Genomic DNA, 115343 nt, shown 5'->3' with positions numbered 1-115343 from the left:
CGTCTCGGTGCACAAGATCCTCGTCGTCATGCTCGTGCCGCGCTCGCAGGACGACTGGCTGCGCGCCGGCCACGACCGGCTCGACCTCAGGCACTGCTGTTACTGGGTCAACCTCGCCGGCCACGCCGTCACCGGCCGGCACCGGACCACCGTGCGGATACCGACCTCGCGCATCTTCGACGACCGGGCCCTCTGCGAGATCATGACGCGGGTCGGGACGGGAGGCAGGCCATGAGAAACCGTCCCCACGACGAGCCGGCACGGCAGGTCCGGCCGCACCCCGACGACCTGCCCTGGAACCGGCCCCCGCAGCCCGCCGACGTCGACCCCGCCGTGCTCGGCGCCCTGCTGCACCGGCACGGCTGGCAGCGGCGCGGCGGCGCGCCCGGCCGCTACGGCCGCTGGTCCCCGCCCGGGCCGGGCGGCGGCGGAACCAGCCTGCTCGTCCCCGAGAGCCGCGCGTTCCCCGACAGCGACGACCTGCTCGGCGAGGCACTGGACGCCCTCGCCCGCAGCCACAGCCCCTCCGCGCGCGAGGTGCTGATCTCCCTCGCCGTGCCCAGCGACGAGATCCGCTGGTGGCGCGACACCCCGGACGGACCCGCCGGCGCCGCCCCCTGGGCCGCCGACGACCGCCTGCGCGGCGCCGCCCGGCAGATGCTGCTCGCCGCCGCGCTCGCCACCCGCGCGCGTGCCGGCTACCACGGCGCCCGCCACCGCCGCCCCGCCGCCGCCCTGCTGGAGAACGTCCTCCTCGGCCCCGCCGCCGGGAGCCGCACCCTCACCGCCTTCGTGCCCGTCCCCGCCGCCCGCCCCCTCGCCGTCCGCCTCCACCAGGCCCTGCACGCCGCCCGCGAGGCCATCGACTACCGGCGGGCCACCGGCGGCATGGACGCCTTCGACGGCGCCGTCGCGGCCGGCGTCAGCCGTGAGCTGACCGAGGCGCTCGGCGCGCTCGTCCGGGGCACCGAGGGGGCCCGTGTCGCCGTCGCCTGGGCCCCCGGCGCCGGTGTCCCCGAAGGTTGTGCCTCCTCCGCCGAACCCGTCGAGTTCTCGCCCGGCGACCTGCCCGTGCTGCGCGAGGCCGCCGCCCGCTACCTGCGCGAGGAACCCTCCGTCCCGGTCCGCGTCACCGGCGCCGTCGTCCGCATGCGCCGCTCCGGCCCCGCCGGCGAGGGCACCGTACGCCTGCGCGTCCTCGCCGGCGCCGAGGTCCCGCACCTCCGCGTCACCCTGGACGAGGAGGACTACCGCATCGCCGGTCACGCCCACCTCGTCGGCCTCCCCGTCCGGGTGCACGGCCGGCTGGAGCGCCGGGGCGGCTTCCGCCGGCTCACCGGCGCCTCCGGAGTCGTGCCCGTGCAGGTGGACGACGCCGAGCGGGACCGGCTGATGAAGTCCCTCCAGGAGAACCTCGACTTCTTCGAGGAGGCCTGCGGGGACGGCGACCCGGGAGCGTACGGGGACGAGGACCGAGGGTGACCGTTTCGCGGTCGGTGCCGTCGGGTCGGTACGATCGCCTGTGCGCGCGCTCCTGGTATGGCGCCGCACCCCACCTTCAGTCAGGAGAGACCGGTGTCAGACGTCCGTGTGATCATCCAACGCGATTCCGAGCGGGAAGAACGCGTGGTGACGACGGGCACTACGGCCGCCGACCTCTTCGCGGGCGAGCGCTCGATCATCGCCGCGCGCGTGGGCGGCGAGCTGAAGGACCTCGCGTACGCACTGTCCGACGGCGACGAGGTCGAGGGTGTCGAGATCGCGTCCGAGGACGGCCTGAACATCCTGCGCCACTCCACCGCGCACGTCATGGCGCAGGCCGTGCAGGAGCTGTTCCCCGAGGCCAAGCTGGGCATCGGCCCGCCCGTCAAGGACGGCTTCTACTACGACTTCGACGTCGAGAAGCCGTTCACGCCCGAGGATCTCAAGGCCATCGAGAAGAAGATGCAGGAGATCCAGAAGCGCGGGCAGAAGTTCGCCCGTCGCGTGGTGACCGACGAGGCCGCCCGCGAGGAGCTGGCGAACGAGCCGTACAAGCTGGAGCTGATCGGCATCAAGGGCTCCGCCTCCCACGACGACGGCGCGGACGTCGAGGTCGGTGCCGGCGAGCTGACGATCTACGACAACCTGGACGCCAAGACCGGCGAGCTGTGCTGGAAGGACCTCTGCCGCGGTCCCCACCTGCCCTCGACCCGGCTCATCCCGGCGTTCAAGCTGATGCGCAACGCCGCCGCCTACTGGCGCGGCAGCGAGAAGAACCCGATGCTCCAGCGCATCTACGGCACCGCCTGGCCGTCCAAGGACGAGCTGAAGGCGTACCTGGACTTCCTCGCCGAGGCCGAGAAGCGCGACCACCGCAAGCTCGGCAGCGAGCTGGACCTCTTCTCGATCCCCGAGCAGATCGGCTCCGGCCTCGCCGTCTTCCACCCCAAGGGCGGCATCGTCCGCCGCGTGATGGAGGACTACTCGCGCCGCCGCCACGAGGAAGAGGGCTACGAGTTCGTCTACACCCCGCACGCCACGAAGGGGAAGCTCTTCGAGACGTCCGGGCACCTGGACTGGTACGCCGAGGGCATGTACCCCCCCATGCAGCTCGACGAGGGCGTGGACTACTACCTCAAGCCCATGAACTGCCCGATGCACAACCTGATCTTCGACGCGCGCGGCCGGTCGTACCGTGAACTGCCCCTGCGCCTTTTCGAGTTCGGGACCGTGTACCGGTACGAGAAGTCGGGCGTCGTGCACGGTCTGACCCGGGCCCGCGGCTTCACCCAGGACGACGCGCACATCTACTGCACCCGTGAGCAGATGTCCGACGAACTGGACCGGACGCTCACCTTCGTCCTCGGCCTGCTGCGGGACTACGGCCTGACCGACTTCTACCTGGAGCTGTCCACCAAGGACCCGGAGAAGTTCGTCGGCTCCGACGAGGTCTGGGAGGAGGCGACCGAGACGCTGCGCCAGGTCGCCGAGAAGCAGGGGCTGCCCCTCGTTCCCGACCCGGGCGGCGCCGCCTTCTACGGCCCGAAGATCTCCGTCCAGGCCAAGGACGCGATCGGCCGGACCTGGCAGATGTCGACGATCCAGCTCGACTTCAACCTGCCGGAGCGCTTCAACCTGGAGTACACCGGCCCGGACGGCTCCAAGCAGCGCCCGGTCATGATCCACCGCGCGCTGTTCGGCTCCATCGAGCGGTTCTTCGCCGTCCTCCTGGAGCACTACGCGGGCGCCTTCCCGGCGTGGCTGGCCCCGGTCCAGGCGATCGGCATCCCGATCGGGGACGCGCACGTGGAGTACCTGGAGAAGTTCGCGGCCGCGGCCAAGAAGAAGGGCCTGCGCGTCGAGGTGGACTCCTCCTCGGACCGCATGCAGAAGAAGATCAGGAACGCGCAGAAGCAGAAGGTGCCGTTCATGGTCATCGCCGGCGACGAGGACATGTCGAACGGCTCGGTGTCCTTCCGCTACCGCGACGGCTCGCAGGAGAACGGCATCCCGTTCGACGCGGCCATCGCGAAGATCGCGCAGGTCGTGGAGGAGCGGACCCAGGTCTGAGCCGCACGAGCCCGAAGGGCCCCCGGGAATCAGCTTCCCGGGGGCCCTTCCTCGTCCACGCCCCGGGCGAACCGCTGCACCAGCAGGGAGGAGAACGAGCCGGTGATCGCGCCGAGCAGGGCGAGACCGCAGGCCATCAGCCCCACCGCGACGACCCGGCCCCGGGCTGTCACCGGGACCACGTCGCCGTAGCCGACCGTCGACAGCGTCGAGCAGGTCCACCAGACCGAGTCGCCGAACGTCCGGATCGTGGCATGGGGCGCGGCACGCTCCGCCTGGTACACCGCGAGGGCACCGGCGAAGCCCAGCAGCGCCGTGGACACGCTGGCGTAGAACATCACGCGCGCGTGCAGCGTGAGGCGGACGCCGCCGCGCCGCCGCTGGACCACGTCGTACAGCCGCACGATGCGCACCGGCCACAGCAACGGCAGCAGCATGACCAGCGTGTCCAGCCAGTGGCTGGTCACGAAGCCGAGCCCCCGGCCGCTCAGCCGCCAATGCACCGCGTAGTCGACGATGAACACCGTCCAGGCGGCCCCGATGACCGCACGCAGGACGTCGTCCAGGGCCGAAGGCACGCCCTGCGCCAGCACATGCGCCGCGTAGCCGCCGAGATAGACCAGCGACGCGATGCCGAGCGGCAGCGCGGCACGCCCCTCCCAGCGGTTCCAGCGCTGCATACGGATGTCGTCGTCCACCGGCCAAGCTTGGCCGGAGGATACCGGGAGACCGCCCCGGCGACACGCCGGGAACCGGCGAAGCCATATGCTGCCTAGCATGACGAGTGAGCCGGAGCAGCAGATCGGAGTGGGGACTCAGGACGCCTTCCAGCGCCTGTGGACGCCTCACCGGATGGCCTACATCCAGGGCGAGAACAAGCCGACCGGCCCCGGGGCCGAAGACGGCTGCCCCTTCTGCTCGATCCCGGCCAAGTCGGACGAGGACGGGCTGATCGTCCGGCGCGGTGAGCACGTCTACGCCGTCCTCAATCTGTACCCGTACAACGGCGGCCACCTGATGACCGTGCCGTACCGGCACGTGGCGGACTACACCGACCTGACGGGGCCGGAGACGGCCGAGCTGGCGGAGCTGACCAAGCAGGCGATGACGGCCCTGCGGACCGCGTCCGGCGCGCACGGCTTCAACATCGGCATGAACCAGGGCGGGGTCGCGGGCGCCGGCATCGCCGCGCACCTGCACCAGCACATCGTGCCGCGCTGGGGCGGCGACACGAACTTCATGCCGGTCGTGGGACACACCAGGGTGCTGCCGCAGCTGCTGGCCGACACCAGGAAGATGCTGGCGGACGCCTGGCCGGCATCGGCGTGAGCGGCCCGGCCGGGGGCGGTGGCCCCCGGCGACCGCGACGGTCCCCGCATCCGGACCGTCCGGGACTCACGCGTCGTAGAGGTCGGCCTTCCGCGGTGTCGGGTCCTGGACGTTGCCGCTGAGGAACGCCGAGCGGGCACCGAACTTCTCCGTGGCCACGCCGTTCTCCTCCAGGACCTTGATCGCTGCCGAGTGCACCACGCGCAGCACCGGCGTGGCCGCGCGCAGCGCGTCGTCGGCCATGAAGCGGTGCCGCCACGGCTGGTCGGCCCAGGCGTGCCGCAGACCGAACGGCTCCGGCAGGCCGAGCGAGCCGCCCAGCCAGTTCAGCAGCGGCGGGTACCAGGTCAGCGGGGCGCGCACGGCGAGTCGTACCACCTCGTCGGTGGGGACGAGCGGTAGCTTGACCGTGCGGGTCTCCCAGGGCTTCAGGGACTTGGAGACCTCCTTGGTCGGCGCCTCCGGCTTGCCGGTGAACAGCGAGTTCACGGGTCCCAGCGCGTGTCCCGTGACCTCGATGCGCAGGGTCTCGTGCAGCACGGTGACCGTGATCAGCATGGTGATGACCAGCTGGCCGTCCCACAGGGTCCACTGCACGCCCAGGTAGTGCCGGTCGCCGCTGCCGAACTGCTGCTTGTTGCAGATCTCCTGTATGGCGTGCGGCTTGACCTGGAAGGCCTCGACGTCGGTGCCCTCCGGCCGGGACACCGCCGTGGCCTTCTCGCCGATCGGGGTGACGATCCAGTGCCGTACCGACGGCTTGGGGAAGCCACCGGTGTTGAGCGGGCCGCGCTCCAGGAGGGCCAGCTGGTCGTGGATGGCGCGTATGACGTCCCAGCTGCGGAAGGGGTGGATCTCCCGGCCGGCGTCCGCGGGCACCAGGTCCTCGGCGAGCTGCCAGGCGCCCCAGCGGGTGCCCATGCCGAGTATGCCCTTGGGGCCGGCGTAGAAGACGGAGTTGGACTGCTGCTCGGCGGTGAGCCGGGCCAGCGACTGGCGCAGCTCCTCGGCGGCGGTCTGGCCGGGACCGCGCGGCACGGCTTCCGGGACCTTGGCGCCGACGCTGGTGCCGGAGAGCAGGCCGTCCCAGCGGGCCCGCAGGTCCCTGGCGGTGCGCTCGCAGACCTGCTTGGCCCAGAACCAGCCGAGCACGGGGACCACGACCGCCGCGCGGGCGTACCACGCCCAGAAGCCGGTGAACGGCATCTTGATCAGGAACAGCGCGGCGAGCACGCCGACGCCCAGGAGCAGCGCGGTGGCCAGTGTCCCGGCCCGCTTGTCGTCGCGCTTGGCGACGAAGGTGCGCAGCTGGAAGACGAGCAGCCAGACGAGCATCCCGGGCAGGAACAGCAGACCGCAGACGACCGTGATGGCGGTCAGGTGGTTGTCGCGCTCCCGGCGGATGTTGTTGGCGGCCAGGGCGTGCTCCACCACGAACTGCGGTTCGGAGCCGAAGGACTGGATGAGCGGCTTGCGGCCGGGGGCGAGCAGCCGGTCGACGAGGGCCCGCGAGAACGCCTCGCCGAGATTGGGCCGCAACAGCTTGATCCGGCCGGCCTTGACGGTCGACTGGTGCCATTCGTTGTCGGCCTTCTTGATGTCCTCGAGCGGGCTGTCCCGGTACGCCGCGGAGGCCAGTGCGGAGGTCGCCGCCTGCCCCTCGTCGCCCGAGACGGGTACCTGGGGCCCGTCCCACTCCGTTCCAAACGACATTCCCGCCCCCATCGCCGCCGGTGCCGTTCCTGCGGCCTTCCCGACTTCCCTGCTCCGCACACCTGTTGGACCCGTCGTCGTGCGGATACCGGACGAGCGCCGGACGGTCGCGGCACGACGTGATCAGGTGATCAGCGTATCCGCCGCCACCGACAACGCGTGGGCGGACGGCCGAAGCCGCCCGCCCGTGCGCCGGCGTACTACCCCTCGTCGCCGCCCTGTTCGCGGATCCGCTCGGCGATCTGCGGCGGCATCGGCTCGTGCCGGGCGTAGCGCCGGTCGAAGCGGGCCGTGCCGTGGGACAGCGAGCGCAGGTCGACGGCGTACCGGCCGATCTCGAACTCGGGCACGTCGGCGCGGATCAACGTCCGTCCGGTGCCGACCTGTTCGGTGCCGAGCAGCCGGCCCCGGCGGCTGGAGAGGTCGCTCATCACGGCGCCCACGTAGTCGTCGCCGACGAGTACGGTCACCTCGGCCACCGGCTCCAGCAGATGGATCTTCGTGTCCGCCGCGGCCTCGCGCAGGGCGAGCGCGCCCGCCGTCTGGAAGGCGGCGTCGGAGGAGTCCACCGAGTGCGCCTTGCCGTCCAGCAGCGTGATCCGCACGTCCACCAGGGGATAGCCGGCGGCGACCCCCTTCGCGGCCTGGGCCCGTACGCCCTTCTCCACGGACGGGATGAACTGCCGGGGCACCGCGCCGCCGACCACCTTGTCCACGAACTCGATGCCCGAGCCGCCCGGCAGCGGCTCCACCTCGATCTCGCAGATGGCGTACTGGCCGTGGCCGCCGGACTGCTTGACGTGCCGGCCGCGTCCGGTCGCCCGGTGCGCGAACGTCTCCCGGAGGGAGACCTTGTGCGGGACGACGTCGACCTGGACGCCGTAACGGCTGCGCAGCCGTTCCAGGGCGACGTCGGCGTGCGCCTCGCCCAGGCACCACAGGACCACCTGGTGGGTGTCCTGGTTCTGCTCCAGGCGCATCGTCGGGTCCTCGGCGACCAGCCGGGCCAGGCCCTGCGAGAGCTTGTCCTCGTCCGCCTTGCTGTGCGCGTGGATGGCGAGCGGCAGCAGCGGGTCGGGCATCTGCCAGGGCTCCATCAGGAGCGGGTCGTCCTTGGCGGACAGCGTGTCGCCGGTCTCGGCACGGCTCAGCTTGGCCACGGAGACCAGGTCGCCGGCGACGGCGTGGGTCACCGGCCGCTGCTGCTTGCCGAAGGGCATGGACAGGGCGCCGATCTTCTCGTCGACGTCGTGGTCCTCGTGCCCGCGGTCGGCGAGGCCGTGCCCGGAGACGTGCACCGTCCGGTCCGGGCGGAGAGTGCCGGAGAAGACACGGACCAGGGAGATCCGGCCGACGTAGGGGTCGGAGGAGGTCTTGACGACCTCGGCGACCAGCGGGCCGTCCGTGTCGCACGGCTTCAGCTCGCGCCGCTTGCCGTCGATCGTGGTGACCCCGGGCAGCGGGTGCTCGAACGGGGTGGGGAAGCCGCCGGTGACCAGCTCCAGCAGCTCCACCGTGCCGAGTCCCTGCCGGGCGCCCTCGGCGGCGGGGGCGGCGGCCAGCACGGGGAAGAACGAACCGCGCGCCACGGCCCGCTCCAGATCCTCGACGAGCGTCCCGACGTCGACCGGCTCCCCGCCCAGGTAGCGGTCCATGAGGGTCTCGTCCTCGCTCTCGGCGATGATCCCCTCGATGAGCCGGTTGCGGGCCGCCTCGATGTCCGGCAGCTGGTCCTCGCCGGGCTCGGACTCCTTGCGCTCCCCGGTCGAGTAGTCGAACAGCTTCTGCGACAGCAGCCCGATCAGGCCGGTCACGGGGGCGTGCCCGTCGGGGCCCTCGGGCCCGCGCAGCGGCAGGTAGAGGGGCAGGACGGCGTCGGGGTCGTCGCCGCCGAAGGCCTCCGCGCAGATCCGGGTCATCTCCTCGAAGTCGGCGCGCGCGGCCTCCAGGTGCGTGATCACGATCGCGCGGGGCATGCCGACGGCCGCGCACTCCTCCCACACCATCCGGGTCGAGCCGTCCACACCGTCCGAGGCCGAGACGACGAAGAGGGCCGCGTCCGCGGCCCGCAGACCGGCCCTCAGCTCACCGACGAAGTCGGCGTACCCGGGGGTGTCCAGGAGGTTGATCTTGATGCCGCCCCACTCGACCGGCGCCAGGGAGAGCTGTACGGAGCGCTGCTGCCGGTGCTCGATGTCGTCGTAGTCGGAGACGGTGCCGCCGTCCTCGACACGGCCCGCCCGGTTCACCGCCCCCGCGGTCAGCGCCAGGGCCTCCACGAGGGTGGTCTTTCCCGAGCCGGAGTGGCCGACCAGCACCACGTTCCGTACGGACGCGGGTCGGTCGGCCGTCAGAGCCCTGCCGGCGGCCCCAGGGTGGTGTGTCTGTGCCTTGTCGCCCATGATCCTGCCTCCCGTGCACGGTGAGGTCACTGTGGGCGCGGACACGCGCAAGCCGCGTGCTGCGGCGGCTCCGGCGACGCCCGCGGTTATTCGAGCTTTCCACTCCCGTCATGCCGCGTCCATACGAAGGACCACGAACGGTACGGAGGGGGCACCGTTCGCCTCTCGCGCCCCGCGGGTGCCGTGGCCCCGGCCGGTTCCCGGCGCGGCTGCGGGTGCCCGCCCGTCACGCACCCGCGCGCGTGGCTACGATGGGCCAGCCGGCGGCCATCAGGGCCGCGGCGTCACCGACCGTCGGGAAGGCCATGCTGAACAAGTACGCGCGTGCATTTTTCACGCGTGTCCTCACACCGTTCGCCGCGTTTCTCATCCGCCGGGGCGTGAGCCCCGACACGGTCACGCTCATCGGCACGGCCGGTGTGGTCGCGGGCGCGCTGGTCTTCTACCCCAGGGGTGAGTTCTTCTGGGGCACGGTCGTGATCACCCTGTTCGTCTTCTCCGACCTGGTCGACGGCAACATGGCCCGCCAGCTGGGGCGCTCCAGCCGCTGGGGCGCCTTCCTGGACTCCACCCTGGACCGTGTCGCCGACGGCGCGATCTTCGGCGGCTTCGCCCTGTGGTACGCCGGGAACGGCGACGACAACGTGCTGTGCGCCGTCTCGATCTTCTGCCTGGCCAGCGGCCAGGTGGTGTCGTACACCAAGGCGCGCGGCGAGTCGATCGGGCTGCCGGTCGCCGTCAACGGGCTCGTCGAGCGTGCCGAGCGACTGGTGATCTCGCTGGTCGCGGCCGGTTTCGCGGGTCTGCACAAGTTCGGTGTGCCGGGCATCCAGTGGCTGCTGCCGATCGCGCTGTGGATCGTCGCCGCGGGCAGCCTCGTCACGCTGATCCAGCGGGTCGTCACCGTCCGCCGCGAGTCCGCGGAGGCCGAGGCGGCAGCGGACCGGGAGAACTCGGCCCAGGGGACCGAGGCGGCGCAGTGAGCGCGGCGGAGCGGCTGACCGACGGGCTGTACGGCCTCGGCTGGAGCACGGTCAAGAAGCTTCCCGAGCCCGTCGCCGCGCGCCTCGGCCGGACCATCGCCGACTTCGTCTGGAAGCGGCGCGGCAAGGGCGTCCTGCGGCTGGAGGCCAACTACGCGCGCGTGGTGCCCGGCGCCACTCCGGAACGGCTCGCCGAGCTGTCCCGCGCGGGCATGCGCTCGTACCTGCGCTACTGGATGGAGTCCTTCCGGCTCCCGGCCTGGAGCGCCGAGCGCGTGAGGACCGGCTTCGACCCCAAGGACATCCACCATCTGACCGACGGGCTCGCCTCCGGCCGGGGCGTGATCCTCGCCCTGCCCCACCTGGCCAACTGGGACCTGGCCGGCGCCTGGGTCACCACCGAGCTGCAGACGCCGTTCACGACGGTCGCCGAGCGCCTGAAGCCCGAGACGCTCTACGACCGGTTCGTCGCCTATCGGGAGGGCCTCGGCATGGAGGTGCTGCCGCACAGCGGCGGCTCCGCCTTCGGCACCCTGGCCCGCAGACTGCGCGACGGCGGTCTGGTCTGCCTGGTCGCCGACCGCGACCTGTCCGCCTCCGGGGTCGAGGTCGACTTCTTCGGGGAGACGGCCCGCATGCCGGCCGGTCCCGCCCTGCTCGCCCAGCAGACCGGTGCCCTGCTGCTGCCCGTCACCCTCTGGTACGACGAGTCGCCGGTCCTCCAGGGGCAGGTGCATCCGCCGGTGCAGGTACCCGAGTCGGGTACCCGGGCGGAGAAGACATCGGTCATGACCCAGGCCCTGGCCGACGCCTTCGCCGGCGGGATCGCCGAGCACCCGGAGGACTGGCACATGCTCCAGCGGCTGTGGCTCGCCGACCTCGACCCCGCGAAGGGACCCTCGTGAGAATCGGGATCGTCTGCCCGTACTCCTGGGACGTGCCCGGCGGCGTCCAGTTCCACATCCGCGACCTCGCCGAGTACTTCGTCCGGCTCGGCCACGAGGTCTCCGTCCTCGCCCCGGCCGACGACGACACCCCGCTGCCGCCGTACGTCGTCTCGGCGGGCCGCGCCGTCCCGGTGCCGTACAACGGCTCGGTCGCCCGGCTGAACTTCGGCTTCCTGTCGGCCGCGCGGGTACGCCGCTGGCTGCACGAGGGCGCCTTCGACGTGGTGCACATCCACGAGCCGACCTCGCCCTCGCTGGGCCTGCTGACCTGCTGGGCGGCGCAGGGCCCCATCGTCGCGACCTTCCACACGTCCAACCCGCGTTCGCGCGCGATGATCGCCGCCTACGCGATCCTGCAGGCCGCCCTGGAGAAGATCAGCGCGCGGATCGCGGTCAGCGAGTACGCCCGCCGCACCCTGGTCGAGCACCTCGGCGGGGACGCGGTGGTCATCCCCAACGGCGTCGACGTGGACTTCTTCGCCGAGGCCGAGCCCAAGACCGAGTGGCAGGGCGAGACCATCGGTTTCATGGGCCGCATCGACGAGCCCCGCAAGGGCCTGCCCGTCCTGATGAAGGCACTGCCGAAGATACTGGCGGCCCGCCCGCAGGCCCGCCTGCTGGTCGCGGGCCGGGGCGACGAGGAGGCGGCCGTGGAGGACCTGCCGAAGGAGCTGCGCTCGCGCGTGGAGTTCCTCGGCATGATCAGCGACGAGGACAAGGCGCGCTTCCTGCGCAGCGTCGACCTGTACGTCGCGCCCAACACCGGCGGCGAGAGCTTCGGCATCATCCTGGTCGAGGCGATGTCGGCGGGCGCGCCGGTGCTCGCCTCCGACCTGGACGCCTTCGTGCAGGTCCTCGACCAGGGCGCGGCCGGTGAGGTGTTCGCCAACGAGGACGCCGACGCGCTGGCCGAGGCGGCCGTACGGCTGCTGGAGGACCCGGTACGCCGGGCCGAGCTGCGCGCACGCGGCAGCGCCCACGTCCGGCGGTTCGACTGGTCGACGGTCGGCGCGGACATCCTGTCGGTCTACGAGACGGTGACGGCCGGCGCGGCGGCGGTCGGCGCGGACGAACGGACGACGGGCCTGCGGGCCCGCTTCGGGCTGGCCCGGGACTGACGACGGGTCCGCGGGCCCGCTTCGGGCCGGCCCCGGACTGACGACGGGGGCCCGCCGGAGCAGCCGATAGCCTTCGGCCGTGACCGCAACCCTCATCTGGATCCTCGTCGCACTCCTCGCCGTCGGCGTGTACCTGAGCTGGACCGCCGGGCGGCTGGACCGGCTGCATGTGCGGATGGACGCCGCCCGGGCCGCGCTCGACGCCCAGCTGCTGCGGCGGGCCTCCGTGGCGCAGGAGCTGGCGACCTCGGGCGTACTGGACCCGGCCGCCTCGATCGTGCTGTACGAGGCCGCGCACGCGGCCCGGCAGGCCGAGGAGGAGCAGCGGGAGGTCGCCGAGAGCGAGCTGAGCCAGGCGCTGCGCGCGGTCTTCGCGGACCCGGCGCAGGTGGAGGCCGTACGCGAGGCCCCGGGCGGGGAGGCGGCGGCCCGTGAGCTGGCCGAGGCCGTCCGCAGGGTGCCGATGGCCCGCCGCTTCCACAACGACGCCGTGGGGGCCGCGCGCCGGCTGCGCGAGCACCGCAAGGTCCGCTGGTTCCGGCTGGCCGGCCACGCGCCCTTCCCGCTGGCCGTCGAGATGGACGACGAGCCGCCCGCCGCCCTGGTCGAGAGGGTCTCCTGAACCGCAGGCGCACCGGGGAGGGCCAAAAGGATCCACCGACTTGCCATTGGCCCTTGCTGTGGCCTGGTCCATTCACGTTTCCTCATCGGAGCAGAAACCCTCTTTCCCTTCAGTGAGGTCACCCGTGTCCACCATCGAGAACCAGGCTCCCGAGACCGGCACCGCCCGCGTGAAGCGCGGCATGGCCGAGCAGCTCAAGGGCGGCGTGATCATGGACGTCGTCACGCCGGAGCAGGCGAAGATCGCCGAGGACGCGGGCGCCGTCGCCGTCATGGCCCTGGAGCGGGTCCCGGCCGACATCCGCAAGGACGGCGGCGTGGCCCGCATGTCCGACCCGGACATGATCGAGGGCATCATCGACGCCGTCTCGATCCCGGTCATGGCCAAGTCCCGCATCGGCCACTTCGTCGAGGCCCAGGTGCTGCAGTCCCTCGGCGTCGACTACATCGACGAGTCCGAGGTCCTCACCCCGGCCGACGAGGTCAACCACTCCGACAAGTGGTCCTTCACCACCCCCTTCGTGTGTGGTGCCACCAACCTGGGCGAGGCCCTGCGCCGCATCGCCGAGGGCGCCGCGATGATCCGCTCCAAGGGCGAGGCCGGCACCGGCAACGTGGTCGAGGCCGTCCGCCACCTGCGCCAGATCAAGAACGAGATCGCCCGCCTGCGCGGCTTCGACAACCACGAGCTGTACGCCGCCGCCAAGGAGCTGCGCGCCCCGTACGAGCTGGTCAAGGAAGTCGCCGAGCTGGGCAAGCTCCCGGTCGTGCTGTTCTCCGCCGGTGGTGTGGCCACCCCGGCCGACGCCGCCCTGATGCGGCAGCTCGGCGCCGAGGGCGTCTTCGTCGGCTCCGGCATCTTCAAGTCCGGCGACCCGGCCAAGCGTGCCGCCGCCATCGTGAAGGCCACCACCTTCTACGACGACCCCAAGATCATCGCGGACGCGTCCCGCAACCTCGGCGAGGCCATGGTCGGCATCAACTGCGACACCCTCCCCGAGACCGAGCGCTACGCGAACCGCGGCTGGTAACCACCCGGGTACTGACTCCATGAACACTCCTGTCATAGGCGTCCTGGCTCTCCAGGGCGACGTACGGGAGCACCTCATCGCCCTGGCCGCGGCGGACGCCGTGGCCAGGCCGGTGCGGCGCCCCGAGGAACTCGCCGAGGTCGACGGCCTGGTGCTGCCCGGCGGCGAGTCCACCACCATCTCCAAGCTGGCCGTCCTGTTCGGCGTGATGGAGCCCCTCCGCGCGCGTGTCCGCGCGGGCATGCCCGTCTACGGCACCTGCGCGGGCCTGATCATGCTCGCCGACAAGATCCTCGACCCGCGCTCGGGTCAGGAGACCATCGGCGGCATCGACATGATCGTGCGCCGCAACGCCTTCGGACGGCAGAACGAGTCCTTCGAGGCCGCGGTCGACGTGAAGGGCGTCACGGGCGATCCTGTGGAGGGCGTTTTCATCCGCGCCCCGTGGGTGGAGTCCGTGGGCGCCGGGGCCGAGGTGCTCGCCGAGCACGAGGGCCACATCGTCGCGGTCCGCCAGGGCAACGCGCTCGCCACGTCGTTCCATCCGGAGCTGACCGGCGACCACCGAGTGCACTCCTTGTTCGTCGACATGGTGCGCGCCAACCGGACACCGGAGTCCTTGTAGGATCTCTGGAGTTCGTTGCAGAGATGGGTTACGCGAAGGAGACAGGCAGATGTCCGGCCACTCTAAATGGGCTACGACGAAGCACAAGAAGGCCGTGATCGACGCCAAGCGCGGCAAGCTCTTCGCGAAGCTGATCAAGAACATCGAGGTCGCGGCGCGGATGGGCGGCGTGGACCTCGACGGTAACCCGACGCTGTACGACGCCGTCCAGAAGGCCAAGAAGCAGTCGGTCCCGAACAAGAACATCGACTCGGCGATCAAGCGCGGCGGCGGCCTGGAGGCCGGCGGCGCGGACTACGAGACGATCATGTACGAGGGCTACGGCCCCAACGGTGTCGCGGTGCTCATCGAGTGCCTCACCGACAACCGCAACCGCGCCGCCTCCGACGTGCGCGTCGCCATGACCCGCAACGGCGGCAACATGGCGGACCCGGGCTCGGTGTCGTACATGTTCAGCCGCAAGGGCGTCGTCATCGTCCCCAAGGGCGAGCTGTCCGAGGACGACGTCCTCGGCGCCGTCCTGGACGCCGGTGCCGAGGAGGTCAACGACCTCGGCGAGACCTTCGAGGTCATCAGCGAGGCCACCGACCTGGTCGCGGTCCGCACCGCGCTCCAGGAGGCCGGCATCGACTACGACTCCGCCGACTCCAGCTTCGTCCCGTCCGTCCAGGTCGAACTGGACGAGGAGGGCGCGAAGAAGATCTTCAAGCTGATCGACGCGCTGGAGGACAGCGACGACGTGCAGAACGTCTTCGCCAACTTCGACGTGAGCGACGAGATCATGGAGAGGGTGGACGCGTAGCGCACGCGACCTGCTCCACGGGCCGACGGGACACACCCCGTCGGCCCGTCGCTTTGTAGGGCGTTGTCAGTGGCACCCGATAGCCTGCACGAACAGGCGATCGGCAGGTGATCGGCACGTGCTCGGAGGGAGGGGCCCGGTGCGGGTACTGGGGGTGGACCCGGGGCTGACGCGGTGCGGTGTCGGCGTCGTCGAGGGGGTCGCGGGCCGCCCGCTGACCATGGTCGGCGTCGGGGTCGTACGGACGCCCGCGGACGCCGAGCTCAGCCACCGCCTGCTCGCCGTGGAGCAGGGCATCGAGCAGTGGCTCGACGAGCACCGGCCCGAGTGCGTCGCCGTGGAGCGCGTTTTCAGCCAGCACAACGTGCGGACGGTCATGGGCACCGCCCAGGCCAGCGCCGTCGCCATGCTGTGCGCCGCCCGGCGCGGCATCCCCGTCGCCCTGCACACCCCCAGCGAGGTCAAGGCCGCCGTCACCGGCAGCGGGCGCGCCGACAAGGCGCAGGTCGGGGCCATGGTCACCCGGCTGCTCCGGCTCTCCGCACCGCCCAGGCCCGCCGACGCCGCGGACGCCCTCGCGCTCGCCATCTGCCACATCTGGCGGGCCCCCGCCCAGAACCGACTCCAGCAGGCCGTCGCCCGGCATGCAGTCCACGCAACGAAAGGCCGAACGGCATGATCGCCTTCGTCAGCGGCCCGGTCGCCGCACTCGCCCCCGACGCCGCGGTCGTCGAGGTCGGCGGCGTCGGGATGGCCGTCCAGTGCACGCCGAACACGCTGTCCACGCTCCGCGTGGGCCAGCCCGCCAAGCTGCACACCTCCCTGGTCGTCCGCGAGGACTCCCTCACTCTGTACGGCTTCGCGGACGACGACGAGCGCCAGGTCTTCGTCCTGCTGCAGACCGCGAGCGGCGTCGGCCCCCGCCTCGCGCAGGCCATGCTCGCCGTGCACACCCCGGACGCGCTGCGCCGCGCGGTCGCCACCGGCGACGAGAAGGCCCTCACCGCCGTCCCCGGCATCGGGAAGAAGGGCGCCCAGAAGCTGCTGCTGGAACTGAAGGACCGGCTCGGCGAGCCCGTCGGCGCCCCCGCCGTCGGCACGCCCGTCAGCCAGGGCTGGCGCGACCAGCTGCACGCGGCCCTGATCGGCCTCGGCTACGCCACCCGCGAGGCCGACGAGGCGGTCACCGCCGTGGCGCCCGAGGCCGAGGCCGCCGGCGGCACCCCCCAGGTGGGCCGGCTGCTCAAGGCCGCCCTGCAGACCCTCAACCGCGCCCGCTGACCTGCGCCACCCCGCTAGGAGACCTTCGTGAACTGGGACGACACGGCCGACACCCCCGCTTCCGAGCGGCTCGTCGGTGCGTCCGCCGACCGGGAGGACCAGGCCGTCGAGGCCGCCCTGCGCCCCAAGGACCTCGACGAGTTCATCGGCCAGCAGAAGGTCCGCGAACAGCTCGACCTGGTGCTGCGCGCCGCACGCGCGCGCGGCGCCACCGCCGACCACGTCCTGCTCTCCGGCGCCCCCGGTCTCGGCAAGACCACCCTGTCGATGATCATCGCGGCCGAGATGGGCGCCCCCATCCGCATCACCTCGGGCCCCGCCATCCAGCACGCCGGCGACCTCGCCGCGATCCTCTCCTCCCTCCAGGAGGGCGAGGTGCTCTTCCTGGACGAGATCCACCGCATGTCCCGGCCCGCCGAGGAGATGCTGTACATGGCGATGGAGGACTTCCGCGTCGACGTCATCGTCGGCAAGGGCCCCGGAGCCACCGCGATCCCGCTGGAGCTTCCCCCCTTCACCCTGGTCGGCGCCACCACGCGCGCGGGCCTGCTGCCGCCCCCGCTGCGCGACCGCTTCGGCTTCACCGCGCACATGGAGTTCTACGAACCGCACGAGCTGGAGCGTGTCGTCCACCGCTCGGCCCACCTGCTGGACGTCGAGATCGAGCCGGACGGCGCCGCCGAGATCGCCGGCCGGTCCCGCGGCACGCCCCGTATCGCCAACCGCCTGCTGCGCCGCGTCCGGGACTACGCGCAGGTCAAGGCGGACGGGCTGATCACCCGTGAGATCGCCGCCGCCGCCCTCGCCGTCTACGAGGTCGACGAGCGTGGTCTCGACCGGCTCGACCGGGCGGTCCTGGAGGCCCTGCTGAAGCTGTTCGGCGGCGGACCGGTCGGCCTGTCCACCCTCGCCGTCGCGGTGGGGGAGGAGCGGGAGACCGTGGAGGAGGTCGCCGAACCGTTCCTGGTCCGCGAGGGACTGCTCGCCCGCACCCCGCGCGGCCGGGTCGCGACGCCGGCGGCATGGGGCCACCTGGGCCTGACACCTCCCGGGGCGTCGGCGGCCGGAAGCGGACAACAGGACCTGTTCGGGACGTGACACCTCGATGACGGCGAGGGCGATGGCCCCGCAGGAACCCAGGTGCCATGCTGAGCGTTGTTCCATGCAAGCGGACTCGCTTAGACTCCGCCGATGCCGCCCTTGTGGGCGGCGCCGACCACACCCCCATCCAACAGGCCGCTCACCCGCGCGGTCGCGCGAAGGAATTTCCGTCCCGTGAATGCCTATACCCTTCTCCCGTTCATCGTGCTCATCGCGGCCATGTTCCTGATGACGCGCTCGGCCAAGAAGAAGCAGCAGCAGGCCGCCCAGATGCGGAACGAGATGCAGCCCGGTTCCGGGGTCCGCACGATCGGGGGTATGTACGCGACGGTCAAGGAGGTCAACGAGGACACCGTCCTCCTCGACGCCGGACCGGGCGTCGACCTCCTCTTCGCCAAGAACGCCATCGGCGCCGTCCTCACCGACGACGAGTACAACCGCATCGTCCACGGCATCGAGCACGACCTGAAGTCCGACGCCGACATCGTCCCGGACGACGCCTCCTCCCTCACCGAGACCGACGAGACCGACGGACCCGCCGCTGCCGCCGCCTCCGACGACAAGATCGACCTCGGTAAGAAGGACGCCGTCGAGGACGGCACCGACGCGCCCCGCGCCGCCGAGGCCAAGGCGGACGACGAGCCGAAGAAGACCGACGGCGACTCCGACGCGAAGTAGTCACGCCCCGGGACGCGCGACGGCGGCATGATGGCGCCCCGCGTATCCCGGGCGCGTCTGTTTCCCGCACGGGAGCCCGACACCATGTCATGGCCGACCGCGCCGACCGGGCGCGGGGCGGCCCGAGAGGGAGTACGAGAAGGTGGCAGCACCTAAGAGGGGCCGAAGCGCGAGTGCCCAGAGCAAGCCAGGGCGCTCCCTTGCCCTCATCCTGATCGCCATCGTGGCGCTCGCCGGAGGGATGTTCGCCTCCGGGCACAAGACTCCGCGTCTCGGCATCGACCTCGCCGGTGGCACGAGCATCACGCTCGAGGCGAAGGCCGACCAGGGGTCCGCGATCAACAAGGCCAACATGGACACCGCGGTCGACATCATGAACCGCCGTGTCAATGGCCTGGGTGTCTCCGAGGCGGAGGTGCAGACCCAGGGGACCAAGAACATCATCGTCAACATCCCCAAGGGCACCAACTCCAAGGAGGCCCAGGACCAGGTCGGCACCACCGCCAAGCTGTACTTCCGGCCGGTTCTGGCCAGCGAGCCCAGCGTCCCGGCCGGGAAGAGCCCCGCGCCGAGCGCTTCCTCCAGCGGCAGCTCCTCGCCGAAGCCGGGTGCGAGCCCGTCGTCGAGCGCCTCCTCGAAGGAGAAGGCCTCCTCGTCCGACTCCGCGTCCCCCACGGGCACGGCGACCTCCCAGGGCCGCGCCGTCAGCGACGCCCTGAAGGCCGACTCCACCCCCTCGCCGAGCGCCTCCGGCAGCGGCAAGCCGTCGGCCAGCCCCTCGGCCTCCGCCGGCAGCGGCTCGGACGCGAACGCCAAGATCCAGGCCCAGTACGCGGCCCTGGACTGCACCAAGCCCGCCCAGCGCGCCGGCGCCGGCAAGAAGGCCAAGCCCGGTGACACCACCGTGGCCTGCGGTGAGATCGACGGGGCCTGGTACAAGTACGTGCTCGGTCCGGCCGCCGTGGACGGCACCGAGGTGAAGAAGGCCGCGGCGGTCTTCGACACCCAGGGCGCCGCCGGCTGGCAGGTCCAGATGACCTTCACCAACAGCGGTGCCAAGAAGTTCGCCGACATCACCGGCGAGCTGGCCAAGAACCAGCGGCCGCAGAACGAGTTCGGCATCGTCCTGGACGGCGAGGTCGTCTCCAGCCCGTTCGTGCAGACGGCCATCACCGGCGGCCAGGCCGAGATCTCCGGCAGCTTCAAGCAGGAGGAGGCGCAGAGCCTCGCCAACATGCTGTCGTACGGCGCCCTGCCGCTCTCCTTCCAGGAGCAGTCCGTCACCACCGTCACCGCCGCGCTCGGCGGTGAGCAGCTGCACGCCGGTCTGGTCGCCGGCGCGATCGGCCTGGCGCTGGTCGTGATCTACCTGGTGGTCTACTACCGCGGCCTGTCGGTCGTGGCCATGGCCTCGCTGCTGGTCTCCGCGATCCTCACGTACCTGATCATGACGTTGCTCGGCCCGGCGATCCACTTCGCGCTGAACCTGCCGGCCGTCTGCGGTGCCATCGTCGCCATCGGTATCACCGCCGACTCGTTCATCGTGTACTTCGAGCGCATCCGCGACGAGATCCGCGAGGGCCGCACCCTGCGTCCCGCCGTCGAGCGGGCCTGGCCGCGCGCCCGGCGCACCATCCTGGTCTCCGACTTCGTGTCGTTCCTGGCCGCCGCGGTGCTGTTCATCGTCACCGTCGGCAAGGTCCAGGGCTTCGCGTTCACGCTCGGCCTGACCACCGTGCTCGACGTCGTCGTCGTCTTCTTCTTCACCAAGCCGCTGATGACGCTGCTCGCGCGCCGCGCGTTCTTCGCCGACGGCCACAAGTGGTCCGGACTCGACCCCAAGAGCCTGGGTGCCAAGCCGCCGCTGCGCCGCACCCGCCGTCCCGCCGGTCCCGCTGCCGGCCCTGTCGACCCGAAGGAGGCGTGAGCGATGTCGAAACGCGGCAACCTCGGCGCTCGACTGCACCGCGGCGAGATCTCCTACGACTTCGTCGGCAAGCGCAAGATCTGGTACGGCATCTCGATCCTGATCACCATCACGGCCATCGTCGGCCTGGCGGTGCGCGGCCTGAACATGGGCATCGAGTTCCAGGGCGGCGCGGTCTTCACCACGCCGACCAACATGAGCACCTCGGTGGCCAAGGCGGAGGAGTACGCCAACGAGGCCTCCGGCCACCAGGCGGTCGTGCAGAAGCTCGGCAACGGCAGCCTGCGCATCCAGATCGCGGGCATCGACACCGGCCAGTCCGACAAGATCAAGCAGGAGCTGGCCAAGGACCTGGACCTCGACCCCGAGAAGCTCGCCGCCGACCTGGTCGGCCCGAGCTGGGGCGAGCAGATCGCCAACAAGGCCTGGGAGGGCTTGGCGATCTTCATGGTCCTCGTCGTGATCTACCTGGCGATCGCCTTCGAGTGGCGCATGGCCATCGCGGCGCTCGTCGCGCTGATCCACGACATCACCATCACGACCGGCATCTACGCCCTGGTCGGCTTCGAGGTCACGCCCGGCACGGTCATCGGTCTGCTGACCATCCTCGGTTACTCGCTCTACGACACGGTCGTCGTCTTCGACAGCCTCAAGGAGCAGACGAAGGACATCACCAAGCAGACCCGCTTCACCTACAGCGACATCGCCAACCGCTCGATCAACGGCACCCTGGTCCGCTCGATCAACACCACGGTCGTCGCCCTGCTGCCGGTCGCCGGTCTGCTCTTCATCGGCGGCGGCTTCCTCGGCGCGGGCACGCTCAACGACATCTCCCTGTCGCTGTTCGTCGGCCTCGCGGCCGGTGCCTACTCCTCGATCTTCATCGCCACGCCGCTCGTCGCCGACCTCAAGGAGCGCGAGCCGGCGATGAAGGCCCTCACCAAGCGGGTGCTGGCCAAGCGCGCCCAGGCGAGTGCCGGCGAGGACCACGCGGAGACCCGCGCCGGTGACGACGCCGACGACGCCGCCCCCGCCGTGGTGGGCCCGCGCAACCAGCCCGCGTCCCGTGGCCGGGGCCGTGGCCGGACCTCGGGGAAGCGCCGATGACCGACATCCAGGAGCTGCTGCTCAGCCGCATCCGTGACGTCGCCGACTATCCGGAGCCGGGCGTGATGTTCAAGGACATCACCCCGCTCCTGGCCGACCCGGGGGCGTTCACCGCGCTCACCGACGCCCTGGCCGGGATCGCCGCCGAAACCGGCGCGACCAAGGTCGTCGGCCTGGAGGCCCGCGGCTTCATCCTCGGCGCCCCGGTCGCCGTCCGCGCGGGCCTGGGCTTCATCCCGGTCCGCAAGGCGGGCAAGCTGCCCGGAGCCACCCTGCGCCAGGCGTACGACCTGGAGTACGGCTCGGCGGAGATCGAGGTGCACGCCGAGGACCTGGTCACCGGCGACCGCGTCCTGATCGTGGACGACGTCCTGGCCACCGGCGGCACCGCCGAGGCCGCGATCCAGCTGATCCAGCGCGCGGGCGCCGAGGTCTCCGGCCTCGCCGTCCTGATGGAGCTGGGCTTCCTGGGCGGCCGCGTCCGCCTGGAAGGGGCCCTGGGCGGGGCTCCGCTGGAGGCGCTCCTCCAGGTCTGACCGCTCCGCACGCAGGACACACGGCGACGGCCGCCCCGGGAACACCGGGGCGGCCGTCGCCGTACGGACACGCGCCGCACACCCGCGAACCCCTCCGAGGACACCTTGCGGAATCCCACGAGGGCCCCGTGCGTTGCAGGGGTACACGGTCCTCACAGCCGCCTGCAGGCGATGACCGGGCGCAGGATCGCTACCATGGGGTCTCCGGAGCCTGACCGGGGGACCCGGATCGTGCACGAGGAGCCCTCTTGCCAGACGAGGCCCAGCCACTGACCGCCGCCAAGCCCGAGCCCGCCTCGGCCTCCGCGGCGAAGCCCGCGCCGAACGCTTCCCAGGTGAAGAACGACACCCGCGGGCCGGTCGAGCGTGCCCAGTCCGCGCCCGTCGAGAAGAGCGCCGAGTCCTCGCGCCCCAAGCCGGTCCCTCCGGAGCGCCCGGCCCAGCCGCCCGTGGTGCGCCAGCCGGCCGCGCAGCCCGCCCGCACCGGCTCCTCCAACCGCGTCCGGGCCCGTCTCGCCCGTCTCGGCGTGCAGCGCGCGAACCCGTACAACCCGGTGCTGGAGCCGCTGCTGCGGATAGTGCGCAGCAACGACCCCAAGATCGAGAACTCCACGCTGCGCCAGATCGAGCGCGCCTACCAGGTCGCCGAGCGCTGGCACCGCGGCCAGAAGCGCAAGAGCGGCGACCCGTACATCACGCATCCGCTCGCCGTCACCACCATCCTCGCCGAGCTGGGCATGGACCCGGCGACCTTGATGGCGGGCCTGCTGCACGACACCGTCGAGGACACCGAGTACGGCCTCGACCAGCTCCGCCGCGACTTCGGCGACACCGTCGCCCTGCTCGTCGACGGCGTCACCAAGCTGGACAAGGTCAAGTTCGGCGAGGCCGCGCAGGCCGAGACCGTGCGCAAGATGGTCGTCGCCATGGCCAAGGACCCCCGCGTCCTGGTCATCAAGCTGGCCGACCGCCTGCACAACATGCGCACCATGCGCTATCTCAAGCGCGAGAAGCAGGAGAAGAAGGCGCGCGAGACGCTGGAGATCTACGCGCCGCTCGCCCACCGCCTCGGCATGAACACCATCAAGTGGGAGCTGGAGGACCTCGCGTTCGCGATCCTCTACCCCAAGATGTACGACGAGATCGTACGGCTGGTGGCCGAGCGGGCGCCGAAGCGTGACGAGTACCTGGCCATAGTGACCGACGAGGTCCAGTCCGACCTGCGCGCCGCCCGCATCAAGGCGACCGTCACCGGCCGCCCGAAGCACTACTACAGCGTCTACCAGAAGATGATCGTGCGAGGCCGCGACTTCGCCGAGATCTACGACCTGGTGGGCATCCGCGTCCTCGTCGACACGGTCCGCGACTGCTACGCCGCCCTCGGCACGGTGCACGCGCGATGGAACCCGGTCCCCGGCCGGTTCAAGGACTACATCGCGATGCCCAAGTTCAACATGTACCAGTCGCTGCACACGACGGTCATCGGCCCCAACGGCAAGCCCGTCGAGCTGCAGATCCGCACCTTCGACATGCACCGCCGCGCCGAGTACGGCATCGCCGCGCACTGGAAGTACAAGCAGGAGGCCGTCGCCGGCGCCTCCAAGGTCCGCACCGACGTGCCGAAGGCCGGCAAGAAGGACGACCACCTCAACGACATGGCCTGGCTGCGCCAGCTGCTGGACTGGCAGAAGGAGACGGAGGACCCGGGCGAGTTCCTGGAGTCCCTGCGCTTCGACCTGTCCCGCAACGAGGTCTTCGTCTTCACCCCCAAGGGCGACGTCATAGCGCTGCCCGCCGGGGCCACCCCGGTGGACTTCGCGTACGCCGTCCACACCGAGGTCGGCCACCGCACCATAGGAGCGCGGGTCAACGGCCGCCTCGTACCGCTGGAGTCCACCCTGGACAACGGCGACCTGGTGGAGGTCTTCACCTCCAAGGCGGCCGGTGCCGGCCCGTCCCGGGACTGGCTCGGCTTCGTCAAGTCGCCACGGGCCCGCAACAAGATCCGCGCCTGGTTCTCCAAGGAACGCCGGGACGAGGCGATCGAGCAGGGCAAGGACGCCATCGTGCGGGCGATGCGCAAGCAGAACCTGCCGATCCAGCGGATCCTCACCGGCGACTCGCTCGTCACGCTCGCCCACGAGATGCGCTACTCGGACATCTCCGCGCTGTACGCGGCGATCGGCGAGGGGCATGTCGCCGCGCAGAACATCGTGCAGAAGCTCGTCCAGGCCCTCGGCGGCGAGGAGGCCGCCACCGAGGAGATCGACGAGACGGTCCCGCCGTCCCGCACCCGCGGGCGCAAGCGCCGCTCCAGCGCCGACCCGGGCGTGGTGGTCAAGGGCGTCGACGACGTGTGGGTGAAGCTGGCCCGCTGTTGTACGCCCGTGCCCGGCGACCCGATCATCGGCTTCGTCACCCGGGGCAGTGGCGTATCGGTTCACCGCAGCGACTGCGTCAACGTCGAGTCGCTGTCCCGTGAGCCGGAGCGCATCCTCGACGTCGAGTGGGCGCCCACCCAGTCCTCGGTCTTCCTGGTGGCCATCCAGGTCGAGGCGCTGGACCGCTCCCGCCTGCTCTCGGACGTCACCCGGGTCCTGTCCGACCAGCACGTCAACATCCTCTCGGCGGCCGTCCAGACGTCCCGCGACCGGGTGGCGACCTCCCGGTTCACCTTCGAGATGGGCGACCCGAAGCACCTCGGCCACGTCCTGAAGGCCGTACGGGGTGTGGAGGGCGTGTACGACGTCTACCGGGTGACCTCGGGCCGCACCCGGTCCTAGCGCACCCGCCGGACACGGCAAAGGGCCCCGTACGCGCGTACGGGGCCCTTTCAGGTGAAGGCCGGGGGGATTAGCCGCCGAACTCCTGCAGGCCCTTCAGGGCCTGGTCCAGGAGCGCCTGACGGCCTTCCAGCTCCCGCTCCAGCTTGTCGGCCCTGGCGTTGTTCCCCTGGGCGCGCGCCTGCTCGATCTGCGCCCTCAGCTTGTCCACGGCCGCCTGGAGCTGACCGGTCAGCCCCTCGGCACGCGCGCGTGCCTCCGGGTTCGTCCGGCGCCACTCGGCCTCCTCGGCCTCCTGGATCGCCCGCTCCACGGAGTGCATCCGCCCCTCGACCTTCGGCCGGGCGTCCCGCGGGACGTGACCGATGGCCTCCCAGCGCTCGTTGATCGAGCGGAAGGCAGCCCGCGCGGCCTTCAGGTCGGTGATCGGCAGGAGCTTCTCGGCCTCCTCGGCCAGCTCCTCCTTCAGCTTCAGGTTCTCCGTCTGCTCCGCGTCGCGCTCGGCGAACACCGAGCTGCGGGCGGCGAAGAACACGTCCTGGGCACCGCGGAAGCGGTTCCACAGGTCGTCCTCGTGCTCACGCTGGGCGCGGCCCGCGGCCTTCCACTCCGCCATCAGCTCGCGGTACCGGGCGGCCGTCGGACCCCAGTCCGTCGAACCCGACAGCGCCTCCGCCTCGGCGACCAGCCGCTCCTTGGTCCGGCGGGCCTCCTCGCGCTGGGCGTCCAGCTGCGCGAAGTGCGCCTTGCGGCGCTTGGAGAACGCCGACCGGGCGTGCGAGAAGCGGTGCCACAGCTCGTCGTCGGACTTGCGGTCCAGGCGCGGCAGCCCCTTCCAGGTGTCCACCAGTGCCCGCAGCCGCTCACCGGCGGCCCGCCACTGGTCGGACTGCGCCAGCTGCTCGGCCTCGGCGACCAGGTCCTCCTTGGCCTTGCGGGCCTCGTCGGACTGCTTGGCCCGCTGGGCCTTGCGCTCCTCGCGGCGGGCCTCGACGGTCGCCACGAGCTTGTCCAGCCGGCCGCGCAGGACCTCCAGATCGCCGACCGCGTGGTGCGCGTCCACCTGCTCGCGCAGATGGCCGATGGCGACCTGGGCGTCCTTCGCCGACAGGTCGGTGGTCTGCACTCGCTTTTCGAGGAGGCCGATCTCGACAACCAGGCCCTCGTACTTGCGCTCGAAGTAGGCCAGCGCCTCCTCGGGGGAGCCTGCCTGCCAGGAACCGACGACCTGCTCGCCGTCGGCCGTACGCACGTACACGGTCCCCGTCTCGTCGACGCGGCCCCACGGGTCGCTGCTCACAGCGCCTCCTCCACATGATGCCTGCGAGGGGCCTCAGCACCCCCGGGCATCGTCCACAGTTTCGTCACGGCCAACATAGGCGACCAGCGGGTGACCTGTCCGCATCCAGCGCGACCGAAATTCCGGTACCGGCCGCGTCGGCCTTCGCCCGCGGCCGTCGGCCGCGGGCGTGAGGCGGGGAGGCGGGGTCGGGACCCCGGTCAGGACTTGGCGACCGTGGCCTTGTTGATCACGACCGTCGCGTTCGGGGCGCCGTCACCGCCGCCCGTGTTCTCGCCGGCCGCGGCGATCTTGGCGAGCACCTTCATGCCCGCGGCGTCGATGGTGCCGAAGGGGGCGTAGTTGGGCGGCAGCTGGCTGTCCTTGTAGACCAGGAAGAACTGGCTGCCGCCGGTGTGCTTCTGACCGGTGTTGGCCATCGCCACCGTGCCCGCCGGGTAGGTGTTGTTCTTGAGGCTCTTGTCCTTGAGGTTCTCGTCCGGGAGCGTGTAGCCCGGACCGCCCATGCCGGTGCCCTGCGGGTCGCCGCACTGCAGCACGTAGATGCCCTGCGTGGTCAGGCGGTGGCACTTGGTGTGGTCGAAGTAGCCCTTGCCCGCCAGGAAGTCGAACGAGTTGACCGTGTGCGGGGCCGCCGACGTCTTCAGCGCGATGCCGATGTCACCGCACGTCGTCGCGAGCTTCAACGAGTACGTCGCCGACGTGTCGATCGCCATCGCCGGCTCCTTCTTCCAGCTCAGCTTCTTCACCGAGCCGGCCGCCGGCTTCGCGCACGGGTCCGGAGCCTTGCTGGTCGGCGCGGCGCTCGGCGTGGTCTCGGCGCTCGCGTTCGTCTTCTTGTCGTCGTTCTTCAGCACCCCGGTCGTGTACAGGGCGACACTGCCGATCACGATCACGCCGAGTACCGACGCGATCACGGAGTTGCGCAGGCGGGCCTTGCGCCGCGCCTCGGTGCGCCGCTGCTGCTGCCGCAAGAACTTCTCCCGGGCGAGCTGACGCCGCCGCTGCTCCTGGCTGACCACCGGGTTCTCTCCTCATGCGTGTCGTGTGTCGAGCGGTACGCGTCGCGTCCTCGTGAGCCGACCGCTGCGTGTAGCCCCGTACCGTATATGGGTTCGCTGAGGAAACGGCAGCGCCGGTAGGCTCTGACGCAGCTGAAGCCGCCTGTAATCGACACAACGAAGGACGATCGTGCTCATTGCCGGGTTCCCCGCCGGGGCCTGGGGGACGAACTGTTATCTCGTCGCCCCCGCCGCCGGTGAGGAGTGCGTGATCATCGACCCCGGCCACCAGGCCGCCGAAGGCGTCGAGGAAGCGCTGAAGAAGCATCGGCTCAAGCCCGTCGCCGTCGTCCTCACCCACGGCCACATCGACCACGTCGCCTCGGTCGTCCCCGTCTGCGGCGCGCACGACGTACCGGCCTGGATCCACCCCGAGGACCGGTACATGATGAGCGACCCCGAGAAGGCGCTCGGCCGGTCCATCGGCATGCCGCTGCTGGGCGAGCTGACGGTGGGGGAGCCGGACGACGTCAGGGAGCTGACGGACGGCGCGCACCTGGATCTGGCCGGTCTCACGTTCTCCGTCGCGCACGCGCCGGGCCATACCAAGGGGTCGGTGACCTTCCGGATGCCCGAGACCGCCGACGTCCCGTCGGTGTTCTTCTCCGGGGATCTGCTGTTCGCCGGCTCCATCGGACGCACCGATCTGCCGGGCGGATCCATGGCGGACATGTTGCAGTCGCTGGCCCGCGTGTGCCTGCCGCTCGACGACTCCACCGTGGTGCTGTCCGGCCACGGCGCCCAGACGACCATCGGCCAGGAGCGCGCCACCAACCCCTATCTGCGGCAGGTGGCGGCCGGCCAGGGAGCCTCCCCGGCTCCCCGACGAGGAATGTGACGAGAGAGCTTCCGTGAGCACCTTCAAGGCCCCCAAGGGCACCTACGACCTGATCCCGCCGGACTCGGCCACGTACCTGGCGGTGCGCGAGGCGATCGCCGCCCCGCTGCGCAACTCCGGCTACGGCTACATCGAGACGCCCGGCTTCGAGAACGTCGAGCTGTTCGCACGCGGTGTCGGCGAGTCCACCGACATCGTGACCAAGGAGATGTACGCCTTCGAGACCAAGGGCGGCGACCAGCTCGCCCTGCGTCCCGAGGGCACCGCGTCCGTGCTGCGCGCGGCGCTGGAGGCCAACCTGCACAAGTCGGGCAACCTCCCGGTCAAGCTCTGGTACTCCGGCTCCTACTACCGCTACGAGCGCCCCCAGAAGGGCCGCTACCGGCACTTCTCCCAGGTCGGTGCCGAGGCCATCGGCGCGGAGGACCCGGCACTGGACGCCGAGCTGATCATCCTGGCCGACCAGGCGTACCGCTCCCTCGGCCTCAGCAACTTCCGGATCCTGCTGAACAGCCTGGGCGACAAGGAGTGCCGCCCGGTCTACCGCGCCGCGCTCCAGGAGTTCCTGCGCGGCCTGGACCTGGACGAGGACACGCGCCGCCGCGTCGACATCAACCCGCTGCGCGTCCTCGACGACAAGCGCGAGTCGGTGCAGAAGCAGCTCACCGGGGCCCCGCTGCTCCGGGACTACCTCTGCGACGCCTGCAAGGCGTACCACGAGGAGGTCCGCGAGCTGATCACGGCGGCGGGCGTCTCCTTCGAGGACGACCCGAAGCTGGTCCGCGGCCTGGACTACTACACCCGGACCACCTTCGAGTTCGTGCACGACGGTCTCGGCTCCCAGTCCGCGGTGGGCGGCGGCGGCCGGTACGACGGCCTGTCCGAGATGATCGGCGGCCCCGCGCTGCCGTCCGTGGGCTGGGCCCTGGGCGTCGACCGCACGGTCCTCGCCCTGGAGGCCGAGGGTGTCGAGCCGGACGTCCCGCCGGCGACCAGCGTCTACGCGGTGCCGCTGGGCGAGGAGGCCCGGCGGGTGCTGTTCGCCAAGGTCACCGAGCTGCGCAAGGTCGGCGTCGCGGCGGACTTCTCGTACGGCGGCAAGGGCCTGAAGGGCGCCATGAAGAACGCCAACCGCTCGGGCGCCCGGTTCGCGATCGTCGCCGGCGAGCGTGATCTCGCCGAGGGTGTCGTCCAGCTCAAGGACATGGAGTCCGGCGAGCAGTCGGCGATCGGCGTGAACGAGATCGTGGCGGAGCTGGAGTCCCGGCTCGGCTAGTGCGCACCGGTCGGGGAAGGGCGTCGGGGTTCTCCCGGCGCCCTTCCCCCGCCCGGCGGCCCGGAGCCTTCCCCGTCCGGCGGCCCGGAGCCCTCTCCGGCCCGTCCCGCGGCAGCCGAGCGTGGCCGCGGGACCGCGGAGCGCCGCCCGCCGCGCCCCCAGCGCGCCGACCGTCAATTCCGCGGGCGCCGATTCGTCCCGCCGGATGATTCCCGCACCGGATCTCCGCACGCGCGTGCCGGACGCCGGGATCGGGCCCGGGAACGGCCGTCGTGCCCCCGTACCGCCCGCGCCGGCCCGTACACGCACGGCCGGTTCGTACGCGCGTGCCGTCGTGCCCCCCGAGGATCGGCCGGAACCGAACGATCCGAGGCCACCGTGCGTACCTCCTTATGTCCATAGAACGGTGGACCCACAGGTGCGTGCGGCACAATGACCCGTGCCCGAAGATGGTCCAACTCTCAAGTGACGGAATCGGCGTGATGAGCAAGACGACAGTGAACGACGTCTCCGCGGAGTCCGGTCAGGAGCGCGCCGCCGACGCCCCGCGCGCGGTGGGCGGCAGCCGTGCCTTCGCCGTCCTGCTGGTGATCACGGGCGCGGCCGGACTGCTGGCCGCCTGGGTCATCACGATCGACAAGTTCAAGCTGCTGGAAGCCAAGGTCGCGGGCAAGACGTTCACCCCCGGGTGCAGCCTCAACCCGGTGGTCTCCTGCGGCAACGTCATGGAGAGCAAGCAGGCCGCCGCCTTCGGCTTCCCCAACCCGATGCTCGGCCTGGTCTGCTACGGCATCGTCGTCTGCGTGGGCGTGAGCCTGCTGGCCCGCGCCCGGTTCCCGCGCTGGTACTGGCTGACCTTCAACTTCGGCACGCTCTTCGGCGTGGGCTTCTGCACCTGGCTGCAGTTCCAGTCCCTGTACCGGATCAACGCGCTGTGCCTGTGGTGCTCGCTGGCCTGGGTCGCGACGATCATCATGTTCTGGTACGTGACCTCGTTCAACGTCCGCAACGGCTTCCTGCCGTCCCCGCGCCCGCTGAAGTCCTTCTTCGGCGAGTTCACCTGGGTGCTCCCGGTCCTGCACATCGGCATCATCGGCATGCTCGTCCTGACCCGCTGGTGGGACTTCTGGACCAGCTGACCGTCCGGACCGGATTGTCAGTGCGGTGTTTTAGGGTTTCAGCGTGGAACCCGACCTCTTCACCGCCGCGGCGGAAGAACGCCAGGAGAAGGACCCGGCAGGCAGCCCCCTGGCGGTGCGCATGCGCCCGCGCACACTCGACGAGGTCGTGGGCCAGCAGCATCTGCTGAAGCCCGGCTCGCCCCTGCGCCGCCTGGTCGGCGAGGGCTCCGGCGGTCCCGCCGGACCGTCCTCGGTGATCCTCTGGGGCCCGCCCGGCACCGGCAAGACCACCCTGGCGTACGTCGTGTCGAAGGCGACGAACAAACGCTTCGTGGAGCTGTCCGCGATCACCGCGGGCGTCAAGGAGGTCCGCGCGGTCATCGACGGCGCCCGCCGCGCCACGGGCGGCTTCGGCAAGGAGACCGTCCTCTTCCTGGACGAGATCCACCGCTTCAGCAAGGCCCAGCAGGACTCCCTGCTGCCGGCCGTGGAGAACCGCTGGGTGACCCTGATCGCGGCCACCACGGAGAACCCGTACTTCTCCGTGATCTCCCCGCTGCTCTCCCGCTCCCTCCTGCTCACCCTCGAACCCCTCACCGACGACGACGTCCGGGGCCTGCTGCGGCGCGCGCTCGCCGACGAACGGGGCCTGAGGGACGCCGTCACGCTCCCCGAGGACACCGAGGCACACCTGCTGCGGATCGCCGGCGGCGACGCCCGCCGCGCCCTGACCGCCCTGGAGGCCGCCGCCGGGGCCGCCCTGGACCAGGGCGAGAGCGAGATCAGCCTGCAGACCCTGGAGCAGACCGTCGACCGGGCCGCGGTGAAGTACGACCGCGACGGCGACCAGCACTACGACGTCGCCAGCGCCCTCATCAAGTCCATCCGCGGCTCCGACGTCGACGCGGCCCTGCACTACCTGGCCCGCATGATCGAGGCCGGCGAGGACCCCCGCTTCATCGCCCGCCGCCTGATGATCTCCGCCAGCGAGGACATCGGTCTGGCCGACCCCAACGCGCTGCCGATCGCGGTCGCCGCCGCCCAGGCCGTCGCCATGATCGGCTTCCCCGAGGCCGCCCTCACCCTCAGCCACGCCACGATCGCCCTGGCGCTCGCCCCCAAGTCCAACTCGGCGACCACCGCGATCGGCGCCGCCATGGAGGACGTGCGCAAGGGCCTGGCCGGCCCGGTGCCGCCGCATCTGCGCGACGGGCACTACCAGGGCGCGGCCAAGCTCGGCCACGCCCAGGGGTACGTGTACCCGCACGACCTGCCCGAGGGCATCGCCGAGCAGCAGTACGCCCCGGACGCCCTGAAGGACCGCGCGTACTACACGCCGAGCCGGCACGGAGCCGAGGCCAGATACGCCGATGCCGTGGAGTGGACCCGGAAACACCTCGGTCGCAAGCGCTCCTGAGCACCCTGTAGACTGCTCCGAAGTGCCGAGTCCCGTGCTGTCAGAGCGGGACAACCGGCCGGAGACCCGGTCCCTCGCGGACCGGTTCCAGGAGCGTCGCGCACCGTCGAACGGTGTCGCGGGCCGCCCACCACCACCCGGATTCCCGGGAACGGTCGGTGGGCCACTCGCGTGCTGCACGTATGTGCCCAGACCAGGGAAGCGGCTGCCCGGCAGGTCCCTCGCGGACCCGACGGGTTTTCCCGGCTGCGGATGCGACCTCCCTAACCCTGACGAGCCGGACACTACGAAAGAGAAGAACAAGTGGCGAACCAGTCCCGCCCCAAGGTCAAGAAGTCGCGTGCCCTCGGCATCGCGCTGACGCCGAAGGCCGTCAAGTACTTCGAGGCCCGCCCCTACCCGCCGGGTGAGCACGGCCGTGGCCGCAAGCAGAACTCGGACTACAAGGTCCGTCTGCTGGAGAAGCAGCGTCTGCGTGCGCAGTACGACGTGTCCGAGCGCCAGCTCGTCCGCGCCTACGAGCGTGCCTCCAAGGTCCAGGGCAAGACCGGTGAGGCCCTGATCATCGAGCTGGAGCGCCGTCTCGACGCGCTGGTCCTGCGTTCGGGCATCGCCCGCACGATCTACCAGGCCCGCCAGATGGTCGTTCACGGCCACATCCAGGTCAACGGCCAGAAGGTCGACAAGCCGTCCTTCCGCGTGCGCCCGGACGACGTCGTGCAGGTCCGCGACCGCTCCAAGGAGAAGACGCTCTTCACGATCGCCCGTGAGGGTGGCTTCGCCCCCGAGGGCGAGACCCCGCGCTACCTCCAGGTGAACCTCAAGGCCCTGGCGTTCCGCCTGGACCGTGAGCCGAACCGCAAGGAGATCCCGGTGATCTGCGACGAGCAGCTCGTCGTCGAGTACTACGCCCGCTGATCCCAGCCCCGGCGCAGCACCTCAGCCCGCCGTCTCCCCGCCCTTCCGGGTGGGCGAGGCGGCGGGCTCGCGTGTGCCCGCCTCGCCCCGCTTCCCGGGCTCACCCTGCGTCCCGGCATCGCCGCCACCCTGGCGCGCCGGCCCGCGCGGCGCGGGCAGCGCCGACAGCGCCTCCGCCTGCCGGTGCCGCAACGCCCGCGCCACCGCCGCCTCCCGGTCCAGCCCGGCCCCCTCCCGCACGCACTCCGCGTACCGGGCGTCGCCGAGCGCCTGCCGTGCCGCGGCCTCGCACTGCTCGTGCGGCGCGTTGTAGTACGCCGAACCGAACAGCGGCAGCCCGACCGAGGGCCACAGCCGCCCGGCGGCGCCCTGGAGCACCGCAGCCTCCACCGGATCGCCCTGCGTCACCGTCACCAGCGCCAGCAGCTCGATCGACAGCACCGAGCCCAGCAGATCGTGGAAGGCGTGCGCGTTGCCCAGGCAGTCCGCCAGCAGCTCTCGCGCGCCGGCCGGATCCCCCTCCCGCCAGGCCGCGTACGCCAGCACGTACAGCGCGTACGACCGGGCCCACCGCTCCCCGTGGTCCTCGCAGATCCGCCGCACGTCCTCGCACAACCGCACCGCGTCCGCCAGGTCCCCCTGGAACGCCCGCGTCATCGCCAGCTCCACCTGGCCCATCAGGACGTTGCTGTTCAGCTCGCCGATCTCCTGGTAGCGCGCCAGCGCCGACCGCAGCAGCGTTTCTGCGCGGGCCATGTCGTCCGTGACCAGGGCCAGGCAGCCGGCGCGGTGCTCGGCGTACGCCACCGCCGTCGGGTCGGCCGATCGTTCCGCCTGCTCCCGGCACGCCCGCAGCGCCTGGAGCGCCGGCACGGTGTCGCCCTGGAGGATCGCCACGTAGCCGAGCACCCACAGCGCCTTCAGCCGGGCCTGCTCGTACTCCGACTCCAGCTCCACGCTGCGCTCCAGCCAGCGCCGCCCCTCCGAGAGCCGGCCGCAGCCCACCCAGCAGAACCACAGCGAGCCCGCCAGATGCTGGCCGAGATGCGCCTCCTCCGGCTCGGTCAGGCAGAACTCCAGCGCGGTCCGCAGATTCGGCAGCTCGGCGTCCACCCGCGCGGCCACCTCCCGCTGCCGGGGCGAGAACCACTCCAGTTCGCACCAGGTCGCCAGGCCCAGGTACCAGTCCCGGTGCCGTCTGCGCAGCCGGCCCGCGTCCCCGGTCGCCTCCAGCCAGTCGGCGCCGTAGGCGCGCACGGTGTCCAGCATCCGGTAGCGGGGGCCCGTCGGAGTCTCCTCGCGGGAGACGACCGACTGGGCCAACAGCTCCGACAGCACGTCCAGGACGTCCTCGGCGGCCAGCCCCTCCCCGCTGCACACGTACTCGGCCGCCTCCAGGTCGAAGGTCTGCGCGAACACCGACAACCGTGCCCACAGCAGCCGCTCCGCGGGCGTGCACAGCTCATGGCTCCAGCCGATCGCCGTGCGCAGCGTCTGATGCCGGGGGAGGGCGTCCCGGCCGCCGCCGGTCAGCAGCCGGAACCGGTCGTCGAGGCGCTGGAGCAGCTGACCCGGGGACAGCGCCCGCAGCCGGCCGGCCGCCAGCTCCAGTGCCAGCGGGATCCCCTCCAGCCGACGGCACAGCTCCCGCACCTCGGCGCCGTCGGCCACCGGCACCCCGTGCGTCCGGGCCCGGTCCGTGAACAGCTCCACCGCCTCGTCCCCGTCGAGCGGCGCCAGCGGGAACAGCAGCTCGCCCGTCAGGCCCAGCGGACGCCGGCCCGTGACCAGCACCCGCAGCTCCGGCAGCCTGCGCAGCAGCTCCGCCACCAGCTCGGCGCAGGCCGCCACCAGGTGCTCGCACCCGTCCAGCACCAGCAGGGCCCGGCGGCCGCCCAGGTGCTCCAGCAGCGTCTGCCGGGGCAGGCGCGTGGTGTGGTCGGTCAGCCCCAGCGCCTCCACGAACGCGTACTCCACGAACTGCGGATCGCGCACGGGCGCCAGCTCCACCCGCCCCCAGCTCGCCGGGGGCACGCCACGCTCCGGGTCACCGGACGCCCAGCGCGCCGCCGCCCGTACGGCCAGCCGGGACTTGCCGACCCCGCCCACCCCGGTCACGGTCACCAGCCGCGCCCGGCCGAGTGCCGCCGCCAGCCCGGCCAGCTCGGCCGCGCGCCCGATGAAAGCGGTGAGTTCGAGGGGCGGACCGCCGTCCGTCCAGGGACCGGCGCTGTGAGGACCTCGCATGGGACACGGAGCGTACTGAACCGTGTTCATTCCGTACAATCGCTTCCCGCGACCCGGCCCGTGCCGCCTGCTAATCCGGTACGGAGCGTCCGCCCCGGCGCGATAGGCTCGGGGCACGACTTTTCCGATGCTCAGGCACGTTTCAGGGAGCGGGTGCGCACAGTGTCCGGTGGAGAGGTGGCCGGGATCCTGGTGGCCGTCTTCTGGGCGATCCTGGTCTCCTTCCTCGCCGTCGCACTGGCGAGGCTGGCCCAGACGCTCAAGGCGACCACCAAGCTCGTCGCGGACGTGACGGACCAGGCGGTCCCGCTGCTCGCCGACGCCTCCCAGGCCGTGCGTTCGGCGCAGACCCAGATCGACCGGGTCGACGCGATCGCCACCGACGTCCAGGAGGTCACGTCGAACGCCTCCGCCCTGTCGAGCACCGTCGCCTCCACCTTCGGCGGACCGCTGGTCAAGGTCGCGGCCTTCGGCTACGGCGTCCGCCGGGCGCTCGGCGGACGCAAGGCGGAGGACGTGCCCGCGAAGTCGCCCCGGCGTACCGTGATCGTGGGGCGGACGGTACCGGCCGCGCGGCGGAGCAAGCGGAACCGCGGAAACACCGGAAAGTAGGAGCGCCAGGTCAGATGTTCCGCCGTACGTTCTGGTTCACCACCGGTGTCGCCGCCGGTGTGTGGGCCACCACCAAGGTCAACCGCAAGCTCAAGCAGCTGACCCCCGAGAGCCTGGCCGCCACCGCGGCGAACAAGGCCCTGGAGACCGGTCAGCGACTCAAGGACCGTGCGGTCGGCTTCGCGCTCGACGTCCGCGACAACATGGCGCAGCGGGAGGCCGAGCTGGAGGAGGCCCTGGGGATCCAGGAGAACCCCGAACTCCCCGCACCCCGGCGGTACACCGCCATCGAGAACAACCGCAGCACACCGAAGTACATCGAACCTCCGATGCACTCGTACAACCGGAATGAGGACCACTGATGGAGTCGGCCGAGATTCGCCGCCGCTGGTTGAGCTTCTTCGAGGAGCGCGGGCACACCGTCGTCCCTTCGGCGTCGCTCATCGCGGACGACCCGACTCTGCTGCTCGTCCCGGCCGGCATGGTGCCCTTCAAGCCCTACTTCCTGGGTGAGGTCAAGCCGCCCTTCCCGCGCGCCACCAGCGTGCAGAAGTGCGTGCGCACGCCCGACATCGAAGAGGTCGGCAAGACCACCCGCCACGGCACCTTCTTCCAGATGTGCGGCAACTTCTCCTTCGGCGACTACTTCAAGGAAGGCGCCATCAAGCTCGCCTGGGAGCTGCTCACCGCGCCCCAGGACAAGGGCGGTTACGCCCTGGACCCCGAGCGCCTGTGGATCACCGTCTACCAGGACGACGACGAGGCCGAGCAGATCTGGCACGAGGTCGTCGGCGTGCCCAAGGAGCGCATCCAGCGCCTGGGCATGAAGGACAACTTCTGGTCCATGGGCGTCCCCGGCCCGTGCGGCCCCTGCTCCGAGATCAACTACGACCGCGGCCCCGAGTTCGGTGTCGAGGGCGGCCCGGCCGTCAACGACGAGCGGTACGTGGAGATCTGGAACCTCGTCTTCATGCAGTACGAGCGGGGTGAGGGCATCGGCAAGGACAACTTCGAGATCCTCGGGGACCTGCCGAGCAAGAACATCGACACGGGCCTCGGCCTGGAGCGGCTCGCCATGATTCTGCAGGGCGTGCAGAACATGTACGAGATCGACACCTCCATGGCCGTCATCGACAAGGCCACCGAGCTGACCGGCGTCCGCTACGGCGAGGCCCACGGCTCGGACGTCTCCCTCCGTGTGGTCACCGACCACATGCGCACGGCCACCATGCTGATCGGCGACGGCGTCACCCCCGGCAACGAGGGCCGCGGCTACGTGCTGCGCCGCATCATGCGCCGCGCCATCCGCAACATGCGCCTGCTCGGCGCCACCGGTCCGGTCGTCAAGGACCTGGTCGACATCGTGATCGGCATGATGGGCCAGCAGTACCCCGAGCTGCTCACCGACCGCGAGCGCATCGAGAAGGTCGCCGTCGCCGAGGAGAACGCCTTCCTCAAGACGCTGAAGGCCGGCACCAACATCCTCGACACCGCCGTCACCGAGACCAAGCAGTCCGGCGGCACGGTCCTCGCCGGCGACAAGGCGTTCCTGCTCCACGACACCTGGGGCTTCCCGATCGACCTCACCCTGGAGATGGCCGCCGAGCAGGGCCTCTCCGTGGACGAGGACGGCTTCCGCCGCCTGATGAAGGAGCAGCGGGAGCGCGCCAAGGCCGACGCCCAGGCCAAGAAGACCGGGCACGCCGACATGGGCGCCTACCGTGAGATCGCCGACGCCGCCGGTGCCACCGACTTCATCGGCTACACCGACACCGAGGGCGAGTCCACGATCGTCGGCCTCCTGGTCGACGGCGTCTCCTCCCCGGCCGCCACCGAGGGCGACGAGGTCGAGGTCGTCCTGGACCGCACCCCGTTCTACGCCGAGGGCGGCGGCCAGATCGGCGACACCGGCCGGATCAAGGTCGACTCCGGGGCCGTCATCGAGATCCGTGACTGCCAGAAGCCGGTCCCGGGCGTGTACGTCCACAAGGGCGTCGTCCAGGTCGGCGAGGTGACCGTCGGCGCCAAGGCCCAGGCCAGCATCGACACCCGCCGCCGCCACGCGATCGCCCGCGCCCACTCGGCCACCCACCTGACCCACCAGGCGCTGCGCGACGCCCTCGGCCCGACGGCCGCCCAGGCCGGCTCCGAGAACCAGCCCGGCCGCTTCCGCTTCGACTTCGGTTCGCCGTCCGCCGTGCCCACGGCCGTGATGACCGACGTCGAGCAGAAGATCAACGAGGTGCTCGCCCGCGACCTCGACGTGCATGCCGAGGTCATGGGCATCGACGAGGCCAAGAAGCAGGGCGCCATCGCCGAGTTCGGCGAGAAGTACGGCGAGCGGGTCCGCGTGGTCACCATCGGCGACTTCTCCAAGGAGCTGTGCGGCGGCACGCACGTGCACAACACCGCCCAGCTGGGCCTGGTGAAGCTGCTCGGCGAGTCCTCCATCGGCTCGGGTGTCCGTCGTATCGAGGCCCTGGTCGGCATGGACGCCTACCACTTCCTCGCCCGCGAGCACACGGTCGTCAACCAGCTGACCGAGCTGCTCAAGGGCCGCTCGGAGGAGCTGCCGGAGAAGGTCGCCTCGATGCTCGGCAAGCTGAAGGACGCCGAGAAGGAGATCGAGAAGTTCCGCGCCGAGAAGGTGCTCCAGGCCGCCGCCGGCCTCGCCGAGTCCGCCAAGGACGTGCGGGGCGTGGCCGTGGTGACCGGCCGGGTCCCGGACGGCACCACCCCGGACGACCTGCGCAAGCTGGTCCTCGACGTGCGGGGCCGCATCCAGGGCGGCCGGGCCGCCGTGGTCGCCCTCTTCACCGTCAACAACGGCAAGCCGCTGACGGTCATCGCCACCAACGACGCCGCCCGCGAGCGCGGCCTCAAGGCCGGTGACCTGGTCCGCACCGCCGCCAAGACGCTCGGCGGCGGCGGTGGCGGCAAGCCGGACGTCGCCCAGGGCGGCGGCCAGAACCCGGCCGCCGTCGGCGAGGCCGTCGAGGCCGTCGAGCGTCTCGTCGCCGAGACCGCGAAGTAAGAGACGGTCGAGAAGATGCGCAGAGGACGTCGGCTCGCGATCGACGTCGGGGACGCCCGGATCGGGGTCGCCTCGTGCGACCCCGACGGGATCCTCGCCACCCCGGTGGAGACCGTCCCCGGCCGGGACATCCCCGCCGCTCACCGCCGGCTGCGCCGGCTGGTGGAGGAGTACGAACCGATCGAGGTCGTCGTCGGTCTCCCTCGCTCCCTCAAGGGGGGCGAGGGCCCGGCCGCGGTCAAGGTCCGCGCCTTCGCGCAGGAGCTGGCGCGGGGCGTCCAGCCGGTGCCGGTGCGCCTGGTGGACGAGCGGATGACGACGGTGACGGCCAGTCAGGGACTGCGCGCCTCGGGCGTGAAGTCGAAGAAGGGCCGCGCGGTCATCGACCAGGCGGCGGCCGTCATCATCCTGCAGCAGGCCCTGGAATCCGAACGGGTGTCAGGCAAAGCACCCGGCGAGGGCGTCGAAGTGGTCATCTGATCGCGATACGGTAACGTTCCGCGCGATGCGCCGGTGTTCGAACAGCCGGGGCACAGCAAGAGGCGGAACGGCAACCGGCCCACGGGCCGCGCGATCGTCGGCCTCGCGGCTCTAGGGGATCGATGACTGAGTATGGCCGGGGCCCAGGCTCCGAACCGTGGCATCCGGAGGACCCGTTGTACGGGGACGGCGGATGGGGAGGACAGCAGGCCCAGGCGGGTCCGCAGTCTCCTTACGACGGCCAGCCACAGCACTATCCGCAGGCGCCGCAGTACGGAAACTGGAACCAGGAGCAGCAGCCCGGCTACGAGGGGCAGCACCACCAGTACCACGACGGACCGGGTCAGCCCCCGTTCGACCAGCAGTTCGCCGGTCACCCCCAGCAGCAGCTCCACCAGGGCGCCTGGGACGCGACCGGCACCCACGGCCAGGTGCCGTACGCCGCCGACCCCGGTGACCCCTACGGCCAGCAGCCCGTCGCCTACGGTGGGGAGCAGCCCGACTTCTACGGCACCGAGGACGCCTACCCGCCGCCGGAGCCGCCCGGCCGCAGGCGCCCCGAACCGGAACCGGAACCCGGGCCGGCGGCGGGCGAGGAGGAGCACCTTCCGACGGCGGGAGGCGGCGACGAGGACGACGAGGAGCACGAGCTCCAGAGCCGGCGCGAGCGGCGCGGCAAGGGCAAGAAACCGGTCAAGAGCAAGAAACGCCGGACCGGCTGCGCCTGCATGGTGGTCGTCCTGGTGTTCGGCGGCGGCCTCGGCGGCGTCGGGTATTTCGGCTACAAGTTCTACCAAAATCGTTTCGGCACGGCTCCGGACTACGCGGGCGAGGGCATCAGCGCGACGGTGACCGTCGAGATCCCGAAGGGCGCCGGCGGCTGGGAGATCGGCCGCCGGCTGAAAGAGGCCGGAGTCGTCAAGAGCGCCGAGGCGTTCGTCCACGCCCAGGGACAGACGCCGGGCGGCGACGGCATCCAGGCCGGTGCCTACCTCCTGAAGAAGGAGATGTCCGCCGGCAGCGCCGTCAAGATGATGCTGGATCCGCGCAGCCAGAACAACGTGGTGGTCACCGAGGGCGAGCGCAACTCGGCCGTCTACGCGGCCATCGACAAACAGCTCGAACTGCCCTCCGGCAGCACCAAGAAGATCGCCCTGAAGCAGTACAAGACCCTCGGCGTGCCGACGTGGGCGCAGAACAACAGCGCCATCATGGACCCGCTGGAGGGCTTCCTCTGGCCGGCCACGTACCCGGCCGCGAAGGGCATGAAGCCCGAGGCGATCCTGAAGCAGATGGTGACCCAGGCCAAGCAGAAGTACGCCGCCTACGGCCTCGACGACAAGGCCGAGAAGCTCGGCCTGCACGACGCCTTCGAGCTCGTCACGGTCGCGAGCCTGGTCCAGGCCGAGGGCAAGACGCACGACGACTTCCGCAAGATGGCCGAGGTGGTCTTCAACCGCCTCAAGCCCACCAACACCGAGACCAACCGGCTGCTGCAGTTCGACTCGACCTACAACTACCTCAAGGGCACGAGCAACATCCACATCTCCGAGAAGGAGATCAACAGCAACCCGAGCCCGTACAACACGTACACCCACAAGGGACTTCCGCCCGGCCCGATCGGCAACCCCGGCGAGGACGCGCTGAAGGCGACCCTCAATCCGACGCACGACGGCTGGATCTACTTCGTGGCGACCGACGGCACGAACAACACCGAGTTCGCCAAGAACTACGCCGAATTCCAAGAGCTCAAGGACAAGTTCAATGCCAGCTCGGGCAACTGACGGCCGCCGTGCCGCCGTGCTCGGTTCGCCGATCGCCCACTCGCTCTCCCCGGTGCTGCACCGGGCCGCGTACGACGCGGCCGGGCTCGCCGGCTGGTCGTACGACAGCTTCGACGTCGACGAGGCCGCCCTGCCCGGCTTCCTGGACGAGCTCGGGCCCCAGTGGGCGGGGCTGTCGCTGACCATGCCGCTGAAGCGGGCGGTCATCCCGTTGCTGGACGAGATCAGCGAGACCGCGGCCTCGGTCGACGCGGTCAACACGCTCGTCTTCACCGAGGACGGGCGCCGACGGGGCGACAACACCGACATCCCGGGCATGGTGGCCGCCCTGCGCGAGCACGGAATCGAACAGGTCGACTCCGCCGCCGTCCTGGGCGCCGGCGCCACCGCGTCCTCCGCGCTCGCCGCGCTCGCCCGGGTCTGCACCGGAGAGGTCGTCGCCTACGTCCGCAGCGAGGCCCGCGCCGCCGAGATGCGGGAGTGGGGCGAACGGCTCGACGTGCAGGTCCGTACCGCGGACTGGTCCGACGCCGCCCAGGCGCTGCACGCCCCGCTGGTGATCGCCACCACGCCCGCCGGCACCACCGACGCCCTCGCCGCCGCCGTACCCGAACGCCCCGCCACCCTCTTCGACGTGCTCTACGACCCCTGGCCCACCGAGCTGGCGGCCCGCTGGTCCATGTTCGGCGGTGCCGTGGTCAGCGGCCTCGACCTGCTGGTCCACCAGGCCGTCCTCCAGTTCGAGCAGATGACCGGGCACGTGCCGGGCCCGGTGGACGCCATGCGCCACGCCGGGGAACGGGCGCTCGCGGCCCGCTGACGCCCCCGCGCGTCCGCCTGCTGGACCGGCGGCCGGATCTCGCACCCGGACGTGGGAGGATCGGAGGTGGCGTACCGGGGTCGCGCACCCGGTGACGCCGTCGCCGTACGCGAGGACGCGCGTACGCAGGGCAGTACCGGGCGCGAGCACTGAGGAGCACCGTTGAGCAGGCTGCGTTGGCTGACCGCGGGGGAGTCCCACGGTCCCGCACTTGTCGCGACGCTGGAGGGACTTCCCGCCGGCGTGCCGATCACCACGGAGATGGTGGCGGATCACCTGGCGCGGCGGCGGCTCGGCTATGGCCGCGGTGCGCGGATGAAGTTCGAGCAGGACGAGGTCACGTTCCTGGGCGGCGTCCGGCACGGCCTGACCATGGGCTCCCCGGTGGCGATCATGGTGGGCAACACCGAGTGGCCGAAGTGGGAGCAGGTCATGGCTGCCGACCCGGTCGACCCGGAGGTGCTGGCCGGCCTGGCCCGCAACGCGCCGCTGACCCGCCCGCGTCCCGGCCACGCGGACCTGGCGGGCATGCAGAAGTACGGCTTCGACGAGGCCCGCCCGATCCTGGAGCGCGCCTCGGCCCGCGAGACGGCGGCCCGGGTGGCGCTGGGCGCGGTGGCGCGGTCGTACCTGAAGGAGACGGCCGGCATCGAGATCGTCTCGCACGTCGTCGAGCTGTGCTCCGTGAAGGCCCCGCAGGGGGTCTACCCCACCCCGGCCGATGTCGAGAAGCTGGACGCCGACCCGCTGCGCTGCCTCGACGCGGACGCGTCGAAGGCGATGGTCGCGGAGGTCGACCAGGCACACAAGGACGGCGACACGCTGGGCGGCGTGGTCGAGGTCCTCGCCTACGGAGTCCCCGTCGGCCTGGGCTCGCACGTGCACTGGGACCGCAAGCTGGACGCCCGGCTGGCCGGTGCCCTCATGGGCATCCAGGCGATCAAGGGCGTCGAGATCGGCGACGGCTTCGAGCTGGCCCGGGTGCCCGGCTCCCAGGCGCACGACGAGATCGTCGGCACCCCGGAGGGCATCCGCCGGGTCTCCGGCCGCTCCGGCGGCACCGAGGGCGGTCTGACCACCGGTGAGCTGCTGCGGGTGCGGGCCGCGATGAAGCCGATCGCGACCGTGCCGCGGGCCCTGAGGACCGTGGACGTGTCCACGGGTGAGGCCGCCCAGGCCCACCACCAGCGCTCCGACGTGTCCGCCGTGCCGGCCGCCGGCATCGTCGCCGAGGCCATGGTGGCGCTCGTCCTCGCGGACGCGGTCGCGGAGAAGTTCGGCGGCGACTCGGTGACCGAGACCCGGCGCAACGTCCAGTCGTACCTCGACAACCTGGCCATCAGGTGAGCGTCGTGCCCGCGGTCGTCCTGATCGGCCCGATGGGTGTGGGCAAGTCCACCGTCGGGCGGCTGCTCGGCGAGCACCTGGGCCTGGAGTACCGCGACACCGACGAGGACATCGTGGCCGCCGAGGGCCGCACCATCGCCGAGATCTTCGTGGACGAGGGCGAGCCCGTCTTCCGCGCCAAGGAGAAGGCCGCCGTGCGCGCCGCGCTCGCCGAGCACGACGGTGTCGTCGCGCTGGGCGGCGGGGCCGTCCTGGACCCCGAGACCCGGGCGCTGCTCGCCGGGCAGCGGGTGGTCTATCTGTCGATGGAGGTCGAGGAGGCCGTCAGGCGCACCGGCCTGAACGTGGCCCGTCCGCTGCTGGCGGTCAACCCGCGCAAGCAGTGGCGCGAGCTGATGGAGGCGCGCCGGCACCTGTACGAGGAGGTCGCCGCCGCCGTCGTGCCGACGGACGGCCGCACCCCCGAAGAGGTCACGCAAGACGTGCTGGACGCACTGGAGTTGAAGCAAGGATGAGCGAGGCAGTCACCCGGATCCGGATCGCCGGCACGGCGGGCACCGACCCGTACGAGGTACTGGTGGGCCGGCAGCTGCTCGGTGAACTGACCGGGCTGATCGGGGAGCGGGCCCGGCGGGTCGCGGTGATCCATCCGGAGGCCCTGGCCGAGACCGGGGAGGCGCTGCGCGCCGATCTGGCCGAGCAGGGCTACGAGACCGTGGCGATCCAGGTGCCCAACGCCGAGGAGGCCAAGACCGCCGAGGTCGCCGCCTACTGTTGGAAGGCGCTGGGGCAGTGCGGGTTCACCCGCACCGACGCCATCGTCGGGGTCGGCGGCGGTTCGACCACGGACCTGGCCGGGTTCGTCGCCGCGACCTGGCTGCGCGGGGTGCGCTGGATCGCCGTCCCCACCACCGTGCTGGCCATGGTCGACGCGGCCGTCGGCGGCAAGACCGGCATCAACACGGCGGAGGGCAAGAACCTGGTCGGTTCCTTCCACCCGCCGGCCGGGGTGCTGTGCGACCTGGCGGCGCTGGACTCCTTGCCGGTCCACGACTACGTCTCCGGGCTGGCCGAGGTCATCAAGGCCGGGTTCATCGCGGACCCGGTGATCCTGGACCTGATCGAGGCCGATCCGCAGGCGGCGCGGACTCCGGAGGGCCCGCACACCTCCGAGCTGATCGAGCGGTCGATCCGGGTCAAGGCGGCGGTGGTCTCCTCGGACCTGAAGGAATCCGGTCCGCGGGAGATCCTCAACTACGGCCACACGCTCGGCCACGCGATCGAGAAGAACGAGCGCTACAAGTGGCGGCACGGCGCCGCGGTCGCGGTCGGCATGCACTTCGCCGCCGAACTCGGCCGGCTGGCGGGACGCCTGGACGACGCGACGGCCGACCGGCACCGCAGCATCCTGGAGTCCGTGGGCCTGCCGCTGCACTACCGCTACGACCAGTGGCCCCGGCTGCTGGAGACGATGAAGGTCGACAAGAAGTCCCGCGGCGACCTGCTGCGCTTCATCGTCCTGGACGGCCTGGCCAAGCCGACCGTCCTGGAGGGCCCGGACCCGGCGGTCCTGCTCGCCGCGTACGGCGAGGTCGGGCAGTAGGTCCCCGGCTGTCCCCTCCGTCCGATTCCTTCCGTCCGATTCCCTTCCCGGACCGGGCACTTCGGCCCGCCCCCGGCCGTTTCACCAAACGACGGCCGGGGACGGTACCGTTCGGTGGCGGCGGGGACGTGCCCCCGCCGCCAGCACCACAGTGCCAGTACGAGATGGAGTGGCAACGGATGCAGCACGCAGTGGGGTCTCCGCTGCCGCCGCCCCACCAGTCGGGGCAGGGGCCGCACGCCGGCTGGGCGTCGGCCGCACACCACCCGGGTGCGTACCCGGGCGCTTCCCAGGGACCCGCCCCCGTTCCCCCGGCGCCGGGCTTCCCGGCCCCGTCGGGCCCCGTGCCGCCGGCCCCTCAGCAGCCCCCGGCGCCCTCCGGTCCGCTGCAGCCGCCCGCGCCGCCGCAGCACACCGCCGGCCCGTCGGCCGCCGATACCACCGGGCACGTGCCGCTGCCACCCGGCGGCCCGGTCGGCGTGCCCGTGGCAGCGCCCGCCGCGGTCGCGGCCCCGGACCCGGCGGCCACCGTCCTCGCCGTCCTCCTCATCGGCCCGGCCGGCGCGGGCAAGACCAGCGTCGCCAAGTACTGGGCGGACCACCGCCGTGTCTCCACGGCCCACATCAGCCTGGACGACGTCCGCGAGTGGGTCCGCTCGGGCTTCGCCGATCCCCAGTCCGGCTGGAACGACAACTCGGAGGCCCAGTACCGCCTGGCCCGCCGCACCTGCGGCTTCGCCGCCCGCAACTTCCTGGCCAACGGCATCTCCTGCATCCTGGACGACGCCGTCTTCCCGGACCGCCCGGCCGTGGGCCTCGGCGGCTGGAAGCGGCACGTGGGTCCCGGCCTGCTCCCCGTGGTCCTGCTCCCGGGCCTGGACATCGTCCTGGAGCGCAACGCCGAACGCACCGGCAACCGCCGCCTCACCGACGAGGAGGTGGCCCGCATCCACGGCCGCATGGCCGGCTGGTACGGCTCGGGCCTGCCGATCATCGACAACTCCCAGCTGGACGTCCCGGGGACGGCGCGGGTCCTGGACGAGGTCCTGGCCAGGGCGATAGCGAGCCCGCCGAACTGGTGAGCGGGGCGAGCACCCCTCTCCGAAGGAGGAACCGCGCACCTGCCCCCCGGCACCCGCGGCACCACCGCACCGCCCCTGATCGACCCCACTCGGCCCCACCCAACCGGCACAAACCGGGCAAAACTCCTACGCTCATCTCATGTCAGAGGTGTACGCGAACCGCCGATCCCGGCTGAGGGAACACTTCAACGCGGCCGGTACCGCGGCAGCGCTCGTCACCCGCCCCGCCAATGTGCGCTACCTGGCGGGTGCCGCCCCGCTCCGCGCCGTCCTGCTGCTCGGCAAGCGCGAGGACGTGCTTGTCTGCGCCGGCTCGCCCGACGAGCGCCCGCACGAGGGCCGACCGGACGATCACCTGCGCCTGCATGTCCTGCCCGCACCCGGCGGCGACCCCGCGGTCGCGGCGGCCGGCCTCGCCGCGGCCCAGGACGCCGACTCGCTCGCCGTCGAGGAACACCACCTCACCGTGGCCCGCCACCGGGCCCTGACCTCCGTCGCCCCGAGACTCCGCCTCGCCGACATCGGCGGAGCCGTGGAGCAGCTCAGGGTGGTCAAGGACGAGGAGGAGATCTCCTGCCTCCGCATCGGCGCCGAGATCGCCGACCAGGCCCTCGGCGAGCTGCTGGAGTCCATCCTGGTCGGCCGCACCGAACGGCACCTCGCGCTGGAACTGGAGCGCCGCCTGGTCGACCACGGGGCCGACGGCCCCGCCTTCCCCACCTCCGTGGCCACCGGGCCGCACGCCGGCCGCCGCGGCCACCGTCCCACCGACCGGCGCGTGGAGGAGGGCGATTTCCTCTCCGTCTGCCTGGGTGCCACCTATCGTGGGTACCGCTGCGAGATCGGCCGCACCTTCGTCATCGGGACCTCGCCCGCCGACTGGCAGATCGAGCTGTACGACCTGGTCTTCGCCGCTCAGCGCGCCGGACGGGAGTTCCTCGCACCCGGCGCCGCCTACCGCGACGTCGACCGCGCGGCCCGGCAGGTACTGGACTCCGCGGGCTATGCGGAGGCCCTGCCACCGATCACCGGACACGGTGTCGGACTCGAAATCGACGAGGACCCGCAGTTGGCGCCCGCGGCAATGGGTAAACTGGACGCTTGCGTGCCGGTCACCGTCGAACCGGGGGTCCACCTCCCGGGCCGGGGCGGTGTCCGGATCGATGACACGCTCGTCGTACGCCCCGAGGCGGACGGCGGACCCGAGCTACTCACCATCACGACCAAGGAGCTGCTCGCCCTCTAGGCAGTGGCGTGCGCCGGGGTCGTACGTCAGTCCAGGAGATTCCGCAACCGTGGCTTCCACGAACGACCTCAAGAACGGCATGGTGCTCAAGCTCGAAGGCGGCCAGCTCTGGTCCGTCGTCGAGTTCCAGCACGTCAAGCCCGGCAAGGGCCCGGCCTTCGTGCGCACCAAGCTCAAGAACGTGCTTTCCGGCAAGGTCGTCGACAAGACCTTCAACGCCGGCGTCAAGGTCGAGACGGCCACTGTCGACAAGCGCGACATGCAGTTCTCGTACATGGACGGCGACTACTTCGTCTTCATGGACATGGAGACCTACGACCAGCTGCACATCGACCGGAAGGCCGTCGGCGACGCCGCGAACTTCCTGATCGAGGGCTTCACGGCCACCGTCGCGCAGCACGAGGGCGAGGTTCTCTTCGTCGAGCTGCCCGCCGCCGTCGAGCTGGTCATCGCCGAGACCGAGCCGGGCGTCCAGGGCGACCGCTCCACGGGTGGCACCAAGCCCGCCAAGCTGGAGACCGGCCACCAGATCCAGGTCCCGCTCTTCATCACCACCGGTGAGAAGATCAAGGTCGACACCCGCACCAGCGACTACCTCGGCCGGGTGAACAGCTAACCGTGGCTGCCCGCAACACGGCCCGCAAGCGCGCCTTCCAGATCCTCTTCGAGGGCGACCAGCGCGGCGCCGACGTCCTGACGGTCCTCGCGGACTGGATCCGGCTCTCCCGGTCCGACACGCGGCAGCCGCCGGTCAGCGAGTACACGATGCAGCTGGTCGAGGGCTACGCGCAGTACGCGCGGCGGATCGACGAGCTGATCGCTCAGTACGCGGTGGGGTGGACGCTCGACCGCATGCCGGTCGTCGACCGCAACATTCTGCGGCTGGGCGCCTACGAGCTGATCTGGGTCGACGAGACCCCGGACGCCGTCGTCCTGGACGAGATGGTGCAGCTGGCGAAGGAGTTCTCGACCGATGAGTCGCCCTCGTTCGTCAACGGTCTGCTGGGGCGGCTGAAGGAACTGAAGCCTTCGCTCCGCCGGGCCTAGCCGACGCCGCCACAGGGGCGCCGAGGGACTGTGACCGACGGCCGCGGATTGTCCGCGGCCCGTCGGGCGGTTCCCCCGCGCCCCTCAGGCATGTCCGCGCCGCCCGGCGCCCGGCATACGCCGCCAGTGCCTCGGCGCCCGGCGTGCGCAGAGAGAGACCGAGTGCCCGGCGTGCGCCGGCGGAGGTTGGGTGGCCCGGCGCATGCGCCGCCAGCGTCGTGAAACGCCGCCGGGGCGGCCGGAACCATCAAGTTCCGGCCACCCCGGCGGCACGTTTCTGCTGAGTCGTGGAGCGGCTACGCCTCTTCGTGCGTGGCCACGGCGCGGCGCGCGTCCGCGTCCAGCACGCCCCAGCTGATCAGCTGCTCGGTCAGGACCGAGGGGGACTGGTCGTAGATGACGGCGAGTGTGCGCAGGTCGTCCTGGCGGATGGAGAGCACCTTGCCGTTGTAGTCGCCGCGCTGGGACTGGATCGTCGCCGCGTAGCGCTGCAGGGGGCCCGCCTTCTCGGCCGGCACGGTGGCCAGCCGCTCCAGGTCGAGGACCAGCTTCGGCGGCGGCTCGGCGGCGCCGCCCGGCGTGGTGCCCGGCAGCAGCTCCTGCACAGGGACGCCATAGAAATCGGCCAACTCGGCAAGACGCTGCACGGTCACGGCACGGTCACCGCGCTCGTACGAACCGACCACCACGGCCTTCCAGCGCCCCTGGGACTTCTCCTCGACACCGTGGAGGGAAAGGCCCTGCTGGGTGCGGATGGCCCGGAGCTTGGCCCCGAGCTGTTTGGCGTATTCGCTGGACATATAGCTCCCCGGACACTGTGTCGACGCGGCCGGCTGTTTTCCCGCCGCGCGGCTGGTAACTCACTGTGAGGTTACGCAGCGTGATTCTTCTGCGTCAAGCCGAATGGTCCACACCGACTCTTCCGTGGTAGTGACGGCAGGCTGGGCCGAGGGGGTGACAGGGGCACGCCCGGCGACCTGCTACGGTGGATGGCGCAATTCCGACGTCCTTTAAGGTCCGTCCCGTGAGGCGGAGAAGGAGGTCCGTTTCGTATGGACAAGCACGACACCTCTGCGCATCCGCAAGCGGCCGATGCGCGGCCCGTTCTCGAAGGCCCCGACATCGCGCGGGTGCTGACCCGCATCGCCCACGAGATCGTCGAGCGCGCCAAGGGCGCCGACGACGTGGTGCTCCTCGGCATTCCGACCCGCGGCGTCTTCCTCGCCCAGCGGCTCGCCGCCAAGCTGGAGCAGATCACCGACCGCAAGATCCCGGTCGGCTCGCTCGACATCACCATGTACCGCGACGACCTGCGCATGCACCCGCCGCGTGCGCTGGCCCGCACCGACATCCCCGGTGACGGCATCGACGGCAAGCTGGTGGTCCTCGTCGACGACGTGCTCTTCTCCGGGCGCACCATCCGTGCCGCTCTCGACGCCCTGAACGACATCGGGCGCCCGCGCGCGGTGCAGCTCGCGGTCCTGGTCGACCGCGGCCACCGGGAACTGCCCATCCGTGCCGACTACGTCGGCAAGAACCTCCCCACGTCGCTGCGGGAGACGGTCAAGGTCCAGCTCGCCGAGGAGGACGGTCGCGACACCGTGCTGCTCGGTGCGAAGCCGGCCGCTCAGTAGCAAGACGGGCGCACGGCCGCCCTCCGGTGTGCCACAGCATGCGCCCGCCTGCCCGAAATCTCCCGTTTGAACTGCCTTACGGAGCCTGACAGATGCAGCGTCATCTCATCTCGGCCGCCGACCTCACCCGCGACGACGCCGTCCTGATCCTCGACACCGCCGAGGAGATGGCCCGGGTCGCCGACCGGCCGATCAAGAAGCTGCCGACCCTGCGCGGCCGGACGATCGTCAACCTCTTCTTCGAGGACTCCACGCGCACGCGGATCTCCTTCGAAGCCGCCGAGAAGCGGCTGTCCGCGGACGTCATCAACTTCTCCGCCAAGGGCTCGTCGGTCTCCAAGGGCGAGTCCCTCAAGGACACCGCCCAGACCCTGGAGGCCATGGGCGTCGACGCCGTGGTCATTCGGCACGGCGCCTCCGGGGCCCCGTACCGGCTCGCCAACTCCGGCTGGATCGACGCCGTCGTCATCAACGCCGGCGACGGCACCCACCAGCACCCCACCCAGGCCCTCCTGGACGCCTTCACCATGCGCCGCCGGCTGGTCGGCCGCGACGCGGGGCTCGGCCAGGACCTGTCCGGCAAGCGGATCACCGTCGTCGGCGACGTCCTGCACAGCCGGGTGGCCCGCTCCAACGTCGACCTGCTCCACACCCTCGGCGCCGAGGTCACCCTGGTCGCCCCGCCCACCCTGGTGCCGGTCGGCGTCGAGTCCTGGCCGTGCGCGGTCTCGTACGACCTGGACAGCACGCTGCCCAAGTGCGACGCCGTGATGATGCTCCGCGTGCAGCGCGAGCGCATGAACGCCGCCTTCTTCCCGACCGAGCGCGAGTACTCGCGGCGCTACGGCCTCGACGGCGACCGCATGGCCAAGCTGCCCGAGCACGCCATCGTGATGCACCCCGGCCCGATGGTCCGCGGCATGGAGATCACCGCCGAGGTCGCCGACTCCGACCGCTGCACCGCCATCGAGCAGGTCGCCAACGGCGTCTCCATCCGGATGGCCGTCCTGTACCTGCTGCTCGGCGGCAACGAACCCGCCCAGACCCGCACTGAGGAGAAGTAAGACCCATGAGCAAGATCCTGATCCGCGGTGCGAAGGTGCTCGGCGGCGAGCCGCAGGACGTGCTGATCGACGGTGAGACCATCGCCGAGGTGGGCACGGACCTCGCTGCCGAGGGCGCCGAGGTCGTCGAGGCCGCCGGCAAGGTGCTGCTGCCGGGCCTGGTCGACCTGCACACCCACCTGCGCGAGCCGGGCCGCGAGGACTCCGAGACCGTGCTGACCGGCACCCGCGCGGCGGCGAGCGGCGGCTACACGGCCGTCTTCGCCATGGCCAACACCTTCCCCGTCGCCGACACCGCCGGCGTGGTCGAGCAGGTGTACCGCCTCGGCCGTGAGCACGGCTACTGCGACGTCCAGCCCATCGGCGCCGTCACCGTCGGCCTGGAGGGCCGCAAGCTCGCCGAGCTGGGCGCGATGCACGAGTCCGCCGCCGGCGTCACCGTCTTCTCCGACGACGGCAAGTGCGTGGACGACGCCGTGATCATGCGCCGCGCCCTGGAGTACGTGAAGGCCTTCGGCGGTGTCGTCGCCCAGCACGCGCAGGAGCCGCGGCTCACCGAGGGCGCCCAGATGAACGAGGGCGTCGTCTCCGCCGAGCTGGGCCTGGGCGGCTGGCCGGCCGTCGCCGAGGAGGCGGTGATCGCCCGGGACGTCCTGCTCGCCGAGCACGTCGGCTCCCGCGTGCACATCTGCCACCTGTCGACCGCCGGCTCCGTGGAGATCGTCCGCTGGGCCAAGTCCCGCGGCATCCACGTCACCGCCGAGGTCACCCCGCACCACCTGCTCCTCACCGACGAGCTGGTGCGCACGTACAACCCCGTCTACAAGGTCAACCCGCCGCTGCGCACCGAGCGCGACGTGCTGGCCCTGCGCGAGGCGCTCGCCGACGGCACGATCGACATCGTCGCCACCGACCACGCCCCGCACCCGCACGAGGACAAGGACTGCGAGTGGGCCGCCGCCGCCATGGGCATGGTCGGCCTGGAGACCGCGCTGTCGGTGGTCCAGGAGACCATGGTCGACACGGGCCTGCTGGACTGGGCCGGCGTCGCCGACCGGATGTCCGTCAAGCCCGCGCAGATCGGACAGGCCACCGGCCACGGCCGTCCCGTCTCGGCTGGTGAGCCCGCCAACCTCACCCTGGTCGACACGGAATACCGTGGCCGGGTGGACCCCGCGGGCTTCGCCTCGCGCAGCCGCAACACCCCCTACGAGGGACGTGAGCTGCCGGGCCGTGTGACGCACACGTGGCTGCGGGGCAAGGCCACGCTCGTCGACGGGAAGCTCACGTGACACCTGTAATCCTGCTGGCCGAGGCGGAGAAGTCGGCCGAGGTCACCGACTGGGGGGCCCGCATCGGCTGGCTCGTCGGACTGGCCCTCTTCATCGCGCTCGTCTACTGGCTGATGCGCGAGGGCTGGAAGTGGCGCGGCACCCTCCAGGGCGACCTGCCGGCGCTGCCCAGCGCGCCGGACGAGACCGGCCCGGCCAGACTGAGCATGAGCGGCCGCTACCACGGCTCCACCACCGCCGGGCAGTGGCTGGACCGCATCGTGGCCCACGGCCTGGGCACCCGGAGCCGGGCCGAGCTCACCCTGACCGACGCGGGCCTGGAGGTCGAGCGCCCCGGAGCGACCGACTTCTTCGTCCCCACGGCCGCACTGCGCGGAGCCCGCCTGGACAAGGGCATCGCCGGCAAGGTCCTCACCGAGGGCGGACTGCTGGTGGTGACCTGGGCACACGGCGACAAGCTGATCGACTCCGGCTTCCGCTCCGACCGCGCGGCCGAGCACACCGAGTGGGTCGACACCCTGAACCAGATGACCAACGACACGGAAGGCGCACGATGACGACCTCCACCAAGGGAGCCGCGAGGGTTCCCGCCGTACTCGTCCTGGAGGACGGCCGCATCTTCCGCGGCCGCGCCTACGGGGCCGTGGGGGAGACCTTCGGCGAGGCCGTGTTCTCCACCGGCATGACCGGCTACCAGGAGACCCTCACCGACCCGTCGTACGACCGCCAGATCGTCGTCGCGACCGCCCCGCAGATCGGCAACACCGGCTGGAACGACGAGGACGACGAGTCGAGCCGCATCTGGGTCTCCGGCTACGTCGTGCGCGACCCCGCGCGCGTGCCGTCCAACTGGCGGGCCAAGCGCTCCCTGGACGACGAGCTGGAGCGACAGGGCGTGGTCGGCATCTCCGGCATCGACACCCGCGCCCTCACCCGCCACCTGCGCGAGCGCGGATCGATGCGCGCCGGCGTCTTCTCCGGCGAGGCGGTCGCCCCGGAGGCGGAGCTGCTGGAGCGCGTGCAGGCCCAGCCGCACATGAAGGGCGCGAGCCTCTACGAGGAGGTGGCGACGAAGGAGGCGTACGTCGTCCCCGCGGTCGGCGAGAAGAAGTTCACCGTCGCCGCCATCGACCTCGGCATCAAGGGCATGACCCCGCACCGCATGGCCGAGCGCGGCATCGAGGTGCACGTCCTGCCCGCCACCGCCACCGCCGACGAGATCTACGCCGTCGACCCGGACGGCGTGTTCTTCTCCAACGGCCCCGGCGACCCGGCGACCGCCGACGGCCCCGTGGCGCTGATGACCGCCGTCCTGGAGCGCAGGACGCCGCTGTTCGGCATCTGCTTCGGCAACCAGATCCTCGGCCGCGCCCTCGGCTTCGGCACCTACAAGCTGAAGTACGGCCACCGGGGCATCAACCAGCCGGTCCAGGACCGTACGACCGGCAAGGTCGAGGTCACCGCGCACAACCACGGCTTCGCCGTGGACGCGCCGCTCGACAAGGTCAGCGAGACGAAGTTCGGCCGCGCCGAGGTCTCGCACGTCTGCCTGAACGACGACGTCGTGGAGGGGCTCCAGCTGCTCGACCAGCCCGCCTTCTCCGTCCAGTACCACCCCGAAGCGGCAGCGGGCCCGCACGACGCCGCCTACCTGTTCGACCGCTTCGTTTCCCTGATGGAGGGCCAGCGTGCCTAAGCGCACCGATATCCAGTCCGTCCTGGTCATCGGCTCCGGCCCGATCGTCATCGGCCAGGCCGCCGAGTTCGACTACTCCGGCACCCAGGCGTGCCGCGTGCTCAAGGCCGAGGGCCTGCGCGTCGTGCTCGTCAACTCCAACCCGGCGACGATCATGACCGACCCGGAGATCGCCGACGCCACCTACGTCGAGCCGATCACCCCCGAGTTCGTCGAGAAGATCATCGCCAAGGAGCGCCCCGACGCCCTGCTGCCCACCCTGGGCGGCCAGACGGCCCTGAACACCGCCATCTCGCTGCACGAGAACGGTGTCCTGGAGAAGTACGGCGTCGAGCTGATCGGCGCCAAGCCCGAGGCGATCCACAAGGGCGAGGACCGCGACCTCTTCAAGGACGTCGTGGAGGAGGTCCGCCGCAAGATCGGACACGGCGAGTCCGCCCGTTCGGTCATCTGCCACTCCATGGACGACGTCCTCAAGGGCGTCGAGACCCTCGGCGGCTACCCGGTCGTCGTCCGCCCGTCCTTCACCATGGGCGGCGCCGGCTCCGGCTTCGCGCACGACGAGGACGAACTGCGCCGCATCGCCGGCCAGGGCCTCACGCTCTCCCCGACCACCGAGGTGCTCCTGGAGGAGTCCATCCTCGGCTGGAAGGAGTACGAGCTGGAGCTGATGCGCGACAAGAACGACAACGTCGTGGTCGTCTGCTCCATCGAGAACTTCGACCCCATGGGCGTGCACACCGGCGACTCGATCACCGTCGCGCCCTCGATGACGCTGACCGACCGCGAGTACCAGATCCTGCGGGACATCGGCATCGCCGTCATCCGCGAGGTCGGCGTCGACACCGGCGGCTGCAACATCCAGTTCGCGGTGAACCCCGAGGACGGTCGCGTGATCGTCATCGAGATGAACCCGCGCGTGTCGCGCTCCTCGGCGCTCGCCTCCAAGGCCACCGGCTTCCCGATCGCCAAGATCGCCGCCAAGCTCGCCGTCGGCTACACGCTGGACGAGATCCCGAACGACATCACCCAGGAGACCCCGGCCTCCTTCGAGCCCACGCTCGACTACGTGGTCGTCAAGGCCCCGCGGTTCGCCTTCGAGAAGTTCCCGTCCGCGGACTCCACCCTCACGACCACCATGAAGTCGGTCGGCGAGGCCATGGCCATCGGCCGCAACTTCCCCGAGGCCTTCCAGAAGGCGCTGCGCTCGCTGGAGAAGAAGGGCAGCCAGTTCACCTTCGTCGGCGAGCCGGGCGACAAGGACGCGCTGCTCCGCGAGGCCGTCCGCCCCACCGACGGCCGCATCAACACGGTCATGCAGGCCATCCGCGCCGGTGCCACGCCCGAGGAGGTCTTCGAGTACACGAAGATCGACCCCTGGTTCGTGGACCAGCTCTTCCTGATCAAGGAGATCGCGGACGAGCTGGCCGGGGCGCCCGAGCTGACCGGCGAGCTGCTCGCCGAGGCCAAGCGGCACGGCTTCTCCGACCAGCAGGTCGCCGAGATCCGCGGCCTGCGCGAGGACGTCGTCCGCGAGGTCCGGCACGCCCTCGGCATCCGCCCGGTCTACAAGACGGTCGACACCTGCGCCGCCGAGTTCGCCGCGAAGACGCCGTACTTCTACTCCTCCTACGACGAGGAGACCGAGGTCGCGCGGCGCGAGAAGCCCGCGGTGATCATCCTGGGCTCCGGCCCGAACCGCATCGGCCAGGGCATCGAGTTCGACTACTCCTGCGTCCACGCCTCCTTCGCGCTGTCCGACGCCGGGTACGAGACCGTGATGGTCAACTGCAACCCGGAGACCGTCTCCACGGACTACGACACCTCCGACCGCCTGTACTTCGAGCCGCTGACGCTGGAAGACGTGCTGGAGATCGTCCACGCCGAGCAGCAGGCCGGCCCCGTCGCGGGCGTGATCGTCCAGCTCGGCGGCCAGACCCCGCTCGGCCTGTCGCAGGCCCTGAAGGACAACGGCGTGCCGATCGTGGGCACCTCGCCCGAGGCGATCCACGCCGCCGAGGACCGGGGTGCCTTCGGCCAGGTCCTCGCCGAGGCCGGCCTGCCCGCCCCCAAGCACGGCACGGCCACCACCTTCGCCGGTGCCAAGGCCATCGCCGACGAGATCGGCTACCCCGTCCTCGTCCGGCCCTCCTACGTCCTCGGCGGGCGCGGCATGGAGATCGTCTACGACGAGACCCGCCTCGCCGCCTACATCGCCGAGTCGACCGAGATCAGCCCTTCCCGGCCGGTGCTCGTCGACCGCTTCCTGGACGACGCCATCGAGATCGACGTCGACGCCCTCTACGACGGCGAGGAGCTGTACCTCGGCGGCGTGATGGAGCACATCGAGGAGGCCGGCATCCACTCCGGCGACTCGGCGTGCGCCCTGCCCCCGATCACCCTGGGCGGCTTCGACATCAAGCGCCTGCGCGCCTCCACCGAGGCCATCGCCAAGGGCGTCGGCGTGCGCGGTCTGATCAACATCCAGTTCGCGATGGCCGGCGACATCCTCTACGTCCTGGAGGCCAACCCGCGCGCCTCCCGGACGGTCCCCTTCACCTCGAAGGCGACCGCGGTGCCGCTCGCCAAGGCCGCCGCCCGCATCTCGCTGGGCGCGACCATCGCCGAGCTGCGCGCGGAGGGCCTGCTTCCGGCGAACGGCGACGGCGGCGAGCTGCCGCTGGACGCGCCGATCTCCGTCAAGGAGGCCGTCATGCCGTGGTCGCGGTTCCGCGACATCCACGGCCGCGGCGTCGACACCGTCCTCGGCCCGGAGATGCGCTCCACCGGCGAGGTCATGGGCATCGACTCCGTCTTCGGCACGGCGTACGCCAAGTCGCAGGCGGGTGCCTACGGCCCGCTGCCCACCAAGGGCCGCGCGTTCATCTCGGTCGCCAACCGCGACAAGCGCTCGATGATCTTCCCGGCGCGCGAGCTGGTCGCCCACGGCTTCGAGCTGCTCGCCACCTCCGGCACCGCCGAGGTCCTCAAGCGCAACGGCATCCACGCCACGGTCGTGCGCAAGCAGTCCGAGGGCACCGGCCCGAACGGCGAGCGGACCATCGTCCAGCTCATCCACGACGGCGAGGTCGACCTCATCGTCAACACCCCGTACGGCACCGGCGGCCGCCTCGACGGCTACGACATCCGTACGGCGGCGGTGGCCCGCTCCGTGCCGTGCCTGACGACCGTGCAGGCGCTCGCGGCGGCCGTCCAGGGCATCGACGCCCTCAACCACGGAGACGTGGGCGTCCGCTCGCTCCAGGAACACGCGGAACACCTGACCGCGGCCCGCGACTAGCAGCCCGCTCCGAGGGGGACACCGAAACCGGTGTCCCCCTCTTCATGAGGACTAAGAGACATGTACGAGCTTTTCTTCCGTCTGGTTTTCACCCGGCTGGACCCGGAGAAGGCCCACCACCTGGCCTTCCGCTGGATCCGCCTGGCCGCCCGGATCCCCGTGCTGCGCACCTTCGTCGCCGCCGCGCTCGCGCCCCGTCACAAGGAACTGCGCACCGAGGCGTTCGGGCTGCGGATGCACGGCCCGTTCGGGCTCGCCGCGGGCTTCGACAAGAACGCCGTCGCGATCGACGGGATGTCGATGCTGGGCTTCGATCACGTCGAGATCGGCACGGTCACCGGTGAGCCGCAGCCCGGCAATCCCCGGAAGCGGCTGTTCCGGCTCGTCGCGGACCGTGCGCTGATCAACCGCATGGGCTTCAACAACGACGGCTCGCTCGCCGTGGCGGCCCGCCTCGCCACCCGTGAGCCCGTCTTCAAGACCGTCGTCGGCGTCAACATCGGCAAGACCAAGGTCGTCCCCGAGGCGGAGGCCGTCGCCGACTACGTGAAGTCCGCCGAGCGGCTCGCGCCGTACGCCGACTACCTGGTCGTCAACGTCTCCTCGCCCAACACGCCCGGCCTGCGCAACCTCCAGGCCGTGGACCACCTGCGCCCGCTGCTCACCGCCGTGCGCGAGGCCGCGGACCGCACGGTCGCGAACCGGCGCGTCCCGCTGCTGGTGAAGATCGCCCCCGACCTCGCCGACGAGGACATCGACGCGGTCGCCGACCTCGCCGTCGAGCTGGGTCTGGACGGCATCATCGCCACCAACACCACCATCGCGCGCGAGGGCCTCGGCCTGCGCTCGGCGCCCGCGCTGGTGCAGGAGACCGGCGGCCTGTCCGGGGCACCGCTCAAGGAGCGCTCCCTGGAGGTCCTGCGGCGCCTGTACGCGCGCGTGGGCGACCGGATCACCCTGGTGGGCGTCGGCGGCGTCGAGACCGCCGAGGACGCCTGGCAGCGCATCCTGGCCGGTGCCACGCTGGTCCAGGGGTACAGCGCCTTCATCTACGAGGGCCCCTTCTGGTGCCGCGCGATCCACAAGGGCCTCGCCGCCCGTCTGCGCACCAGCCCGTACGCCACCCTCGCCGACGCGGTCGGCGCCGACGTGAGGAAGCCCGCATGACCCCGCTGGAGCCCTTCGGCGCCCGGCTGCGCCGCGCCATGGACGAGCGCGGCCCGCTCTGCGTCGGCATCGACCCGCACGCCTCCCTGCTCGCCGAGTGGGGCCTGGACGACGACGTCGCCGGCCTGGAGCGGTTCAGCCGCACGGTCGTCGAGGCCATGGCCGACCGGGTCGCCGTCCTGAAGCCGCAGAGCGCCTTCTTCGAGCGGTTCGGCTCGCGCGGCGTCGCCGTCCTGGAGAAGTCGGTCCAGGAGGCGCGGGCGGCCGGTGCCCTGGTCCTGATGGACGCCAAGCGCGGCGACATCGGCTCGACCATGGCGGCCTACGCCGAGGCGTTCCTGCACAAGGACGCCCCGCTGTTCTCCGACGCCCTGACCGTCTCGCCGTACCTCGGCTACGGCTCGCTGAGCCCGGCCGTCGCCCTGGCCCGGGAGAGCGGCGCCGGCCTGTTCGTGCTGGCGCTCACCTCGAACCCGGAGGGCGGCGAGGTGCAGCACGCGGTGCGCGCCGACGGCCGGAGCATCGGCGCGACCATGCTGGCCCATCTCGCGGCCGAGAACGCGGGGGAGGAGCCGCTGGGCTCCTTCGGCGCGGTGGTCGGTGCCACGCTCGGCGACCTGTCCTCGTACGACCTGGACATCAACGGCCCGCTGCTCGCGCCGGGCATCGGCGCCCAGGGTGCCACCCCGGCCGATCTCCCGGGGGTGTTCGGAACGGCCGTCCGCAACGTCGTGCCCAACGTCAGCCGGGGTGTTCTGCGTCACGGTCCCGACGTCAGCGCGCTGCGAGGCGCGGCCGAGCGGTTCGCGGCGGAGATCCAGGAGGCCGTCGCCGCCGCCTGAGACCCGCGCGGGATGCTCGGCTGAGCGCGATCACGCCGACTTGAGCGTGCATACATCCTCGAATCGAGGGCAGTTTGTCTGAAATGTCCGGCCTGACGGAGGCTGACCAGGACTTTTCCGCTGTTCTCGCTGACTCTGGCGGACTTGCCCGCTAGTCTCCGAGCAGTGGGAGCACCTCCCTCGCCCTTCAGGCAGTGGGGGAGAACGGGCAGCGTGTTGCTCGTAGCTCCCCAGGTGTGGGGCGACTAGGTTCCTCACCGGTCCGTATCCGACAGTTCGACATCCGAGGTGACGTAGGCGTGGCTCTTCCGCCCCTTACCCCTGAACAGCGCGCAGCCGCGCTCGAAAAGGCCGCCGCGGCTCGCCGGGAGCGGGCCGAGGTCAAGAATCGACTCAAGCACTCCGGCGCCTCCCTGCACGAGGTCATCAAGCAGGGACAGGAGAACGACGTCATCGGCAAGATGAAGGTCTCCGCCCTCCTTGAGTCGCTGCCGGGCGTGGGCAAGGTCCGCGCCAAGCAGATCATGGAGCGTCTGGGCATCTCCGAGAGCCGCCGCGTGCGGGGTCTCGGTTCCAACCAGATCGCCTCCCTGGAGCGTGAGTTCGGCAGCACCGGCTCCTGAGTCCGCCTCCCCGGCGGACCAGGAGTCCCGGGCACTCCGGGATTGCTGGAATAATCGCTGCATGGCTGCAACATTCCGGGGGACGACCCCCGAGCCCCCGGACGTACGTCCGCGGCTGACCGTGCTCTCCGGCCCCTCGGGGGTCGGCAAGAGCACGGTCGTCGCTCATATGCGCAAGGAACACCCCGAGGTCTGGCTCTCGGTGTCGGCGACGACCCGCAAGCCGCGCCCCGGTGAGCGGCACGGAGTCCACTACTTCTTCGTCACCGACGAGGAGATGGACAAGCTGATCGCCAACGGCGAGCTGCTGGAATGGGCCGAGTTCGCCGGCAACCGCTATGGCACGCCCCGCGCGGCCGTGCTGGAGCGGCTGGAGAACGGCGAGCCCGTGCTGCTGGAGATCGACCTCCAGGGCGCCCGGCAGGTCCGCGAGTCCCTGTCCGACGCCCAGCTGGTGTTCCTGGCCCCGCCCTCCTGGGAGGAGCTGGTGCGCAGGCTGACCGGCCGGGGGACCGAGCCGCCCGAGGTCGTCGAGCGTCGTCTGGACGCGGCGAAGACCGAACTGGCGGCCGAGCCGGAGTTCGATGTGACCTTGGTCAACACCTCCGTCGAGGACGTGGCGCGCGAGCTGCTAGCCTTGATGGACGTTGTGTGATCGTGACTGTGATCACGATGTCTGATTCTTTCCCATCCATCGGAAGGTAGAGCGTGTCCTCTTCCATCACCGCGCCCGAGGGCATCATCAACCCGCCGATCGACGAGCTGCTCGAGGCCACCGACTCGAAGTACAGCCTCGTGATCTACGCGGCCAAGCGTGCCCGCCAGATCAACGCGTACTACTCGCAGCTCGGTGAGGGCCTCCTCGAGTACGTCGGTCCTCTCGTCGACACCCACGTCCACGAGAAGCCGCTCTCGATCGCCCTGCGCGAGATCAACGCCGGTCTGCTGACCTCCGAGGCCATCGAGGGCCCGGCGCAGTAGTACTTTCGTATTGCGGTTGACTTATCCACAGGCCCGGCAGTCAGTCTGCCGGGCCTGTGGTGTGTCATGGAGTCGTACGGTTTCGTCGTACGTTGTCGAGTCCGGGGAGACACGGTGGACAAGCCGAGGGTCGTGCTGGGGGTCAGCGGTGGCATCGCCGCCTACAAGGCATGCGAGCTGCTGAGAAGGTTCACGGAGTCGGGTCACGACGTCCGCGTGGTGCCCACCGCCTCCGCGCTGCACTTCGTCGGCGCCGCCACCTGGTCCGCGCTGTCCGGCAACCCGGTGGCCACCGAGGTCTGGGCCGACGTGCACGAGGTCCCGCACGTCCGCATCGGCCAGCGGGCGGACCTGGTGGTCGTGGCCCCCGCCACCGCCGACATGCTCGCCAAGGCCGCCCACGGCCTCGCCGACGACCTGCTGACCAACACCCTCCTCACCGCGCGCTGTCCGGTGGTCTTCGCCCCGGCGATGCACACGGAGATGTGGGAGCACCCGGCCACCCAGGAGAACGTGGCCACCTTGCGCCGCCGCGGCGCCGTCGTCGTCGAACCCGCCGTCGGCCGGCTCACCGGCGTGGACACCGGCAAGGGCCGGCTGCCCGACCCGGCGGAGATCTTCGAGGTGTGCCGCCGGGTACTGGCCCGGGGCGTCGCCGGACCCGACCTGGAAGGCCGGCACGTGGTCGTCTCCGCGGGCGGCACCCGCGAGCCGCTCGACCCGGTCCGCTTCCTCGGCAACCGCTCCTCCGGCAAGCAGGGCTACGCCCTGGCCCGCACCGCCGCCGCCCGCGGCGCCCGGGTGACCTTGGTCTCGGCCAACACCGGGATGCCCGATCCGGCGGGCGTGGACGTCGTCCGGGTCGGCACCGCCGTGCAGCTGCGTGAGGCGGTCCTGAAGGCCGCGGCGGACGCCGACGCCGTGGTCATGGCCGCCGCCGTCGCCGACTTCCGCCCCGCCGCCTACGCCGCCGGGAAGATCAAGAAGAAGGACGGCCACGACCCCGACCCCGTCGTCCTGGTGCGAAATCCGGACATCCTCGCGGAGATCTCGGCCGATCGTGGCCGCCCCGGGCAGGTGATCGTCGGCTTCGCCGCCGAGACCGACGACGTCCTCGCCAACGGCCGGGCCAAGCTCGCCCGCAAGGGCTGCGACCTGCTCGTGGTCAACGAGGTGGGGGAGCGCAAGACCTTCGGCTCCGAGGAGAACGAGGCCGTCGTGCTGGGCGCCGACGGCAGCGAGACCCCGGTGCCGCACGGCCCCAAGGAGGCCCTGGCCGACACGGTCTGGGACCTGGTCGTACGGCGACTGGACTAACGTCCGGCAGGCGATCGGGCGAACTTGACGTCAGGTTCACGCCACGCTCAAATCGGGCGTGGCGGCCCTGGTCAAGGCCGCTCGCCATTGTGCAGAATGCCCGTGCCGCAGGTCACAGCGCTCCCGAGAGGCGAGACGGTGGCCCGTCGGCCGAGTGCGACCGATAAACTGTTCACGGTCGACGCCGGGCAGCCCCGTGTCGTCCGGAAATGATCAGCCAGCAGCCGCTGCAACCACAGGGAGCGTTGTGTCCCGTCGCCTGTTCACCTCGGAGTCCGTGACCGAGGGTCACCCCGACAAGATCGCTGACCAGATCAGCGACACCATTCTCGACGCGCTTCTGCGCGAGGACCCGACCTCCCGGGTCGCTGTCGAGACCCTGATCACCACCGGCCTGGTCCACGTGGCCGGCGAGGTCACGACCAAGACCTACGCGGACATCGCGACCCTGGTCCGCAGCAAGATCCTCGAGATCGGCTACGACTCCTCCAAGAAGGGCTTCGACGGCGCCTCCTGCGGTGTCTCGGTGTCCATCGGCGCGCAGTCCCCGGACATCGCGCAGGGCGTCGACACCGCGTACGAGTCCCGGGTCGAGGGCGACGACGACGAACTGGACAAGCAGGGCGCGGGCGACCAGGGCCTGATGTTCGGCTACGCGTCCGACGAGACGCCGACCCTGATGCCGCTGCCGATCTTCCTGGCGCACCGCCTGTCCAAGCGCCTGTCCGACGTCCGCAAGAACGGCACCATCCCCTACCTGCGTCCGGACGGCAAGACGCAGGTCACCATCGAGTACGACGGCGACAAGGCCGTCCGCCTCGACACGGTGGTCGTCTCCTCCCAGCACGCCTCCGACATCGACCTGGAGTCGCTGCTCGCCCCCGACATCCGCGAGTTCGTCGTGGAGCCGGAGCTGAAGGCGCTCCTGGACGAGGGCATCAAGCTGGACACCGAGGGCTACCGCCTGCTGGTCAACCCGACCGGCCGTTTCGAGATCGGCGGCCCGATGGGCGACGCCGGCCTGACCGGCCGCAAGATCATCATCGACACCTACGGCGGCATGGCCCGTCACGGCGGCGGCGCCTTCTCCGGCAAGGACCCGTCCAAGGTGGACCGCTCGGCCGCCTACGCCATGCGCTGGGTCGCCAAGAACGTCGTGGCGGCCGGCCTGGCCTCCCGCTGCGAGGTCCAGGTCGCCTACGCGATCGGCAAGGCCGAGCCCGTCGGTCTCTTCGTGGAGACCTTCGGCACCCACAAGGTCGAGACCGAGAAGATCGAGAAGGCGATCGACGAGGTCTTCGACCTCCGCCCCGCCGCGATCATCCGCGACCTCGACCTGCTCCGCCCGATCTACTCCCAGACGGCGGCCTACGGTCACTTCGGCCGCGAGCTGCCCGACTTCACCTGGGAGCGCACGGACCGCGTCGACGCCCTGCGCACGGCCGTCGGCCTCTAGGTCCGACCCCTCTTCTCGCCGAGGCCCGGCTTCCCCGTCGCGGGAGCCGGGCCTCGGCGTGCTCCGGGGCCGGTTCGTGGGGATCGGCCGGGCCGAGCCGGGGCCGGTTCGTCAGGCCGGGCCGAGCCGGAACGTGCCGCCGTCGGGGGCGCCCGGTGCGAGCCGCGGTCACTTCGTGGGGTGTGTGCACCCGTGGGGCGCCCGGTGCGGCCGCGTCCGTGCCGCCGCCGTGAGGGTCCCGGGAGTCGCCGGCCGCTCCGGCGTTGTCAGTCGCGTTTGGTAAGAATGCAAGCGTGAGCAGCGAGAACGGGGCGCCCCGGGCAGAGGGGGACGGCGGGGCCGAAGGGGCGCCGCCGGAGCAGCTCGCGCTCATCCGCGAGAGCGTGCGCAAGGCCCAGGTGCCCCGGGCCAAGCCGCGGACCTGGCGGGGGGCCGCGCTCGCCGAGGAACTGCCCGTCGCGCGGGTGCTGGTCGACAAGGGCGTGCTCCACCTCGACCGCTACTTCGACTACGCCGTGCCCGCGGAGCTGGACGCCGAGGCGCAGCCCGGGGTGCGGGTGCGGGTGCGGTTCGGGGCCGGACGGCACCGGGTGCGCGAGGGGCGCCGGGAGGGCGGCGGCCTCATCGACGGCTTCCTCGTCGAGCGGCGGGCCGAGTCCGACTACGCCGGACCGCTGGCCGCGCTCGCCCAGGTCGTGTCGCCGGAGCGGGTGCTGAGCGAGGAGCTGCTCGCCCTCGCCCGAGCCGTCGCCGACCGGTACGCGGGCAGCCTCGCCGACGTCCTGCAACTGGCCGTGCCGCAGCGCAGCGCCCGCGCCGAGCAGCGACCGTCCCCCGCGCCCCTGCCCCCGCCCGAGGCCCCGCAGACCGGCTCCTGGGCCCGCTACGAGCACGGGGCCGCCTTCCTCGACGCGCTGGCCTCCACAGGGGCGCCCAGGGCCGTGTGGAACGCGCTGCCCGGCCCGCTGTGGAGCGAGGAGCTGGCCCGGGCCGTCGCCGCCACCCTGGCCTCCGGGCGCGGCGCGCTCGTCGTCGTACCGGACGGGCGGGCCGCCGCGCGCGTCGACGCCGCGCTGACCGCCCTGCTCGGCACGGGCCGGCACGCGCTGCTCACCGCCGACGCCGGACCCGAGAAGCGGTACGCGCAGTGGCTGGCGGTGCGGCGCGGTGCCGTGCGTGCCGTCGTCGGGACGCGGGCGGCGATGTTCGCGCCGGTGCAGGACCTCGGGCTCGTCGCCGTCTGGGACGACGGGGACGACAGCCACAGCGAGCAGCACGCCCCGCAGCCGCACGCCCGCGATGTGCTCCTGCTCCGAGCCGCGCTGGACAAATGCGCTTTCCTGCTGGGCAGTTGGAGCTGCACCGTGGAGGCCGCCCAGCTCGTCGAGAGCGGCTGGGCCCGGCCGCTGGTCGCCGGGCGCGAGCAGGTGCGCCGGGCCGCGCCCCTCGTCCGGACGGTCGGGGACGGCGACCTCGCGCGGGACGAGGCCGCCCGCGCCGCCCGGCTGCCCACGCTCGCCTGGCAGGCGGCCCGCGAGGGCCTGCGGCACGGGCCCGTGCTGGTGCAGGTGCCCCGGCGCGGTTACGCGCCCCGCATGGCCTGCGCCCAGTGCCGGGCGCCCGCCCGGTGCCGGCACTGTTCCGGTCCGCTGGAGGGGCAGGACGGCGGCGTCCTGCGCTGCGGGTGGTGCGGGCGTGAGGAGAGCGCCTGGCACTGCCCGGAGTGCGGTGGCTTCCGGCTTCGCGCCCAGATCGTGGGGGCCCGCCGCACCGCCGAGGAACTGGGGCGGGCCTTCCCCGCCGTACCCGTGCGCACCTCGGGACGCGAGCATGTGCTGGACACCGTCCCGGACGCCCCCGCGCTGGTCGTCAGCACGCCGGGCGCCGAACCCGTGGCCGAGGGCGGTTACGCGGCGGCACTGCTGCTGGACGGCTGGGCCATGCTCGGACGCCCCGATCTGCGGGCCGGAGAGGACGCGCTGCGCCGGTGGATCGCGGCCGGAGCGCTGGTGAGGCCGCAGGGCGAGGGCGGCACCGTGGTCGTGGTGGCCGAGCCGACGCTGCGGCCCGTCCAGGCGCTGGTGCGCTGGGACCCCGTAGGGCATGCCGTGCGGGAGCTGGCCGAGCGTGCCGAGCTGGGTTTTCCGCCGGTGTCCCGGATGGCGGCCGTCTCCGGCCCGCCCGCGGCCGTCGCCGAGTTCCTGACGGCGGTCGAACTGCCGGCGGACGCCGAGCTGCTGGGGCCGGTACCGCTGCCGCCCCCGCCGCCCGGCCGGCCGCGCAGACCCGGTGCACCGCCGCCCGGCGAGCACTGGGAGCGGATGCTCGTCCGCGTGCCGCCGGGCAGCGGAGCCGCGCTCGCCGCCGCGCTGAAGACCGCGCAGGCCGCTCGCATGGCCCGGGGGAGCGGGGAGGCGGTCCGGGTGCGGATCGACCCGCCGGACATCGGGTGAGGTCCGCGCGCGTCGGGTGGGGCTGCCGGGCGTCGTACGGGGTCCGCGCGCGTCGGGTGGGGCTGCGGGGCGTCGTGCGGGGTCCGCGCGCGTCGGGTGAGGCTGCGGGGCGTCGTGCGGGGTCCGCGCGCGTCGGGTGAGGCTGCGGGGCGTCGTATGAGGCCCGCGCGCGTCGGGTCGGGCTGCCGGGCCTCGGGTGAGGGCCGCCGAGAGCGAGAGAGCCCCCGGGCATCGGGTGCGGAGCGTGCGGTGCGGCGGCTTCCGGTATAGGTCTGCCCTCCCGGAGGCGGCCGGGAGGGCAGGGGCGGGCGCCGTCAGCCGTTGCGCGGGCCGGGGAAGGCCGTCGGCCGGGCATCGTCGCGCAGCGTGGGGCTGCCCGCCGTCGGCTGGGTGGGCATGGAGCGGGCCGCGGGAACGGTCGGCACCGTGGGGACCGTGGGCAGACCCGTCGCGTTGATCGTGCGGGTGCCGGACGGCTCCGGCGAGCGCTCCGCCTCGGCCGCCGCCTGCGCCGCGGCCCGGCGGGCGCCGTAGCGCCGGTGCACCGCCTGCTTGGTGACTCCCAGCGCCGAGCCCACCGCGTCCCACGAGAAGCCGAGCGAGCGGTCGAAATCCACGGCGGCCGTCACGAGGGTCTCGACACTGTCCCGGAGTTCCTGGGCGAGGCGGACCGTCGGGGCGGGGGCGCGTCCGTAGACGACGAAGCCCGTGGACGGGCCGGAGCGGCGGGGACGGTAGACGTTGCCCAACTGGGCGGTGAGCGTGCGCAGTGCGTCCACCTGCCGGCGGACCCGCTCGATGTCCCGCACCAGCAAGTGCAGGCTGGCCCGGGCCTGGGCGTCGTGGGTTGCGTGGTCGGCCATGAACAAGCCTCTCGAACCGGCGTTGAAAGGAATTGGGCCGCCAAAGCGGCCCGATGTGGTCAACTCTTTCTTGACCAACGCGCTGACGCTCCCCTGGTCACGGGGTGGGGGCGTACGGGCATATGCGTACGCCGGTCGTCCCGCTGCGCGCCGCCCGGGGCCGGCTCCTCGCTCTCGCGTCCGCGCGGCGCCCGGCTTCTCGCTCTCCCGGCCCTCCCGTTCGCGCGGTGCCCGGGTCCTGGCCCTCCCGTTCGCGCGGCGCCCGGCCACGGTCGCCCGAAGGGGCGGCCGACCTGCGGGGGTTGCTCGCCTCGGCGTCCGCACCCCCGTGGTCATAGACTGGTGCGCTGCCCGCCCGACCCCCGCCCGAGAGGCCCGATCCCGCCCATGAAGCTCGTCTTCGCCGGTACCCCCGAGGTCGCTGTTCCCGCCCTGGACGCCCTGCTCGCCTCCGGGCGGCACGAGGTGGCCGCCGTCGTCACGCGGCCCGACGCGCCGGCCGGCCGCGGCCGCAGGCTGGTCGCGTCGCCCGTGGCCGAGCGGGCGGAGGAGGCCGGGATCGAGGTGCTGAAGCCGCTGAAGCCCCGGGACCCGGAGTTCCTGGAGCGGCTGAAGGAGATCGCCCCGGACTGCTGCCCGGTCGTGGCCTACGGCGCCCTGCTGCCGAAGGCGGCCCTGGACATCCCCGTCCACGGCTGGGTCAACCTCCACTTCTCGTTGCTGCCCGCCTGGCGTGGCGCCGCACCCGTGCAGCACGCCGTCATGGCGGGCGACGAGATCACCGGAGCGTCCACCTTCCTCATCGAGGAGGGCCTGGACTCCGGCCCCGTCTACGGGACCGTGACCGAGGAGGTCCGGCCCACCGACACCAGCGGTGACCTGCTCACCCGGCTCGCCTTCGCGGGCGCCGGACTCCTCGCGGCGACCATGGACGGCATCGCGGACGGCGGCCTGAAGGCCGTACCCCAGCCCGCCGAGGGCATCACCCTCGCGCCGAAGATCACCGTCGAGGACGCCCAGGTGGACTGGACGGCGCCCGCGCTGCGCGTCGACCGGGTCGTGCGCGGTTGCACCCCGGCGCCCGGCGCCTGGACCACCTTCCGCGGCGAGCGGCTCAAGCTCATCCAGGTCACGCCGGTTCCCGAGCGGACGGACCTGGCGCCGGGCCGGCTCGCCGTGGGCAAGAACAGCGTGCACGTGGGCACCGGTTCCTACGCCGTCGAACTGCTGTGGGTGCAGGCCCAGGGCAAGAAGCCGATGCGGGCGGCCGACTGGGCCCGCGGGGTGCGCATCGCGGAGGACGAGACCCTCGCCGGCTGACGCCCCCGGCAACGCAGCCGGCGGCCGGTGCCCCGGACGGCGGGGGTGGGGGCGCGCCGACGTACGCTGGAGGCGCATCCTCTTCTTCACACCCGGAGCACCTTTTTCGTGAGCGAGCAGTCCCGGCGGCCGCGCAGGCCCGCCAAGCCCTACCGCCGTCCTCAGAAGGACCCCGTCCGCATCCTGGCCTTCGAGGCGCTGCGCGCGGTGGACGAGCGGGACGCGTACGCCAACCTCGTGCTGCCCCCGCTGCTGCGGAAGGCCCGCGAGAAGGGCGACTTCGACGCCCGGGACGCCGCGCTCGCCACCGAGCTGGTGTACGGCACGCTGCGCCGGCAGGGCACGTACGACGCCGTCATCGCCGCCTGTGTGGACCGGCCGCTGCGCGAGGTCGACCCGCCGGTGCTGGACGTGCTCGGTCTGGGCGCGCACCAGTTGCTGGGCACCCGGATCCCGACCCACGCCGCCGTGTCCGCCTCGGTGGAGCTGGCGCGGGTGGTGCTCGGCGACGGCCGGGCCAAGTTCGTCAACGCCGTGCTTCGCAAGATCGCGCAGGACGACCTCCAGGGCTGGATCGAGAAGGTCGCGCCGCCCTACGACGAGGACCCCGAGGACCATCTCGCGGTCGTGCACTCGCATCCGCGCTGGGTCGTCTCCGCGCTCTGGGACTCCCTCGGCGGCGGCCGGCCCGGCATCGAGGAACTGCTGGCGGCGGACAACGAACGGCCCGAGGTGACGCTCGTCGCCCGGCCCGGGCGCGCCACCACCGAGGAGCTGCTGCGCGAGGACGCCGCCGTCCCCGGCCGCTGGTCGCCGTACGCCGTGCGGCTCGCCGAGGGCGGCGAGCCGGGCGCGGTCGAGGCCGTGCGCGAGGGGCGGGCCGGCGTCCAGGACGAGGGCAGCCAGCTGGTCGCCCTCGCGCTGGCGAACGCCCCGCTCGACGGGCCCGACGAGAAATGGCTCGACGGCTGTGCCGGGCCGGGCGGCAAGGCCGCGCTGCTGGCCGCGCTCGCCGCCGAGCGCGGGGCCACGCTGCTCGCCTCGGAGAAGCAGCCGCACCGGGCCGGGCTGGTGGCCAAGGCGCTGGCCGGCAACCCCGGGCCGTACCAGGTCATCGCCGCCGACGGGACCCGGCCGCCGTGGCGGCCCGGCGCCTTCGACCGGGTGCTGGTGGACGTGCCGTGCACCGGGCTCGGCGCGCTGCGCCGCCGCCCCGAGGCCCGCTGGCGGCGGCGCCCCGAGGACCTGGACAGCTTCGCTCCCCTCCAGCGCGCCCTGCTGCGCACGGCGCTCGACTCGGTCCGGGTCGGCGGGGTCGTCGGGTACGCCACCTGCTCCCCGCACCTGGCGGAGACCCGGGCGGTCGTCGCCGACGTGCTCAAGCAGCGGCCGGAGACCGAGCTGATCGACGCCCGCCCGATGCTGCCCGGCGTGCCCGAGCTGGGCGACGGCCCCGACGTGCAGCTGTGGCCGCATGTGCACGGCACGGACGCGATGTATCTGGCCCTGATCCGTCGTACCGGCTGACGGACGGCCGCGCTCGGCGTTGTCCACAGGCGGTCACATATCGTCGTACCAGTACGATGAACCGACCCAGCCTGTGGACGGTTGCGAACATCAGTGCCCCGGGCATGGCAGTCTTGGGGCATGGCCGCGCAGATCAACCCCAGCATCCTGTCCGCCGACTTCGCCCGCCTCGCGGAGGAGGCCAAGGCGGTTCAAGGCGCCGACTGGCTCCATGTCGACGTCATGGACAACCACTTCGTCCCGAATCTGACGCTCGGCGTGCCGGTCGTGGAGTCCCTGGCCCGTGCGACGGACACCCCGCTGGACTGCCATCTGATGATCGAGGACCCCGACCGCTGGGCGCCCCAGTACGTCGAGGCGGGGGCCTCGTCCGTCACCTTCCACGTGGAGGCCGCCGCCGCCCCGGTGCGGCTCGCCCGGGAGATCCGCGCCAAGGGGGCCCGCGCCTCCATGGCGCTCAAGCCCGCCACGCCGATCGAACCGTTCGAGGACCTGCTGCCGGAACTCGACATGTTGCTGATCATGACGGTCGAGCCCGGCTTCGGCGGCCAGGCCTTCCTCGACATCATGCTGCCCAAGATCCGCCGCACCCGTGAGCTGATCGACAAGCACGGTCTGCAGCTGTGGCTCCAGGTCGACGGCGGTGTCTCGGCATCGACGATCGAGCGGTGCGCGGACGCGGGCGCGGACGTGTTCGTTGCCGGCTCGGCCGTCTACGGGGCGAAGGACCCGGCCGAGGCGGTGCGTGCCCTGCGCACCCAGGCGGAGGCCGCCACCGCCAAGGCGTCCTGGGCATGCGACCACTGAGCCACGGCCAAGTGAACGCTTCAGTGAACGCCGCCCATCAGGGCAGATCAGTCGCGCCGAATCTGCAAGGATGAACGGCGAATCCAGAGTGTGAACAGCAGTGAGGAGATCGCCGTGTCGGGTATGTCGGCGGGCCGGTCAGCCATGCGGATGGGACCCGCTGAGCTGGTGCAGGCGGCGGCCATGGCCCGCCGCTTCTACCTCGAGGGCAAGTCCAAGATCCAGATCGCGGAGGAGTTCGGCGTCAGCCGCTTCAAGGTGGCCCGGGTCCTGGAAACGGCCCTCGAACGGGATCTCGTGCGCATCGAGATCCGTGTGCCGGCCGAACTGGACGCCGAGCGCTCCGACGCGCTCCGCGCCCGCTACGGCCTGAGGCACGCCGTCGTGGTCGAGTCCCCGGCCGAGGCCGAGGAGACCCCCGATCCCGAGAACCTCGGGGAGGTCGCCGCCGACCTGCTCGGCGAACTCGTCAACGAGGGGGACGTGCTCGGGCTGGCCTGGGGCCGGTCCACCATCCACATGGCCGCCGCGCTCGACAAGCTGCCGCCGTGCACGGTCGTGCAGCTGACGGGCGTGTACGACGCCGGGACCGCCGAGCGCGGCTCGGTGGAGGCCGTGCGCCGGGCCGCGCAGGTGTCGGGCGGTGACGCGCACCCGATCTACGCGCCGATGCTGCTGCCGGACGCGGCCACCGCGGCGGCGCTGCGCAGCCAGACCGGGATCGCCCGGGCCTTCGAATACTTCGACAAGGTCACGGTCGCCTGTGTCTCCATCGGTTCCTGGGAGCCGGGCATCTCGACCGTGCACGACATGCTCAGCGACGAGGAGCGCGCGCACTACGCCTCGCTCGGTGTCGCCGCCGAGATGTCGGCGCACCTCTTCGACGCCGAGGGGCGCCGGATCGGGCGCGACCTCGGGGAGCGGTGCATCACGGTCAAGGCCGACCAGCTGCGCCGCATCCCGGAGGTCGTGGCGATCGCGGGCGGGCAGCGCAAGGCCTCCGCGATCGACGCGGTGCTGCGCTCCGGGCTGGTCACCAGCCTGGTGACCGACACCTCGGCCGCCGACTACCTGATGACGGCGGGACCGACGCCGAAGCCGGCACTCAACCGCGCGGACCCGGACGGGGTCTGACCGCGGGTCGCGGCGCCGTCGTGACGGGACGGCCGTGGCAGCATCGGCGGCATGCTGCTGCGGTTCGTCCCCCGTGCGCCCGGAGGGCACGTGTCCCGTGCGCTCACGGGACTGCTCGTCGTCCTCGCCGTCCTGCTGACGGGATGCGCGTCCGGCACGAGCACCGGTACCGGTGCCAGCCCGGGTGCGAGCACCGTCACGGCCTCGCGGTCCGGCCCGACGGCCGCCGGGGCGGCCACCCCGGCATGGGCCCGGGGAATGGCCACCGTCCGGGCGTCCCGGCTGCCCGGGGAGGCGCGCCGGACACTCGCCCTGATCGACCGGGGCGGCCCGTTCCCGTACGCCAGGGACGGGGTCGTGTTCGGGAACTTCGAGGGGCACCTGCCCCGGCACCGGCGCGGCTACTACCACGAGTACACCGTGCAGACCCCCGGCTCGCGCGACCGCGGGGCCCGGCGCATCGTCACCGGACAGGGCGGGGAGCTCTTCTACACCGATGATCACTACGACTCGTTCCGGGCGGTGCTGAGATGACGGAAGACCTGGGGGGCCGGCACACGGTCACCCTGGACCTGGACGGTGTCACGGACAAGGCGGCCCTGATGGACCGCGTCGCCCGCGCCCTGGCCCTGCCCGACTGGTTCGGGCGGAACTGGGACGCGCTGGCCGACTCCCTCTCCGATCACACGGTCTGGCCCGAAGGCGCCGTGGAGCAGGGGCTGCTCGTCGTCGTCCGGGGCTGGCGGCCGTACGCCGAGGCCGAACCGGACGAGTGGCGGATCGCCGAGGAGGTGTTCGAGGAGGCGGCGGACCGGACACCCGCCCTCACCGTCGTCCTCGTCCTTGGACGATCCTCCTAGCGGGTCTCCCGCCGCCCTGGAGGTTCTGTGAGGGCATGACAGGCGTCCCGTCATGGGACAATGAAGTACGTGCTCTTTCCCCCTGGCACACCTGTCCGGGGGTCACCTCTGATCGACTGGGATGTGCAGCACGTGCGTTTCCTCAATGACATCCAGCCCGCGTACGACCTGACGTACGACGACGTGTTCATGGTGCCGAGCCGCTCCGCGGTCGGCTCGCGTCAGGGCGTGGACCTCGCCTCGCCGGACGGCACGGGCACCACCATCCCGCTCGTCGTCGCCAACATGACCGCCATCGCCGGCCGCCGCATGGCCGAGACGATGGCCCGCCGGGGCGGCCTCGTGGTCATCCCGCAGGACATTCCGATCGACGTCGTCACCGACGTGGTCTCCTGGGTGAAGAGCCGCCATCTGGTGCTGGACACCCCGATCGTGCTGGCCCCCCACCAGACCGTCGCCGACGCCCTGGCGCTGCTGCCCAAGCGCGCGCACAACGCCGGTGTGGTCGTGGACGAGAACCACCGTCCCGTAGGTGTCGTCACCGACGCCGACCTGACCGGGGTCGACCGCTTCACGCAGCTCGAAGTGGTCATGTCCAAGGACCTGCTCCTGCTGGACGCCGACATCGACCCGCGCGAGGCCTTCAACACCCTCGACCAGCACAACCGCCGCTACGCGCCCGCTGTCGACAAGGACGGCAAGCTCGCCGGCATCCTCACCCGCAAGGGCGCCCTGCGCGCCACGCTGTACACCCCGGCCGTCGACTCCCGGGGCAGGCTGCGGATCGCCGCCGCCGTCGGCATCAACGGCGATGTGGCGGGCAAGGCCAAGCAACTGCTCGACGCGGGCGTGGACACGCTCGTCATCGACACCGCGCACGGCCACCAGGAGTCGATGATCAACGCGATCCGGGTGGTCCGCGCGCTCGACCCGCAGGTGCCGATCGCCGCCGGCAACATCGTCTCCGCCGAGGGCGTGAAGGACCTGATCGACGCCGGCGCGGACATCATCAAGGTCGGCGTCGGTCCGGGCGCCATGTGCACCACCCGCATGATGACCGGCGTGGGCCGTCCGCAGTTCTCCGCCGTCCTGGAGTGCGCCGCCGAGGCGAAGAAGTACGGCAAGCACGTGTGGGCCGACGGCGGAGTCCGCCACCCCCGTGACGTGGCCATGGCGCTCGCCGCCGGCGCGTCCAACGTGATGGTCGGCTCCTGGTTCGCGGGCACCTACGAGTCCCCGGGCGACCTCCAGCAGGACGCGAACGGCCGCCTGTACAAGGAGTCGTTCGGCATGGCCTCCGCGCGTGCCGTGGCCAACCGCACCTCGGACGAGTCGGCGTACGACCGGGCCCGCAAGGCGCTGTTCGAGGAGGGCATCTCCACCTCCCGCATGTTCCTCGACCCGGCCCGTCCGGGCGTCGAGGACCTGATCGACTCGATCATCGCGGGCGTCCGCTCCTCCTGCACCTACGCCGGCGCCGGCTCCCTGGAGGAGTTCGCCGAGAAGGCCATCGTCGGCATCCAGAGCGCGGCCGGCTACGCCGAGGGCAAGCCGCTGCACGCCAGCTGGAGCTGACCTCGATCCCTTCCGTACGGCCCCCGTCGATCCCGCGCCCCGGGAACGTCGGGGGCCGTCGGCGTACCCGGTGGCCTGCGGACCGGCTGCTCGGACAGCGCCGTGCGCCGGGCCGCCGGCGCCGCCCGGCCCGACGGCAAGAGGTGCGACAGCGTCGATCCACGCACCTTCCCCCACGAACGTGTGGCAAATGGGGCGTGTGAGGTCACCGTGCAACGGTCGACAGCCCGCCCGCAACGATTTGTCATTTCGGGCGAATGAACGCAATGATCATGCGGGGATGCGCAAGGTTGCTGCATTACGCCCGTGAAGGCCCGCCTCGTAGGGTGCTGCGCTAGTACGTGGTGTGGCGGGGACCCCGCTCGGTGGGTTCCTGCCCTCGCAGGCCCACCGGTCCCCGTCCACGAGGGCCGGCCGTCATGCCGGTCCCGTACGTCCACCGATCGGCAGCGATAAGGAGCCAACGCGTGCTCGACCAAGGCGCACCCCCGCAGAACGAGATACCGGCCGCCCCCGCGTCCCTGGGCGTCGCCGCGCGCCTGATGCGTCGCAAGCCCGTGGAACACCTGGTCGCAGAGGGCGGCCAGGGTGAGGGAGGACAGCTGCGGCGCTCCCTCGGGCTGTGGCAGCTGACCATGATCAGCATCGGTGCCACCCTCGGCACCGGTATCTTCGTCGTCCTCGGCGACGCCGTCCCGGAGGCCGGCCCCGCGGTCACCCTGGCCTTCGTGATCGCCGGTCTCACGGCGCTCTTCTCCGCCCTGTCCTACGCCGAGCTGGCGGGCAGCATCCCGGTCGCCGGCTCCTCCTACTCGTATGCGTACGCAACGATGGGTGAGCTGGTCGCCTGGGTGTGCGGCTGGTGCCTGGTGCTGGAGTACGGCGTGTCGGTGGCCGCCGTCGCCGTCGGCTGGGGCGAGTACCTGAACGAACTGCTCGACGGCACCATCGGCGTCACCATCCCCGCCGCGCTGTCCTCGGCGCCGGGCGAGGGCGGCATCATCAACCTGCCCGCGCTGATCGTCGTCCTCCTGGCGATGGTGTTCCTGCTGGGCGGCGCCCGGGAGTCCGCCCGCGCCAACACGATCATGGTCTGTGTGAAGATGGCCGCCCTCGTGCTGTTCTGCGCGGTCGGCTTCATGGGCTTCAAGTCCGGCAACTACCGCGACTTCATGCCGCTCGGCATGACCGGGGTCAGCGCCGCCGGTGCCACGCTGTTCTTCTCGTACATCGGCTTCGACGCCGCCTCCACCGCCGGTGAGGAGGCGAAGGACCCCAAGCGGGACCTGCCGCGGGCGATCATGCTGTCCCTGATCATCGTGACCGCGCTGTACGTGCTGGTCGCGGGTGTCGCCGTGGGCGCGTGGAACTGGAAGAAGTTCGACGGTTCCGAGGCCACCCTCGCCGCCATCATGAACGACGTCAGCGGCCAGACCTTCTGGGGCACCCTGCTGGCGCTGGGCGCCGTCATCTCCATCGCGAGCGTGGTGCTCACCGTGCTCTACGGCCAGACCCGCATCCTCTTCGCGATGTCCCGCGACGGTCTGGTGCCGAAGGCGCTCGGCAAGATCCACCCGAAGACCGGCGCTCCCCGCCTCAACACGGTGCTCGTGTCCCTCTTCTGCGGTGTGCTGGCCGCCCTCATCCCGCTGGGCAAGCTCGTCGACGCCACCAGCATCGGCACCCTGTTCGCCTTCGGTCTGGTCAACATCGCGGTGATCGTGCTCCGGTACAAGCGCCCGGAGCTGGAGCGCACGTTCAAGGTGCCGTTCGGGCCGGTGCTGCCGGTGCTGGGCTTCCTGTTCTGCGCGTACAACATGTTCAGCCTCGACACCGTCACGTGGGTCGTCTTCGGATGCTGGATGGCCGTCGGGCTCGTGTTCTACTTCGGATACGGCTATCGCCGTTCCCGTCTCGCGACCGACGAGGATCTCGCGGTGACGGCAGAGAAGTGACCGAACCGAAGAAGTGAACCACCCCCTGTGCTGAACGATCTCGACGAACGCATCGTGCACGCCCTCGCCGAGGACGCCCGCCGCTCCTACGCGGACATCGGGCAGATGATCGGCCTGTCCGCCCCCGCGGTGAAGCGGCGCGTGGACCGGCTGCGGGCCACCGGAGCCATCACCGGATTCACCGTCCGGGTGGATCCGGCGGCCCTCGGCTGGGAGACCGAGGGATACATCGAGATCTACTGCCGGAGCAACACGTCTCCGGAGACGATCCAGCGGGGGCTGGAGCGGTACCAGGAGGTCGTGGCCGCGTCGACCGTCACCGGCGACGCGGACGCGATCGCGCAGGTCTTCGCGTCCGACATGCGTCACTTCGAACGGGTGCTGGAGCGTATCGCCGGCGAGCCGTTCGTGGAGCGGACCAAGTCGGTGCTGGTGCTGTCGCCCTTGCTGCGCCGCTTCTCCTCGGGGGCGCCGGGGTAAGGGCGGAACCCGGCTCGGGTCTTCGGGGGCGCCGGGGTGAGGGCGGATTCCGGCTCGGGCCGCCCGGTCGTCGGCCGGGCGCGGATCCACGGTGCTCACCGCCTTCGCCCTGTCGGCTGTCCGGCCTGGGGTTACCGCAGGTCACCATTGCGGTGCGGGGTGACCGTCCCGTAGGTTGTCCCGCACTCTACTGACTGGTAACACCGGCAGGTATCCCATGCGCTGGCCCCTCGGCCGTCCCCGCACCGTCCGCGCGCGGATCGTGGCACTCGCGCTCGCCCCGGTCCTCGCCCTGATGGCCCTGTGGAGCTTCGCCATGGTGTCCGTCACCGCCGAACTGCGCGCACTGGTCCGCCTCCAGGGGGTGTACGAGGACTTCGGCACCCCGGTGGACACCGCGATCGGGCAGATCCAGATCGAGCGCCGGATGTCCGCCGCCTACCTGGGCGGCCGCCCCGACCCGGCCACCGCCGGGAACCTGCTCGGCCAGCAGCGCCGCACCGACCGGGCCGTCGACGCCATGCGGCAGGCCATCCGGGACGGCGACCGTGACCGGCTCACCCGGCGGCAGCGGCAGGCCCTGGACGCCGTGCTCGCCGCGACCGGCAGGCTGGAGAGGCTGCGCTCGCGCGTGCTGACCCGGGACATCTCCTGGGACCGGGCCGTCGACGAGTACAGCGCGCTCGTGGAACCCGGCTTCGACGTGCAGTCCACGCTCACCGCCCTCCAGGCCGGGCAGCTCGCCCGCGAGGCGCAGGTCGTCGTCGAACTGGTCCGGGTACGCGAGTTCGTCTCCCGCGAGGACGCGCTGGTCGCCGGGGCACGGGCGGCCGGCACCCTGACCGGCCGGCAGTACGACGTCCTCACCGCGACCATCGAGGACCGGCGCGTCTTCGAGCGGACCTACGTGCCCGATCTGCCCGCCGACTCGCGCGCCCTGTTCGAGGAGTTCCGGCGCGACGACCGGCACCGCTCACTGGTGCGGGGCGAGGACGCGCTGCTGCGGGCCGGGGCCGCCGGGGCCGGGAAGGCCGTCGCGGCGGACACCTGGCGGTCGACCACGGACCGGGCCGTCAAGCGGTACATGCGGCTGTGCACGCGCGCGGCGGAGAACTCCGCGGCCCGCGGTCGCGACTTCGCCTACCGGGAGCTGGCCAAGGCGGCCGTGGTGGGCGCCGCCGGGCTGGCCGCCGTGGGGCTCTCGCTGTGGTTCGCGGTGCGCGGGGCCCGGCGGATCTCACGCCGGCTGGAGAGCCTGCGGGACGCCGCCGACCTGCTGACGCAGGCGCAGCTGCCCGACGTCATGCGGCGGTTGAGCGCGGGCGAGGACGTGGACGCGGTGACGGAGGCGCCACCGCTCGCCGCCGACGAGGTCCGCGACGACGAGATCGGGCAGGTCGGCCGGTCCTTCAACGCCGCGCGGCTGGCCGCCGTGGAGGCCGCGGTCCAGCAGGCCGGCCTGCGCCGGGGTCAGTTCGCGGTGCTCCTCACCATCGCGCGCCGCAACCAGGCGCTGGTGCACCGGCAGCTGAAGCTCGTCGACACCCTGGAGCGGCGCACCGAGGACCCGGACGTGCTGCGCGAACTGTTCCGCATCGACCATCTGACCACCCGTATGCGCCGGCACGCCGAGAGCCTGATCATCCTCTCCGGGGCCGCGCCCGGCCGCCGCTGGCGCGGCCCCGTACCGGTCGCGGACGTCGTCGCCTCCGCCGTCGGTGAGATCGAGGACTACGCGCGCGTGGTCGTGCCGCCGATGCCGGAGGCGGGGGTGGCGGCGGACGCGGTCGCCGACGTCGTCCATCTGATCGCCGAGCTGCTGGAGAACGCCACGGTGTTCTCGCCGCCGCACACCCGGGTCACCCTGCGCACCGGGCGGGTCGGCAACGGGTTCGTGGTGGAGATCGACGACCGCGGTCTCGGCCTCGACGCGGAGGCGCGGGCCGCCGCCCAGCGGACCCTCACCGATCCCGACGCCTTCGACCCCACCCGGCACGACCGGCTCGGCCTCTACGTGGTGGGCCGCCTCGCCGCCCGGCACGGCATCGAGGTCACCCTGCGGGACTCCCCGTACGGAGGGACGACAGCGGTGGTGCGGCTGCCCTCGACGGTGCTGGCGGAGGGGGAGAGGGAGAGGAAGAGGGGGAAGGGCGAGGATTCAGGGCCGGCACGGGCGGACGGCGGGGACGGCGGAGTGCGGCCCGATGGCGCGGTGCCGGTGCCGGTGCCGGACGGGGTGCCCATGCAGGTGCCGGGTGCGGTGTCCGGTGGAGAGCCGGGCGGCATGCCGGCCGGGGTGTCCGATGAGGTGCCGGTCGACGGGCCGGGCGAAGCGCCGGTCGACGAGCCGGGCAAGGTGCTGGAGCTGCCGTCACGGAAGCGGCACAAGCCGACGCCCGCCGGCACGGCCTCCGGTGCCACGCCCGCCCGCGCGGCCTCCGCCCCCAGACCTGCCGGCGCCGACCCCCGCCCCGAGCCCGCCGGTGCCGCGCCCGCCGACACGGCGTCTCGGTCCACGTCCGACAGCGCGCCCGGCCCCACCTCCGCTTCCGGACCCGACCCCGCCTCGGCCCCCGCCCCCGCCCTGCCCACCCGTACCCGGCAGGCGTCCCTCGTCGCCGAACTGCGGGACGATCCGGCGCCGCGTGGCGGTACGGGCGGGCGTGAGGTCGGTCCCGAGGAGATGCGGGCGATCTTCGGAGCCTTCCAGCGCGGCCTGGACCGCGGGCGCAAAGGCCTGCCCTCGCCTCCCGACGCCCACGCCGGCCGCGACGGCCTGCCCCCGCCCCCCGACGCCCACGCCGCGTCCGGCGCCGACACAGGTGCCGGCGCGGGCACCGCGACCACCCCCGCCGATGAAGGGACGGACACCGACCATGCACGGTGACGAGCAGACCCCGGAGCAGCCCGCCGCGCCCGCGGGGGCGCCCGGTACGGATCTCGGCTGGCTGCTGGACGACCTCGTGGAGCGCACCGAGCACGTCCGCCAGGCCGTGCTGCTCACCGCCGACGGCCTCCCGCTCAGCACCTCGGACGGGATGCGCCGGAGGGACGTCGAGCATCTGGCCGCCGTCTGTTCCGGCTTCCACGGCCTGGCCCGGTCGGCGGGGGAGCGGTTCGCCGCGGGGGCGGTGCGGCAGACCATGGTGATGCTGGACGACGCCTACCTCTTCATCACCCCGGCCGGGCACGGCAGCCGGCTCGCCGTGCTCAGCGAGGCCCGCACCGACGTCGGCCAGCTCGCCCACGAGATGGCCCTGCTCGTCCGCCGTCTCGGCCGCCACCTGGACGCCGCCGGCCGCACCACCTCCTGATCCCACGGTGAGCGACGAGCACTGGTACGAGGACGAGACCGGGTCGATGGTGCGCCCCTACACGGTGACCCGGGGCCGTACCCGGCCCGACGGCCGGCATGCCGTCGACCTGATGTCCCGGGTCACCGCGCTGGAGACCGACGAACCGGGCGCCGTCCTCGACCACGCGCGGGCGTCCCTGCTCGACCTGATCGGGCGCGGCCCGCGTCCCGTGGTCGAGCTGGCTGCCGACGCCGACCTGCCCCTGACCGTCGTCCGCGTCCTGCTGGGCGACCTGGCGGGGGCCGGGCTGATCCGCGTGGACCCGCCCCGCCGGCCGCCGGCCGACGGTCCGGCCGCCGATCCCGCGCTGCTGAAGGAGATCGTGGCGCGGCTCCGGGAGATCTAGCGGGCCGGTACCGGCGGGCTCTCCCCGGCCGGGGCGGGCTCCGGGCACCGGGCGCGCAACGAATCGCCGCCCGACCCCCGCTGCACGCAACGAACCGCGCACCGGCGCGCAACGGCTCCTTCTTGTCCGGCCGAGCGCCCCGACCGTACCTTCTTTCTGGCCCCCCAAAACCCCCCGTACCGGTGAGGATCCCGCATGCGCACCGCCCTGCTCCAGAGCTCCGGCCGCCCCGGTTCCCTCGCCGAGAACCTCAAGGTTCTCGACGAGGCCGCGGGCCGGGCCGCCGCCGGCGGCGCCGGGCTGCTGGCCGCGCCGGAGATGTTCCTCACCGGGTACGCGATCGGCGACGGCATCGCCCGCCTCGCCGAGCCCGCCGACGGCGACTCCGCCGACGCGATCGCCGAGATCGCCACCCGGCACGGCCTGGCGATCGTCTACGGCTACCCGGAGCGCGACGGCGAGGCCGTCTTCAACTCCGCCCAGCTGATCTCCGCCGACGGCACCCGGCTCGCGAACTACCGCAAGACCCATCTCTTCGGCTGCTTCGAGCGCGACCACTTCACGCCGGGCGGGCAGCAGGTCGTCCAGGCCGAGCTGAACGGCCTCACCGTGGGCCTGCTGATCTGCTACGACGTCGAGTTCCCGGAGAACGTCCGCGCCCACGCCCTGGCCGGCACCGACCTCCTCGTCGTCCCGACCGCGCAGATGCACCCCTTCCAGTTCGTCGCCGAGTCGATGATCCCGGTGCGCGCCTTCGAGAACCAGATGTACGTCGCGTACGTCAACCGGGTGGGTCAGGAGGAGGAGTTCGAGTTCGTCGGCCTCTCCGTCCTCGCCGGCCCCGACGGCGTGGCCCGCACCCGCGCCGGCCGCGCCGAGCAGCTGGTGCTCGCGGACGCCGACCCCGCCTTCCTGGCCGCCTCCCGGGAGAACAACCCGTACCTGAAGGACCGCCGCCCCGGTCTGTACGGCTCCCTCGTCTGAGCCGCCCCGAAGCCTCCCCCCAGTTTCACCTCGTGCAAGGAGTCCGTACCCCATGACGTCCACGGTGCCCAACGCCGTCGAGCACAACGACGAGCAGCAGCCGCCGATCACCATGTTCGGCCCGGACTTCCCCTACGCCTACGACGACTTCCTCGCCCACCCGGCGGGCCTCGGCCAGGTCCCGGCGACCGAGCACGGCACCGAGGTCGCGATCATCGGCGGCGGTCTGTCCGGCATCGTGGCCGCGTACGAGCTGATGAAGATGGGCCTCAAGCCCGTCGTCTACGAGGCCGACCAGATCGGCGGCCGGCTCCGCACGGTCGGCTTCGAGGGCTGCGACGAGTCGCTGACCGCGGAGATGGGCGCGATGCGCTTCCCGCCGTCCTCCACCGCGCTCCAGCACTACATCGACATGGTGGGCCTGGAGACCCGGCCCTTCCCGAACCCGCTGGCCGAGGCCACCCCCTCGACCGTCGTGGACCTCAAGGGCGAGTCGCACTACGCCGAGTCGGTCGACGACCTCCCCCAGGTCTACCGGGACGTCGCCGACGCCTGGAACAAGTGCCTCGAAGACGGCGCCGACTTCTCCGACATGAACCGCGCGATGCGCGAGCGGGACGTCCCGCGCATCCGCGAGATCTGGGCGCAGCTCGTCGAGAAGCTCGACAACCAGACCTTCTACGGGTTCCTCTGCGACTCCGAGGCCTTCAAGTCCTTCCGGCACCGCGAGATCTTCGGCCAGGTCGGCTTCGGCACCGGCGGCTGGGACACCGACTTCCCGAACTCCATCCTGGAGATCCTGCGCGTCGTCTACACCGAGGCCGACGACCACCACCGCGGCATCGTCGGCGGCTCCCAGCAGCTGCCGCTGCGCCTGTGGGAGCGCGAGCCGGAGAAGATCGTCCACTGGCCGTACGGCACCTCGCTGAAGTCCCTGCACGTGGACGGCGAGCCCAAGCCGGCCGTGACCCGGCTGCACCGCACCGCGGGCAACCAGATCACCGTGACCGACGCGAACGGCGACATCCGTACCTACAAGGCGGCGATCTTCACCGCCCAGTCCTGGATGCTGCTGTCCAAGATCGCCTGTGACGACTCGCTGTTCCCGATCGACCACTGGACGGCGATCGAGCGCACCCACTACATGGAGTCCTCCAAGCTCTTCGTGCCCGTCGACCGGCCGTTCTGGCTGGACAAGGACGAGGAGACCGGCCGGGACGTCATGTCGATGACGCTCACCGACCGCATGACCCGCGGCACCTACCTGCTGGACGACGGCCCGGACAAGCCCGCCGTGATCTGCCTGTCCTACACCTGGTGCGACGACAGCCTGAAGTGGCTGCCGCTGTCCGCGAACGAGCGGATGGAGGTCATGCTGAAGTCGCTCGGCGAGATCTACCCGAAGGTCGACATCAGGAAGCACATCATCGGCAACCCGGTGACCGTCTCCTGGGAGAACGAGCCCTACTTCATGGGCGCGTTCAAGGCCAACCTGCCCGGTCACTACCGCTACCAGCGGCGCCTGTTCACCCACTTCATGCAGGACCGGCTGCCGGAGGACAAGCGGGGCATCTTCCTCGCCGGCGACGACATCTCCTGGACGGCGGGCTGGGCCGAGGGCGCGATCCAGACCGCGCTGAACGCGGTCTGGGGCGTGATGCACCACTTCGGCGGCGAGACCGACACGACGAACCCGGGCCCGGGTGACGTCTACGACGAGATCGCACCGGTGGAACTGCCCGAGGACTGACCCGGGCACGGACCAGGGCGTGGGCGGCCGGCCTCGGACTCCGGCCGCCCACGCCTTTTCCCACACCTCGGCGACCTGTCCGCGGCCGCCGCAGCCGACCCTCGGCCGGGAGGCGGAGGCGGAGGCGGAGACGCCCGCGCGTCAGCCGGGGAGCGGTGTCAGCAGCATGCGGCCCGCGAATCCCACCGCCGCGTCCAGCCGTTCGGTGAATTCCTCGGCGACGTCGGCGCAGTGCCGCAGCGCCCACAGGGCACGGGCCGTCGCCCAGGTCGCGTCCCGGGCGCGCTCCAGGCTCCAGGAGCCCAGCAGATGGGTGAGCGGGTCGGCGATCTGGAGCAGGTCGGGGCCCGGCATCAGCTCCTCGCGAATGCGCTCCTCCAGCGACACCAGGAGATCGCCGACGCGGTCGAACTCGTCCTCCAGGTCGGCCGGTGCGCAGCGGAGCGCCTGGCAGGCGTCGACCACGGCCAGCGCCAGGTCGTGCCCGATGTGCGCGTTGATGCCGGCCAGCGCGAACTGCAACGGCCGCACCCCTGGATGGCGGCGGAGCTGGAACAGGGGCCGCCAGCAGGCGGGCGGACGGCGGTCCGCGGCAGCCGCGTCGACCGCCGCCAGGTAGCGCTCGGCGAACCGCACGTCCAGCGCGGTCGCCGCGCGCGGGTCAGAGAACTCCCCGGCGTCCAGGCGCCGGTCGACCTCCTCGGTGACGGCGAGGTAGACGCGGTTGAACACGGCGACGCCGTCCCGCGCGGGGAGGGCCGTGTCGAGCGCGCGCATCCGCGCGACGACGGCGTCGACGGGGGTGATGAGGTGTGCCGGCTGCGCCATGGGGGAAGGGTCCCAGCCCGCGGCCGGCCGGTGTGCCGACCGGCCGGGTGCTTCGCCGGAACGAGGGAACGCCAGGGTCTTTCGTGTGGATCAGGCCGGATCAGGGAGCGGGGTCTGGTGCCGTGCGTCGCAAGGCGGAGGAGGGCGCCATGGCGGAGCCACGGCAACCGACGACAACGCGGCGAGGCGCGGTGCCAGGGCCCGCGAGCCCGGCATGATCCAAACGAGAGGCCCTAGGGGTTGGCCCGCGGTGCCTCGGCGTCGTAGGAGGAGGTGCCCTCGTCCAGCAGCGGCTCCTGCTTCTTCAGATGGGCCGGGGCGAAGGCGCGCAGTGCGTGGTAGCCGGTGATGACGACCAGCGTGCCGAGCGCGATGCCGCTGAGCGAGAAGGTGTCGGTGAACTTCATGGTGACGTTGCCGACGCCGATGATGATGCCCGCGGCGGCCGGGACCAGGTTCAGCGGGTTGCGCAGGTCCACCTTGGCGTTGATCCAGATCTGGGCGCCGAGCAGCCCGATCATGCCGTACAGGATGACGGTGATGCCGCCCAGGACGCCGCCCGGGATGGCGGCCACGATCGCGCCGAACTTCGGGCAGACGCCGAACAGCAGGGCGAACCCGGCGGCGGCCCAGTAGGCGGCGGTGGAGTAGACGCGGGTCGCGGCCATCACGCCGATGTTCTCCGAGTAGGTGGTGTTCGGCGGGCCGCCGACGGCCGTCGACAGCATGGAGCCGACCCCGTCCGCCGAGATCGCCGTGCCGAGCTTGTCGTCCAGCGGGTCCCCGGTCATCTCGCCGACCGCCTTGACATGGCCCGCGTTCTCGGCGACCAGGGCGATCACCACCGGCAGCGCGACCAGGATCGCCGACCACTGGAAGGACGGTCCGTGGAAGGCGGGCAGGCCGATCCAGTCGGCCTTGGAGACGCCGGAGAGGTCCAGCCGCCAGTGGTCGGTGAGCTTGCCGCTCGCGTCCACCGAGTGGATCTTCCCGAAGATCCGGTCGGACGCCCAGGAGAGGCCGTACCCGAAGAGCAGGCCGAGGAAGATCGCGATGCGGGACCAGAAGCCACGCAGGCAGACGACCGCCAGGCCGGTGAAGAGCATCACCAGCAGGGCCGTCCACTGGTCCTGCGGCCAGTAGGTCGACGCGGTCACCGGGGCCAGGTTGAAGCCGATCAGCATGACGACCGCACCGGTGACGATCGGCGGCATCGCGGCATGGATGATCCGGGCGCCGAAACGCTGCACGGCGAGGCCCACCAGGAACAGCACGGCGCCGACGACGAAGACCGCGCCGGTCACGGTCGCGCTCGTCCCGCCCTGGGCGCGGATCACGGCGGCCACGCCCACGAACGACAGGGAGCAGCCGAGGTAGCTCGGCACCCGGCCGCGGGTGGCGAGCAGGAAGATCACGGTCGAGACACCGGACATCATGATCGCGAGGTTGGGGTCCAGGCCCATCAATACCGGGGCGACGAAGGACGCTCCGAACATGGCGACCACGTGCTGGGCGCCCAGGCCCACGGTGCGGGGCCAGGAGAGCCGTTCGTCGGGGCGTACCACCGCTCCGGGTGCGGGCGTGCGCCCGTCACCGTGCAGTTTCCAGCGCACGCCGAGGTCCATGGTGGGTTTCGCTTTCTTGCGTACGTGAAGACGGTCCGCACCATTGTCAGGGGTAACCGGCGGCTCTACGCTCGCACGGTCCTACTCGTGAACTGAGTTCACATATCTGATCAGTAGTGGATCGGAGTCCTCGATGAGTGGAAGATTCCGTGCGGTCGTGGTGTCGGTCGTGGTGGTGCTGTCCGGGGCCCTGCTCGTCCCGTCCACCCACGCCGCGCCCCCGTCCCCGCGGACCGCCGTCCTCGACGGCGCCCGTCTCGAACGGACCCGGGCCCGCGTGGCCCACGACCCCGCGCTCCGGCGCGCCGTCGCCGGCCTGGCCGCCCGTGCGGACGCCTGGCTGGACCAGGGTCCCTGGACGGTCGTCGACAAGCCGAGACCCGCCCCCGGCGGCGATGTGCACGACTACCTCAGCCAGGCGCCCTACTGGTGGCCCACGACCACCCCCACCGCCGACGATCCCTGGGGCTGCCCGTACGTCCAGCGCGACGGGCAGCGCAATCCGGAGGTCGACAGCGGCACGGACCGGCAGGACGCGGAGAAGGTCTTCGACTCGACGTACGACCTCTCGCTCGCCTGGTACTACACGGGCAGGTCCGTCTACGCCGAGAAGGCCGCGCGGATCCTGCGCACCTGGTTCCTGGACCCGGCCACCCGGATGAACCCCGAGCTGGACCACGCCCAGTTCATCCCGTGCATGTACGACGGCCGGGCCATCGGCATCATCGACTTCTCGCAGTCGTACACCAGCGTGCTGGACGCGCAGGCGATCCTCGCCGCCGGCGCACCCGGCTGGACGGCCGAGGACCGGGCCGCGATGGACAAGTGGAACAAGGACTTCCTCGGCTGGCTGAAGAACAGCGACTTCGGCGAGCAGGAGGGCGCCGCCGCCAACAACCACGGCACCTTCTACGACCTCCAGCTCGCCGCTCTCGCCTACGCCACCGGTGACACCGGCCTGGCCAGGCGGACCGTGCTGGACGCGCGGGCCGGGCGGATCGACCCGCAGATCGCGGCCGACGGCAGCCAGCCGCAGGAACTCGCCCGCACCCGCAGCTGGCACTACTCGACCTTCGACCTGGTCGCCTACACCCGGCTCGCGGCCATCGGCCGGCACATGGGCGTGAACCTGTGGGAGCACCGGGGCCCGGACGGGCGGGGGCTGTTCAAGGCGGTCGACTATCTGCTGCCGGCCGCGACCGGCGCCACCGCCTGGCCCCACCCCGAGCTGGAGTTCCACCGGTACGCGGCGACCGACGTGGTGCACGCGGCGGCCGACGCCGGTGACGCGGCGGCAGCGGCGGCCGTGCCCAGGCTCCAGGCGCCGCCCGGGGGAGACCTCTGGGCGCTGCGGCCCGCCGCCGAGCAGCTGGACTCGATAGCGGGCTGACCCGCGCCGACCCGTACGGAACAGCGCCGACCGTACGGAACAGCGCCGACCGTACGGAACAGCGCCGACGGTACGCGACAGCGCCGACCCGCGCTGACCTGGGGGGCTTCCCGGCCGGGATCCTGAGCGGTCGCTTAGTATGGTGGCGTACGGGGGTGCCGCCACCCCACCAGCGCAGCTCAGGAGCCCTTCCCGTGACCGCCGAAGCCCCGATCGCCCCCGCCGTCGCCCATGGCCGGCTGATCCCCGTCACCGTCCACTTCGACGACCTCGACGCGCTCGGGCTCCTGCACAATGCCCGCTACCCGCTAATGGTCGAGCGCGCCTGGACCGAGCTGTGGAACGAGTACGGCGTGCGCTTCGACGGTGACTGGGCGGCGGCCGGCGACGCCTGCAACGCGGTCCGGGAACTGCGCATCGGCTACGAGGCGCCGGTCACCCGCCCCGGCTCCTACGCCGTCCACCTCTGGCTGGAACGGCTCGGCACCACCGGTCTCACCTACGGCTTCCGGTTCTGCTCGGCCGACGGGACCGAGACCTACGCCCGGGGCACCCGCGTGCTGGTCCGGCTGGACGCGACGACCATGCGCCCCGCGCCCTGGAGCGAGTCCTTCAGGGCCGCGGGTCGGGCACTGCTGCGGCCCGCGGACTGACCTTCCCGCCGCCCCGGCGCTCGGCGGTGCGCAGCACGCCCGCGAACACCGCGAGCCCGCAGGTCAGCGCCGTCACCACGCAGAAGGACACCATCAGGTCGGTCGCCTGGGCCACGCCGCCGATCAGGCTCGGCGCGATCAGCCCCGAGGTGTAGGTGATGGTCGCCACGCCCGCGATGGCCTGACTGGGGTTGGGGCCGGCGTGCCCGGCCGCGGCGAAGCAGAGCGGCACGACCACCGCGATGCCGAGGCCCATCAGCGCGAACCCGCCCATCGCCACCGCGGGATGCCCGGCGAACACGATCAGCAGCCCGCCGACCGCGGCCAGGACACCGCCGGCCCGCACGGTGCGGACCGCGCCGAAGCGGTTCACCACCGCGTCGCCGGCGATCCGGGCCACCGCCATGGTCAGCATGAACCCGGTCGTGGAGGCCGCCGCCAGCCCCGCCGAGCTGCCCAGCCGGTCCCGCAGGAACACCGCCGACCAGTCCAGGCTGGCCCCCTCGGCGAACACCGCGCAGAAGCCGACCGCGCCGATCAGCAGCGCGGACCGCGGCGGCAGCGCGAACCGCGGGGGCGGTTCCTCGTCCTCGGCGGGCTGGAGGTCCAGCACCCAGCCGCAGGCAACGAACCCGAGCACGGTGAGGACGGCCGACGTGAGGGCGAAGTGCAGGCGCGCGTCGGCGCCCAGATGCGCGGCCAGGGTCCCGGCCGCCGAACCGACCAGGGCGCCCGCGCTCCACATGCCGTGCAGCCCCGACATGATCGACTTTTCGAGCAGCCGCTCGACCTCCACGCCGAGCGCGTTCATCGCGACGTCGGCCATGCCCGCGGTCGCGCCGTAGGTGAACATCGCCAGGCACAGGGTGACCAGGTTCGGCGCGAGGGACGGCAGGGTGAGGGACAGCGTCCACAGCGCCAGCAGGCCGCGCAGCGCCGTACGGCTGCCGAAGCGGTGGCTGATCCGCCCCGCCAGCGGCATCGCGCACGAGGCGCCGAACGCCGTGAAGGCCAGCGCCAACCCCAGCCGGCCCGCGCCGAGCGAGGTGTGCTCCTGGACCCACGGCACGCGCGTCGCGAACGAACCGGTCACGGCGCCGTGCACGGCGAACACGGCCGCCACGGCGTACCGGGCGCGCCTGACCTCGTCGTGCGCGTGACCCACGTCACTCATGATCCGGCTCCTCCGCAGGAGTTCCCCGCCGCGCCCTCGCGGCACCGGCGTAAACTATCAGGGACCCTGCCTGATAGATAGTGAGCAGCCCGGCCGCCCGCGTCTGGGAGGATTCCCGTCATGCCCGCATCCCCGAGCACCGCCCGGGCCCTCAACGACCGGCTGGCCCTGCGCCTGTTGCAGCAGGACGGCCCGCTCACGGCAGGGCAGTTGAAGCAGCTGACCGGACTGTCCCGGCCGTCGGTCGCCGACCTGGTCGACCGGCTCACGGCCGCCGGGCTGATCACGGTGGTCGGCGAGTCCGGCGAACAGCGCCGGGGCCCCAACGCCCGGCTCTACGGCATCGTCGCCGACCGCGCCCACCTCGCCGCGCTCGACGTCCGCACCGAGGGGGTCTTCGTCCTGGTCTCCGACCTGGTCGGGCGGGTGCTCGCCGAGGCGTCCGTGCCGATCGGCGGGGACGCCGGGACCGGGCCCGCCGTGGAGCAGGCGGTGGCCGCGGTGGAGAGCGCCCTGAAGGAGGCGGGCGCCGACCGGCTGCACACCGTCGGCATCGGCGCGCCGGGACTGATCGACCCGGCCACCGGCGACCTCAGGGACTCGGTCGGCCTGCCCGCCTGGCACCGCAGCCTGGCCGCCGCCCTCCAGGACCGGCTGCCCGGCGTCCGCATCACCGTCGAGAACGAGACCAACCTGGCCGCCCTGGCCGAGCAGCGGGAGGGCGCCGCCCAGGACCGGGACACCTTCGTCCTGCTCTGGCTGGGCCACGGCGTCGGTGCCGCGGTCGTCCTGGACGGCACCCTGCGCCGCGGCGCCTCCGGCGGTACCGGCGAGATCGGCTTCCTGCCGGTTCCGGGCACGGCGTCGCTGCCTTCGGCGACGGACTGCGAGGGGGGCTTCCACTCGCTGACCGGTGCCGCGGCGATCGCCGCCCTGGCCGGGGAGTCCGGTCTGCCGGCGCCGGACACCGCGGACGGTCCGGGCGCGGCCGCGGTGGTCCGGGGCGCGGTGGCGGCGGTCGCGGCGGTGACGGAGCGGCCGGGCGATACGTCCCCGGGAGCCGGTGCCGGCCGCTTCCTGGAGGCCCTCGCCGACCGGATCGCGATCGGCGCCGCCTCCGTCGTCGCCGTCCTCGACCCGGGGCGCGTCGTGCTCGGCGGCGAGGTCGGCCAGGCCGGGGGAGAGGTCCTGGCCGGCCTCGTGGAGGCCCGGCTGCGCCGGATGTCGCCGCTCGCCACGCAGGTGCGCGCAAGCACCCTCGGGGGTGCCGCGGTCCTGCGCGGAGCCCTGCTGACGGCCAGGGAGCGGGCCCAGGACGACGTCTTCTCACCGTCGGCGAGCGGAACCGCGGGACCCTGATGTCCCCGTCTTCCGGGGCCGGTTGCCGTCCCTGACCCCCCGGCCGGACGCGCTGAGCGCGTCATGTCACCGGCGGGCGCCCCGGTCGGCTCCCGGCGTGCCGGTCGGCACCGGCGGGGACGGCGGCGCCCGGCGCCCGACGCGCCCTCCCCGGCTGCCGGACGCCCGGGGTGCACCGCGCCCCCAGGGGCGCGGCACGCCCCTCGGTGCGCGTCCTCGGCCTCCGGGCGCCCCGCGTCCTCAGCCCCGTCCGCCCCGCGTCCTCAGCCCCGTCCGCCCCGCGTCCTCAGCCCCGTCCGCCCCGGTCCCCGAACCGTCGCGTCAGGTAGTCCTCGAAGGTCACCTTGCCGTCCGCCCGGTCCGGCGCCAGGTGGCCGCCCGCGCGGAAGGCGCGGTACGTCCTCCCGAACAGCGGCACCCGCACCATCGGGCGGCGCCGGCCGGTCGCCCGCAGCCAGGCGCGGGCCAGCGAGTCCAGCGCGCGGACCTCGGGGCCGGCCAGGTCCGGAACCCGTCCGGCGGGTGCCCCGAGCGCCAGCTCCACCAGCCGCTCCGCCACCTCGGCGACCTCGACCGGCTGGTCCCCGACTCCCGCCGGGACCACCATGACCGGCGACTTGGCCAGGCCGTCGAAGAGCGTGACCAGCAGGTCGTGGAACTGGGTGGCCCGCAGCACGGTCCAGCCCAGCCCCGACTCCTCGATCAGCCGCTCCACCGCCAACTTGGCCCGGTAGTAGCCGAGCGGCACCCGGTCGACGCCGACGATGGAGATGTACACGAGATGGCCCACCCCCGCCCGCCGGGCCGCCTCGACCAGGTTGCGGGCCGCCCGCTCGTCGCCGCCCCGCGGCGTGCTCGCGCAGTGGACGACCGTGTCCACACCGGCCAGCGCGGCGTCCAGGCCGGTACCGCCGGTGCGCAGGTCGACGGCGTACGGCCGGGTGTGCCGGCTGAGCACCCGCACCTCGTGCCCGTCCGCCCGCAACCGCTCCGTGACGAGCCGGCCGAGGGTTCCGGTTCCGCCGGTCACCAGGATCGTGGTCATGCCGTTCTCCGCCCTTTCGGACCCCCGGGCACTCCCCGCTGGAGCACCCTTCGCCGAAGGGACGGGACGGTCACCCGGAAACGTGACATCCTCCGGCGACTTCTTCCGGACGGGCGGGGCAGGCCGGACAGGCCGGCCGAGCGCGCTGCTCTCACGGCCGCCCTGACGGCCCGGCGGCGGGCAAGGGCCGTCGTCACCGCCGCCGGACCCGTCCGCACCCTAAAAGGACTAGACCAGTACGGTCAATGGTCCGGACCAGGTCAACGCCGTACCGGCGGTGGCCGGTTGGCCGGGGTGGCCCCGTCGCACGAAATCACCGACACGCACTGTGAGCGAGCCCACACCGATCACTCGTATGGACGCGTGCCGGGCGTGGCACACTGGCCCTGTACCAGAAGCAGCGCACTCCGGGGTCGGTGAAAGTCCGAACCGGCGGTTATAGTCCGCGACCCGGTCGCTTCCAGCGGCCGGTTGACCAGGTGGAATTCCTGGACCGACGGTTAAAGTCCGGATGGGAGGCAGTGCGTGGCGGGCGGGCATGCGTTCTCCGTGTGCGCGCCGCCGTATCTGGACTCGTCCCCGTGCGGACGTGTCCGTTTCCGGCGACGCCCCCGGTGTGTGCTCATCCGTATCCTCTGTCGTCATCGACAGGCCCCGGAGTCCGTGCCCCAAGAGGCAGGAGGACCCGGGAAGTGTTCACCGGAATCGTCGAAGAGCTGGGTGAGGTCACCGCCGTCGAGAATCTCGGCGACGCCTCCCGATTCCGGCTCCGCGGCCCCGTCGTGACCGAGGGCGCGCAGCACGGCGACTCCATCGCCGTGAACGGAGTCTGTCTCACCGTCGTCGAGCACGAGGGTGACGAGTTCACCGCCGACGTCATGGCCGAGACCCTCAACCGCTCCAGCCTGGGCGCGCTCACCGTCGGCTCCCGCGTCAACCTGGAACGCCCCACCGCCGTCGGCGCCCGCCTCGGCGGCCACATCGTGCAGGGGCACGTGGACGGCACCGGCGAGGTCCTGGAGCGCACGCCCTCCGAACACTGGGAGATCGTGAAGATCTCCCTGCCCGCCGAACTCTCCCGCTACGTCGTGGAGAAGGGCTCCATCACCGTCGACGGCATCAGCCTCACCGTCGTGGACGCGGGCCCCGACCACTTCACCGTCAGCCTCATCCCGACCACCCTCGCCCTCACCACGCTCGGCGTGAAGCAGCCCGGCGACCCGGTCAACCTCGAAGTGGACGTCATCGCCAAGTACGTCGAGCGGCTGCTCGCGGCCGGGCAGGGGGTCAACCGGTGAACCGGCTCAACTCCGAGGCGTTCACCCTCTTCGGCCAGCACATCATCTGGTCGGACATGGTCGGCAACATCCTCGGCCTGATCGCCCTCGCCCTGGGCTGGCGCCGCTCCCTGTGGACCTGGCCCGTGCAGTTCCTGTCCGGCCTCGTGCTCTTCTCCGCCTTCTACGGCCACCTCACCGGCAGCGCCGGCAAGCAGGCCGTCGTCATGGCCGTCGCCCTGTACGGCTGGTGGCAGTGGCAGCGCGGCAAGGACGGGACCGACGGCCGTATCACCGTCCGCTTCGCCGGCTGGCGCGAGCGCGGCGCGATGCTCGCCGCGGCCGCCGTCGGCACGGTCGCCGTCGCCCTGCTCTTCACGGCGTACCCGAAGCTCTCCTGGGACCCCTGGCCCGACGCCTACATCTTCGTCGGCACGGTCGTCGCCATGTACGCCCAGGCCAAGGGCATGGTGGAGTTCTGGTTCGCCTGGCTGCTCGTCGACCTCGTCGGCGTCCCCCTCAACTTCGCCAACGGCTACGCCTTCTCCGGCTTCGTCTACATCCTCTACGGCGCACTCGTCCTGTGGGGCATGCGCGACTGGTGGCTGCGCTCCCGCAAGGGCCCGCAGCCCGCACTGGAAGGAGCGCCGGCATGACCTCGGCACCGCTGCTGTACGGCACCGACGACATCGAGGACTTCACCCTCGACCCGGTCGAACAGGCCATCGCGGACATCGCCGCGGGCCGCCCCGTGGTCGTCGTCGACGACGAGGACCGGGAGAACGAGGGCGACCTCGTGATCGCCGCCGAGAAGGCGACCCCCGAGATCGTCGCCTTCATGATGAGCGAGTGCCGGGGCCTGATCTGCGCCCCCATGGAGGGCGAGGAACTCGACCGGCTGCGGCTGCCGCAGATGGTCGAGGACAACACGGAGTCGATGAAGACCGCGTTCACGGTCTCCGTGGACGCCTCCGCCGCCCACGGCGTGACCACCGGCATCTCGGCCGCCGACCGCGCCACCACCCTCCAACTGCTCGCCGGCGGCACCGCCGAGCCCACCGACCTCGTCCGCCCCGGCCATGTCTTCCCGCTGCGCGCCCGCCCCGGCGGCGTCCTGGTGCGCAACGGCCACACCGAGGCCGCCGTCGACCTCGCCCGGCTCGCGGGCCTGCGCCCGGCCGGCGCCATCGTGGAGATCGCCGGCGAGGACGGCCGGATGCTGCGGCTGCCCGAGCTGATCCCGTTCGCCCGCAAGCACGGCCTGACGATCATCTCCATCGAGGACCTGATCGCCTACCGCCGCGGCAGCGAGCCCACCGTCCGCCGCGAGGCCGAGACCCGCCTGCCCACCCGGCACGGCACGTTCACCGCCTACGGCTACCGGTCCGCCCTCGACGGCGTCGAGCACGTCGCTCTCGTCCACGGCGAGATCGGCGACGGCGAGGACGTCCTGGTCCGCGTCCACTCCGAATGCCTCACCGGCGACGTCTTCGGCTCCCTGCGCTGCGACTGCGGCCCCCAGCTGGACACCGCGCTCGAACGCATCCAGGCCGAGGGTCGCGGAGTCGTCGTCTACCTGCGCGGACACGAGGGACGCGGCATCGGCCTGCTCTCCAAGCTGCGCGCCTACGAGCTGCAGGAGCAGGGCCGCGACACGCTGGACGCCAACCTGGAACTCGGCCTGCCCGCCGACGCCCGCGACTACGGCGCCGGCGCGCAGATCCTCGCCGACCTCGGCGTCCGCGGCGTCCGGCTGCTGACCAACAACCCCGACAAGGCCGACGCGCTGCTGCGCCACGGCCTGCGCGTCACCGGCCGCGAGCCGATGCCCGTCCAGGCCGGGGAGCACAACCTCCGCTACCTGCGCACCAAGCGGGACCGGATGGGACACGACCTGCCCTGGCTCGACACGCCCGCCGTGCCGGCCTCCACGGCCGCGTCCGCGGCCACCTGCGGCAATCAGTAAGAGCAAGCCCAGCAAGAGAAAGCACTGAGGAGAGACGTGAGCGGCAAGGGTGCACCGGAGCTGTCCGTACGCAACGTGAGCGACCTCCGGGTCGCCGTCATCGCGGCGCAGTGGCACGAGAAGGTGATGGACGGTCTGGTGAACGGCGCCCTGCGCGCCCTGCACGAACTGGGCATCGACGAGCCGACCCTGATCCGGGTGCCCGGCAGCTTCGAGCTGCCGGTCGCCGCCAAGGTCCTGGCGGGCCGCGGCTACGACGCCGTGGTCGCCCTCGGAGTCGTCATCCGCGGTGGCACCCCCCACTTCGACTACGTGTGCCAGGGCGTCACCCAGGGCCTCACCCAGGTCTCCATCGACACCGGCGTGCCCGTCGGCTTCGGCGTGCTCACCTGCGACACCGAGGAGCAGGCCCTGGACCGGGCCGGCCTGGAGGGCTCGAACGAGGACAAGGGCCACGAGGCGGTGACGGCCGCCGTGGCGACCGCGGCCACGCTGCGCTCAGTATCTGAACCCTGGCACTAGGGAGTCGCGCGAACCGCGTAGGGTGGGCAGCACCATGTCCAAGAAGACGTTCGAGGAGCTCTTCACCGAGCTCCAGCACAAGGCCGCCACCGGCGATCCCGCCACTTCCCGTACCGCAGAGCTGGTCGGCAAGGGCGTCCATGCCATCGGCAAGAAGGTCGTCGAAGAGGCCGCCGAGGTGTGGATGGCCGCCGAGTACGAGGGCAAGGAAGCGGCTGCCGAGGAGATCTCGCAGCTCCTGTACCACGTCCAGGTGATGATGGTCGCCCGTGGGATCTCCCTCGACGACGTCTACGCCCACCTGTGACCCACCTGCCGTAAGAAGCCGTAGAAAACCCCTTCACGCAAAGGAAGCCGACCTCATGCTGCGCATCGCCGTCCCCAACAAGGGTTCACTGTCCGGCCCTGCGGCGGAGATGCTGCATGAGGCCGGCTACCAGCAGCGCCGCGAGTCCAAAGAGCTGCGGATCGTCGACCCGGAGAACGAGGTCGAGTTCTTCTACCTCCGCCCCCGCGACATCGCGATCTACGTCGCCTCCGGCCGCCTCGACCTGGGCATCACCGGCCGCGACCTGCTGATCGACTCGGGTGCCGACGCCGAGGAGATCCTGCCGCTCGGCTTCGCCCGCTCCACCTTCCGCTTCGCCGCCAAGCCGGACACGGCCGGCGGCATCGAGGACCTCAAGGGCAAGACGGTCGCCACGTCGTACGAGGGCATCGTCGCGGGACACCTCGCCGACAGCGGCATCGACGCCTCCGTCGTCCACCTGGACGGCGCCGTCGAGACCGCCATCGAGCTGGGCGTCGCCGAGGTCATCGCCGACGTCGTCGAGACCGGCACCAGCCTGCGCAACGCGGGCCTGGAGGTCTTCGGCGAGCCGATCATGACGTCCGAGGCGATCGTCATCCGCCGCACCGGCGCCGGCGCCGACGAGACCGCCGAGCCGAAGGCCCAGCAGTTCCTGCGCCGCCTCCAGGGCGTCCTGGTCGCCCGGACCTACGTGATGATGGACTACGACTGCCGGGTCGAGCAGCTGGAGAAGGCCGTGGCGCTCACCCCCGGCCTGGAGTCCCCGACCGTCTCCCCGCTGCACAACGAGGGCTGGGTCGCGGTCCGCGCCATGGTCCCCGCCAAGGAGGCGCAGCGGATCATGGACGACCTCTACGCCATCGGCGCCCGTGCCATCCTGACCACGGCCATCCACGCCTGCCGCCTGTAAGAGGGGTACGCCGACCGATGACCGACCTGCCCACTCTGCCCGTCACCTTCCGGCCGGGCCGCACCCGAGTGATCCTGCTCACCGCCGGGGTCGCGATCTTCGTGGTGATATCCGGGATCGCGGTGCTGCTGGAGCAGCTCGGCCCGGGGGACCGGCTCACCTTCGTCCTCACCGGGGCGCTCTGCCTCTGGTTCCTGGCCCAGCTGGCCCGGGTGAAGGTGGTCGCCGACGACTCCGGCGTCACCGTGGTCAACATCCTCCGCAAGCGGCGCCTGGCCTGGGCGGAGATCCTGCGGGTGAACCTCCGGCCGGGCGACCCGTGGGTGTTCCTCGACCTCAGCGACGGCACCAGCCTGCCCGCGCTCGGCATCCAGCCGGGCGTCGCCAAGCAGCGGGCCATCGCCGACGCCAGGGCCCTCCGCGCCCTCGCCGAGGCCCACTCGGACTCCTCCGGCCTGCCGCACGAGCCCGAGTCTTGATTAATCTGGTGGGCGGAGGCCGTCTCGCTGCGCCTCCGCCCCTGCGCACCGCCCGGTGCACGGGGGTTCCTGCTACCCGAGGAGTGACTCCCTCCGGCGATGGACGGATCGTCCTGTAGTACCTGCGCCACCCCTGCCCGACCCGGGAAGGCGGTGGCAGCGTGACCATCTCCCTGCTGCTCCTCGGAGCGGCGTTCCTGCTGATCCTCGCCAACGGATTCTTCGTGGCGGCCGAGTTCGGCCTGGTGACCGTCGAGCGTCCCGACGCCGAGAAGGCCGCCGCCGACGGCGACGCCCGCGCCCGTACGGTCGTGGAATCGCTGAAGGAGCTGTCCTTCCAGCTCTCCGGCACCCAGCTCGGCATCACCATCACCTCCCTGGTCGTCGGCATGCTCGCCGAACCGGCCCTGGCCGAGCTGCTGCGCGGCCCGTTCGCCGCGCTCGGCATCCCCGAGGGGGCCGCGTCCGGCATCGCCGTGGTCGTCGGCATGCTGCTGGCCTCGGCGATCCAGATGGTGATCGGCGAACTCGTGCCCAAGAACTGGGCGGTGTCCCGGCCGCTCCAGGTCGCGCGCTTCGTCGCCGGCCCGCAGCACCGCTTCGCCCGCCTGTTCCGCCCGGTGATCTCCGCGCTGAACACGGTCGCCAACCGGCTGGTCCGCGCCCTCGGCGTCGAACCCGCCGAGGAGCTGGCCTCCGCCCGCACCCCCGGCGAACTCGTCTCCCTGGCCCGGCACTCCGCCCAGGCCGGCGCCCTGGAGCAGGACACGGCCGACCTGTTCGTCCGCACCCTGTCCCTGGGCGAGCTGACCGCACAGCACGTCATGACCCCGCGCGTGAAGGTGAGCGCCCTGCAGGACTCGGCCACCGCCGAGGACGTGGTCAACCTCACCCGGGCCACCGGCCTGTCCCGCTTCCCCGTCTACCGGGAGAAGATCGACGAGATCGTCGGCATGGCCCACCTCAAGGACGCGCTGGCCGTCCCGGTCCACGACCGGCTGCGCACCCCCGTCGGCCGTATCGCCCGCAAGGCGCTCCTGGTCCCGGAGACCCTGCCCGTCCAGCCCCTGCTCGCGCGCCTGCGCAGCGAGCAGCCCATCGCGGTCGTCGTGGACGAGTACGGGGGCACGGCCGGCGTGGTCACCCTGGAGGACATCGTCGAGGAACTGGTCGGCGAGGTCCGCGACGAGCACGACGCCAAGGACACGCCCGAGCTGGCCCCCGCTCCGCCCGAGGACGGCAGGCCCGCCTGGGACGTGGACGGCAGCTGCCGCGTCGACATCCTCCAGCGCATAGGCCTGGACGTGCCCGAGGGGCCGTACGAGACCGTCGCCGGCCTGGTCGCCGATCTGCTCGGCCGGATCCCGGCCCCCGGCGACCGGGCCGAACTGCCCGGCTGGCGGCTCTCGGTCCGCCAGGTCGGCCACTACCGCGCCGAACGGGTCCGCCTGGTCAGGACGGCCCCGGTGGCGAACGCGATGGAGGCCGTCCGATGAGCCTCCTCCAACTGGTCTTCGCCGGGTTGCTCGTGCTCGCCAACGGGCTCTTCGTGGGCGCCGAGTTCGCGCTCGTGTCCGTCCGGCGCAGCCAGATCGAACCGCTCGGCACCGCCCGGGCCCGCCAGGTGCTGTACGGCCTGGAGCGGCTGCCGCAGATGATGGCCGCCGCCCAGTTCGGTATCACCGTCTGCTCGCTGACCCTCGGCGCGGTCGCCGAGCCGACGGTGGCGCACCTGCTGGAGCCGGTGTTCGAGTGGATCCGTCTGCCGCACGGCGTGATCCACCCGCTCGGCTATGTCATCGCCCTGGCCGCCGTGGTCTTCTTCCACCTGGTCATCGGCGAGATGGTGCCGAAGAACCTGGCCATGGCGGCGCCGGAGAAGGCGGCGCTCTGGCTCAGCCCGGGGCTGGTGTACTTCGCCCGCCTCTGCAAGCCGATCACGGCGGCTCTGGGCGCCTGCGCCCAGGGCATCCTGCGGCTGTTCCGGGTCGAGCCGAAGGACGAGGTGGAGGCCGTCGTCACCACCGAGCAGCTCAACCGCCTGCTGGAGGACTCCGGTCAGGCGGGGCTCCTCGACCCCGAGGAGCAGGAGCGCCTGGAGGACGCCCTGGAACTGGGTTCCCGCCCGGTGACGGACGTCCTGCTGCGCCGGGAGTCCCTGGTCACCGTGGACCCGTCGGTCACGCCCGGGGAGATCGTGGAGCTGACGGCCCGCACGGGCTACTCCCGGTTCCCGGTCGCGGCGACCGAGAAGGGCCCCTTCATGGGGTACGTGCACGTGAAGGACGTCCTCGACCTGGAGGACTCCGAACGGGCCGTCCCGCAGCAGGTGTGGCGCCCCATGGCCACGCTCCGCGCCGAGCTGCCGCTCGACGACGCCCTCACCGTGCTGCGCCGGGCGGCCACGCACCTGGCCCAGGTGGCCGACGCGACCGGCAAGGTGCTGGGTCTGGTCGCCCTGGAGGACGTCCTGGAGATGCTGGTGGGAGAGGTCCGGGACCCGGCGCACCGGGCGGTGGTCGACGTCAGGCTGACGGAACCGAGGACGCACGGGGAGCCGGAGGAGGTGCTGGCCACCTAGGGGCCCCTGGCCCGTGGCCGCCCGCGGTCGCGGGGAGCCGCTCGCGCGGTTCCCCGCGCCCCTCCGGGACGTTCGTCACAACCCTGGCGGGTCCTGCGGCCCCCGCCCCGACAGCACCTCTCCGTACGCCTGCATCAGATCCGGCAGCCGCAGCGTGGCCAGATCGTCCCGGGACAGCGCGCCGGCGTACGTCGACAGCCGCAGATCCCGGTACGCGCAGCTCTTCTCGTACAGCGTCCGCAGGAACCGCCCGTTGCCCAGCTCGTCGATCCACCCCTGATCGACCACGTGCCCGGCGATCGACCGCAGCTCCTCCAGCGCCTCGTCGTCCCAGCGGTCGCCGTTCTCCGCCGCGAGGACCTTGCCGATCTCGGTGAGCTCCAGCGGCCGGTAGGACGGGAAGTCGACGCGTGTGGTGAACCGGGAGGACAGGCCGGGGTTGGCGGCGAGCAGCCGGTCCATGCCCTCCGGGTAGCCGGCCAGGATCACCACCAGGTGGTCCCGGTTGTCCTCGGCCCGCTTCAGCAGCACCTGGAGCGCCTCGTCGCCGTACGCGTCCCCCTTGCCGTACCCGGAGTTGGACAGCGAGTACGCCTCGTCCACGAACAGCACCCCGCCGATCGCGGAGTCGATCAGCTCGTTGGCCTTCACGGCCGTCTGCCCGAGGTACTCGCCGACCAGGTCGGCGCGCTGGGCCTCCACGAGGTGGTCGCCGCCGAGCAGGCCCAGGGCGTAGAACACCCGGCCCAGGATGCGGGCGACCGTGGTCTTGCCCGTGCCGGACGGGCCCGAGAAGACGAAGTGCCGCTTGGGCGGCTGCACCGGCAGCCCCTGCCCCGCCCGCAGCCGCGCCATGTTCAACTGCGCGGACAGGGCCTTGACCTGGCGCTTCACCGGTTCGAGCCCCACCATGCGCTCCAGCTCGGCGAGCGCCTCCTCCAGTAACGCGGGATCGGTCGGCCCGGCCGGGATCGGCGAGGCGGACGCCCCGGACACCCCTGTCTTCGTCCGGACCGAGGGATCGGCCACCGACGGCAGCGGCCCGGTCGGCAGATCGGGCTCCGGCAGCCGCAGGTCCCGGCCCTCCGTGCCGAACAACGGATCGAATCCGTCCGGCCCGTCCATCGTGTCCTGCCCGGCGCCGGTCAGTGTGAGCGCGGCGAGGTCGGCCGCGTCGTCGTACCCGTCGCCCTCGGCGATCGCGGCGAGCCGGGCGGAGGTGTCCATGAAGGCCGGGTCGACCCGGTGCACCGCCCGGTACAGGGGGAGCGCGGCGGCGCTGCGGCCGGTGCCCTCATGGGCCCGGGCCAGCCAGTACCGCAGCTCCTTGCGCTGCGGCTGCTCGCTGCGGCACCGCATCAGCGCCGCCGACAGCAGCGGCTCGGCCTGGCCGTACGTCTCCAGCCGGACCCGGGCCATGCCGCCGAACAGGCCGGCCTCGATGCCGAGCAGGGGATCGTCCAGCAGCGGGTCGGTGTGCCGGACCAGCTGCTCCCAGTCCTTGACCAGATAGGCCCGGCAGGCGTGCAGGAAGCGGACCTGCGCGTCGGCGTCGACCGGGGGCAGCCCGGCGAGGGCACGGTCCAGCTCGGGCACATGGCGGCCGTCCAGCCAGTGGGAGGCGTGCGCCAGCAGCAGATCCCGCGGGCTCTCCAGTACCGGCTGCACCCACCAGCCCAGCCAGTACCAGGAGTTGAGGGAGCGGCGGTGCCGGGCGCGCTGTTCGCCGAAGCGGTCGCGGTGCCGGAACATCCTGAGCAGCGCCGTGGTCGTGTCGACCCGCAGCGCGTGCAGTCCGAGCCAGGCGTCCGCCATGCCGGGATCCATCCGCACCGCGGTGCGGAACTCCTCCTCCGCCTGCGGGTAGGCACCCATCGTGTAGGCGTCCACCCCCCGCAGCCAGGCGAGGTCGGCCGGGGCCTCGGGGCCCTGCGTGCCGAAGTCCATCACGTCCCCCCACAGACCGTGCCCCCGTGGTTCACCACCGGGCAGTCGCCCGACGGCCGCCGCGGTCGAACCGCTGTGCCGCGGACCGGAGTTGCCGGTGCGCGAGGCAGCCGCTCGAAGGTCGCACCGAGGGCATCGTACCTGCGGTACGGGCGCGTACCGAAGGGTGCCGCACGGGCCGTTCGGCGAGGTGGGAGCAGACGGGGCGCACGGGGTTTCGTGACCCAGGGTGAGAGAACCGGTGCGCGAGGCGCCCGGGAAACCGTGCCGCGGGCAGAACGAAGCCCCCGGTCACGGGGGAACAACCGGGGGCTTCGCGTCGATGGGCGACTCCGAAAGCCGCACATTGAGAACGTAAGTCCTGTACGGCCCCCGGGTCAAGCAGAGTTGGGGCACTCGGAGAAGTTGTCCGGCATGGCTCTTCACAGGTTCACCACATCGCGGACGGTCCATCACACAGCGTCACATCGGGCGCGCATTCAGGGGGTGGCCCCGGGTCCCGGCAGTACCTCGTACCCCCTATGTCGCTGCAGCACCAGGAGATCGGCATGGGGGCGCGAGGGGTCGGCGGCGAAGTGCGCGTGCTCCGCCGCGACCCAGCCGTCCCAGAACTCCTCCTGCTCCGCCCCGTCCCGCAGCCGGCCCCGCGCCCAGGACTCCTCCCGGGGCAGCTCCATCCACAGCAGCCGGGCGAGATGCGGCCGCAGCGCCCGGCGTCCGGCGCCGACGCCCTCGAGCAGGACGACGGGGGCGGCCGGCAGCGGGCGCGGGGCACCGAAGGCGCGGGCCCGCCAGTCGTAGGGGGTGTACCGGGCGCCCTCGCCGCGCGCCAGGGGGGCGATCACCTGGGTCATGAGCCGGTCGGTCCAGGCGAACAGCCGTTCATGGCTGGCGATGTCGTCGAGATGGAGCACCGGAGCCCCGCCCAGCGCCTCCGCCAGCCGGCCCGCGAACGTGGACTTCCCGGAGCCGGCGTGCCCGTCGACGCCGATCAGCCGGACCGGTCCCAGTGAGGGCGGGAGCTCGCGCAGCCGCGCGGCGAGGTCGTGAATGGCGCGTCCCGAGGTGTGGTGGGGGCGGGGGTTTTCCGCGAAACAGTCTAGTGGCGGCCCGTGGCGGTTGGGCCGGCGGGAGCCGGTGGACCCGGGAAAGTCACGTCTTGAACCATCGGCTGGCGGCCAGTCAATGGCCATCGATAAACATTCCGAATCCACTGACCGATATGTCGAAATCGGCGTTCCGGGTGTGTCCCACGCTGAGTAAGGTGCCTCTTGCGCAACGTGATGCGTCGACCGGCGACTGGCGGGGGGACATGGCCGCGGAGTTATTCGAGGGGCACTATGTGTGGCACCCGGCGGCCGACGACCGCGTCCTGGCGAGCGTATGCGTCGACGTGCGCGCCGGGCGATACCGCTATGCCCACGAGGCGCTCGCCGAGACCCGTTCCGACTTCGCCCTGCGCGCCCACCGCTCGCTGGTGCTCGCCTCCGAGGCGGCCGGCACCGACCTGGTGGAACGCTGGCTCGACGAGGAGCCGACGCCCGAGGCCGCGCTGATGTGGGCCCGGGTCGCGGTGCAGCGCGCCCTGCGGGCCGCCGACGCGCGGGACGACCGCGCCGAGGCGCTGGAGCGGATCGCGCTGACCGCCTGCGACCGGGCCGCCCACGCCGCTCCCGCGGACCCCACCCCCTGGGTCGCCAGGCTCGCCATGGCCCGGCTGCACCGGCTGCGCGACCCCGCCCCGCACGGCCTGCTCACCGCGCCGGCCGGCCCGTGGCGGCTGTTCGCCCACATCCTGTCCCTGGACCCCTGGCACCGCGAGGCCCACCACCGCTTCCTGTCCTGCTTCTTCACCCGCCACGGCGGCTCGGTCACCGCGGCCTGGGACGTCGCCGCCTTCCTGAGCCAGCGGGCGCCCGCCGACTCCGTCCTCCGGCTGCTGCCCCTGGTGGCCCTGGTGGAGAGCTACAACCCCACCCAGCTGCTCGCCGACCGGGTCTGGGAACAGCCCCAGTGGCGCTCCACCGCGCTGGCGATCTACCAGAACTGGCTGCCCACGGTGGCCGGTTACCGCTTCACCCCGGTGCTCGACCTGGCCTACCTCGCGCACGCGCTGGTCATGGCCCAGCGCGAGTTCGAGGCGCGGGCGGTCTTCACGGCCATGGGTCCGTACGCCTCGCGCATGCCCTGGAGCGCCTTCGGCGACCCGGCCGAGCAGCTCTCCCGGGCCCGGCGCGCCTGCGGCCTGCCCGTCCCCGGACCCGCCTGACCCCCCGCTCGTCCCCCCCCCGCCCCATCGAGAGAAAGGCCGAACCGTGTCGGAACGGATGTCGACTCCCCGGGCGCACGCCCGGGCCGCGGACGCCGTCGTGCTCGACGATGACGCCACCCTGCATGCGATGGGTTATCCGCGGAAACTCACCCGGCGGTTCAAGGCGTTCGACAACTTTGCGATCTCCTTCACCATCATCAATATCCTGTCCGGTATTTTCTCGTCCTTCGGATTCGGCATGAACGCGGGCGGCCCGCGCATTCTCGTGTTCGGCTGGATCGGTGTCTCGGTGATGGTGCTTCTCATCGGCGCGGCCATGGCGGAAGTCGCCTCCGCCTATCCGACGAGCGGTGCCCTCTATTTCTCCGCGGGTAAACTCGCCAAGCGTCACAAAGGCGCCTGGTCGTGGTTCACCGGCTGGTTGAACTTCGTGGGCCAGATCGGTGGCACCGCCGCCACCGGCTATGCCGCCGCCACCTTCATCCAGGTGTTCGTGCAGCTGCAGTGGCCCTCCTACCAGCCGACCGCGCAGCAGACGGTTCTGATCACGGCTCTGATCATCGTGCTGCAGGGGCTCGCCAACACCTACACCGTCCAGCTCGTCGCCGTACTGAACCGCATTTCCGTGTGGTGGCTCCTGATCGGACTCGTCGTGATCGTGAGTGCACTCATCGTGATGCCCGACCAACATCAGTCGGCGTCCTTCGTCACGCATTTCGAGAACAACACCGGCTTCACCAACGGCCTTTACGGCGGCATGCTCGGCCTGCTGGTGACCAGCTGGACCTTCACCGGCTTCGACGGCAGCTTCCACATGTCCGAGGAAACGGTCCGGGCGACGGTCAGCGCCCCGAAGGGCATCATGCGTGCCATCGGCTATTCCGCGATCACCGGCCTGATCCTGATGCTGGCACTGGTCTACAGCATCGGCGACTACGCCCGGGTGGCCGGTGCCGCCGCGCCGCCGGTCCAGATCCTCATCGACGGCCTCGGCCTGCGCACCGCCAAGGTGATGCTCCTCATCGTCATCGGCGCGATGCTCTTCTGCGGCCTCGCCAACCTCACCAGCAACACCCGGCAGATCTTCGCCTTCTCCCGGGACGGCGCCATGCCCGGCTCCCGCTGGTGGCACTCGGTCTCGCTGCGCACCCGTACGCCGGTGAAGGCGGTGTGGCTCGCGGTCGCCTGCTCGCTGGCGCTGGTGGTGCCGGGCTGGTGGTCGCACACGGCGTTCACCGCCATCGTCAGCGTCAACGTGGTCGGCCTCTTCCTCGCCTACGCCGTACCGATCTTCCTGCGGCTGCGGCTCGGTGACGCGTTCCGGCCCGGTCCCTGGCACCTGGGCCGCTGGGGCCGGCCGGTCGGCTGGCTGGCGGTGCTCTGGATCCTGCTCAGCAGTGTCCTGTTCATGCTGCCGCAGGCCTCGCCGATCACCGTCGACTCCTTCAACTACGCGCCGATCGCGCTCGCCGCCGTCCTGCTGGTGGCCACGGTGTGGTGGTTCGCCACCGCCCGCCGACGCTTCCAGGGCCCGGTCAGCTACGGCCGCCCCGACGAGGTCGCCGCGATGGACCTGGTCTGACCGGGCGGTCCGCCGCGCACGGGTGCGTGGGGAACCGGCCGGGCGGTTCCCCACGCCCCTCGGGCGCCGCACCCCGGCCGTTCCAGTGGACGAGACCAATATTCATGGCGCGGCATGTGCCGAAGTGCTGGCAGGGGCCTGCGGCCTGCTCCATAGTTGGCGCACACCCTGCAGCAGATCAGCCCCGACTCGGACACCTGGGGGTCATCGCGCCCATGAGCAGAGCCCAACAGCCGTCCCGCAGAACCGTCCTGGCGGTGGCCGTCGCCGCGGCGGTGACCGGATCCGCCGCACCCGCAATCGCCGCACCCGCCGCCACCGCACCCCGGCCCGCCGCCGAGCCCGGCCGGGCGCAGGCCCGCCCGATCGACTACCACGCCTGGACCACGCACCGGGACTGGCGCCGCGGCAGCGCCCAGGGCGTCCGGGCCGTCTCCGGCCGCCGCCCCGGCATCGTGATCGGCACCCCCGCGGGCCGCACCGACTACACCGACCCGCACACCGGCACCACCGCCACCTGGGAGTACGCCACCTGGACCGGCCCGGCGCACCGGCTCGCCGTCCCCGCGACCGAGGTCGTCGCCTCCTGGAACGCGCACACCCCCGACGGCACCTGGCTCCAGGTGGAGCTGCAGGGCACCTACTCCGACGGCACCGGCACGCCCTGGTACGTGATGGGCCGCTGGGCCGCCGGCGACCGGGACATCAAGCGGACCTCGGTGGACGGCCAGACCGACGGCAAGAGCACGATCTGGACCGACACCTTCGCCATCGACGACGCCGCCGGCGGTCTGCGCCTGACGGCGTACCGGCTGCGCCTCACCCTCCACCGCAGGCCCGGCACCCGCCTCACGCCGACCGTCTGGCGGCTCGGCGCGATGGGCTCCGACATCCCCGACCGCTTCACCGTCCCGGCCTCCACCCCCGGTCTCGCCCAGGAACTGGCCGTCCCGCGCTACTCGCAGGAGATCCACAAGGGCCAGTACCCCGAGTACGACAACGGCGGCGAGGCCTGGTGCAGCCCCACCTCCTCGCAGATGATCATCGAGTACTGGGGCGGCCGGCTCACCCCCGAGCAGCTGTCCTGGGTCGACCCCTCCTACGCCGACCCGCAGGTCGACCACGCGGCCCGCTTCACCTACGACCACCAGTACGAGGGCTGCGGGAACTGGCCCTTCAACGCCGCCTACGCGGCCACCTTCGAGGGCCTGCAGAGCGTGGTCACCCGGCTCGCCTCCCTCACCGACCTGGAGACCCTGATCGCGGCCGGCATCCCGGCCATCACGTCCCAGTCCTTCCTCAAGGGCGAGCTGACCGGCGCCGGCTACGGCACGTCCGGGCATCTGATGACCGTGATCGGCTTCACCGCGGACGGCGATGTGATCGCCAACGATCCGGCCTCGGCCGACGACGCGGCGGTGCGGCGGGTCTATCTGCGCCGGGAGTTCGAGAACGTCTGGCTCAGGACCAAGCGGTACAACGCCTCCGGCAAGGTCGTCTCCGGCACCGGAGGAGTCTGCTACCTCTTCTTCCCGGCCCATCCGACCCCGCACCAGCGCAAGGCGCTCGCCGCGGTGGGCGTGCACTGAGGTCCGCCGCGGCGTGTGAGCAAGCTCATCGCCGCAACCGCCGTCGCGGGTGGCATGGTGGACGACGGGTGGGGGAGCCCAGTCCGTACGTCCGACGTCTGCGAGTGACAGCATGACCGCACACCCCGCCACCGCCACCCGCGTCCGCACCGGCGGCCCCCAGGAAGACGGCCCGAAGATCGTCGAGCACGTCATGGGCTGGGTTCTCGTCGTGGTGTTCGCGATGCTCGTGACCCAGCTCGGCCTGCTCTGAACCGGTTTCGCCCGGCCCCGGAACCGGCCGCTCGGGCGGTTCCGCACCGACCACATCCCCGCGCGGCATGTTCTGACATACTGCGGATGTCTCGCCGCGCCTAGACCAGGGGCGATCTTGAACATGCCGCAGCAGCGTGCCGCCGCCCGGGTGCGCGGCACCGAGCGCTCGACGGCGCGCCGCGCCGAACTCATCGCCATCGGGCGGAAGTTGTTCGCCGACACGTCCTACGACGCGCTGTCCATGGACGACATCGCCCGCCAGGCGCAGGTCGCCAAGGGCCTGATCTACTACTACTTCCGGTCCAAGCGCGGCTACTACCTGGCGATCATCCAGGACTCCGTCGCCGACCTGGTCACCTCCGCGGCCGGCGGCCTCCAGCTGCCCGCGGTGGACCGGGTGCACCGCACGATCGACGGCTATCTGCGCTACGCCGAGCACCATCAGGCGGCCTACCGCACCATCGTCAGCGGCGGCGTCGGCTTCGACACCGAGGTGCACGCGATACGGGACGGCGTGCGCGAGGCGATCGTCACCACGATCGCCGAAGGGGCCTACGGCCGCGGCGACATCGCCCCGCTGGCCCGGATGGGCCTGCTCTCCTGGGTGTGCAGCGTGGAGGGGGCCACCCTGGACTGGATCGACCGTCCCGGGCTGTCCCGCGACACCATGCGCGAGCTGCTGGTGAAGACGCTCGGCGGGGCGCTGCGCGCCATCGAGGAGCTGGACCCCGCCTACCCGGCCCCCGCACCCGCCCGCCGGGACGGCTGAACGCCAGGGAGCGGAGGCTCGTGGTCCTCCGCTCCCCGTCCCCCTGGTGGGGGCTAGTTGATGGCCTTGATCAGCTCACCGTTCGCGGTGTCGCCGCTCAGCTCCCAGAAGAAGGTGCCGCCGAGGCCCTGCTGGTTCTTGTACGTCATCTTCGTGGCGATGGTCGCCGGGGTGTCGTAGCTCCACCAGTCGTTCCCGCACTTGGCGTAGGCCGTGCCGGCCACCGTGCCGGTCGCGGGGCACTTGGTCTTGAGGACCTTGTAGTCGTCGATGCCCTGCTCGTACGTGCCGGCCGCCGGGCCCGTGGCCGTGCCGCCGGGCGCCGCCTGGGTGACGCCCGTCCAGCCGCGTCCGTAGAAGCCGATGCCCAGCAGCAGCTTCGAGGCCGGGACGCCGAGGCCCCTGAGCTTGGCGATGGTCGCCGAGGTGTGGTAGTTCGCCTTGGGGATGCCCGAGTAGGAGGTCAGCGGGGAGTGCGGGGCGGTCGGGCCGGTCGCGTCCCAGGCGCCGAAGTAGTCGTACGTCATCGGGTTGTACCAGTCGACGTACTGGGCGGCGCCGGCGTAGTCCGCCGCGTCGATCTTGCCGCCGCTGGTGGCGTCCGCGGTGATCGCCGCGGTCACCAGGTTCCCGGAGCCGAACTTCGAGCGCAGGGCCGCCAGCAGGTTCCTGAAGGCGTCCCGCCCGCTGGTGTCGCAGGTGTTGCCGCAGGCGTTCGGGTACTCCCAGTCGATGTCGATGCCGTCGAAGACACCCGCCCACTTGGAGTTCTTCACCAGGTCGTAGCAGGACTGCGCGAAGGCGGCCGGGTTCTTCGCGGCCTCGCCGAAGCCGCCGGACCAGGTCCAGCCGCCGAAGGACCACAGGATCTTCAGGCCGGGGTGCTTCTTCTTCAGCTTCAGCAACTGGTTGAAGTTGCCGCGCAGCGGCTGGTCCCAGGTGTCGGCGACGCCGTCGACCGACTCGGCGGCGGTGTAGGCCCGGTCGGTGGCCGCGTAGGAGTCGCCCATGGCGCACTTGCCGCCGGTGACGTTGCCGAAGGCGTAGTTGATGTGGGTCAGCTTGGCCGCGGAGCCCGAGGTCTCGACGTTCTTGACGTAGTACTTGCGGTCGTAGGTGCCCCATTCGGTGAAGTAGCCGACGACCTTGGAGCCGGCCGCCGGCTGCGGGGCGCTCGGCGCCGCCGCGGTCGCCGTGCCGGTGCCGGCCAGCAGGCCGGCGCCGAGGGCGGCGGTACAGGCGGCCGAGACGAGGGCCCGGACGAGGGTGCGGGGAGTGTGCATTCGGGTGTCTCCTCGTGGGGGAGAGGGGAACGCGCGCTGATTGGCATGAACGCGGTAAAGCGTTGGTCATGCACAGTAGGAGGACTAGACCATTAGGTCAATGGTTCGGACCAATTTCGGCCCGGATCGACGTCGCGACAGGAATCCTGAAGTGAGCGGTCGTTAACTGGTGACGGGAGGTCGCCGATCGGGCATACTCACAGCGCATGCCGCTGGTCAGCAGCTTCCGAGACCCGGGAGCGGGCGCCTTCGGCACAGCGGAACGATCAGGCGGAGCCGCCCTCATCCACGGGCCGTCCCGCTGGTGTCCGAACAGGGAGGAGCCCGACGCCATGTCCGACCGCGACCCGCAGCCGGTGGAGCGTCAACTGCCCACGGAAGAGGCGAGGGATCTGCTCGCCCTCGTCCGGGAGATCGCCCAGCGCGAGATCGCGCCGAAGGCCGCGGAGGAGGAGGACGCGGGACGCTTCCCGCGCGAGGTGTTCACCTTGCTCTCCGCATCCGGCCTGCTGGGCCTGCCGTACTCCGCCGAGTACGGCGGCGGAGACCAGCCCTACGAGGTCTACCTCCAGGTGCTGGAGGAGCTGGCCGCGGCCCGGCTCACCGTGGGCCTCGGCGTCAGCGTCCACACGCTCGCCTCCTACGCGCTCGCCACCTACGGCGCCAAGCAGCAGCAGGTCGAGCACCTGCCCGCGATGCTGGGCGGCGGCCTGCTCGGCGCGTACTGCCTGTCCGAGCCGTCCTCCGGTTCGGACGCCGCCTCCCTGCGCACCAAGGCCGTGCGCGACGGCGACCACTGGGTGATCGACGGCACCAAGGCCTGGATCACGCACGGCGGGATCGCCGACTTCTACACCGTGATGGCCCGCACCGGCGAGGACGGCCCGCGCGGGATCACCGCCTTCCTCGTGCCCGGTGACGCACCCGGCCTGAGCGGCGCCGCGCCCGAGAAGAAGATGGGCATGAAGGGCTCGCCCACCGCTCAGGTGCACTTCGACGGCGTCCGCGTCCCGGACGACCGGCGCATCGGCGAGGAGGGCCAGGGCTTCTCCATCGCCCTGTCCGCGCTCGACTCCGGCCGGCTCGGCATCGCGGCCTGCGCCGTCGGCCTCGCCCAGGCCGCACTGGACGAGGCGGTCCGCTACGCCACCGAGCGCCGCCAGTTCGGCCGGCCCATCGCCGACTTCCAGGGCCTGCGCTTCATGCTCGCCGACATGGCCACCCAGATCGAGGCCGGCCGCGCGCTGTACCTCGCCGCGGCCCGGCTGCGGGACGCGGGCAGGCCGTTCGCCAAGCAGGCGGCCATGGCCAAGCTGCACTGCACCGACACGGCCATGAAGGTCACCACGGACGCGGTGCAGATACTGGGCGGCTACGGCTACACCGCCGACTTCCCGGCCGAGCGCTATATGCGCGAGGCCAAGGTGCTGCAGATCGTCGAGGGCACCAACCAGATCCAGCGGATGGTCATCGCCCGTCACGTGGCGGGGCCTGAAGGCCGCTGAACTGGCCCGTGCGGACCGTCGGGGCCGCCAGCCTGACCCACTCCGGGTCGTGGCGGCCCGGCAGGGTGCGGCCCCTGTCGGCCCAGGTCCGCAGGAGATCGCGGTAGATGGGCGGGTCCTGCGCTACGCCCGGCGGAACCGATTCCGCCGGGCGGGGGACGAAAATGCGGCGCTGACGCCCGGTCGCCCAGTACGTGGCGGTCATACCCGGGCAACGCGGCGACGGCCGGACAGGTCACCCTCCGGCGGAATCGAGCGTCAGTCCACACGCGTCCGGTTCGCCCTCTGGCCTCCCCCAGTCGGCTGACGTACCGTCAGCTGACCATCGTCCAGGGGGTGTCCGTGGCCGACGACCGTCCCGTACCGCTCGACGAGTACCCCGTGCACCAGGTGCCGCTCTCCATGAAGCACGTGGCGACCGGGGACCGGAACGCCTACGACCGCTGCATCTTCCACGTCTTCGACCACGCCGGCCGCGCGCTGCTCATCCTCGGCCTCGGCGTCTACCCCAACCTGGGCGTGATCGACGCCTACGCCACCCTCCGCACCGGGGACACCCTGCACGCCGTGCGCGCCTCGGACGCCCTCGGCGTGGACCGGATGCGGCTCGCCGTCGGCCCGCTGCGCGTCGAGGTCCGGGAACCGCTCGCCAGGCTGCGCCTGATCTGCGAGGACGAGCGGCTGTCCTGCGATCTCGCCTGGACCGCCGCCTTCCCCGCGCTCTGGGAGCCGCACCACCTCCAGCGCCGGGGCGACCGGCTCACCCTGGAGGGGCGCCGCTTCGTCCAGGCCGGCACGGCGGAAGGCGTGATCGACGCCGGGGGAGCGGAGTTCCGGGTCACCGCCGACGACTGGACCGGCACCCGGGACCGCAGCTGGGGGGTGCGCCCGGTGCCCGGCGAGGACGGCGGCCGGCTCGCCGCGGACCACCCCACCGAGGGATTCCACTGGATCTGGTGCCCGGTCCGCTTCGAGGACCGCTTCCTGATGGTCATCACCCAGGAGGACGCCGACGGCTACCGCACCCTGAACGACGCCACCCTGGTCCGCCCCGGCCACCGCGACCGCCAGCTCGGCTGGCCCCGGTCCGAGATCACCTACCGTTCCGGCACCCGCCACCCCGAGCGCGCCGTCGTCCACCTCGGCGATCCCCGGGAGCCGCAGGAGCTGGAGGCGGAGATCCTCGCGTCCTCGCCGCTCGCCCTCGGCGCCGGCTATCCGCCCGCGGACGACTGGCAGCACGGCACCTGGCGGGGGCCCGGCTGGACCGAGCGCCGCACCTACGACATGACCCTGCCCCACCCCCTGGCCGGTTACGGCGTCACCGACCACTCCGCCCGCTTCTGGCTCGACGGGCGGACCGGCCACGGCGTCTTCGAGCACGGCTCGTTCGGCCGGCACGACCCGAGCGGCTTCACCGGCTTCGACTCGGTCGCGCCCTGAGGGAGGACGAGATGGCCACGGCCCCGCGCCCCCGCACCAGCACCCGGGACCCCGAGGAGCTGACCCGGCGCCTCACCGCCTGGCTCGGCACCCGGCTGCCCGGCGCCGAGGCGGTCCGCGTCACCGTCCCGGCCTCCAACGGCATGTCCAGCGAGACCCTGCTCTTCGACATCGACCACCCGCGACCACCGGTGGCCTCCTGCGTGTTGCGGCTGGCGGCGGACCCCGCGGCGTACACCGTCTTCCCCGAGTACGACATGGCCCGCCAGTACCGCACCCTGCGGCTCGTGGCCGAGCACACGGACGTGCCGGTGCCCCGGGTGCTGTGGCTGGAGGAGGACCCGGGGCCGCTCGGCGCGCCGTTCCTCGTCATGGAACGGGTCGCCGGCCGCGTGCCGCCCGACGTCATGCCGTATACCTACGAGGGCGGCTGGCTGCACACGGCGAGCGACACCGAGCGCGAGCACCTGGAAGCGGCCACGGTCGGCCTGCTGGCCCGGCTGCACGACCAAGTACCCGCCTCCCGGGCCGAGTTCCTCGCCCTGCCCGGCCGGGGGGACGCGCTGCACCGGCATGTGACGGCCCAACGCGCCTACTACGCCTGGGTGATCGACGGACTCGCCCGCTCGCCCCTCATCGAGGCCGCGTTCGACCGGCTGACGCGGCTGTGGCCGCGCGAACCCGGCGAACCCGTGCTCACCTGGGGGGACGCGCGGATCGGGAACGTCGTCTACGACGGCTTCGAGCCCGTCGCCGTGCTGGACTGGGAGATGGCGGCGCTCGCCCCGCGCGAGGTGGACCTCGGCTGGACGATCTACCTGCACCGCTTCTTCCACGACCTCGCGACGGGCTCCGGACAGCGCGGACTGCCCGGCTTCCTGCGCCGTGACCGCGTCGAGGCCCGCTACGCGCGCCTGACCGGCCACACCCCGCGGGACATGGACTTCTACACCCTGTACGCCGCCCTGCGGCACGCGATCGTGATGCTGCGCATCGCCTACCGGCAGGCGTACTTCGGGGAGGTCGCCGTCCCGGCGGACCCGGACACGCTGATCCTGCACCACGACAGCCTGCGCGCCATGGTGCAGGGCACCTACGGGACCGGGTGAGACGCGACGGGCCGGCTCAGGCGGCCTGGCGGCGCATCGCCGGCACGCGCATCGGGCGCGAGCCCGGGCCGCCGACGTGCGAGAAGGGCTGCGTCCGCCAGTCCAGACCCTGGGGGAGCGTCAGCAGCAGGGCGGTGTCCTGCTCCTGCGGTTCGAAGGACTCGTCCGCGGGGCGGGCGTCGGCCGCCGAACGGCCCGTGCCCGCGCACACCGTGAGCCCGAACGGGTTCCACGGCGAGGCGCACAGCGCGTGCTCCGGCAGGACCTCCTCGTCCGCCAGCAGCGCGATCGGCTGCGCGCAGTCCGGGCAGATCACCCGGTACATCTCGAAGGTGTCGTAGGCGTCCAGCTCGTCGTCGAAGGCGTCGGGTTCGACGCCCTCCGGCTCGGGCTCGGCGACCGGCTGTCGGCTCATGGACGCGGATCGACCAGGGCGATGGGCACTCTGCATGGGATTCTCCCCCTAAGGCTGGGCCGTGACGGCGCTGCGGCCTCGACCACAGCAAGCACTTCCCGTCCGGTCTCGGCGGTAATCACGAGAACATCACGGAGCCTGTTCGAGGTGTGTGGTGTTCGTCACATGCCATGGGTGGATGCCCGTCCCGGTGCTTTTTCTGCCGAACAGGGAATGACCTGCGCCTCTCAGGTATCCGAGGAGATCAAGCGCACTGTAGGTTTTGGCGGCATGGAGGAGCTGGACCGTCAGATCGTGCAGCTGCTCGTCAAGGACGGGCGGATGAGCTACACAGACCTGGGCAAGGCCACGGGCCTGTCCACGTCGGCCGTGCACCAGCGGGTGCGCCGGCTGGAACAGCGTGGCGTCATCCGCGGCTATGCCGCGGTGGTCGACCCCGAGGCCATCGGGCTGCCCATGACCGCGTTCATCTCGGTGAAACCGTTCGATCCCAGCGCCCCCGACGACATCGCGGACCGCCTCGCCGGCGTCCCCGAGATCGAGGCGTGCCACAGCGTGGCCGGCGACGAGAACTACATCCTGAAGGTGCGCGTGTCCACCCCGCACGAACTGGAGGAGCTGCTGGCCCGGCTGCGCTCGCTGGCCGGCGTCTCCACCCGCACCACCGTGGTGCTGTCCACCCCGTACGAGGCGCGTCCCCCGAAGATCTGAACCGGCCGCCCCGGTGCCCGGTGCGCCCCGCGCACGCGAGAGACTGGGCACCATGAGTGAGCAGTCCGCCGAGCCCCAGACCGTCCTCCTGCGCCGCGGGGAGGTGCACAGCCCGGCCGACCCCTTCGCCACCGCGATGGTGGTGGAGCGCGGCCAGGTCGCCTGGGTCGGCTCCGAGGGTGCCGCCGACGCCTTCGCCGACGGTGTGGACGAGGTGGTCGACCTCGACGGCGCCCTGGTCACCCCGGCCTTCACCGACGCCCATGTGCACACCACCGCCACGGGCCTCGCCCTGACCGGCCTCGACCTGTCCGGCGCCCCCTCTCGGGAGGCGGCCCTCGCGCGGATCCGGGAGTTCGCCGCCGCCCGGCCGCTGGACCGGGTGCTGCTGGGCCACGGCTGGGACGCCGCCCGCTGGCCCGGCGGCCGGCCGCCGACCCGTGTGGAGCTGGACGAGGCCGCCGGCGGGCGCCCCCTGTACCTGTCCCGCATCGACGTGCACTCGGCGGTCGTCAGCACCGCCCTGCTGGACCTGGTCCCCGGCGACGTCCCGCGCGAGGACGCCCCGCTGACCCGGGACGCCCACCACGCCGTGCGCGAGGCCGCCCTCGCCGCCATCACCTCCGCCCAGCGCGCCGAGGCGCAGCGCACCGCCCTGGCCCACGCGGCCTCCCTCGGCATAGGCACGGTGCACGAGTGCGGCGGCCCGCAGATCTCCTCCGAGGACGACTTCACGGCCCTGCTGCGGCTCGCCGCCGAGCTGCCGGGACCCCGGGTGGTCGGCTACTGGGCCGAACGGGACGTCGACAGGGCACGGGAGCTGGGCGCCGTGGGCGCGGCGGGCGACCTCTTCGCCGACGGCGCCCTCGGCTCGCACACCGCCTGCCTGCACGAGCCGTACGCCGACGCCGGCCACGCCGGCACCGCCTACCTGGACGCCGACGCCGTCGCCGCCCATGTGGTGGCCTGCACCGAGGCGGGCCTGCAGGCCGGGTTCCACGCCATCGGCGACGCGGCCGTGTCCGCCGTGGTGGAGGGCGTCCGCGCCGCCGCGGAGAAGCTGGGACTCGCCCGGATCCGTGCCGCCCGGCACCGCGTCGAGCACGCCGAGATGCTCACTCCCGAGACCGTCGCCGGCTTCGCCGAGCTGGGCCTGATCGCCTCCGTCCAGCCCGCCTTCGACGCGCTGTGGGGCGGCGAGGAGGGCATGTACGCCCAGCGGCTGGGCGTCGAGCGGGCCCGCACCCTCAACCCTTACGCCGCCCTCCTCCGCGCCGGCGTGCCGCTCGCCTTCGGCTCCGACAGCCCGGTCACCCCGCTCGACCCGTGGGGCACGGTCCGGGCCGCCGCCTTCCACCGCACGCCCGAGCACCGGATCTCCGTCCGTGCCGCGTTCACCGCGCACACCCGCGGCGGCTGGCGGGCCGTCGGCCGCGACGACGCGGGCGTCCTGGTCCCGGGCGCCCCCGCCGACTACGCCGTCTGGCGCACCGACGAGCTGGTCGTGCAGGCCCCCGACGACCGGGTGGCCCGCTGGTCCACCGACCCCCGCTCCGGCACCCCCGGCCTGCCCGACCTCACTCCGGGGCGTGACCTGCCCGTCTGCCTGCGGACCGTGGTGGGTGGACGCACGGTGTTCGTACGGCCGGGCGAGTGATCTCCCGGGGGGCCGGGGGGGGGGCCCAGACCACCGAGGCCCCCTCACCTCCGGCAAAGACCCCCCCCCCCCCCGGAGGGATGTGAAGGGCTTCCCAAAAAAGAAGGGGGTTGTCGCCTGGTCTTCCAGAGCCAG

Annotated in this window: 103 protein-coding genes and 1 riboswitch (1 of these 104 cut by a window edge); of the genes, 87 read left to right on the top strand and 16 right to left on the bottom strand. The window is 72.0% G+C overall.

All coding sequences use genetic code 11. From position 1 onward, the window contains the following. The 3 genes from ACZ7KF_RS13000 to thrS all read left to right on the top strand — a co-directional run. Nucleotides 1-235, top strand: partial view of a DUF4365 domain-containing protein gene (locus ACZ7KF_RS13000; RefSeq protein ID WP_471072666.1) — the final stretch only. It extends 332 nt beyond the left edge of the window; only the last 235 of its 567 coding nucleotides appear in the window; its start codon lies beyond the left edge, outside the window; it ends in the stop codon at nucleotides 233-235. Further along, the gene (locus tag ACZ7KF_RS12995) at nucleotides 232-1482 is read left to right on the top strand and encodes a hypothetical protein (protein ID WP_471072663.1); all 1251 of its coding nucleotides are present in this window, start codon (nucleotides 232-234) and stop codon (nucleotides 1480-1482) included. Before ACZ7KF_RS13000 ends, ACZ7KF_RS12995 begins: the two co-directional genes overlap by 4 nt. Before the next feature lie 93 nt (nucleotides 1483-1575). Then, a complete protein-coding gene (gene thrS / locus ACZ7KF_RS12990) occupies nucleotides 1576-3552 on the top strand; it encodes a threonine--tRNA ligase (RefSeq protein ID WP_471072661.1) in 1977 nt (658 codons plus the stop codon). 29 nt (nucleotides 3553-3581) lie between these two features. Here the strand turns inward: thrS and ACZ7KF_RS12985 are convergent, their stop codons facing one another. After that, nucleotides 3582-4250 carry a potassium channel family protein gene (locus tag ACZ7KF_RS12985; protein ID WP_471072658.1) on the bottom strand — a complete coding sequence of 223 codons (669 nt, stop codon included), beginning with the start codon at nucleotides 4248-4250 and terminating at the stop codon, nucleotides 3582-3584. A 67-nt stretch (nucleotides 4251-4317) separates the two neighbouring features. Here ACZ7KF_RS12985 and ACZ7KF_RS12980 point away from each other — a divergent pair, with 67 nt between their 5' ends. Then, nucleotides 4318-4881: an HIT family protein gene (locus ACZ7KF_RS12980; RefSeq protein ID WP_471072655.1), complete on the top strand. Its 564-nt coding sequence runs from the start codon at nucleotides 4318-4320 to the stop codon at nucleotides 4879-4881. Nucleotides 4882-4947: 66 nt separating this feature from the next. On the opposite strand, the gene ACZ7KF_RS12975 is transcribed toward ACZ7KF_RS12980, so the two are convergent. Further along, nucleotides 4948-6594 carry a hypothetical protein gene (locus ACZ7KF_RS12975; RefSeq protein WP_471072652.1) on the bottom strand — a complete coding sequence of 549 codons (1647 nt, stop codon included), beginning with the start codon at nucleotides 6592-6594 and terminating at the stop codon, nucleotides 4948-4950. 200 nt (nucleotides 6595-6794) lie between these two features. Beyond that, nucleotides 6795-8996, bottom strand: a complete 2202-nt coding sequence (locus ACZ7KF_RS12970; protein WP_471072649.1) for an elongation factor G-like protein EF-G2 — start codon at nucleotides 8994-8996, stop codon at nucleotides 6795-6797. Between the two features lie 251 nt (nucleotides 8997-9247). Between ACZ7KF_RS12970 and pgsA the strand changes: the two genes are divergently transcribed. The 15 genes from pgsA to relA all read left to right on the top strand — a co-directional run bounded on the left by pgsA (nucleotide 9248) and on the right by relA (nucleotide 24536). Next, complete coding sequence (gene pgsA / locus ACZ7KF_RS12965; RefSeq protein ID WP_471072646.1) at nucleotides 9248-9979, top strand: phosphatidylinositol phosphate synthase; 732 nt, start codon at nucleotides 9248-9250, stop codon at nucleotides 9977-9979. Beyond that, entirely contained in the window at nucleotides 9976-10884 is a 909-nt protein-coding gene (locus ACZ7KF_RS12960; RefSeq protein WP_471072643.1) for a phosphatidylinositol mannoside acyltransferase, read from the top strand. The genes pgsA and ACZ7KF_RS12960 overlap by 4 nt, the downstream gene beginning before the upstream one ends. Continuing rightward, nucleotides 10881-12044 (top strand): glycosyltransferase family 4 protein, encoded by a 1164-nt coding sequence (locus ACZ7KF_RS12955; RefSeq protein ID WP_471072640.1) that lies wholly within the window; start codon nucleotides 10881-10883, stop codon nucleotides 12042-12044. Before ACZ7KF_RS12960 ends, ACZ7KF_RS12955 begins: the two co-directional genes overlap by 4 nt. Nucleotides 12045-12123: 79 nt before the next feature. Further along, entirely contained in the window at nucleotides 12124-12666 is a 543-nt protein-coding gene (locus tag ACZ7KF_RS12950; RefSeq protein ID WP_471072637.1) for a LemA family protein, read from the top strand. Between the two features lie 124 nt (nucleotides 12667-12790). Next, nucleotides 12791-13696, top strand: coding sequence for a pyridoxal 5'-phosphate synthase lyase subunit PdxS (gene pdxS / locus ACZ7KF_RS12945; protein ID WP_225821966.1), 906 nt, complete (start codon nucleotides 12791-12793; stop codon nucleotides 13694-13696). Between the two features lie 19 nt (nucleotides 13697-13715). Next, on the top strand, nucleotides 13716-14321 hold the full coding sequence (gene pdxT, locus ACZ7KF_RS12940) for a pyridoxal 5'-phosphate synthase glutaminase subunit PdxT (protein ID WP_471072634.1): 606 nt from the start codon (nucleotides 13716-13718) through the stop codon (nucleotides 14319-14321). A gap of 49 nt (nucleotides 14322-14370) precedes the next feature. Continuing rightward, nucleotides 14371-15123 (top strand): YebC/PmpR family DNA-binding transcriptional regulator, encoded by a 753-nt coding sequence (locus ACZ7KF_RS12935; protein ID WP_471072632.1) that lies wholly within the window; start codon nucleotides 14371-14373, stop codon nucleotides 15121-15123. Between the two features lie 139 nt (nucleotides 15124-15262). Beyond that, on the top strand, nucleotides 15263-15802 hold the full coding sequence (gene ruvC / locus ACZ7KF_RS12930; protein ID WP_471072629.1) for a crossover junction endodeoxyribonuclease RuvC: 540 nt from the start codon (nucleotides 15263-15265) through the stop codon (nucleotides 15800-15802). Further along, a complete protein-coding gene (gene ruvA / locus ACZ7KF_RS12925; RefSeq protein WP_471072625.1) occupies nucleotides 15799-16404 on the top strand; it encodes a Holliday junction branch migration protein RuvA in 606 nt (201 codons plus the stop codon). Before ruvC ends, ruvA begins: the two co-directional genes overlap by 4 nt. Before the next feature lie 27 nt (nucleotides 16405-16431). Then, a complete protein-coding gene (gene ruvB / locus ACZ7KF_RS12920) occupies nucleotides 16432-17502 on the top strand; it encodes a Holliday junction branch migration DNA helicase RuvB (RefSeq protein WP_471072622.1) in 1071 nt (356 codons plus the stop codon). 177 nt (nucleotides 17503-17679) lie between these two features. Beyond that, nucleotides 17680-18183 carry a preprotein translocase subunit YajC gene (gene yajC / locus ACZ7KF_RS12915; RefSeq protein ID WP_471072619.1) on the top strand — a complete coding sequence of 168 codons (504 nt, stop codon included), beginning with the start codon at nucleotides 17680-17682 and terminating at the stop codon, nucleotides 18181-18183. 142 nt (nucleotides 18184-18325) lie between these two features. Further along, complete coding sequence (gene secD, locus ACZ7KF_RS12910) at nucleotides 18326-20110, top strand: protein translocase subunit SecD (protein WP_471072616.1); 1785 nt, start codon at nucleotides 18326-18328, stop codon at nucleotides 20108-20110. A 3-nt stretch (nucleotides 20111-20113) separates the two neighbouring features. Then, the gene (secF, locus tag ACZ7KF_RS12905; RefSeq protein ID WP_471072613.1) at nucleotides 20114-21217 is read left to right on the top strand and encodes a protein translocase subunit SecF; all 1104 of its coding nucleotides are present in this window, start codon (nucleotides 20114-20116) and stop codon (nucleotides 21215-21217) included. Further along, nucleotides 21214-21753, top strand: coding sequence for an adenine phosphoribosyltransferase (locus ACZ7KF_RS12900; protein WP_471072610.1), 540 nt, complete (start codon nucleotides 21214-21216; stop codon nucleotides 21751-21753). The genes secF and ACZ7KF_RS12900 overlap by 4 nt, the downstream gene beginning before the upstream one ends. Nucleotides 21754-22001: 248 nt before the next feature. After that, a complete protein-coding gene (relA, locus tag ACZ7KF_RS12895; RefSeq protein ID WP_471072607.1) occupies nucleotides 22002-24536 on the top strand; it encodes a GTP pyrophosphokinase in 2535 nt (844 codons plus the stop codon). Between the two features lie 70 nt (nucleotides 24537-24606). Here the strand turns inward: relA and ACZ7KF_RS12890 are convergent, their stop codons facing one another. Further along, on the bottom strand, nucleotides 24607-25836 hold the full coding sequence (locus ACZ7KF_RS12890; protein ID WP_471072604.1) for a DUF349 domain-containing protein: 1230 nt from the start codon (nucleotides 25834-25836) through the stop codon (nucleotides 24607-24609). 200 nt (nucleotides 25837-26036) lie between these two features. Next, the gene (locus tag ACZ7KF_RS12885) at nucleotides 26037-26858 is read right to left on the bottom strand and encodes a peptidylprolyl isomerase (protein WP_471072601.1); all 822 of its coding nucleotides are present in this window, start codon (nucleotides 26856-26858) and stop codon (nucleotides 26037-26039) included. 169 nt (nucleotides 26859-27027) lie between these two features. On the opposite strand from ACZ7KF_RS12885, the gene ACZ7KF_RS12880 reads away from it, so the two are divergent. From ACZ7KF_RS12880 to rpsD, 5 genes are all read left to right on the top strand, one after another. Further along, nucleotides 27028-27735: an MBL fold metallo-hydrolase gene (locus ACZ7KF_RS12880; RefSeq protein ID WP_471072598.1), complete on the top strand. Its 708-nt coding sequence runs from the start codon at nucleotides 27028-27030 to the stop codon at nucleotides 27733-27735. 13 nt (nucleotides 27736-27748) lie between these two features. Continuing rightward, entirely contained in the window at nucleotides 27749-29011 is a 1263-nt protein-coding gene (gene hisS, locus ACZ7KF_RS12875) for a histidine--tRNA ligase (RefSeq protein WP_471072595.1), read from the top strand. A 482-nt stretch (nucleotides 29012-29493) separates the two neighbouring features. Then, the gene (locus tag ACZ7KF_RS12870; RefSeq protein WP_471072592.1) at nucleotides 29494-30150 is read left to right on the top strand and encodes a vitamin K epoxide reductase family protein; all 657 of its coding nucleotides are present in this window, start codon (nucleotides 29494-29496) and stop codon (nucleotides 30148-30150) included. Between the two features lie 43 nt (nucleotides 30151-30193). After that, a complete protein-coding gene (locus tag ACZ7KF_RS12865) occupies nucleotides 30194-31549 on the top strand; it encodes a replication-associated recombination protein A (RefSeq protein WP_471072588.1) in 1356 nt (451 codons plus the stop codon). A gap of 303 nt (nucleotides 31550-31852) precedes the next feature. Beyond that, entirely contained in the window at nucleotides 31853-32467 is a 615-nt protein-coding gene (gene rpsD / locus ACZ7KF_RS12860) for a 30S ribosomal protein S4 (protein WP_018570215.1), read from the top strand. 21 nt (nucleotides 32468-32488) lie between these two features. Here the strand turns inward: rpsD and ACZ7KF_RS12855 are convergent, their stop codons facing one another. Continuing rightward, nucleotides 32489-34714 carry an ATP-binding protein gene (locus tag ACZ7KF_RS12855; RefSeq protein ID WP_471072585.1) on the bottom strand — a complete coding sequence of 742 codons (2226 nt, stop codon included), beginning with the start codon at nucleotides 34712-34714 and terminating at the stop codon, nucleotides 32489-32491. 153 nt (nucleotides 34715-34867) lie between these two features. Between ACZ7KF_RS12855 and ACZ7KF_RS12850 the strand changes: the two genes are divergently transcribed. The 13 genes from ACZ7KF_RS12850 (at nucleotide 34868) to nusB (ending at nucleotide 47769) form a co-directional block, all read left to right on the top strand. Beyond that, the gene (locus ACZ7KF_RS12850; RefSeq protein WP_471072582.1) at nucleotides 34868-35326 is read left to right on the top strand and encodes a DUF948 domain-containing protein; all 459 of its coding nucleotides are present in this window, start codon (nucleotides 34868-34870) and stop codon (nucleotides 35324-35326) included. 14 nt (nucleotides 35327-35340) lie between these two features. Continuing rightward, nucleotides 35341-35688 (top strand): hypothetical protein, encoded by a 348-nt coding sequence (locus tag ACZ7KF_RS12845; protein ID WP_471072579.1) that lies wholly within the window; start codon nucleotides 35341-35343, stop codon nucleotides 35686-35688. After that, complete coding sequence (alaS, locus tag ACZ7KF_RS12840; RefSeq protein WP_471072576.1) at nucleotides 35688-38360, top strand: alanine--tRNA ligase; 2673 nt, start codon at nucleotides 35688-35690, stop codon at nucleotides 38358-38360. The genes ACZ7KF_RS12845 and alaS overlap by 1 nt, the downstream gene beginning before the upstream one ends. 15 nt (nucleotides 38361-38375) lie before the next feature. Beyond that, complete coding sequence (gene ruvX, locus ACZ7KF_RS12835; protein ID WP_471072573.1) at nucleotides 38376-38840, top strand: Holliday junction resolvase RuvX; 465 nt, start codon at nucleotides 38376-38378, stop codon at nucleotides 38838-38840. 176 nt (nucleotides 38841-39016) lie between these two features. Then, the gene (gene mltG / locus ACZ7KF_RS12830) at nucleotides 39017-40624 is read left to right on the top strand and encodes an endolytic transglycosylase MltG (RefSeq protein ID WP_471072571.1); all 1608 of its coding nucleotides are present in this window, start codon (nucleotides 39017-39019) and stop codon (nucleotides 40622-40624) included. Beyond that, nucleotides 40605-41444 (top strand): shikimate dehydrogenase, encoded by an 840-nt coding sequence (locus tag ACZ7KF_RS12825; RefSeq protein WP_471072568.1) that lies wholly within the window; start codon nucleotides 40605-40607, stop codon nucleotides 41442-41444. The genes mltG and ACZ7KF_RS12825 overlap by 20 nt, the downstream gene beginning before the upstream one ends. A 162-nt stretch (nucleotides 41445-41606) precedes the next feature. Further along, a complete protein-coding gene (aroC, locus tag ACZ7KF_RS12820) occupies nucleotides 41607-42791 on the top strand; it encodes a chorismate synthase (protein ID WP_471072565.1) in 1185 nt (394 codons plus the stop codon). Then, nucleotides 42788-43306 carry a shikimate kinase gene (locus tag ACZ7KF_RS12815; RefSeq protein WP_471072562.1) on the top strand — a complete coding sequence of 173 codons (519 nt, stop codon included), beginning with the start codon at nucleotides 42788-42790 and terminating at the stop codon, nucleotides 43304-43306. The genes aroC and ACZ7KF_RS12815 overlap by 4 nt, the downstream gene beginning before the upstream one ends. Then, nucleotides 43303-44394 (top strand): 3-dehydroquinate synthase, encoded by a 1092-nt coding sequence (gene aroB / locus ACZ7KF_RS12810; protein ID WP_471072559.1) that lies wholly within the window; start codon nucleotides 43303-43305, stop codon nucleotides 44392-44394. Before ACZ7KF_RS12815 ends, aroB begins: the two co-directional genes overlap by 4 nt. 179 nt (nucleotides 44395-44573) lie before the next feature. Then, complete coding sequence (locus tag ACZ7KF_RS12805; RefSeq protein WP_471072555.1) at nucleotides 44574-45476, top strand: Pro-rich N-terminal domain-containing protein; 903 nt, start codon at nucleotides 44574-44576, stop codon at nucleotides 45474-45476. A 139-nt stretch (nucleotides 45477-45615) separates the two neighbouring features. Next, the gene (locus ACZ7KF_RS12800; protein WP_471072552.1) at nucleotides 45616-46722 is read left to right on the top strand and encodes an aminopeptidase P family protein; all 1107 of its coding nucleotides are present in this window, start codon (nucleotides 45616-45618) and stop codon (nucleotides 46720-46722) included. A gap of 49 nt (nucleotides 46723-46771) precedes the next feature. Next, nucleotides 46772-47338 carry an elongation factor P gene (gene efp / locus ACZ7KF_RS12795; RefSeq protein ID WP_471072549.1) on the top strand — a complete coding sequence of 189 codons (567 nt, stop codon included), beginning with the start codon at nucleotides 46772-46774 and terminating at the stop codon, nucleotides 47336-47338. A gap of 2 nt (nucleotides 47339-47340) precedes the next feature. Beyond that, on the top strand, nucleotides 47341-47769 hold the full coding sequence (nusB, locus tag ACZ7KF_RS12790) for a transcription antitermination factor NusB (RefSeq protein WP_471072546.1): 429 nt from the start codon (nucleotides 47341-47343) through the stop codon (nucleotides 47767-47769). Nucleotides 47770-48065: 296 nt separating this feature from the next. Here the strand turns inward: nusB and bldD are convergent, their stop codons facing one another. Continuing rightward, complete coding sequence (bldD, locus tag ACZ7KF_RS12785) at nucleotides 48066-48569, bottom strand: transcriptional regulator BldD (protein WP_014671524.1); 504 nt, start codon at nucleotides 48567-48569, stop codon at nucleotides 48066-48068. Nucleotides 48570-48821: 252 nt separating this feature from the next. Here bldD and pyrR point away from each other — a divergent pair, with 252 nt between their 5' ends. From pyrR to ACZ7KF_RS12715, 14 genes are all read left to right on the top strand, one after another. Continuing rightward, nucleotides 48822-49403 (top strand): bifunctional pyr operon transcriptional regulator/uracil phosphoribosyltransferase PyrR, encoded by a 582-nt coding sequence (pyrR, locus tag ACZ7KF_RS12780; protein WP_471072543.1) that lies wholly within the window; start codon nucleotides 48822-48824, stop codon nucleotides 49401-49403. Nucleotides 49404-49495: 92 nt separating this feature from the next. After that, on the top strand, nucleotides 49496-50467 hold the full coding sequence (locus tag ACZ7KF_RS12775) for an aspartate carbamoyltransferase catalytic subunit (RefSeq protein ID WP_471072540.1): 972 nt from the start codon (nucleotides 49496-49498) through the stop codon (nucleotides 50465-50467). 5 nt (nucleotides 50468-50472) lie between these two features. After that, nucleotides 50473-51759, top strand: coding sequence for a dihydroorotase (locus tag ACZ7KF_RS12770; RefSeq protein ID WP_471072537.1), 1287 nt, complete (start codon nucleotides 50473-50475; stop codon nucleotides 51757-51759). Beyond that, nucleotides 51756-52316, top strand: a complete 561-nt coding sequence (locus ACZ7KF_RS12765) for a PH-like domain-containing protein (RefSeq protein ID WP_471072534.1) — start codon at nucleotides 51756-51758, stop codon at nucleotides 52314-52316. The genes ACZ7KF_RS12770 and ACZ7KF_RS12765 overlap by 4 nt, the downstream gene beginning before the upstream one ends. Then, the gene (gene carA, locus ACZ7KF_RS12760) at nucleotides 52313-53455 is read left to right on the top strand and encodes a glutamine-hydrolyzing carbamoyl-phosphate synthase small subunit (protein WP_471072531.1); all 1143 of its coding nucleotides are present in this window, start codon (nucleotides 52313-52315) and stop codon (nucleotides 53453-53455) included. Before ACZ7KF_RS12765 ends, carA begins: the two co-directional genes overlap by 4 nt. Next, nucleotides 53448-56756 carry a carbamoyl-phosphate synthase large subunit gene (gene carB / locus ACZ7KF_RS12755; protein WP_471072528.1) on the top strand — a complete coding sequence of 1103 codons (3309 nt, stop codon included), beginning with the start codon at nucleotides 53448-53450 and terminating at the stop codon, nucleotides 56754-56756. The genes carA and carB overlap by 8 nt, the downstream gene beginning before the upstream one ends. A gap of 60 nt (nucleotides 56757-56816) precedes the next feature. Then, the gene (locus ACZ7KF_RS12750) at nucleotides 56817-57923 is read left to right on the top strand and encodes a quinone-dependent dihydroorotate dehydrogenase (RefSeq protein ID WP_471072525.1); all 1107 of its coding nucleotides are present in this window, start codon (nucleotides 56817-56819) and stop codon (nucleotides 57921-57923) included. Beyond that, complete coding sequence (pyrF, locus tag ACZ7KF_RS12745) at nucleotides 57920-58765, top strand: orotidine-5'-phosphate decarboxylase (protein ID WP_471072523.1); 846 nt, start codon at nucleotides 57920-57922, stop codon at nucleotides 58763-58765. Before ACZ7KF_RS12750 ends, pyrF begins: the two co-directional genes overlap by 4 nt. 299 nt (nucleotides 58766-59064) lie before the next feature. Continuing rightward, nucleotides 59065-59388, top strand: coding sequence for an integration host factor (locus ACZ7KF_RS12740; RefSeq protein WP_003977346.1), 324 nt, complete (start codon nucleotides 59065-59067; stop codon nucleotides 59386-59388). Between the two features lie 61 nt (nucleotides 59389-59449). Beyond that, nucleotides 59450-60043, top strand: coding sequence for a guanylate kinase (gene gmk, locus ACZ7KF_RS12735; protein WP_471072521.1), 594 nt, complete (start codon nucleotides 59450-59452; stop codon nucleotides 60041-60043). 53 nt (nucleotides 60044-60096) lie between these two features. Then, nucleotides 60097-60369: a DNA-directed RNA polymerase subunit omega gene (gene rpoZ, locus ACZ7KF_RS12730; protein ID WP_005319902.1), complete on the top strand. Its 273-nt coding sequence runs from the start codon at nucleotides 60097-60099 to the stop codon at nucleotides 60367-60369. 114 nt (nucleotides 60370-60483) lie between these two features. Further along, a complete protein-coding gene (coaBC, locus tag ACZ7KF_RS12725; protein WP_471072519.1) occupies nucleotides 60484-61686 on the top strand; it encodes a bifunctional phosphopantothenoylcysteine decarboxylase/phosphopantothenate--cysteine ligase CoaBC in 1203 nt (400 codons plus the stop codon). 247 nt (nucleotides 61687-61933) lie between these two features. After that, the gene (gene metK / locus ACZ7KF_RS12720; protein WP_471072517.1) at nucleotides 61934-63142 is read left to right on the top strand and encodes a methionine adenosyltransferase; all 1209 of its coding nucleotides are present in this window, start codon (nucleotides 61934-61936) and stop codon (nucleotides 63140-63142) included. A gap of 293 nt (nucleotides 63143-63435) precedes the next feature. Next, nucleotides 63436-65595 carry a primosomal protein N' gene (locus ACZ7KF_RS12715; RefSeq protein ID WP_471072515.1) on the top strand — a complete coding sequence of 720 codons (2160 nt, stop codon included), beginning with the start codon at nucleotides 63436-63438 and terminating at the stop codon, nucleotides 65593-65595. A gap of 314 nt (nucleotides 65596-65909) precedes the next feature. Here ACZ7KF_RS12715 and ACZ7KF_RS12710 read toward each other — a convergent pair whose 3' ends face one another. Beyond that, nucleotides 65910-66458 (bottom strand): hypothetical protein, encoded by a 549-nt coding sequence (locus ACZ7KF_RS12710; RefSeq protein ID WP_471072513.1) that lies wholly within the window; start codon nucleotides 66456-66458, stop codon nucleotides 65910-65912. Nucleotides 66459-66845: 387 nt separating this feature from the next. Between ACZ7KF_RS12710 and fmt the strand changes: the two genes are divergently transcribed. The 14 genes from fmt (at nucleotide 66846) to ACZ7KF_RS12640 (ending at nucleotide 82552) form a co-directional block, all read left to right on the top strand. Next, nucleotides 66846-67778, top strand: coding sequence for a methionyl-tRNA formyltransferase (gene fmt, locus ACZ7KF_RS12705; RefSeq protein ID WP_471072511.1), 933 nt, complete (start codon nucleotides 66846-66848; stop codon nucleotides 67776-67778). Nucleotides 67779-67886: 108 nt separating this feature from the next. After that, on the top strand, nucleotides 67887-69305 hold the full coding sequence (locus tag ACZ7KF_RS12700) for an RsmB/NOP family class I SAM-dependent RNA methyltransferase (protein ID WP_471072509.1): 1419 nt from the start codon (nucleotides 67887-67889) through the stop codon (nucleotides 69303-69305). A gap of 120 nt (nucleotides 69306-69425) precedes the next feature. Next, entirely contained in the window at nucleotides 69426-70112 is a 687-nt protein-coding gene (gene rpe, locus ACZ7KF_RS12695; RefSeq protein ID WP_471072507.1) for a ribulose-phosphate 3-epimerase, read from the top strand. Nucleotides 70113-70202: 90 nt separating this feature from the next. Beyond that, complete coding sequence (locus ACZ7KF_RS12690; RefSeq protein WP_471072505.1) at nucleotides 70203-71246, top strand: sugar-binding transcriptional regulator; 1044 nt, start codon at nucleotides 70203-70205, stop codon at nucleotides 71244-71246. A 51-nt stretch (nucleotides 71247-71297) separates the two neighbouring features. Further along, nucleotides 71298-71780 (top strand): guanyl-specific ribonuclease, encoded by a 483-nt coding sequence (locus tag ACZ7KF_RS12685; protein WP_471072503.1) that lies wholly within the window; start codon nucleotides 71298-71300, stop codon nucleotides 71778-71780. After that, nucleotides 71777-72106, top strand: a complete 330-nt coding sequence (locus ACZ7KF_RS12680; RefSeq protein WP_471072501.1) for a barstar family protein — start codon at nucleotides 71777-71779, stop codon at nucleotides 72104-72106. The genes ACZ7KF_RS12685 and ACZ7KF_RS12680 overlap by 4 nt, the downstream gene beginning before the upstream one ends. A 132-nt stretch (nucleotides 72107-72238) precedes the next feature. Further along, nucleotides 72239-73681 (top strand): GuaB1 family IMP dehydrogenase-related protein, encoded by a 1443-nt coding sequence (locus ACZ7KF_RS12675; RefSeq protein WP_471072499.1) that lies wholly within the window; start codon nucleotides 72239-72241, stop codon nucleotides 73679-73681. 467 nt (nucleotides 73682-74148) lie between these two features. Further along, the gene (locus ACZ7KF_RS12670; protein WP_471072497.1) at nucleotides 74149-75636 is read left to right on the top strand and encodes an amino acid permease; all 1488 of its coding nucleotides are present in this window, start codon (nucleotides 74149-74151) and stop codon (nucleotides 75634-75636) included. Nucleotides 75637-75663: 27 nt separating this feature from the next. Beyond that, complete coding sequence (locus ACZ7KF_RS12665; RefSeq protein ID WP_225821915.1) at nucleotides 75664-76116, top strand: Lrp/AsnC family transcriptional regulator; 453 nt, start codon at nucleotides 75664-75666, stop codon at nucleotides 76114-76116. 217 nt (nucleotides 76117-76333) lie between these two features. Next, nucleotides 76334-79003: a sensor histidine kinase gene (locus tag ACZ7KF_RS12660; protein WP_471072494.1), complete on the top strand. Its 2670-nt coding sequence runs from the start codon at nucleotides 76334-76336 to the stop codon at nucleotides 79001-79003. Then, nucleotides 78993-79430, top strand: coding sequence for a roadblock/LC7 domain-containing protein (locus tag ACZ7KF_RS12655; RefSeq protein WP_471072491.1), 438 nt, complete (start codon nucleotides 78993-78995; stop codon nucleotides 79428-79430). The genes ACZ7KF_RS12660 and ACZ7KF_RS12655 overlap by 11 nt, the downstream gene beginning before the upstream one ends. Nucleotides 79431-79437: 7 nt before the next feature. Next, nucleotides 79438-79818, top strand: a complete 381-nt coding sequence (locus ACZ7KF_RS12650) for a DUF742 domain-containing protein (RefSeq protein ID WP_471072488.1) — start codon at nucleotides 79438-79440, stop codon at nucleotides 79816-79818. 195 nt (nucleotides 79819-80013) lie between these two features. Next, the gene (locus ACZ7KF_RS12645) at nucleotides 80014-80802 is read left to right on the top strand and encodes a carbon-nitrogen hydrolase family protein (protein ID WP_471072485.1); all 789 of its coding nucleotides are present in this window, start codon (nucleotides 80014-80016) and stop codon (nucleotides 80800-80802) included. A 52-nt stretch (nucleotides 80803-80854) separates the two neighbouring features. Further along, nucleotides 80855-82552, top strand: a complete 1698-nt coding sequence (locus ACZ7KF_RS12640) for a flavin monoamine oxidase family protein (protein ID WP_471072482.1) — start codon at nucleotides 80855-80857, stop codon at nucleotides 82550-82552. Nucleotides 82553-82693: 141 nt separating this feature from the next. Here ACZ7KF_RS12640 and ACZ7KF_RS12635 read toward each other — a convergent pair whose 3' ends face one another. After that, nucleotides 82694-83380 (bottom strand): DUF5995 family protein, encoded by a 687-nt coding sequence (locus ACZ7KF_RS12635; RefSeq protein WP_471072479.1) that lies wholly within the window; start codon nucleotides 83378-83380, stop codon nucleotides 82694-82696. 233 nt (nucleotides 83381-83613) lie between these two features. Beyond that, nucleotides 83614-85005, bottom strand: a complete 1392-nt coding sequence (locus ACZ7KF_RS12630; protein ID WP_471072476.1) for a uracil-xanthine permease family protein — start codon at nucleotides 85003-85005, stop codon at nucleotides 83614-83616. 133 nt (nucleotides 85006-85138) lie between these two features. Between ACZ7KF_RS12630 and ACZ7KF_RS12625 the strand changes: the two genes are divergently transcribed. Continuing rightward, the gene (locus tag ACZ7KF_RS12625; RefSeq protein WP_471072473.1) at nucleotides 85139-86395 is read left to right on the top strand and encodes an alginate lyase family protein; all 1257 of its coding nucleotides are present in this window, start codon (nucleotides 85139-85141) and stop codon (nucleotides 86393-86395) included. A gap of 194 nt (nucleotides 86396-86589) precedes the next feature. Continuing rightward, entirely contained in the window at nucleotides 86590-87048 is a 459-nt protein-coding gene (locus tag ACZ7KF_RS12620) for an acyl-CoA thioesterase (RefSeq protein WP_471072470.1), read from the top strand. Here ACZ7KF_RS12620 and ACZ7KF_RS12615 read toward each other — a convergent pair. Next, nucleotides 87008-88222, bottom strand: coding sequence for an MFS transporter (locus ACZ7KF_RS12615; RefSeq protein ID WP_471072467.1), 1215 nt, complete (start codon nucleotides 88220-88222; stop codon nucleotides 87008-87010). The genes ACZ7KF_RS12620 and ACZ7KF_RS12615 overlap by 41 nt on opposite strands. A gap of 120 nt (nucleotides 88223-88342) precedes the next feature. On the opposite strand from ACZ7KF_RS12615, the gene ACZ7KF_RS12610 reads away from it, so the two are divergent. Then, nucleotides 88343-89581 (top strand): ROK family transcriptional regulator, encoded by a 1239-nt coding sequence (locus tag ACZ7KF_RS12610; RefSeq protein WP_471072464.1) that lies wholly within the window; start codon nucleotides 88343-88345, stop codon nucleotides 89579-89581. 286 nt (nucleotides 89582-89867) lie between these two features. Here the strand turns inward: ACZ7KF_RS12610 and ACZ7KF_RS12605 are convergent, their stop codons facing one another. Continuing rightward, entirely contained in the window at nucleotides 89868-90626 is a 759-nt protein-coding gene (locus tag ACZ7KF_RS12605; RefSeq protein WP_471072461.1) for an SDR family oxidoreductase, read from the bottom strand. Between the two features lie 398 nt (nucleotides 90627-91024). Further along, a riboswitch (FMN riboswitch) is annotated at nucleotides 91025-91155 on the top strand. Between the two features lie 163 nt (nucleotides 91156-91318). Between ACZ7KF_RS12605 and ACZ7KF_RS12600 the strand changes: the two genes are divergently transcribed. From ACZ7KF_RS12600 to ACZ7KF_RS12560, 9 genes are all read left to right on the top strand, one after another. Then, on the top strand, nucleotides 91319-91924 hold the full coding sequence (locus tag ACZ7KF_RS12600; RefSeq protein WP_471072458.1) for a riboflavin synthase: 606 nt from the start codon (nucleotides 91319-91321) through the stop codon (nucleotides 91922-91924). After that, on the top strand, nucleotides 91921-92559 hold the full coding sequence (locus ACZ7KF_RS12595; RefSeq protein WP_471072455.1) for a nicotinamide mononucleotide transporter family protein: 639 nt from the start codon (nucleotides 91921-91923) through the stop codon (nucleotides 92557-92559). The genes ACZ7KF_RS12600 and ACZ7KF_RS12595 overlap by 4 nt, the downstream gene beginning before the upstream one ends. Next, the gene (locus tag ACZ7KF_RS12590) at nucleotides 92556-93869 is read left to right on the top strand and encodes a bifunctional 3,4-dihydroxy-2-butanone-4-phosphate synthase/GTP cyclohydrolase II (RefSeq protein WP_471072452.1); all 1314 of its coding nucleotides are present in this window, start codon (nucleotides 92556-92558) and stop codon (nucleotides 93867-93869) included. The genes ACZ7KF_RS12595 and ACZ7KF_RS12590 overlap by 4 nt, the downstream gene beginning before the upstream one ends. Nucleotides 93870-93905: 36 nt before the next feature. Continuing rightward, nucleotides 93906-94391, top strand: a complete 486-nt coding sequence (gene ribH, locus ACZ7KF_RS12585) for a 6,7-dimethyl-8-ribityllumazine synthase (RefSeq protein WP_471072449.1) — start codon at nucleotides 93906-93908, stop codon at nucleotides 94389-94391. Between the two features lie 34 nt (nucleotides 94392-94425). Continuing rightward, complete coding sequence (locus ACZ7KF_RS12580; protein WP_026249121.1) at nucleotides 94426-94698, top strand: phosphoribosyl-ATP diphosphatase; 273 nt, start codon at nucleotides 94426-94428, stop codon at nucleotides 94696-94698. 55 nt (nucleotides 94699-94753) lie between these two features. After that, on the top strand, nucleotides 94754-95611 hold the full coding sequence (gene hisG, locus ACZ7KF_RS12575; RefSeq protein WP_471072446.1) for an ATP phosphoribosyltransferase: 858 nt from the start codon (nucleotides 94754-94756) through the stop codon (nucleotides 95609-95611). A 17-nt stretch (nucleotides 95612-95628) separates the two neighbouring features. Then, nucleotides 95629-96090: a PH domain-containing protein gene (locus ACZ7KF_RS12570; RefSeq protein ID WP_471072443.1), complete on the top strand. Its 462-nt coding sequence runs from the start codon at nucleotides 95629-95631 to the stop codon at nucleotides 96088-96090. 161 nt (nucleotides 96091-96251) lie between these two features. Next, nucleotides 96252-97586 (top strand): hemolysin family protein, encoded by a 1335-nt coding sequence (locus ACZ7KF_RS12565; RefSeq protein WP_471072440.1) that lies wholly within the window; start codon nucleotides 96252-96254, stop codon nucleotides 97584-97586. After that, nucleotides 97583-98671, top strand: a complete 1089-nt coding sequence (locus ACZ7KF_RS12560) for a hemolysin family protein (protein ID WP_471072437.1) — start codon at nucleotides 97583-97585, stop codon at nucleotides 98669-98671. The genes ACZ7KF_RS12565 and ACZ7KF_RS12560 overlap by 4 nt, the downstream gene beginning before the upstream one ends. Before the next feature lie 75 nt (nucleotides 98672-98746). On the opposite strand, the gene ACZ7KF_RS12555 is transcribed toward ACZ7KF_RS12560, so the two are convergent. After that, nucleotides 98747-100618, bottom strand: a complete 1872-nt coding sequence (locus ACZ7KF_RS12555) for an AAA family ATPase (protein WP_471072434.1) — start codon at nucleotides 100616-100618, stop codon at nucleotides 98747-98749. A 479-nt stretch (nucleotides 100619-101097) separates the two neighbouring features. Beyond that, nucleotides 101098-101670: a uridine kinase family protein gene (locus tag ACZ7KF_RS12550; RefSeq protein WP_471073390.1), complete on the bottom strand. Its 573-nt coding sequence runs from the start codon at nucleotides 101668-101670 to the stop codon at nucleotides 101098-101100. 260 nt (nucleotides 101671-101930) lie between these two features. On the opposite strand from ACZ7KF_RS12550, the gene ACZ7KF_RS12545 reads away from it, so the two are divergent. The 5 genes from ACZ7KF_RS12545 to ACZ7KF_RS12525 all read left to right on the top strand — a co-directional run bounded on the left by ACZ7KF_RS12545 (nucleotide 101931) and on the right by ACZ7KF_RS12525 (nucleotide 107085). After that, nucleotides 101931-102887 carry a hypothetical protein gene (locus ACZ7KF_RS12545; protein ID WP_471072431.1) on the top strand — a complete coding sequence of 319 codons (957 nt, stop codon included), beginning with the start codon at nucleotides 101931-101933 and terminating at the stop codon, nucleotides 102885-102887. 58 nt (nucleotides 102888-102945) lie between these two features. Beyond that, entirely contained in the window at nucleotides 102946-104472 is a 1527-nt protein-coding gene (locus ACZ7KF_RS12540; protein WP_471072428.1) for an amino acid permease, read from the top strand. Nucleotides 104473-104687: 215 nt separating this feature from the next. Next, nucleotides 104688-106061, top strand: coding sequence for a peptidase C39 family protein (locus ACZ7KF_RS12535; RefSeq protein ID WP_471072425.1), 1374 nt, complete (start codon nucleotides 104688-104690; stop codon nucleotides 106059-106061). A 112-nt stretch (nucleotides 106062-106173) separates the two neighbouring features. Next, nucleotides 106174-106314: an SCO1431 family membrane protein gene (locus ACZ7KF_RS12530; RefSeq protein WP_225821886.1), complete on the top strand. Its 141-nt coding sequence runs from the start codon at nucleotides 106174-106176 to the stop codon at nucleotides 106312-106314. A gap of 123 nt (nucleotides 106315-106437) precedes the next feature. Beyond that, the gene (locus ACZ7KF_RS12525) at nucleotides 106438-107085 is read left to right on the top strand and encodes a TetR/AcrR family transcriptional regulator (RefSeq protein ID WP_471072422.1); all 648 of its coding nucleotides are present in this window, start codon (nucleotides 106438-106440) and stop codon (nucleotides 107083-107085) included. Nucleotides 107086-107138: 53 nt separating this feature from the next. Here ACZ7KF_RS12525 and ACZ7KF_RS12520 read toward each other — a convergent pair whose 3' ends face one another. Then, nucleotides 107139-108368 carry a glycoside hydrolase family 18 protein gene (locus ACZ7KF_RS12520; protein ID WP_471072419.1) on the bottom strand — a complete coding sequence of 410 codons (1230 nt, stop codon included), beginning with the start codon at nucleotides 108366-108368 and terminating at the stop codon, nucleotides 107139-107141. A 332-nt stretch (nucleotides 108369-108700) separates the two neighbouring features. On the opposite strand from ACZ7KF_RS12520, the gene ACZ7KF_RS12515 reads away from it, so the two are divergent. From ACZ7KF_RS12515 to ACZ7KF_RS12505, 3 genes are all read left to right on the top strand, one after another. After that, nucleotides 108701-109873, top strand: a complete 1173-nt coding sequence (locus ACZ7KF_RS12515; RefSeq protein WP_471072416.1) for an acyl-CoA dehydrogenase family protein — start codon at nucleotides 108701-108703, stop codon at nucleotides 109871-109873. Between the two features lie 342 nt (nucleotides 109874-110215). Continuing rightward, nucleotides 110216-111316, top strand: a complete 1101-nt coding sequence (locus tag ACZ7KF_RS12510; RefSeq protein WP_471072413.1) for an Rv3169 family protein — start codon at nucleotides 110216-110218, stop codon at nucleotides 111314-111316. An 11-nt stretch (nucleotides 111317-111327) separates the two neighbouring features. After that, nucleotides 111328-112425, top strand: coding sequence for a phosphotransferase family protein (locus ACZ7KF_RS12505; protein ID WP_471072410.1), 1098 nt, complete (start codon nucleotides 111328-111330; stop codon nucleotides 112423-112425). Between the two features lie 16 nt (nucleotides 112426-112441). Here the strand turns inward: ACZ7KF_RS12505 and ACZ7KF_RS12500 are convergent, their stop codons facing one another. Continuing rightward, nucleotides 112442-112876, bottom strand: a complete 435-nt coding sequence (locus tag ACZ7KF_RS12500) for a hypothetical protein (protein WP_471072407.1) — start codon at nucleotides 112874-112876, stop codon at nucleotides 112442-112444. 234 nt (nucleotides 112877-113110) lie between these two features. Between ACZ7KF_RS12500 and ACZ7KF_RS12495 the strand changes: the two genes are divergently transcribed. Then, nucleotides 113111-113551 (top strand): Lrp/AsnC family transcriptional regulator, encoded by a 441-nt coding sequence (locus ACZ7KF_RS12495; RefSeq protein WP_201825251.1) that lies wholly within the window; start codon nucleotides 113111-113113, stop codon nucleotides 113549-113551. A gap of 52 nt (nucleotides 113552-113603) precedes the next feature. After that, the gene (locus ACZ7KF_RS12490) at nucleotides 113604-115208 is read left to right on the top strand and encodes an amidohydrolase (protein WP_471072404.1); all 1605 of its coding nucleotides are present in this window, start codon (nucleotides 113604-113606) and stop codon (nucleotides 115206-115208) included. The last annotated feature ends 135 nt before the right edge of the window (nucleotides 115209-115343 follow it).

The sequence above is a fragment of the Streptomyces sp. NPDC038200 genome, from assembly GCF_055600785.1.
This window is presented reverse-complemented; position numbering and strand designations above follow the sequence as displayed.

Bases quoted from the DNA above. Each gene is read 5' to 3' on its own strand.
- ACZ7KF_RS12995 (WP_471072663.1), top strand. From the start codon at position 232: ATGAGAAACCGTCCCCACGACGAGCCGGCACGGCAGGTCCGGCCGCAC.
- ACZ7KF_RS12980 (WP_471072655.1), top strand. From the start codon at position 4,318: ATGCTGCCTAGCATGACGAGTGAGCCGGAGCAGCAGATCGGAGTGGGG.
- ACZ7KF_RS12975 (WP_471072652.1), bottom strand. From the start codon at position 6,594: ATGTCGTTTGGAACGGAGTGGGACGGGCCCCAGGTACCCGTCTCGGGC.
- ACZ7KF_RS12970 (WP_471072649.1), bottom strand. From the start codon at position 8,996: ATGGGCGACAAGGCACAGACACACCACCCTGGGGCCGCCGGCAGGGCT.
- pgsA (WP_471072646.1), top strand. From the start codon at position 9,248: ATGGGCCAGCCGGCGGCCATCAGGGCCGCGGCGTCACCGACCGTCGGG.
- pdxT (WP_471072634.1), top strand. From the start codon at position 13,716: ATGAACACTCCTGTCATAGGCGTCCTGGCTCTCCAGGGCGACGTACGG.
- ACZ7KF_RS12935 (WP_471072632.1), top strand. From the start codon at position 14,371: ATGTCCGGCCACTCTAAATGGGCTACGACGAAGCACAAGAAGGCCGTG.
- ruvA (WP_471072625.1), top strand. From the start codon at position 15,799: ATGATCGCCTTCGTCAGCGGCCCGGTCGCCGCACTCGCCCCCGACGCC.
- secF (WP_471072613.1), top strand. From the start codon at position 20,114: ATGTCGAAACGCGGCAACCTCGGCGCTCGACTGCACCGCGGCGAGATC.
- ACZ7KF_RS12900 (WP_471072610.1), top strand. From the start codon at position 21,214: ATGACCGACATCCAGGAGCTGCTGCTCAGCCGCATCCGTGACGTCGCC.
- ACZ7KF_RS12870 (WP_471072592.1), top strand. From the start codon at position 29,494: ATGAGCAAGACGACAGTGAACGACGTCTCCGCGGAGTCCGGTCAGGAG.
- ACZ7KF_RS12855 (WP_471072585.1), bottom strand. From the start codon at position 34,714: ATGCGAGGTCCTCACAGCGCCGGTCCCTGGACGGACGGCGGTCCGCCC.
- ACZ7KF_RS12845 (WP_471072579.1), top strand. From the start codon at position 35,341: ATGTTCCGCCGTACGTTCTGGTTCACCACCGGTGTCGCCGCCGGTGTG.
- alaS (WP_471072576.1), top strand. From the start codon at position 35,688: ATGGAGTCGGCCGAGATTCGCCGCCGCTGGTTGAGCTTCTTCGAGGAG.
- ruvX (WP_471072573.1), top strand. From the start codon at position 38,376: ATGCGCAGAGGACGTCGGCTCGCGATCGACGTCGGGGACGCCCGGATC.
- ACZ7KF_RS12825 (WP_471072568.1), top strand. From the start codon at position 40,605: ATGCCAGCTCGGGCAACTGACGGCCGCCGTGCCGCCGTGCTCGGTTCG.
- aroB (WP_471072559.1), top strand. From the start codon at position 43,303: ATGAGCGAGGCAGTCACCCGGATCCGGATCGCCGGCACGGCGGGCACC.
- ACZ7KF_RS12805 (WP_471072555.1), top strand. From the start codon at position 44,574: ATGCAGCACGCAGTGGGGTCTCCGCTGCCGCCGCCCCACCAGTCGGGG.
- ACZ7KF_RS12800 (WP_471072552.1), top strand. From the start codon at position 45,616: ATGTCAGAGGTGTACGCGAACCGCCGATCCCGGCTGAGGGAACACTTC.
- bldD (WP_014671524.1), bottom strand. From the start codon at position 48,569: ATGTCCAGCGAATACGCCAAACAGCTCGGGGCCAAGCTCCGGGCCATC.
- pyrR (WP_471072543.1), top strand. From the start codon at position 48,822: ATGGACAAGCACGACACCTCTGCGCATCCGCAAGCGGCCGATGCGCGG.
- ACZ7KF_RS12775 (WP_471072540.1), top strand. From the start codon at position 49,496: ATGCAGCGTCATCTCATCTCGGCCGCCGACCTCACCCGCGACGACGCC.
- ACZ7KF_RS12770 (WP_471072537.1), top strand. From the start codon at position 50,473: ATGAGCAAGATCCTGATCCGCGGTGCGAAGGTGCTCGGCGGCGAGCCG.
- carA (WP_471072531.1), top strand. From the start codon at position 52,313: ATGACGACCTCCACCAAGGGAGCCGCGAGGGTTCCCGCCGTACTCGTC.
- ACZ7KF_RS12750 (WP_471072525.1), top strand. From the start codon at position 56,817: ATGTACGAGCTTTTCTTCCGTCTGGTTTTCACCCGGCTGGACCCGGAG.
- pyrF (WP_471072523.1), top strand. From the start codon at position 57,920: ATGACCCCGCTGGAGCCCTTCGGCGCCCGGCTGCGCCGCGCCATGGAC.
- gmk (WP_471072521.1), top strand. From the start codon at position 59,450: ATGGCTGCAACATTCCGGGGGACGACCCCCGAGCCCCCGGACGTACGT.
- ACZ7KF_RS12710 (WP_471072513.1), bottom strand. From the start codon at position 66,458: ATGGCCGACCACGCAACCCACGACGCCCAGGCCCGGGCCAGCCTGCAC.
- fmt (WP_471072511.1), top strand. From the start codon at position 66,846: ATGAAGCTCGTCTTCGCCGGTACCCCCGAGGTCGCTGTTCCCGCCCTG.
- rpe (WP_471072507.1), top strand. From the start codon at position 69,426: ATGGCCGCGCAGATCAACCCCAGCATCCTGTCCGCCGACTTCGCCCGC.
- ACZ7KF_RS12685 (WP_471072503.1), top strand. From the start codon at position 71,298: ATGCTGCTGCGGTTCGTCCCCCGTGCGCCCGGAGGGCACGTGTCCCGT.
- ACZ7KF_RS12680 (WP_471072501.1), top strand. From the start codon at position 71,777: ATGACGGAAGACCTGGGGGGCCGGCACACGGTCACCCTGGACCTGGAC.
- ACZ7KF_RS12660 (WP_471072494.1), top strand. From the start codon at position 76,334: ATGCGCTGGCCCCTCGGCCGTCCCCGCACCGTCCGCGCGCGGATCGTG.
- ACZ7KF_RS12655 (WP_471072491.1), top strand. From the start codon at position 78,993: ATGCACGGTGACGAGCAGACCCCGGAGCAGCCCGCCGCGCCCGCGGGG.
- ACZ7KF_RS12645 (WP_471072485.1), top strand. From the start codon at position 80,014: ATGCGCACCGCCCTGCTCCAGAGCTCCGGCCGCCCCGGTTCCCTCGCC.
- ACZ7KF_RS12640 (WP_471072482.1), top strand. From the start codon at position 80,855: ATGACGTCCACGGTGCCCAACGCCGTCGAGCACAACGACGAGCAGCAG.
- ACZ7KF_RS12635 (WP_471072479.1), bottom strand. From the start codon at position 83,380: ATGGCGCAGCCGGCACACCTCATCACCCCCGTCGACGCCGTCGTCGCG.
- ACZ7KF_RS12630 (WP_471072476.1), bottom strand. From the start codon at position 85,005: ATGGACCTCGGCGTGCGCTGGAAACTGCACGGTGACGGGCGCACGCCC.
- ACZ7KF_RS12625 (WP_471072473.1), top strand. From the start codon at position 85,139: ATGAGTGGAAGATTCCGTGCGGTCGTGGTGTCGGTCGTGGTGGTGCTG.
- ACZ7KF_RS12615 (WP_471072467.1), bottom strand. From the start codon at position 88,222: ATGAGTGACGTGGGTCACGCGCACGACGAGGTCAGGCGCGCCCGGTAC.
- ACZ7KF_RS12610 (WP_471072464.1), top strand. From the start codon at position 88,343: ATGCCCGCATCCCCGAGCACCGCCCGGGCCCTCAACGACCGGCTGGCC.
- ACZ7KF_RS12605 (WP_471072461.1), bottom strand. From the start codon at position 90,626: ATGACCACGATCCTGGTGACCGGCGGAACCGGAACCCTCGGCCGGCTC.
- ACZ7KF_RS12590 (WP_471072452.1), top strand. From the start codon at position 92,556: ATGACCTCGGCACCGCTGCTGTACGGCACCGACGACATCGAGGACTTC.
- ACZ7KF_RS12580 (WP_026249121.1), top strand. From the start codon at position 94,426: ATGTCCAAGAAGACGTTCGAGGAGCTCTTCACCGAGCTCCAGCACAAG.
- hisG (WP_471072446.1), top strand. From the start codon at position 94,754: ATGCTGCGCATCGCCGTCCCCAACAAGGGTTCACTGTCCGGCCCTGCG.
- ACZ7KF_RS12570 (WP_471072443.1), top strand. From the start codon at position 95,629: ATGACCGACCTGCCCACTCTGCCCGTCACCTTCCGGCCGGGCCGCACC.
- ACZ7KF_RS12560 (WP_471072437.1), top strand. From the start codon at position 97,583: ATGAGCCTCCTCCAACTGGTCTTCGCCGGGTTGCTCGTGCTCGCCAAC.
- ACZ7KF_RS12555 (WP_471072434.1), bottom strand. From the start codon at position 100,618: ATGGACTTCGGCACGCAGGGCCCCGAGGCCCCGGCCGACCTCGCCTGG.
- ACZ7KF_RS12545 (WP_471072431.1), top strand. From the start codon at position 101,931: ATGGCCGCGGAGTTATTCGAGGGGCACTATGTGTGGCACCCGGCGGCC.
- ACZ7KF_RS12540 (WP_471072428.1), top strand. From the start codon at position 102,946: ATGTCGACTCCCCGGGCGCACGCCCGGGCCGCGGACGCCGTCGTGCTC.
- ACZ7KF_RS12535 (WP_471072425.1), top strand. From the start codon at position 104,688: ATGAGCAGAGCCCAACAGCCGTCCCGCAGAACCGTCCTGGCGGTGGCC.
- ACZ7KF_RS12530 (WP_225821886.1), top strand. From the start codon at position 106,174: ATGACCGCACACCCCGCCACCGCCACCCGCGTCCGCACCGGCGGCCCC.
- ACZ7KF_RS12525 (WP_471072422.1), top strand. From the start codon at position 106,438: ATGCCGCAGCAGCGTGCCGCCGCCCGGGTGCGCGGCACCGAGCGCTCG.
- ACZ7KF_RS12520 (WP_471072419.1), bottom strand. From the start codon at position 108,368: ATGCACACTCCCCGCACCCTCGTCCGGGCCCTCGTCTCGGCCGCCTGT.
- ACZ7KF_RS12515 (WP_471072416.1), top strand. From the start codon at position 108,701: ATGTCCGACCGCGACCCGCAGCCGGTGGAGCGTCAACTGCCCACGGAA.
- ACZ7KF_RS12505 (WP_471072410.1), top strand. From the start codon at position 111,328: ATGGCCACGGCCCCGCGCCCCCGCACCAGCACCCGGGACCCCGAGGAG.
- ACZ7KF_RS12500 (WP_471072407.1), bottom strand. From the start codon at position 112,876: ATGCAGAGTGCCCATCGCCCTGGTCGATCCGCGTCCATGAGCCGACAG.
- ACZ7KF_RS12495 (WP_201825251.1), top strand. From the start codon at position 113,111: ATGGAGGAGCTGGACCGTCAGATCGTGCAGCTGCTCGTCAAGGACGGG.
- ACZ7KF_RS12490 (WP_471072404.1), top strand. From the start codon at position 113,604: ATGAGTGAGCAGTCCGCCGAGCCCCAGACCGTCCTCCTGCGCCGCGGG.